This window comes from Bradyrhizobium sp. Ec3.3 (assembly GCF_000472925.1).
GTDB lineage: Bacteria > Pseudomonadota > Alphaproteobacteria > Rhizobiales > Xanthobacteraceae > Bradyrhizobium.
In genome coordinates this window covers 1-89,968 of sequence record NZ_AXAS01000041.1, presented here as the reverse complement: position 1 = coordinate 89,968, position 89,968 = coordinate 1, and the positions used below count along the sequence as shown (strand labels likewise).

The window sequence follows — 89,968 nt, the reverse complement described above, 5'->3', positions numbered from 1 at the left end:
GCATCAGCCGGGCATTGTGGCCGAGTCCCTGTAGCTTGCGGCTGAGATGATGCGCGCCGACGCAAGCCTCCATCCCGATCAGGCACGGCGCCAGGTTGGCAAGTCGCGCCTCGACCTGGCCACGCGACCATTTTTGCCGGAGTACGATCGCACCACGCCGATCGTGCCCTACGACGTGAAACGAGTTCTTGCCGATATCGATACCAACCACGGCAATTGCGCTGCTAGATTTCTGAGACATGGCATGCTCCTTTTCGGTGCCCCGAACCAGCTTCGATCACTGGCGGGGCTGGAGCACGGCCGGACCATGCCATTAGCAGTCATCCCGCGATGGAGGGGGCGGGAGGAAACCTGCGTGTCGTCCGCTTAGCTATCTCTCCGGAAATAGCAGTGAGAGCTCAGCGCGCAATTGCCAGTTTGGCGCGCCGGTTGGACGAACGACGTTGTAATAACCGGCTATGTTTGCGCTCACCGGCTGGTCGCCTATTTTGAATATGCGGCCAAAGCCGCCACCGATTGGAACGGTCCACCGCTGATCCGATGGCGCCAGCCAATTCGCTGTGATGACTGGCGACGACGTGAGATACCAGCCGTGGGCCATGTTGTAGTTGATAAACGGCTGCGCGAGAAATTCATTCACGGGCGGCCGCAGCGGATTCCCGCCGATTGACCACTGATTGTTGACCAACACGCCAATCACCCAATGTCCCGGCGTTACTAACGCGACGGCCGTAGGACCGAGCAGCACTTTTCCCTGTCCAAGGATAGGATCGGTCGCGGATGGAATCGTAAAGACTGGACCGAGGCCCCAAATCAGTGGACCCGGATGGGTGGGTGAAAAAAAGAACTCCTGAGTGATATCGCCAATTCCATTCGTATTGCTGTTAAATATTGGGCTGGGTTGGCTGATAACGGGCATGATGGTGCGCGCGATCAGGTTCCAGTCTGCGTTGATGTGCAACGGCACGACGGGCTGAATGTTGAGCACTTCTTGGGTGCGGTTGAAGGGTCCGGCGTTGAAATTCGTGTTGCTTTGGAACGGAACGCTGACCATGTCGGCGATTGGGTTCTGTGATTTTTTGGCCAGGTCTTCGTCTTCGGAGGGTTCGCGAGAATAGCCGGTTCTGGTCTGCTCGACCGCATCGGGAAGGCCGCTCTCGAACTTGTAGTTCGCACCGAACTTGACCATTTGAAGGTCGCGGTTCAACTGGATTTGCGGGAAGGTCGCCGAAGTCCAGTTTGAGAGTGCAAGATAGTCGTACTCGACCTTGATCGTCCAATGCGATTTGAAGCCGTATTCCACGCCCACGCCTGCAAGCCAACCCGAGCTTGTGTTTGATCCGGTCCAACTGACGCCCGGAAAGCTCAATGTTGCGTTGCTGTTTACCCAGCCGCCGCCCGCCTTTCCATAGACGAGCCAACGATCCTCCACGAGGCCTACGCGGCCAGCGATTGTCCCGATCCAATTCTGACTAACTGAGCCAAGTGTTGGGGTCGGCAGTGCTGGATGGCCGAACGTCGCGCCGTCGAAATCACCCTCGACGCCGAACAAAAAGTGCCCGGCCTGAACGTTGTAGCCCGCCTGAACGCCAGCAATGAACTCGGTGAGACCGCCGTAAAAATTGTTGTTTGGAATATTCAGATTGCCGTTGGTCCATGCTCCACCGAAATTAGCGCCGACGTAGCCTCCTGACCAATTATAGGGCGGTTCGGGGATGGGCGGTGCCTTCACAGCCATGTCGGCTGCGTTAGCTGCAACGTTTACGCTGAGTGCAATAAGTGCGGCACCTCGGAGAAACAGGTTCCTCATGACTGGGCCCCTCGAAACGAAAACTCACATCTCCTTTACTGCGACATTCGACCACAACTGGGCACGCTTGACCGTGCCCTAAAAAGCACGGCAGGAAAAAATGGTAGAAATAGGCAGTGATGTTGACACGCTCGCCACTTGCGACCTTGTTCGTCGCAAGACGAAGACGAGGGGTATTTCACAAATCCTGATATTGGCACTTCTCAAACTTGTGGGCCCGATCGAATGTCCGCTTCGCGCCCAAAAGCTGCTCTCCCCGGCCTGGTCGACCTAGCGGCCCCTGATTGATCTAGATCAACATGACGACGTGACATTCTGTCTCTGGCTCATGACCAGGCTCGGACGCCCAAGCCTCAGCAGCCGAGATGTAGGAGTGTAATCATGAGCATGTTCAGAACAATCTGGGGTGCTCTTGTCGTGCTGTGTACCGCCACGACAATGGCAAGCGTTCCGGCCTCAGCCCAGCCGGGAGCGAAACCCAACATCCTCTTCATCATGGGCGACGACATCGGCTGGATGCAACCACGCATCTACCATCGCGGCTTGATGGTCGGTGAGACGCCCAACATCGACCGCATCGGCCGCGAAGGCGGCATGTTCATGACCTACTACGCCGAGCAGAGCTGCACGGCGGGGCGCAATGCCTTCTTCACCGGCATGAATCCGCTGCGCACGGGCATGATCCCGCCTCAGCTCCCGGGGAGCCCGTCCTACCTGCGGCCCGGAACCCCGGCGCTCGCCAAGTTCCTGCGGGATCTTGGCTATAACACCGGCGAGTTCGGCAAGAACCATCTCGGTGACCATACCGACGCGCTGCCCACGGCGCACGGCTTCCAGGAATTTTGGGGCTACTTGTACCACCTTGATGCGATGCAGCAGGTGAGCTTCCCCGACATCAACAGTACCCCGACGGAGCAGACGCTTGCGCCGCCGTGCAAGAATACGCCGATCCCCGGCTTGCCCGACGTTCCAGGGGCTGTCGATCCCAGGACCACGACCTGCCTGACCCCACCGCGCAACGTGCTCTGGTGCAAGTCCTCGGATGGCACGTCGAACAATCAGACCTGTCAGGACCAGGGGCCGCTGACGCTCGAGCGGTCGAAGACAGTGGACGAGGAAATCTCGTCCAAGGTGATCGACTTCCTCGACCGAAACGACCCTAGGAAGACGAACACGCCGTTCTTCGTCTGGTACAACCCGGCGCGCATGCACATCACGACCGTGCTGTCGGACAAGTACATGGCCATGGTCGGTGAGCGCGGCCGCAAGGACTGGGGTGTCAACGAAGCCGGCATGAAGCAAATGGACGACAACATCGGCTACGTGCTGAAAAAGCTGGAGGACATGGGCCAGCTCGACAACACGGTTGTGGTGTTCACTACCGACAACGGCGCTGAAGTCTTCACTTACCCCGACGGCGGTACCACGCCGTTCAAGGGCTCGAAGATGAACACGTGGGAGGGCGGCATGCGCGCGCCGGCGGTCATCCGCTGGCCAGGTCAAATCAAGCCGGGTACGGTCTACGACGACATCTTCGCGTCGCTCGACTGGCTGCCGACGCTCGTCGAAATCGGGGGCGGGCCGAAGGGCAACGCGCTGAATGATCAGATCATGAAGGGCAGCTACCCGGGCATCGTCAAGACGAAGCTGGACGGCGTCAACCAGCTCGACTATCTGACCGGCAAGTCGGCGAACTCCGCGCGCGACGTCTTCTTCTACTATTCGGGCCCGCGCCCGTCCGCCGTGCGCTACAAGAACTGGAAGATGTATTTCGCGATCGCGCCCGAAACTCCAACGGGCTTCGCGTTCCCCGGCGTCCAGACCCAGTTCATGGCCACCACGACGAACCTCAAGCGCGATCCATTCGAGGAGGCCGTGGCCTCGGGCACGTGGAACAAGACGGCGCCCAACTCGTTCGCCGGTGCGATCGCCGGGCCGGTCACGGCTTACATCTACGACTGGAACATGCTGCCCCTCGGCCAGCAGCTGTGGCTCAAGGAGCTCGAGAGCTACAAGCAGTTCCCCCCCCTTCAGAGCCCGGAGAGCTGGAACCTGGAACAGGTCACCGAGCAGATCAGGAACGGAACGCAGCACCCCAGCCAGTAGCCTGGATGCTCGTGAAGTGAAATGCGGGCGGCCCATGAGGGCCGCTCGCCGCATCATGTCATTCAAGGTGTCATTGAGACCTACATCAATTTCCCGCCGCTGCAAAATTCGGCGAGCTACAGTCTAGAGCAGGTCATGCAGCAGGGCCGCGAAATGAAGTCGGCTAGTCACGCCGACGAGTAGTGCGTCCGCTTTGATCCAATGTCTCCTCTTGGGCCCCTTCGCGTCATTTCGCGGCGACGCAGTATTTTGGTCGCTTCGGCGCGAAGCGGACATTGACGGCCGTGCGGCCTTAACGAACACCGACGCGATTGACCCTGAACAGACACGGGGCGGTTTGAAAACCCGCAGCGTAGCACAGCCTGCCGTAGCGCGATGTGCTATTCTCACCATTGGCTTGCAGGACCTGGCATCGCCACTGCGCTCTGGTGAGGTGCCACATGGTGACGCTAACTTCGCTGTCAGAATCTGTCACCGTTGTCATTTTAAAACGCCGGAGAAGACGTGATCCAAAAAAATTTGGATCGTTTCCGGATGATATGCGCCCGTCTGGTGTTTGCTATCGGCAACTACGTCCCACCAGCGGACGATCAATAAATATGCTGGAACTATCTGTCGGAACTCTCTGCGCGATTTTTCCAATGCGCAACATAGCCTTGAAAGGGAGTGTCCAGATGAAACACCCGACAACTTCGCTTATTATCGGCGCCTGCCTGCTGGTTTCCTCGGCTGGGGCGGTCTTCGCCACGGACGCCCATAGGGTATTAGGGACCAAAGGCCAGAATGGTACAGGTGGTGCCGGTGTTGCATCGTGCGGTGGCGCGCAAGCTAGTCCTCCGGGTCAGGTCGACAGCCTCAACACCAACTCCCCGTTCCCTACTCTAGGCAACCCTACGCCAAGCAAAGTGTACGCTGGATCCGGCGCAGGAAACTCAGGGGCCAATCCAAAAGCCAACTCCCAGTACGACAACGCTTGCTTCCAGCAAATGCCGTAAGCGCGGCACCGCCCGACACGGGAGGCGGCGGGCCGCGGTGCCGTGCCAACGGCCTCTGAGTAGGACGTCGCTTACTTGCAGGTCACGACCCACCGCAGAATGCATAGGGGGCGAGGCTGTTTCGGCATTGAGTGCGGGGCCCCGTCGGCTCAATTGGTCGCCGGGGTCTTCGAGAACTGTTTCCCGGGATCGACCGGCGTTGGGAGGCATTCAGCTTTCTCTGTCTAGCGGACATGTTCGGCTTGAATGAACCAATCCGCTTCTTGGGATTACTCCAAGCGGTTAGTGATCAGGATGATAGCCACACATGCGTTTCGCCGTTGCCGCTCTGTTTTGCGGGTTCATAGTCGGGCTGGGTTACACCTATAGCCATAGCCACGAATCCTCGGTCCCGACCTTCCTCACCGCCCCAGTCGAACGCGGCAGCATCGCTACTTTGGTCAAGGCGAGCGGCACCATCGAGGCGGTCGTAAGCGTCGATGTCAGCTCGCAACTGTCGGGACGAATCGCGCAAGTGTTCGTTAGTTTCAACGATGCTGTAACGGCTGGGCAGCCGATTGCGCAAATCGATCCAGAAATCTTTGCCGCTCGCGTCAATGAAGCGAAAGCGGCCCTTAAAGTGGCGAACGCGACTGCCGAGGTACAAAAGGCGGCACTTGAACGAGCGAAGGTCGCCGTCGCGAATGCGCAGACGGCTGAAAAACTGGCAGAGGAGCAATCCACCGCGAATAAGGCGCGGCAGGACGAGGTCGAGAGGGAGTTCCTGCGAAAGGTGGCATTGGCGCGTACCGGAGCCGGAACCGAGCGCGAGTTAACCCAGGCGCGGGCCCTGCGTGATGCGGGAGCCGCCGACCTGCGCGCCTCCCTTGATCAGATCCAGATGAAGATCGAGGCCATTGCGATCGCGGAAGCAGAACGGCTGATGGCCGAGGCCAATCTCGAGAATGCACAGGCTGTTGTCGAGCAGAAGCAGGCGGCCCTCGATCAGGCACAGCTCGACCTTGATCGTACCGTGCTTCGCGCGCCGATCGACGGAATCATCATCAATCGGGATGTCAATCCAGGACAAACTGTTGCAGTCAGCCTCGAAGCCAAGACGTTGTTCAAGATCGCGAACGATCTGCGTGAGATGGAGGTGCATGGCAAGATTGACGAGGCCGATGTCGGGCAATTGAAAGTGGGCCAGACGGCCAAGTTCACAGTGGACTCTTTCCCTGATCGAACCTTCAGCGGCCGGGTTCTGCAGATCCGCAAGTCTCCCGACGTCGTGCAAAACGTCGTCACCTATACGACCATTGTTTCCGCACCAAATCCGGAGCTCCTGCTGTTGCCGGGTATGACCGCACAACTTCGGATCGTGGTGAGTGATACGGGAGAGGTGCTCAAAATTCCCGGCCAGGCGCTGCGTTTCCAGCCGGCGGAGGCCGGCTCTCGATCCGCTCGCCGGAGTCAGACCGAAGCGGCTTCCTCAAAGGCACTCGCGACGGTCTGGGCGATTGGCGACGACGGGCAACCCAGTCCGATCGCTGTCAAGCTGGGCGCGACAGACGACAATGGTGCCGAACTCCTGGAAGGCCAGCTGGCCGAGGGCCGGCAGCTGATCATCGGGGTTGCCAGTACGCAGACCCCGAGGCGCTACTTCGGGGTTCGCCTCGGATTCTGAGATCGGAGTTTTAGGATGCCGCCGCTGGTCCGGACCGTTGGTCTCTCGAAGCAATACTTATCCGGAGAGGTTGTTATCGCTGCGGTGTCCAACGTATCGCTCTCGATTGCGGTTGGCGAGTTCGTCGCGATCCGCGGCCGCTCGGGTTCGGGGAAGTCTACCCTCATGAACCTCCTCGGTCTGTTGGATCGGCCGGATTCGGGCGAGTACGCCTTGAAAGGACGCGACGTCGCGCAACTGAGCGAGGCGGCGCGGGCGACCATCAGGAGCCGAGACATCGGCTTCGTGTTCCAATTGCCGGCGCTTCTGCCGCGGGCGACCGCGCTGGAAAATGTCGAGTTGCCTCTCGTCTACGCTTCCGTGCCGCGCCTGAGACGCCGCGGTACGGCGATGGACGCACTCGCGCGTGTGGGTTTGGCCGACCGTAGCCATCGTTGGCCGAGCCAACTTTCAGGAGGAGAACAGCAGCGGGTTGTGATCGCCCGCGCGATGGTCAACGATCCGGCCGTTATCCTCGCTGACGAGCCGACGGGTTCACTGGACAGCACCACGAGCGAGGAGATCCTGTCTCTGTTCGACGACCTGCATCGCGACGGTCGCACCCTCATCGTGGTAACGCACGCCATTGAGGTTGCCGGTCGTGCGCAGCGACGGATCACCATGCATGATGGACGAATTATCGACGACGATGGAGCAGCGTGCGAACGCGCGCCATCAAGCGCCATCGGCGTGGGTCCTCCTTCATGAGCCCCGTGGAAGATCTGCGCATTGCGGCACGCGCGCTTCGCGCAAACAAGCTGCGCAGCGCCTTGACCGCACTTGGAATCATCGTTGGCGTCGCGGCCGTGGTTTGCATGGTGTCGGTGGGAGCGGGTGCACAAGCTGAGGTCTCGGAAAAGATCCGCACCTTGGGAGCCAACCTCCTGCTGGTCTTGCCCGGAGCGCACAATGCTGGCGGAGCAAGGCTTGAGTCTGGAACACAGCCTACCCTCACCGAAGAGGACGCCGCGGCGATCCGCCGCGAACTGGTAGACGTGCAGGTTGCCGCCCCCCTGCTGTCGCGGTCGATGCCGCTCGTCGCCCTCAATAAGAACTGGGTGACGCTGGTGGCTGGAATTAATACCGATTATCTGGTCGCCCGCGAATGGCAAGTGACCGAGGGGCGATCATTTACGGGCGACGAGACCACCTCCGGCGCCAAAGTCGCGATCGTGGGGTCGGTGGTCATCGATGAGCTATTTGATGGGCGTGCGAGGGTTGGAGAGGTGTTTCGAATTGGCAACGTGCCTTTCACGGTCATCGGCGTTCTCGACAAAAAAGGATTGGGCGCAGCCGGGCGCAGTCAGGACGACGTCGTATTCATTCCTCTTTCGACCGCAAAGAGCCGCGTCCTCGGTGCCGTGCATGGCACTACCCGCGAAGCCCTGGATTTCATCTCGATCAAGATGTCCGATGCGAGCGACAGGCCCGAAATCGAACGCAACATCGAGGACCTGCTCCGACAGCGCCATCATATTCGCGGCGATGCTCCCAGCGATTTTAGGATCGAGAATCCAGCGGACCTGCTGACCGCACGTGGCGCTGCGATACGGACTCTCGGGATCCTGCTGATCGCAGTGGCAGCGGTTTCGCTGGTCGTCGGCGGCATCAGCATCATGAACATCATGCTGGTCTCGGTGACCGAACGGACCCGCGAAATCGGGTTGCGCATGGCGGTCGGCGCCAGTCGCCGTGATATCCGATGGCAGTTCCTGATTGAAGCCTTGATACTTTCATTGATCGGAGGGATCGCAGGAGCAATGCTGGGAGCCGTCGCCGCCGTCGCGATCGCATGGAATGCCGGTTGGCCCGTTCTCATCAGCCCGTGGGTCATCATGCTGGCTTGTGCATTCGCAGGGTTTGTCGGCATTTCGTTCGGACTCTATCCGGCGCAGAAGGCTGCGCGGCTCGATCCGATTGCGGCATTGCGCTTTGAATAGCCAGGATCGAATAAGGTCCGCGTTGGCTGTTTCACGAGCATCGCCATGAATACCGGCGATGCGCAACTGTACGAGAGATGAAGGAGGGCCCTTCGGGTTCGGCAATGAGGTGCCGATCCCGAGGCACTGCAAGCTGCTGCGGTCAAACGCGGTGGTGGTGAAAGTTGCGGAAACGTCGGGACAAGATTCGGGCAGGCACGGTGGAGAGAGGCGAGCGCAAGCGAACCGCCGCAGAAGTGTCGAAAGCGGATTAGGCGATATCAGAACCGGGGGGTGAACCTTGGCAGTCGGCTTCCTGAAGGGCGGGCGATTTGTATTCGATCCCTCGCATCAACTGGCGATTACACCAAGGTGATCGAACCACGATTGCGCCCGTTGCGCTGCATGAGTCCGCAGTTGGCCCTTCGCGACATATTGCGCCGCCGCGCAAGCTTGGTCGCTTTCAAGTCGAAGCGGACATCCAATGGCAGGCAAGACCGGCTGACTCGGTCGAGAATGACCCTGAGCGCCAATTGTTGCCGCACCAAAGTGCATTCCCGCAAGGCTCCGGGCGCCTAGCCCCCAAATGCGTGAACCACGATGGCCGCTCGCACTGCCTGCTAGCGCAGGGGCACGACCGTGACCCCGGGGGGCGGCACGTCGTCGTCGGGCACAAAGAAGTCCAGCGCCAGCGGGACAGAGGGATCGACGCGATAGCGCTCGAAGTCACGTACTCCGCTGGCATAGAGCAGCTTGTCATCGATCCAGAACTGCCCGGTGAACTCGCGCGACGGCTTCGTGAGGATGACATGAGCCGCATCGCCCATGATCTCGGGCGTGCGGCTCGCGCGCATCATCGCGTCACCACCAAGGAGATTGCCGACCGCCGTAGTCGCGATCGCAGTGCGCGGCCATAGCGCGTTGACTGCAACGCCCGCGCTCTTCAGCTCGGCCGATAGCCCCAGCACGCACATGCTCATCCCGAACTTCGCCATGGTATAGGCGGTCGAGCGCTCGAACCATTTCGCCTTCATGTCGAGTGGCGGCGACAACATCAGGATGTGCGGGTTTACCGCTTTCTTCAGGTGCGGGATACAGTATTTCGACACCATGAAAGTGCCGCGGGTATTGATGCCCATCATCAGGTCGAACCGCTTCATGTCGGTTGCCTGGGAGTCGGTCAGGCTGATGGCGCTGGCGTTGTTGACGCAGATATCGATGCCGCCGAATTCGGAGACGGTCTTGTCAACAGTCGCGATCACCTGGGCCTCGTCGCGAATATCGCAGATGACCGGCAGCGCCTTGCCGCCGGCCGCGCGCACCTCGTCGGCGGCCGTAAAGATGGTGCCCTTGAGCTTCGGATGCGGCTCCGCGGTCTTCGCGGCGATCGCGACATTGGCGCCGTCGCGAGCCGCACGCAGCGCGATCGCAAGCCCAATGCCGCGGCTCGCACCCGAGATAAACAGCGTCTTGCCTTTGAGGGATGACATCAGAGGTCTCCACGTCGCCCATCTGCCCGTCGCGCCAAGTATACTCGCGTAGGGCGAGCGTCGATAGAGATCCCAATATTAGCGCACCTCACCTGAGGTCCGGTTTTGGCCCGTCGCGACATATTGCATCGCGACACCAAGCAGGTCGCTAACGGGGCATAGCGGAAGTTGGCATGCAGCCGTCTTTTGCAGAACACGACGCTCGTGACCCTGGCTGTGTAAAAACGCGAAGGATCGAAACACGGCTAGAATTACATTCTGCAGTTCGTCATCTAAGTTGAAATCGCTTGCGAGCTTGAGCGCTAGAGCGGTCTTGGACGAATAACTTGTTCTATCGGGCTTAAGCGTCTTGGCCTTTTCACACAGCCAAGACCCAATTGAGACATGGGCGGCTCAAGAGTTTCGCAGTGCAAAAGCATTGTTCGCTCTGTCGCTCAAGCGTGGTATCGTCCGCTTGGCATGCACACGACCTCCGCCGGGAGGGATCGCATGGCAATCCACATCCGACGGCGAGAATTCGTATTCACACTGGGCGGCGCGGCGGCGTGGCCGCTCGCGGCGCACGCGCAGCAGGCGGGGAAGCTCCCCGTGATCGGGTACCTGTCGCCGGGCTCTTTCGCCCCTGGCCCCTTGGCCCGCCACGACGCATTTCAGGAAGGGCTGCGCGAGCTTGGCTATGTCGACGGAAAGAACATCGCCATCGTCTATCGCTTCGCGGACGGGAAATTCGACCGTCTCGCCGTGCTTGCGGCAGAGCTGGTCCGACTCAAGGTTGACGTCATTGTTTCGGTGGTGACGCAAGCGTCTATCGCCGCCAAGGACGCGACCAGCACAATCCCTATTGTCATAGTCAGCGTTGGCGATCCGGTAGGGTCCGGGCTCGTCGCAAGCCTTGCCCGGCCTGGCGCCAACATCACGGGTACCGCCGCGATGACCGCCGAGGTCATCGGCAAATCGCTGGCGCTGCTGAAGGAGGCTATCCCCAACCTGTCTCGTGTCGCGGTCCTCTGGAACCCTAGCAACGTCGTCTTCCAGGGACAAATATTGCGAGCGGCGGAGGACGCTGCGCGGGCATTGGCGGTCGAGCTTCAAACCCGCGGGGTGCGAGGTCTCGATGAATTCGACGGCGCCTTCGCGGCGATGAGCGACTGGGGCGCAGGCGCGCTGCTGGTGTTGCCGGACCCGATGCTCGCATTTCACCAAACACGGATCGTAGACCTTGCGAACAAGCGTCATCTGCCCTCGATGTACGGGCTGAGGGACCATGTCGCGGTGGGTGGCCTCATGGCTTACGGGCCCAACTACGCGCAGATCTATCGGCGAGCGGCAGCCTATGTAGACAAGATCTTGAAGGGCACCAAGCCAGCTGATCTGCCGGTCGAGCAACCGACCAAGTTTGAATTCGTGATCAACCTGAAGACTGCTGAAGAACTCGGCCTGACCATCCCGCCCTCGCTTCTTGCTCGCGCCGACGAGGTGATCGAGTGAGGCGCAATTTGCTGCGATGCATGAGTCCGGAAGCGGCCCATCGCTGCATTTCGCGTCGATGCGACAATTCAGTTGCTTCCGGAGGGAAGCGGACGTCGCATGCTGGGCATGATCCGCGGGATCGGTCGTGAATGACCCGAAGCTGCCGCGCGGCCGACGCCGAAACGTGGATGCGGCCAAGGCAGCCGAAATCGATCTGGTGGACCCGATTACTAGCGTCTTTGTTATTGCGCCAAAGCACTAGACGTCTTGCGATAGTGAGCGATTTGGCCAGGATCAGGGCGGCCCTTTGCACCACCAGGCAGCGCCAGGTTGAGGAAGGAACGCAATGAACGATGTGACGGCACGGCCGAACAGTCTGCCTTGGCCGCCGATCATCTTTTTGGCGGCGATCGCCATCAGCGTCTTGTCGAACGTATTCTATCCACTCCCATGGATCGGGCAGCCGCTGTCAGGTATCCTCTTTGTGCTCGGCTGGCTGATGATAGCGGCATTCGTCGCCCTGAACATTTCAGCCATCCGCGCAATGCGCCGGGCGGGAACGACTGTGAGGCCGGATCGCGGTACGGATCACCTCGTCACGGATGGCCCCTTCTCCTTTACGCGCAATCCGCTCTACCTCGCCGGCACGATGCTTGTACTGGGGATTGGACTGGTCTCGGGCATTGTGTGGTTTTTGCTCCTAGCGATCCTCGCCGCATTCGCAGTGCAAAAGCTCGCTATCGAGCGGGAGGAAAGGCATCTACAAGCGCGATTCGGGGAGACCTATCTGGATTATGCCGCGCGCGTACGGCGATGGATTTAGTCGTTGCTCAGATAATGTAACGGGCGGGATCCACGCACTTGGAAGGAGTGGTTCCATGCTTGCCGGTCAGCTGGCACTCATTCTTGCCGCCGCATTTGCGGGGGCGGCCTTCTACGTCAATTTCGCTGAGCACCCAGCGCGCTTGGCGCTGGACGACAAGAATCTGCTCAAGCTATGGAAGCCCAGCTACGACGCCGGCTACACGATGCAAGCGAGCCTGGCCGCCATCTCAGCAGCACTCGGTTTGCTCGCGGCGTGGATCACCGGGGATTGGCGATAGATCGTTGGCGCGGTGCTCATATTCGCGAACTGGCCCTATACCCTTATCGGCATTATGCCGACAAATCACAGGCTGAAGGCTATCGCGGAGACCGACGCGGGTCCAACATCGCGCGCCCTGCTCGAGTCGTGGGGACGGCTGCATGCCGTCAGAACCATGCTCGGCCTTGCTGCAACTCTCGCATATCTGTGGGCCCTCCACTGAAGATCGCTGAGCAAGGCTCATGTCGCCTTCTGGCCCTTCGCGTTCCTTCGCGAGCGCGTAACAAATCAGGTCGCTTTCAGGCAAAGGCGGACATCAAACAACAGGCAGGACCGGCTGGCTCAGTCGAGAATGCCCCAATCCCGACAGCGTTGATCTAAATCAAAAGCGGGCAGCGGCCTTAAATAATATTAGCGGTCGGCTGGTCTCTTGCACTCAATGGCAGGCAAAGGGGGATCGCAATGCTGTTCTTTCAGGAGGGCTTCACCTATCGAAATTTCCTGCTGGACGCCCTCACGATATTCTTCCTCATCGTGTGGTTCTGGCTGCTTATTACTGTTGCTTCCGATCTATTCCGACGCCACGACATCTCAGGCTGGGTCAAGGCAATGTGGGTGATAGGATGGATCGTATTTCCATACATTTTCGTGCTTGCGTACTTGATCTTTCAGGGAAGAGGCATGGCGGAGCGTAACGTGCAACAAGTGCGGCAGGCACGCGACGAACTCAGGAGCGCAGTTGGGTTCAGCGTCGCAGATGAAATCGAAAAGCTCGGTCGGCTGAAACAGGCAGGGTCGATCAGCGATGCCGAATTTACACGACTGCGCGCTCGGCTTGTGCAGTGAGCGCGCTTCCTCCCGCTGATATCCTTGCTGTGCCGCGCGCGCAGAGGTTCGAGGTTCCCTGGCAGCAGGCAAAATGCACTATGTGCGATACTGCCCCCTAGCGGACGACGGCTTCGCCGTTCAATTTCGGCTGCGCTGCTCAATCCTATTTTTTGGGCTTGGCGGTTTCGTCTGCTGTTTGAGCAGCCATTGCTCCAGCCGCCATCAAGCAAGTGAGGAGTGCATTCATGGAGAAAAATTACATCGACATCACCAAACGCATTTCTGGCGATTTGCGAAAACTGCGCCAGGACATCCCCGATACCATGAAGGTCTTCTCGGCGCTCGCGCAGGCAGCTGGCCGCGACGGTGCCCTGGACAAGAAGACCAAAGAACTGATCGCGCTTGCGATCGCGATTGCGACGCGCTGCGACGGCTGCATCGGCTTTCACATGGAAGCGCTGGTCAGGCTCGGCACCACCCGTCAGGAGGTGGAGGAAACCCTCGGCATGACCATCTATATGGGCGGCGGGCCGTCGCTCATGTACGCGGCGGACGCGATCTCAGCCTTCGAAGAATTTCAGGTGCAGTTGGGCGCTGCTGCCTGACCAGTAGAGCGAAATCCATCCCGGCAATGGGCGCCTACTTCGGCGCTATGGCGCGCGACTTCTCACGTAAATGGCAGAAGCAACGACTAATCCAATCACAGCCGCCACGATGAATGACGCTGCCCCGATCTTCAGGCGGCATTTACCTCGCTTACACGTCCAACCCTGGTCGGAACTTTGATGGTGGGCCCTATGCCGCGATGTCGCTTGTTGGCCGATTGTGTTGCAAAACTCTTCTGCTAGGAGAGAGCCAACTTTCTAACGGCTAAGTTTCCGGACTCGGGGGACCACGTCAACTTAGGCGGGTTCGCTCAGCGGTCCTCCTATTCGTTTTTAGAAGGTGCCTCTAACCAAGACTGGCGATGAACTCACTTTTGCGAGAATTTTGTTGAGGCGGTATTTTTGAGTTTTGCAACACAGTCGGCCCCTTTGCGACATGCCGATTGCGTCGCGCAGTGTCCGCTCTCAGGGGTAACCCGGAAGACATTTGCTCGCGTTGAGTTTTTCGCATGTCGACCCTCTTCAGACATTCGGCACGACGAATTGCTGCTGCGCAACCTAGCGTCCTCATCGGTCCGCAACCAGAGTGTGCCGTCAAAAGTTCTTTTTGGTGACCATCGAGCGGGTATAATCTTGTTTGCGGCTGCCGACGGGAAACGCCGAATTCCCGGTGGTGCGACACAGGCAGCCATCGTGCCGTCGGCAGGCAAACACATCTCAAATTACGATTTTTAGTTTCTGTTAGCGATGGGCGCTGTCCCATCGCTTTGCACAAGGAGGTCACAATGAATCGGAAGACTCTTTTCGCCGGCATTCTAGCCGCTGGCTTCATGGCAGCGTCTGTGATGGCTCCTAGCATCGGGCACGCTCAGGCAGACCCGAGGGTCACAAAATCCATGGAGACCCTCAAGTCCATGACAGCGAAACTGGGAGCGCCAAAGCTCGAGGGCAAAGACGCGGTCGGCGGCAAGGAAGCTCCTGCCCTGTATTTCGGCACGACCAAGGTCAATAACAATTTCGATATTGTTGACGCAATTGGAAAGGAAGACGGCAAAGGGATGACGGCCACTCTGTTCGCGAAAAGTGGAGACGAATACATCCGCGTCTCCACGAGTGTACCGAAGCCCGACGGCAGCGGTCGAGCGGTGGGCACCGTGCTGGCAGGACACGCGCTCGAGTCGATCAAAGCAGGCAAAGCGTATTATGGCGAAGTGCCTATTCTGGGAACACCGTACGTAACGGGCTACGAGCCGATGACGGATAGCTCGGGCGCTCAAATTGGCGTCTACTATGTGGGTTACAAGAAATAACTAGCCCGTTCTCGGAGTTTTCTTGCTAAAAACCGCCGAGCCGGAACGAACTCGACGGGACGGGGACTATTTTGCGTAGTTGGGGTTCGAAGCGGCCAGTCGCTGACCCGCCTGCGTTGGTTTATGATGGGGTGGACGCCCCGCCCGACGGCATCGATGTGCCAAAGTGGACGTGTTGAGCACCACTTAAGGGAGGCGTCCGTGTCAGAGGTTATCATAATCGGTCTGGATATCGCCAAGCATGTTTTTCACGCGCACGGAGCAGATGGGCGAGGTCGAGCAATGTTCAGCAAACGGATCAGCCGAGGAAAGCTGCTGGATTTCTTCGCGACCCAGCCGAGTTGCACGGTAGCGTTGGAGGCATGTGGTGGAGCACATCACTGGGCTCGTCAGCTCGCCCAGCTTGGCCATGAAGTTCGGCTGATCCCGCCCGCCTATGTAAAGCCGTTCGTGAAGCGGCAAAAGAATGACGCGATCGATGCCGAGGCGATCTGCGAAGCGGCCCAGCGGCCGAGCATGCGGTTCGTGGCCGTTAAGAGCGAAGAGCAGCAGGCGGCCGGCCTGGTGTTTAGAACCCGTGATCTGTTAGTCGGCAGCGAACCCAGCTGATCAACGCGATTCGCGGACACCTCACTGAATATGGTTGGGTCGCGCCCAAGGGGCCGTCGCATGTGGCGATGCTCGCCGACCTGATCGAGGAAGAAGAGATGGTCAACTCGCTTCCCGGAGCGGCCCGCGCCATGTTCCGAGTGATGTTAGACCTACTCACCGGCCTCAGTAGCAAGATCGCGGATCTCGACAAAGAAATCGCACGGCGTGCACGAGAGGATGAAGTATCGCGCAGGCTGATGACCGTTCCCGGTATCGGCCCAATCTCCGCCACCGCGATCGCCGCCTTAGCACCGCCAGCCGAGACCTTTGCCAAGGGCCGCGACTTTGCCGCCTGGCTGGGCCTCACGCCTCTTCAAAGATCGACAGGCGGCAAGCAGAAGCTCGGCGCAACATCCAAAATGGGCGAACGCACGCTCAGACGCCTGCTCATCATCGGCAGTAGCGCCGTCGTAAAGCAAGCAAGCAAACGCGGTGCGCCGAGGGGTTCTTGGCTCGAACAGATGCTGGCTCGCAAACCGCGCATGCTGGTAACGGTCGCGCTCGCCAACAAGATGGCGCGGATCGTCTGGGCGCTACTTGTCAAGCAGGAGAATTACAGGGCTCCGGTCCCAGCCAAGGCGTGATCCTGGCGGACCTGAGGTCGTCGGAGATGTAGTCGGTCGAAGGAGGGTATGGCGCAACAGTCGGCGAGACGAGGCCGGAAGAACCAGGCGTACTCATCGTGCCTAGAGCACGCATTTATGATTTGGTTCCGGTCTGCGAACTCCCATACGGGCCCGCAGCTTCATCGCTGTACCATCAGAGGCCGGACAGATGGCAGCATCCGACTACGTGCCGATCTTCTTCAAAAATCGCTTGCATCTCGCGGGGCGTCCACAGATGAGTACACGCCCCAGTCAGCTTCATTTCTGCCCGCGAACAACCTGCATCTAATCTGTTTGGAGAGGACAATGTTGAAGCTAAAGTCCCTTCTGCTTGGGTCAATGTTTGGATTGCTCGTTGTCTCTGCCGCTGTAGCGCAGGTAACCATCGACGTATCAAAGATCACTTGCAACCAATACGTTCTCGACCAAGTGACCGACTTTAGGACCATTATCGCTTGGTTGGATGGTTTCTATTCCGGCAAGCGTAACAACACCGTTGTTGATACTCGGGCACTAGAACGGAATGCAGATAAAGTGGAGGAGTATTGCAGGTCACACCGTGACATGCCGCTAATGCAAGCTGTCGAGACGACGCTGGGCGGTGGCGACCGGGCGGTTGGTTCCAAGAAGTAAACCCCGGCTGCGGCTACGGTCTCCGCTTCCGTTCATGGCCCTTCGCTACATATTGCACCGCCACGCACCATTGGTCGCTAACGGGGCATAGCGGAAATCGACAGGCCGACATCTATTTCAGAGTTCGACGCTCATGACCCGGAGCGGACTCAAGGGGCTTCACCCAGTTAGACGCCAGCCGTTTCGCGTCACGACCCAAACAGCCGCGTATCTAATTGGGTGTCGGCGTTCAGCGGTAGGTCTTCGACTGATTTGCCGACTGCAATACGATAGCTGCCCGCGGCGATGCGCCAGCGGCCGGCACTGTCATCGAAGCGGGCGAGGAGGCGCGGATCGGCGGTGACGGTCACGCGCTTCGATTCGCCTGGCTTAAGGACGACACGGTCGAACCCGAGGAGCCGCATGCCTTTGTAGCCCGCAGCTTCGGTCAGATAGACCTGCGGCACATCGGCGCCTTCATGTTGACCCGTATTGGTCACCGTCAACATGGCAGTGACGGTTTCGCCGCCACTCACATTCAAATCGCCATAGGAGAACGTCGTATAGCTCAGACCGTGGCCGAAAGCGTAGAGCGGCGCGACGCCTTTCTGCGCGTACCAGCGATAGCCAACCTCCGCGCCCTCGTCGTAGCGGATCGTCGTTGGCGTTCCCCAGGGAGTCGCGATGCCGGACAGCTCCGGCCGCGGCGTTTGGGCAAGGCTCGCCGGGAAGGTGATCGGCAGCCTTCCCGACGGGTTGACCTTGCCGATCAACACCTCGGCAATGGCCTGCCCGCCCGCCTGCCCGGGATACCAGGCCTGAATGATAGCCTTGACCTTGTCGCGCCACGGCATGGACACCGGGTTGCCGGTTTCCAGCACAACTATGGTGTTGGGGTTGGCGGTCGCGACCGCATCGATCATCGCGTCCTGGCCCCACGGCAAGGAAAGGTCGGGCAGGTCGAACGCTTCGCCCTCAACCCGAATCCCGAACGCGATGACCACGTCGGATCGCCCCGCCAGCAAGGCCGACTCTGCCGGCGTGTAGCCGCCGTCGAACTCGATCTGAGCCTGCGGCAACAGCTTCTTTAGCTCGGCGAGCGGCGACGATGGCAGGAGGAACAGGTTGCGTATGTTTCCCATCACGCCGTGTGCGCCTCCGATGTTCACGGTTGCTGCAAAGCCGCCTACCGGAAGAACAGCCCCTGAACCAGTGCCACTTGGCACGCCCAATTGCGCATAGCCGCCGACAACGCCGATCTTCAGCGGCCTGTCCGTGGCGAGCGGCAGCACGCCGTCGTTCTTCAGCAAGACGATGCCCTGCCGGGCGATTTCAAGCGCGATCTCGTTGTGCTTGACCATGTCGACTGCGGGCGTCGCGCCCCACTTGTCGATGCCCACCGCATAGGCTGAGCGCAGGATGCGGCGCACCATATCGGAGAGGCGCTCCTTCGGCAGTTTCCCCTCGGCGTAAGCTTTCCTCAGCCGGTCGGTGAACGCCTCGGCGCCCCACTGCTTGACATCCATCTGGATCCCGGATTCCTGGTCGAGTCCGTTGAGCGCGTAATCCCATTCGGGCACCGCGCCCCAATCCGACATCACGTAGCCCCTGTAGCCCCAGGCGCCTTTGAGCACTTCATTCAGCAAGTGGTGGTTTCCGCTGAGGTAAAAGCCGTTGACCTTGTTGTACCCGCTCATGATCGAGCCGGGCTGCGAGCGCTCGATCGCGATCTGGAAGGCGAGCAGATCGGACTCGCGATGCGCGACGGGATCGATAACTGCATCGAGCCAGTGGCGGTTGGTCTCGTTGCAGTTCAGCGTGAAGTGCTTGAGAGTCGAGATGACACCCTCACCCTGAATGCCGTTCACGGCTTCAGCGCCGAGTACTGCGCTCACCCATGGATCCTCGGAGTAATATTCGAAGTTCCGGCCATTGCGGATATCGCGAGCGAGGTTGATCCCGCCGGCGAGCATGATGTTGAAGCCTCGCATCCGCGCCTCGCGGCCGATTGCGGCGCCGCCATCACGTGCGAGCTGCGGATTGAAGCTCGAGCCGACTACGATGGATGCCGGGAAAGCGGTCGCGCCGTTATCGTCGGGCCGATAGCCAGGGTTGGTGACGCCCATGCTCGCGTCGCTCGACTGCAACGCCGGAATACCCAGCCGCGGTACGCCGGGCGTATAACCTGCGCTCATGTTCATGACGGCTTCAGGAATGCGCCTGTCCCGGGGGACACCAATGGAAGGAACGGCTCCGACGAGGCTGATGATGAGTGAGAACCGCTCGTCATCGGTCATCTTCTGTTCCGTTTCGCGCGCGCGCTCATCGGGTGATGACATGGCTGGCCTCGGCGCGGTTGTTTGTACGACGGCGGAAGCCGTCGCTGACATCGCAAACGCTGCTTAGCCGGCGAGCTTTGCGACCTCGCGCCGGGTGAAGTGCGCAATCATTGCCCATTCCTCCCTTGATCGCCCACACGGCCGGCGTGCCCTCACTGTCCGCTCGTGCAACGGAGGCCTGGCCCTTCGGATTTTCGACATTTCATTAGGCCAAGTGCGGAGCGTAGCCAAAGCACGCCTTAACGCTGAATGATATCACAGCGTTACCGCGACAGCCGTGAAGAACTTATGGAGACCTGACGCGGACTACCCTTGATCTAGGTCAAAAACCGCTGTGCGGCACCCTATTTATCTGTCGGACATGTTGGTCCCGCACTTTCGCCTCTACGCGCCTACGCACGCATATTTCGGCCGAAGCTGGCCGGTGCCGGATATTGAAAGAGCGAGGAGCGAGCAGCACCGCCGTCCACGAGGAGATGAGCCTGCTGGCCCCCACTGGATTCTCAGGCGACGTCGTCATCGAGCCGTTCGGTAGAGATGAGCGCGGGCAGTTTGAACGACATTACCGTCCAGTGCCAAGCTCACCAGAATCGGAAAGCTGCGGGTCACGAAGGCGAGGAGCGCTCGCTCTGTCACGATGGTGGACTCGTAAGAGAACCGTTTGATCACCTCGGGATAGCTTGGAAAAATGGAGGGTCTGTCAATGAACGCCATGGCAGCCAAGTCGCCCGCTTCCGTCGGCCGCCGCTTCCCTGAGGGGTTCTACTGGGGCGTGGGCACGTCGTCGTACCAGATCGAGGGAGCATGGAACAAGGACGGCAAGGGCATGTCGATCTGGGACACGTTCGCGCACGGGCCCGGCAACATCAAGAACGACGACAACGGCGACGTCGCGAACGATCACTACCACCGGTACAAGGAAGACGTAGCGCTGATGAAGTCGATCGGCGCCAAGGCGTACCGGTTCTCGATCGCCTGGCCGCGGATCTTCCCTGAAGGCACCGGCCAGCCCAACCAGAAGGGGCTCGACTTCTACATCCGCCTCGTCGACGAGCTGCTCGGCGCGGGAATCGAGCCGTTCGCCACGCTCTACCACTGGGACCTGCCGCAGACGCTGCAAGACAAGTACGGCGGCTGGCGATCCAAACAGACGGCGAAAGTATTCGCTGACTACGCTGGCTACATGGCCGCGCAACTAGGCGACCGCGTGAAGCACTATTTCACGATCAACGAGTTTCGCTCGTTCGTAGAGGCCGGCTACCAGGTAATCGACGTCGACGTTGGCGGCGGGAAGAAGGTCCGCCTCGGCGGTGCGCCTGGGCTCACTATCTCCGATTCCGAATTGAAGCAGGTCCGGCATCACGCCGTGCTCGGGCACGGCCTCGCTGTCCAGGCGATCCGGGCCCACTCGCCGGCCGGCACAAAGGTCGGCTTCGCGGAAAACATCAGCGTCGCGGTCCCGGTCATCGACGCGCCCGCGTACGTCAAGGCGGCGGAGATGGTCACGCGCGAGCGCAACGCCGGCTTCATGACGGTCATGCTCGAGGGGCGGTACACCGAAGCGTATCTGGCCGAGGCGGGCGGCGGGACTCCCAAGTTCACTGAGGAGGAGCTGAAGACGATCGCCTCGCCGCTCGATTTCGTCGGCATCAACGTCTACAAGCCCCGTTGGTACGTAGAGCCGTCCGACGAGCCGCCCGGCTACCGGGAAATCCCGCTTAACGCCTCCCATCCAAAGATGCAGTCGTCGTGGCACGTCCTCGACCCGGAGGTCATGTACTGGGCGCCGCGTCACATGCAGAAGATCTGGGGCGCGCGGTCCATCTTCATCACTGAGAACGGCTGTGGGGCGTCGGACGTCGTCGCCAAGGACGGCAGGGTGTACGACTCGGACCGGGTGATGTTCCTGCGCGCCTGCCTCGGGCAGCTCCAGCGAGCGACGTCGGAAGGCGTGCCGGTGGACGGGTACTTCCTTTGGAGCGCGCAGGACAATTTCGAGTGGATTGACGGCTTCGGCAAGCGGTTCGGGCTGATCTACGTCGACTTCGACACGTTGGCGCGGATCCCAAAGCTGAGCGCCCAGTGGTTTCGGGAGGCGTCCCGGCAGAACGCAGTGGTGTAGGAGAGAAGCGGGTGAGCGTCTTGGCGTTCATAGGGCTTGCATTAACGGCCAGCATCTTTCTCGCTGTGCTGGCAGTGGGCATGCGTGTCGCGCCCGCGGATTTGCGAAATCTCTTCAACAGACCTTCACTTCTCCCGCGGTCCCTGCTCGCCATGAACGTGCTGGCGCCGGTCACCGCCGTACTGATCTGCAAAATGTTCTCGCTGCATCCTGCGGTTACCCTCGCGCTCGTTACGCTTGCTGTCGCGCCGGTGGGGTCTCTGTTCTCGCAGGGTATGCTGCCACTTGTGGCGCCCGGAAATGCTGTCTACGCGAGAGGGCTTTTTTTCGCGAGCATCGTGCTGTCGGTGGTCCTCACGCCGCTCACCGTCGAGCTGATACAAGTGATCTTCGGCGGAGACGTGCATGTCAATCCGCTCTCAGTCGCAGAAGTGGTTATCAGTTCCGTACTGCTGCCGCTCGGCATCGGACTTGCAATCGCACAGTGGTGGCCGGCGGCGGCGCGGTGGAACTCCGTAATCCAGACGGTGAGTTCGATCGTGCTCGCTGTCTGCAATGTCGGCCTCTTGGCTGTCGTTTGGTCGCGCCTGGGCCTGGTCATCCGGGAAGGCACATTGACGGCAATCATCCTTATGACGCTGATTGGACTTGCCGTCGGTCATCTTCTCGGCGGGCCCGCCGAGGACGACCGCACCGTACTCGCGTTTGCGACGGTATCGCGTCATCCCGGCGTCGCGATCGTCGTCGCGGGTCTCATGGATCAACCGCTGGCCCCAATCGGCGTTCTATTCGCCGTCATCGTGAGCGAGATTGCTGTCGTTCCCTACCAACTGTGGCGCAAGCGGATGCGAGCCACCGGGCCCACGACCCACGGCGTACGCTAAATACGAGTAACTTCACAGGAGGCTGCAATGAGCGCAATTGAGATCGACAGCCTGAGATCGCTCCGTCTGCGGATCATCCCGACATTCGCTGTGGCTTGCCTGATGATCCAGGCGGCCGCCGCGCAGCAACCGGCCGCGCCTGACGTCCTTGAGTACAAGGGAACGGTGGCTGCGGCGCGCGAAGCGGAAGTGGCGCCCCGAATCGATGGACTTCTGCTCAAGATCAACTTCACAGCCGGACAACTGGTCAAGAACGGCGATCTTCTGTTCGAGTTCGCGTCAAAGGACAAAGAACTATCTGTCGCCGTGGCCCAGGCAAGCCTGAAAGAGGCGGAGGCGCAATTGCGCCTCGTCGAGGTGAAGCTGAAGAACGCGCAGACCCTCCGGACCCGCAACGTTAACTCCCAAATCCAATTGCTGGAAGTGGAAGCACAGCGGGATCTCGCCGCGGCCAAGGCCGACCAAGCGCGCGCCAACCTGCAGCTTGCCGAACTGGTCTTGCAGCAAACGAAGCTTTACGCGCCAATCTCTGGTATCATCAGTCGTCCCTTGGTCAAGGAAGGAGCGTACATCACCAAGGAGGCGCGCGATCAGAGTCGTCTCGCCACCATCGTCCAATTGGATCCGATCCATGTGGTCGGCCAGGCGCCTGCCGCCATGTATTTTCAGCGCGGCGAAACGGTCCCGAGCATTGAGCAGATTGCCGAGCGGCGTGAGTTCGGCATCGTCCTGCCAAACAGCGACAAGTATCCACACAGGGGACGTCTCGCCGCGGGGAGCTACGAGTTCGATGTAGCAACGCAGACGACCCAGATCGCTGTGGAGTTTCCGAACCCAGACTATCTGTTGAGGCCGGGCCTCAACGTAACCCTACAATCGGTGATCCCAGCGAAGTAAGGCGGCTGACAAGGCGGCTTTTTGTCTTCGGTCAACTTCTGATTCTGGCCGAGCGCGACATATTGCAGTGCCACGCCGGTTCGGTCGCAAGCGGGGCGAAGCGGACATCGGATGTCGGTCATGATAGGCGGAATCGGTCGAGAATGACCCACAAGCGACATTGTTGAGTGTCGATCTGACTACTTCAGACCAACTGGTCGGACGGCTGCGATGTCCTGCCTCGGAGCGCGAAGCTCGATGCAAACTGCTGGTCGTGGCCGGCTTAAGGATTCGGAGCCGCCGCCTGCATCTCATGCCCCGGGCTGAAGCCGGATGCGCCAGGATGCCCGGAGGACGAGCTTGAGGATGCGGCTTGCATCTGATGCCCTGGGCTGAACCCCGATGCGCCGGGATGCCCGGCATGGTTTGATGAACTGTGATGCCCGCTATGCGAGTGCGAGCCTGAAAACACCGCTGAAAATGCCGCTTGTATCGCGTGTCCCAGGCTAAGGCTTGATGCGCCGTGATGCGCACCATGCGACTGCGTGCTCGAGGACAGTGATTGCATCGCGTGCCCTGGGGCAGCGGTCGATGCCGAACTGCCGTGGCCGACACCACCAACGCCACCATGTCCCACGCCGCCGCCATGTCCCCCACCCACACCGCCAGCTCCTACCCCGCCACCTGCTCCCGCTCCGGCACCGCCGCCACCACCGCCACCACCGCCGCCGCCACCGCCACCGCCACCACCGCCGCCACCACCGCCGCCACCGCCACCGCCACCGCCACCAGCGAGCAGCGGCCCGGACGTCGCAATCAACAATGCCGGTATTGCAGTTACTGCAAGAAGCTTTGCTACCCTCGTCACGATGATCTCCTCTTCGCCTTCAATTCCGCGTCCAGCTCCAGGCTACACTGCGGGGCTCGGCGGTAGTTGAAAGTCGAGCGCGCGACCAATGTTCCGCACAAAAAGTCATCGAATAAGGCGAACAGGCGCGCACGCCGTTTTCTGCGCAGACTGTGACCAGAACGGCACATCTACCCGAGCGGCCTCCCTGGCGAGATCACACCAGCACTTCCGACGGCCGTAAGTCGGGTTCGATCCCGCCCCTTCCAGGCGAGCTCGTGGGGTTGCTCTCCTCGGGCGAGTATTCCGCATCGACAGCGACAAGGCGGCGAGAGGTGCCCGCAGGTACCGCGTGATCGTGGGGGCCGATGGTCTGTTATTGGCCCTTCGCGTCATTTTGCTGCCGCGCAGTAAGTAGGTCGCTTTCGGGGAGAAGAGCAGACATCGAACGGCAGCGGACACGACGAACAGAGGCTCGGGCAGGCAGTTTCCTCCGGCCGTCGAGATGCCGCACCCCCACCGAGGGGACGAGCGGCCATGGCGAACAAATGCGGACGGAGCTATGGTGCCCTTCGGCAACCCAGAGGTGGCAATTTGGCTTCGGAGCGCGTTCAGCGACGGCTCACGGCCATCCTGGCGGCTGACGTCGCCGGCTACAGCCGGCTTATGGGTCTTGATGAAGCCGGTACAGCGAGGACGCTGCACGAGCATCGCGCAGCGGTCGATCCGATCGTGGCCAGCTTCAGCGGCAGAATCGTCAAGACGACCGGGGACGGTGTGCTCTTGGAGTTCCCATCGATCGTTGCCGCCGTCGATTGCGCCGTCGCAGTCCAGAAACTCATGAGAGAGCGCAATAGGGATGTACCGGAGGAGCGACGCATGTTGTTCCGCATGGGCATCAACTTGAGCGACGTGTTGATCGATGGCGACGACATCTTAGGGGACGGCGTGAATATCGCAGCAAGGCTGGAAGGCATCGCGGAGCCCGGCGGCATTTGCGTGTCCGATGACGTTTACCGGCAAGTTTCAGGGAAGCTCGACGTTTCTTTCGAAGACATGGGAAATCAGCAGCTAAAAAATATAGCTCGTCCAGTGCATGCCTATCGGGCACGTCTTGTCGAAGTTCCTGCAAGCCGGACGTCCGCATCCCTGCTACCGCTACCCGACAAACCCTCCATTGCTGTCATGCCATTCACCAACATGAGCGGCGATCCGGAGCAGGATTACTTTGCCGATGGAATGGTCGATGACATCATCACAGCGCTGTCCCATTTCAAGGCGCTGTTCGTCATCGCCCGCAACTCGACCTTCACCTACAAGGGGCGCGCCGTCGACGTAAAGCAGGTTGGGCGCGAGCTTGGTGTACGCTACATGCTGGAAGGGAGCGTTCGCAAGGCGGCAAATCGGCTGCGCATCACCGGGCAGCTGATCGACGCCGCCACCGGGGCACACCTTTGGGCGGATCGGTTCGAGGGGGGATTGGAGGACATTTTTGATCTTCAGGACAAGATAACCACGAGCGTCGTGGGAGCGGTTGCGCCGAAAGTTGTCCTGGCCGAGATCGAGCGCGCCCAGCGAAAGCCGACTGAGAACCTGAACGCTTACGACCACTATTTGCGCGGCATGGCGAGCTTTTACCAGGGGACAGGCGAGGCCGTTAGCGTCGCGCTGGGACAGTTCTACCGGGCAATCGAGCTCGATCCGGCTTTTGCCTCGGCCTTTGGCATGGCAGCACGGTGTTACACTTGGCGGAAGGCGAACGGTTGGAGGACCAACGAAATCCAAGAGCGTGTCGAAATGGAACGCCTGGGGCGCCGGGCGATCAAATTGGGCAGGGATGACGCATTTGCACTTTGCACTGGCGGGTTTGCGCTTGCGCATTTAGGTGATCTTGAAGAGGCTGCCGCCTGCATTGACCGGGCTGCCCTACTCAATCCGAGCTTAGCCTGGGCGTGGTATCACGGCGGATGGGTGAGTGCTTGGCGCGGCGAGCCCGACGAGGCAATCCAGCGCTTAGCACAAGCGATGCGATTGAGCCCGCTCGATCCGCTCACATCTAGAGGGCTATGTGGGATTGCGTTTTCTCACTTCCTTGCAGGTCGCTACGACGAAGCGTGCAACTGGGCCGAGAGAGGATTGCTAGAGGAGCCAGATTTTGTGGTGGCAATCCGTGTCTCGGCTGCAAGCTATGCGATGGCAGGACGACTGGAGCAAGCAAAGAAAGCAATCGAGCATCTACTACAGCTCCATCCAAAGCAGCGCCTCTCCAATCTAAAGGATTGGGCTACATTTGGTCGACCGGAACATTTCGCGAGCTGGGTTCAGGCCCTGCGGGCGGCCGGACTACCTGAATAACAGTCTCCCAAAGTGGCCAAAATCCCGTCCCACCTCAATCCGCCACCGAAGCTGCTCGGCCGTGCCGACGAAATGATCGAATAGCACGCGATTTCTCGCGACGCATGAGTCCGGACATGGCCCGAAGCGGCTGATGGCCCACGGGCAGAGCATGTCCGCTCTGCCTAGTGTTTCTGACATCAACTTGTTCGGCGATCGCGAGCGCGTCGTCAACCTCGATGCCGAGATAGCGGACCGTGCTTTCGATCTTGGTGTGGCCGAGCAAGAGCTGCACGGCTCGCAAATTCCCTGTGCGGCGGTAGATCAGCGTTGCCTTGGTCCGGCGCAGCGAGTGGGTACCAAACACCCTCGGGTCAAGCCCGATGCTTGCCACCCAATCGGCAAGAAGGCGAGCATATTGGCGGGTTGTCATCGCCCGATCGCGGCCACGGCGCCCAGTGAACAAATACTCACCTGGCCTCTTGCCGGCTTCCTTCAAGAAGTCGTCAACGGCTTGCCGGGTTTGATCCGTCAACTCGAACTTGACCGGTCTCCCGGTCTTCTTCTGCCGGACGGTCGCACGATCGACCGCATAGCCATTCGGAGCGACATCTTCGACCCTCAAGGCGACGACGTCGCAACCACGCAACTTGCTGTCGATCGCAAGGTTGAAAAGGGCAAGGTCGCGGGGCCGTCTTTCGATCAGGAGCCGGGTTCGGATCGACCAGACTTGGTTTGGCCGCAGCGGAGGTTTGGCGCCGATCAGCTTGCCCTTGTTCCAGGGGATGCGGCGAGCTTTGGTGGAGAGGCTGTCTTCGTCTGGCATGATCGTACTCCTCGGTTTGTGAGGGCATCGAGCATGCATTGTGACGCGCAGATCGTGTCTGCTTTCAGAGGCTTGCGGCGGTTGGGTGCCGTAGGGCTTTAGGTCCGCAGCAAATGACCCTGACTGTGTAAAAACGCGAAGGATCGAAACACGACTAGAATTACATTCTTCAGTTCGCTGTCAGAGTTGAAGGCGCTTGTAAGCTTGAGCTCCAGAACGGTCTTGGCGTCCAGTTAGTTTCAGCCAATGCAACCGAGGGCCGTCGTGAAACAAGGGCCTATTGGGGCCCAGCGACGGAACCTGCCAAAAATCCCGGGGAGAATGGGCTTGACCCCATAACCACAGGATTGAGTTCGAAGACTCTTAACTCCGATCTCGCGCCACGATTTCTCCCTGGGGGTATGGATACCGGGCTCGCGCTTCGCGCGCCCCGGGACGACTCGGGGTGAGAGACGTCGCACTAAGCGCCACTCAACGCGCGGCGCTATCCGCAAGTCTCAATGCTTCCCCGGACCCATGTACCCGAACAAAAACCCCGCCACCTTCCGCATCTGGATTTCCTCGCTGCCTTCGGTGATGCGGTAGCGGCGGTGGTGGCGGTAGATGTGCTCAAAGGGCTTGTGGCGTGAATAGCCCATGCCGCCATGGACCTGCATGGCGCGGTCGGCGGCTTCGCAGCACAGGCGGTTTGCCCAGTAGTTGCACATCGAGACGCGGTCGGAGAGCGTGCGCTCGATCTGCTCCTCGGTGAGCTTGTCCATCTCCCAGGCGGTCTTGCGGATCAACAGGCGCAGCATCTCGGCTTGGGTGGCAAGCTCGACCAGCGGGAACTGGATCGCCTGGTTCTCCGCGAGCGCCTTGCCGAACGGCTTTCGCTCGCGCGCATATTTCACGCTCTCGTTGATGCAGTAGACGGCAGCACCAAGCGAGCTTGCCGCCTGCCGGATGCGGTTCTGGTGGACAAAACATTGCGCGAGCGAGAGTCCCCGGCCGACCTCGCCGAACAGCGCATCCTCAGGCACGAACACGTCGGTGAAGCTGACACGCGGATGGTCGGTCGGCATGTTGAAGGTCCACATATATTCTTCGACCTTGACGCCATCGCTGTTCGCCGGCACCAAAAAACAGGTGATGCCGCGCGCATCGCCATCATTGCCGCTCGTGCGCGCAAACAGCGCACAGTGGGTGGCGACGTGCATCCCTGTCGTCCACATCTTCTCGCCGTTGATGATCCAGCCCTTGACGTTGTCGCGCGTCGCCGGCACCGCGCGCGTCTCCATATGCGTTGCGTCAGAGCCGTGATGCGGCTCGGTCAGGCCGAAGGTGATGCGATACTTCCCCCTGATCGAGCCGTCGATCATCGCCTTCTGGTCGTCGCGGCCGTAGCGGTCCAGCATGGTCACGACGGGGAAATTGCCGACGATGGAATGCTCGTTCTGAAGATCGTTGTGCAGGCCGAGGCCTTTTGCGGCGAAATGCTCGCGGATCACAGCCATCCAGAGATTTGAGCCGTCCTTGCCGCCATATTGCCTCGCCACGGCAAAGCGCAGATGACCGGCGGCATCCGCGGCGTCCTTTGCCTTGCGCAGCAGCGCTTCCCATTCATGCCGCGGCAGGCCGCCATTCTCGAAATCGGTGCGCGCCCATTCGCGGCGATGGTCGAAGAAGCGGATGTTGTCGTCGGCCTTCTCCATCGGCTTGATCTCGCGTTCGATGAAACGGTCGAGCTCTTCGAGATAGGCGACGAGATCGGCAGGCAATGAGAAATCCACGGTAGTCTCTCCCGGATCAGTCTTGTTGATTTTGCGTTAAGGCGCTACGCGCGTTGTTGCTTGCTGCAATTAAGGTGAGAAGAGCGTGGGCAAGTCAAGCAAGCCGAGAGGCGCGACTTACGCAACGCGCGCTTGCGCAATTGGATGGTGCTCACATTCGGACGCGCGTTAGTATGGGGATCAATTCCTTCCAACAGAAGATGCGGGAGCGACCATGGAGCTGAAATTTTCCAAAGTGGAACGCAAGGGTCCAATCACCATCGTCACGCTCTCGCGTCCCGAGGTCTACAACGCGCTGCACACCGACGCGCATTTCGAGCTCAACAAGGTGTTTGACGATTTCTCCGCCGATCCCGAACAGTGGATCGCGATCGTCACCGGCGCCGGCGACAAGGCGTTCTGCGCCGGCAACGACCTGAAATGGCAGGCAGCCGGAGGAAAACGCGGCTGGGACAAGGGCGGCTTTGCCGGGCTCACTTCGCGCTCCGACTGCGACAAGCCGATCATCGCCGCCGTCAACGGCGTCGCCATGGGCGGCGGCTTCGAGATCGCGCTCGCCTGCGACCTGATCATCGCCTCTGAAAACGCAACCTTCGCGCTGCCCGAGCCGCGGGTCGGCCTTGCCGCGCTCGCCGGCGGCCTGCATCGCCTGCCGCGCCAGATCGGATTGAAGCGAGCCATGGGCATGATCCTCACCGCGCGTCACGTCAGCGCCAAGGAAGGTCTCGAGCTCGGCTTCGTCAACGAGGTGGTTCCGCAGGGCGAGGCGCTCAACGCCGCGCTGCGCTGGGCGGAGATGATCACCAAGAACTCGCCAATGTCGATCCGCGCATCGAAGCAGACCATCCAGAAGGGACTCGGTGTCTCGCTTGAGCAGGCGATCGAGGAGCAGCGGGAGTACCCGGCCGTGAAAGCGATGGTCGCCTCGCAGGACTACATCGAGGGACCCAAGGCGTTTTCCGAGAAGCGGCCGCCGAAGTGGCTGGGGCGGTAGGGTCTCTCCCCCTTCGTCATTCCGGGACGCGCCGACAGGCGCGAGCCCCGGAATGACAGCGGAGAGAGTGGCGCGACTGTCCCAACGCCGTCATTGCGAGCGCAGCGAAGCAATCCAGACTGTCACCGCGGAAAGATTCTGGATTGCTTCGCTGCGCTCGCAATGACGGAGAATGGGAACCACCTACCCACCCCTCGACAGCTCCCGCTTGTAAGACGCGTAGTTCGGCTGATCCACCGCGAGCTTGTCCATCGTGGTCTGCCAGAGATGCCCGGCGAGGCCCGGCGTTGCGAGATCCGCCTCGCCCTTCGCGATGCGCTCCGCGAGCGCGCGGTTGAGCTCGGTCACGGAGCCGTCCATACCAAGCAGCGCGCGCAGCCGCGCCACCTCCTTCGCATCGCTTTCCTCCTCCAGCGCCAACTGCCGCGTCACAAGATCGAGGGCGTTGATGGCCACGCGCAGCTTGAACGCCTGGTGGCCGGTGATCAGGGGCGTGATGTCGCTGCGCAGGAAGTCGGCGACAGCCTTGGTCAGTTCGATGGGCGTGGGCTCGTCCTGCATGGTCAGCTCCCTCGCGGCGCCAGGAGGCGCAACAGGTCGATTTCGGTTTCGGAGGCGCGGCGGCCGATCATGGCGCGCTCCATCGAATGATCGGGGCCAGCGCGAAACCGCTTCATCATGGCGCCGCACATCAAACCCCAGCGCAGCGTGCCCATGACTTCCCAGAATTTCACGCGCGCCGCATCGACCTTGCGGCCAGCGGCCTCGTAACCAGCGAACATTTCCTCGCGTGAGCCAAAGCCGCCGACGGGCTTGTCGATCTCGCCGAAACGCCAGGAGTTGACGCAGATCCAGCCGAGATCCTCCATCGGATCGCCGAGATGGGCGAGCTCCCAGTCCAGCACCGCGCGCACGCCATCCGCGCCGATGATGAGATTGCCGTTGCGGAAATCGCCGTGCACCAGCGTCACCTCGTCGGACGGACCGGGATCGTGGTCACGCAGCCAGCGCAGCGCCAGTTCGAACACGGGTTTCGGCCAGTCGAAGCTGCGATAGTCGCGCTCCAACTCGTCGAGCTCCTTCCTTGCGGTCATGCTGCGAAGCTCTGGCAGCTCGGCTTGCGGCAGCTTGTGCAGGCCGGCGAGGATGCCGCCGATCTGGCGCGCCAGCAGCAGGCGCGCCGCGGCGAACTCATCGTCCCGCAAGATCTTGCGCGCAATCGTCTCGCCTTCGACCCGCTGCATGATGAACCCGGTGCCGAGATCGTCCTCCGCCGTCAAGACATGCAGCACGCGTGGCGACGGCACTCCCGCTTCGTATGCGAGCTGCATCAGCCTGGCCTCGGCGGCGAAGCCTGCCGCACGCGACGACGCCACGCGATAGTCCTTCGCCGCACGACGCAAGATCGCGCCGACGATCCCATTGGGATGCAGAATGTCGAAGCGCCAGCTTTCCTGGTTGGCACCGCCGGACAGTTTTGCGGCGCCGGTGATGCCGGTTGCGCCCGGGCACCAGCGTGCGACGCTGCGCGAAAGCTCCGCCTCGATCATTTGCCTCTGAACTTGGCCGGCCGCTTCTCGAGGAAGGCGCCGACGCCTTCACGGAAGTCCTCGGTGTCGCCCGCGCGAAGCTGGCACTGGAATTCGAGATTGAGCTGCTCCTCGAAGGAGTTTTCCGGGCTGTCCCAATAGAGCTTGCGGATCAGCGACAGCGCGACCGTCGGCCCATTAGCAAGTTCATGCGCGAGCTTCATCGCCTCCTCCATCAGCGCGCCGTCGTCGTGGACGCGGTTGACGAGGCCCCATTCCAACGCCTTCTCCGCCGGCAGCCGCTCGCCCATCAGCGACAGCTCGATCGAGCGCGCCTTGCCGACGAGGCGCGGCAACAGCCAGGTCGAGCCGCAATCGGGCACGAGGCCAATGCGGCGGAAGGCCTGCAGGAAATAGGCCGAGCGCGCGCACAAGATCATGTCGCCGAGCAGCGCGAAGCTCATGCCGGCACCGGCAGCCGGCCCGTTGACCGCGGTGACGATCGGACAATGCAGATTGCGGATCCGCCGCAGGAACGGGTGAAAGCCGGTCTCGAGTGTCAGGCCGGCCTTGGTCTTCTTCGACTGGTTGTTGCGGCCCTGCAAATTGGCGCCTGTGCAGAACGCGCGCCCCGCTCCGGTCAGCATCACGCAGCGGATCTCGCCCTTCCGCTCCTCGATCTCGTCGAGCGCCTCCGCAAGCCCGCCCAGCATGTCCACCGAGACGGCGTTCATGACCTCCTGGTGATCGAGCTTGAGAATGGCGACCGGCCCGTCGAAATCGAGCGTGACGTGTTTGAACAGCATGGTTTCCTCGTCGTTGCGGCCGCGATGTTCCGCAGACCGGAATTGCCTTTCGTCGGAGCGCATATTTGATTTTTGCCGGCGGCTTGTCCATGGTGATCGGGACATAGCGGACAATCTTGTGCGCACAGGCTGATGCGCGTGATGCCAAAAACAGCGGGGAAACACCCATGACCATTTTCGATCTCACCGGCCGCGTCGCCGTGATCACCGGTGGCAATGGCGGTATCGGGCTCGGCATCGCACAGGCGCTCGCCGCGCAAGGCTGCAACGTCTCGATCTGGGGCCGCAATGCCGAGAAGAGCAAGGCCGCCGCCGCCAACATGGCCGGCTCGCCCGGCAAGGTCGATGCCCGCGTCTGCGATGTCACCGATCCTGCGTCGGTGAATGCGGCGATGAAGGCGACGCTCGACACCTTCGGCCGGGTCGACGGCTGCTTCGCCAATGCCGGCATCGGCGGCGGCGGCCGGCGCTCCTTCGTCGAGCGCACTGAAGAGGAATGGCGCACGATGTTTTCGACCAATCTCGACGGCGTGTTCCACGCCTTCCAGGCAGCAGCCAGGCACATGACCGACCGTGCCAATGCCGGCGATCCCTTCGGCCGGCTGGTTGCTACCTCGAGCCTCGCCTCGATCTTCGGTACAGCGCGCAACGAACATTACGCCGCGACCAAGGCCGCCATCAACGCGCTGGTGCGTGCGCTCGGCGTCGAGCTGGCACGCCATGGCGTCACCGCCAATGCGATCCTGCCCGGCTGGATCAAGAGCGACATGACCGCCGGCATTATGGCCAACGAGAAATTCGTCGCCAACGTCATGCCGCGGATTCCGCAGCGGCGCTTCGGCGAGCCATCCGATTTCGGCGGCATCGCCGTGTACCTGATGAGCAAGGCGTCGTCCTATCACACCGCAGATACGTTCGTAATCGACGGCGGCTATACGGCGTTTTGAGCCACAATAACCGGGGGAGGAAGAACCATGTTCTCGCACGTGATGATAGGCACCAACGATCTGGACAAGGCCAAGGCGTTCTACGACAAGCTGCTGGCGACACTCGAGGTGCGGCCGGCGCGGGTCGATGGCCATCGCATCTTCTACATCACCAGGACCGGCATTTTCTCCGTCAGCGAGCCGATCAACGGCGAGCCGGCGACCGCCGCGAACGGGGGCACGATCGGTTTCGCCTGCAATTCGCCCGAGCAGGTCGACAAATGGCATGCAGCCGGCGTCGCGGCCGGCGGAATGCCGATCGAGGATCCGCCCGGCATTCGCGAGGGATCGGGAGCCAAGCTCTACCTCGCGTACCTGCGCGATCCCGACGGCAACAAGATCTGCGCGATGCACCGGGTGGTGTGAACTCGCCACACATCACACTGTCATTCCCCGAGACCCGGCTACGCCAAGGCTTCGCGGGGGCATGAGATCTTAGGCCCGCCGAAGCTTCAGTGTAGGCGGCAAGCGGGGAATCCAGTACGCCGCGGCCTCTCCGTATCCCATCGCTGCCTCTGGAATACCGGATCGCCCGCCCCAGTGCGCAATTGCGCACAAGGCGGGCGATGACAGCGAGAGTGTGGTCCACGCGCGCCTCAAGCGTTTTAAACATCGTTTGATCCACGCTGATAAATTCCGCGGCGTGGCAGAGCGCGTCTTTCAAAAAACCACGCTCGCGCTTTCGGCTTGCCGCGTCTATTGTCGCGGCAATCGCAGCTCACTCAATCGGGAGGAACAAGAATGAAACACGCCTATGTGCCCCGCACCACCAACTACACGCTCAATCCCGGCGACGAGCTCAATGATCTGCGCATGTCGGACCAGGTCCGGCTGCTCTATGACCATGTGAAGAAGTTCATCCGCGAGACCGTCGAGCCGATGACGGTGGAGTTCATCAAGCACGGCCAGAAGAAAGACGACCGCTGGAGCTTTACGCCGGGTCAGCTCGAGGTGCTGGAGAAGGCCAAGAACAAGGCGAAGGAGGAAGGCCTGTGGAACTTCTTCCTGCCCGACGACGACACCGGCCAGGGCCTGAAGAACCTCGACTACGCCTATATCGCCGTCGAACTCGGCAAGAGCCCGCTTGCCTCGGAAACCATGAACTGCTCGGCGCCCGACACCGGCAACATGGAGGTGCTGGAGCGCGTCGGCACCAAGGCGCAGAAGGAGAAGTGGCTGAAGCCGCTGTTGAATGGCGAGATCCGCTCGGCCTATGCGATGACAGAGCCGAATGTCGCTTCATCCGACGCCAAGAATATCTCGACGACGGCAAAGCTCGTCGGCGACGAATGGGTGATCAACGGCGAGAAGTATTACATCTCGGGTCTCGGCGATCCCCGCTGCAAGATCATGATCGTGATGGTCAAGACCAATCCGGATGCGCCGCCGAGCAAGCAGCAGTCGCAGATCCTGGTGCCGAAGGACACGCCCGGCGTCGAAATCCTGGGACCGATGCACGTGTTCGGACAGGACCATGCGCCGCGCGGACACATGCACATGCGCTTCAACAATGTGCGCGTGCCCAAAGACAACATCCTGCTCGGTGAAGGCCGCGGCTTCGAGATCTCGCAGCTCCGCCTCGGACCAGGGCGCATCCATCACTGCATGCGTACCATCGGCAAGGCCGAGAAGGCGCTCGACATGATGGTGCAGCGTGGCCTCACCCGCGAAGCCTTCGGCAAGAAAATCGCCCATCTCGGCGGCAACCTTCAGATCATCGCGCAGGCGCGCTGCGAGATCGAGGCGATGCGGCTGATGGTGCTGAAGGCCGCAAAGGCCATGGACGTGCTGGGCAACAAGGAGGCGCGCGTCTGGGTCTCCATGGTCAAGGCCATGGTGCCGGAGCGCGCCTGCACCATCATCGACCAGGCGATCCAGATGCACGGCGCCACCGGCATCTCGCAATGGACGCCGCTCGCCGAGATGTACCAGGACGTCCGTCACCTGCGCTTTGCGGATGGCCCCGACGAGGTGCACTGGATGGTGGTGGGACGGCATGAGCTGAGCATGCCGTAAAGGTACGGCCGTCGTAGGGTGGGCAAAGCGAAGCGTGCCCACCTCTTCCGTCGCAATCTTTGAAAGATAGTGGGCACGGCGCTGCGCGCCTTTGCCCACCCTACAGCTCGCGGATGGACTTACGACGCGGCCGCCGCCTGAAGCTTGTCCTGCGTCCTGGTCTCGAAATCCGATGCGTCGTGGCGCTCGTGCAGTTGGCTCGCGGGATCGCCGGAGACGCGGTTGACCATGCGGCCGCGCTTCACGGCCGGGCGCTTGGCGATCTGATCGGTCCAGCGCTGCACGTTCTTGTAGTCCTGCACGGACAGGAATTCGCCCGCGCCATAGACCAGCCCCTTGGCGAGCGCGCCGTACCAGGGCCACACCGCGATGTCGGCGATCGTGTACTCACCGCCGGCAAGGTACTCGCTCTCCGCAAGCCGCCGGTCGAGCACGTCGAGCTGGCGCTTGGTTTCCATCGCGAAGCGGTCGATGGCGTATTCGATCTTGGTCGGCGCATAGGCGTAGAAATGCCCGAAGCCGCCGCCGAGATAGGGCGCGCTGCCCATCTGCCAGAACAGCCAGGACATCGCCTCGGTGCGCGTCTTGATATCCTTGGGCAGGAAGGCGCCGAATTTCTCGGCGAGGTAGACGAGGATCGAGCCGGACTCGAAGACGCGGATCGGCTCGGGGCCGGAGCGGTCCAGCAGCGCGGGGATCTTCGAGTTCGGATTGATGGCGACGAAGCCGCTGCCGAACTGGTCGCCCTTGCCGATATTGATCAGCCAGGCGTCGTATTCCGCGCCCTTGTGGCCGAGCGCCAGGAGCTCCTCCAGCATCACGGTCACCTTGACACCGTTCGGGGTCGCCAGCGAATAGAGCTGGAGCGGATGGCGGCCGACCGGCAGCTCCTTGTCGTGCGTCGGGCCTGCGATCGGCCGGTTGATGCTGGCAAACTGCCCGCCACTCGGCTTATTCCAGGTCCAGACTTTGGGCGGCTCGTAGGCGGGTGCGTCGGTCATGCAAAGGACTCCAGCGCGGAAGGCGCGTGGGGAGTTAGCTAGCGATAGCGGAGAGATTGGCAAGAGCGCCGGGTTGCATTGGCAGATGGGCGCCCTCCCCGTTTCGTCATGGCCGGGCATAGCCGCCCGTCTGGCGCCTGCGCGCAAGAAACCCAGGGCGAACCGGCTTTGCATGGCGGCAAGGCCGGGCTAGCGTTTCGCCAACGCAAGGGCAACACGGAGCCAGCGCCGGGAGGGACAGATGAAATCGCCGATCTGCGAGATGCTGGGAATCGAGTTCCCCCTGTTCGCCTTCAGCCATTGCCGCGACGTCGTGGCCGTCGTGAGCCGCGCCGGCGGTTTTGGCGTGCTGGGCGCCACCGTGCATACACCTGATACCCTCGAGCGTGAGCTGAAATGGATCGACGACCATGTCGACGGCAAGCCCTATGGCGTCGACGTGCTGATCCCCGAAAATATCTCGACGGCGGGCGAGAAGGACGTCACCTGGAAGAGCCTGGAAGCGCGCATTCCGCAGGCACATCGCGACTACACGCGCAACCTCCTGAAGAAGTACGACATCGAGCTGACCAGCACCTCCGTCGCCGACAACCGGCCGCAGCCGTTCGACGCCAAGACGGCGCTGGAGCTCTTGGAGGTCTCCTTCCGTCATCCGATCCGGCTGATCGCCAATGCGCTGGGCGTGCCACCGAAATCGATGATCGAGATGGGCAAGGCGCACGGCGTGCCGGTGGCCGCACTGGTCGGCGCCAAGGAGCACGCGCTGCGCCATGTCGCGGCCGGTGTCGACATCCTGGTTGCACAGGGCACCGAGGCCGGAGGGCATTGCGGCGAGGTCTCGACCATGGTGCTGGTGCCGGAAGTGATCAAAGCTGTGAAGCCGATCCGCGACGTACCGGTGCTGGCGGCCGGTGGCATCATGACGGGACGGCAGATGGCCGCCTGCATGGCGATGGGCGCGGCCGGCGCGTGGACCGGCTCGGTGTGGCTTGCCACGACCGAGTCGGAGACCACGGAGATTTTTCGAGAGAAGATGATCGCGGCCTCGTCGCGCGACGCGGTGCGCTCGAAGGGCCGCACGGGAAAACCCGCGCGGCAACTCCGCTCAGTCTGGACCGATGCATGGGACCGCGCACCGGACAGCCCGGGCGCGCTGCCAATGCCGCTGCAAAGCATCGTCAGCCGCGACGCCTTCAACTCGATCGACCGCGCGGCCGCAGCCGGCAATGCGCGGGCGCGCGACCTCGTCAGCTACTTTGTCGGCCAGGGCGTCGGTCTCGTCGACAGCGTGAAGTCGGCAGGCGCGGTGGTGCAGGAGTTCAAGGAAGAGTTCGCCGAAGCCGTCGAGCACATGAATGCGCTGGTGGCGGAGTAGCATCCATCGTCATTGCGAGCGAAGCGAAGCAATCCAGGGTCTTTCCGCGGAGACACTCTGGATTGCTTCGTCGCTTCGCTCCTCGCAATGACGAAACAACTTAAATCGTGAATTGAAGTTATGACAGACAAGACCAGCATCCCCCCAGACCGCATTCCCGTCATCGTCGGCGTCGGCGAGATCGTCGACCGGCCCAAGGAGATCGCCGAGGGCCTCGAGCCGCTCGATCTGCTGGAACAGGCGCTGCGGCACGCCGAAGAAGATGCCGGCGCAAAACTGCTCGGCGAGATGCAATCGCTCGACGTCGTCAACTTCCTGAGCTGGCGCTATCGCGATCCCGAAACGCTGCTGGCGCAGCGGCTCGGCATCGCGCCTTCGCATTGCTATTACGGACCGGTCGGCGGCGAGAGCCCGATCCGGTATCTGCATCACGCCGCTCAGCGCATCGCGCGCGGCGAATGCAGCGTCGCCGCCATCTGCGGCGCGGAAGCGCAGTCGACCGCGACCAAGGCAGAGCGCGCCGACGCAAAATTGCCATGGACGCCGTTTGCGCATGACGTCGAGGAGCCGAAGCGCGGCGCGGCGTTCCAGAAGCCGCTCGCCGTGAAGCTCGGCGTGTTCCGCCCAGTCACCGTCTATCCCTTCTACGAGGCCGCATCCTCGGCCCATTGGGGCCAGACGCCGCGCGAGGCGATGGCGGAATCAGGCACGCTGTGGTCGCGCTATTCGGAGACCACCGCGCAAAATCCCAACGCCTGGCTGAAGCGGCGCTTTGCGCCGGACGAGATCACGACACCGACCGCGGACAACCGCCTGATCGCCTGGCCCTACACGAAACTCATGGTCGCCAACCCCATGGTCAACATGGGCGGCGCGCTGCTGCTCACCAGTCTTGCCAAGGCGCGCGCGGCCGGCATTGCCGAGGACCGGCTGGTCTATCCGCTCGGCGGCGCCTCGGCCGAGGAGCCGCGCGACTATCTCCTGCGCGACCAGTTCTATGAGAGCCATCCGCAGAATGCGGTGCTGAAGGCGGTGATCGATCTCGCCGGCGGCGACGGCAAAGCGTTCGACGCGATCGAGCTCTACAGTTGCTTTCCTTGCGTGCCCAAGATGGCGCGGCGGACGCTGGGCCTCGGGCCCGACGTGCAGCCGACCGTGACCGGCGGCCTCACCTTCTTCGGCGCGCCGCTCAACACCTACATGACGCATGCGGCCTGCGCGATGGTGCGGACGTTGCGCAATGGCGCGAAACTCGGCCTGCTCTACGGTCAGGGCGGCTTTGTCACCAAGCACCACGCCCTCGTGCTCTCGAAAACACCGCCGCGCGCGGCGCTGGCGCAGGACACGAGCGTGCAGCTTGATGCCGACCGCAACAAGCGCGTGGTGCCGGAGTTCGTGACCGAGGCTTCAGGCGCGGGCAAGGTCGAGAGCTTTACGGTGATCTACGGCCGCAATGGCAACATCGAGCACGGCGTCGTCATGCTGCGCACGGAAGACGAGCGGCGCACGCTGGCGCGCATTCCGGCGAGCGACGGCGCGACGCTGGCACATCTGCTCGATATGGAGCGCACGCCGGTCGGCTCGCTCGGCCAGATCACGATGGCGGAGGACGGCGTGCCGGAGTGGCGGGTGGGTTAAGCTCTCGTGTCCCGGACGCGGTGCGGCGCGAAGTGCCGCTCCGCAGAGCCGGGACCCATTGCGTGAGCGCGGTGAACGGCTAGGCCCCGGCTCAGCAGCGCACCACTAACGTGCTGCGCTGCGTCCGGGGCACGAGAGGTAGGCAGATCACGCCGCGCGAACGTTGGTCAGGAATTTGCTGACCTCGGTCTTCAGGCGACTCGAGTCGTTCGACAGCATCCGCGCCGCCGACAGCACCTGCGAGGAGGCCGTGCCGGTCTCGGTCGCGCCGCGCTGCACGTCGGTGATGTTGGAGGAGACCTGCTGGGTGCCCTGCGCCGCCTGCTGCACGTTGCGGGCGATCTCCTGGGTCGCGGCGCCCTGCTCTTCCACCGCCGCTGCAATGGCCGAGGATATCTCGGAGAGGCGTTCGATGGTCGAGGAGATTTCCCTGATCGCACCCACGGATTCGTTGGTGGCGGCCTGGATGCCGGTGATCTGCTGGCCGATCTCGCCGGTCGCCTTCGCCGTCTGCTCGGCGAGCGCCTTCACTTCGGAGGCCACCACTGCGAAGCCGCGTCCGGCTTCGCCCGCACGCGCCGCCTCGATGGTCGCATTCAGCGCCAGAAGGTTGGTCTGGCCGGCGATGGTGTTGATCAGCTCGACGACGTCGCCGATGCGGGAGGCGGCCTTGGAGAGCTCGCTGACGCGTTCGCTGGTGGTGCGGGCCTGGCCGACGGCGTCGCCCGCCATCCGCGCCGATTCCTGGACCTGACGGCTGATCTCGCCGACCGACGAGGCCATCTCCTCGGTGGCTGAGGCCACCGACTGCACGTTGGTGGAGGCTTCTTCCGAAGCGGCGGCGACCGTGGTCGCCATCTGCTGGGAGCGATCGGCGGTCGCCGTCAGCGTCGAGGCGGACGCTTCGAGCTGGGTCGAGGCCGACGAGACTGTCTGCACGATCTCGCCGATCATGGATTCGAATTCGCGGGTGATGTTGTCGACACGGCGGCCGCGCTCGATCTTGACCTCGGCATCGCGCGCGGCGGCTTCGTCAGCCGCCTTCTTGGCGACCAGCGCTTCCTTGAAGACCTGGAGCGCGTCGGCCATGGCGCCGATCTCGGTCTTCTCTCCCCGATGCGGCACTTCCGCGCTCAGGTCGCCCTTGCCCAGCGCCTGCATCGGCTCGACGATGGAATTGATGCCGCTGGAGACATCGCGGATCATGTAGAAGCTGAGGCCGATGCCGATGACGAGCGCGACGCCGAGAATGACGGATACCAGCATGAAGGCGAAGGAATAGCTGTCGGCGGCATCCTGAGCGGCCTGGTTGCCGCCTTTGGTGTTGAGCTCGATATCCTTTTTCAGCACCTCGTCCGATTGCAGGCCGAGCTTGCCAACGATCTTGGCGTTCAGCTCACGCGCATCGTGCGGGATCTTGCCGATATCCCTGCGCGACAGCGCCATGACATCGTCCGTACCCCTCTTGTAGTCGTCCCAGAGCTTGGACCATTCGGTGTACAGTGCTCGCTCCTCCGGCGAGGTGATCATCGGCTCGTATTCCTTGCGGGACTTGGCCAGTGCCTCGATCACGTCCCCGACCGTCTTTTCTGCCGCAAGCTTTTCCTCGATCGTTTCGGCCAACAGATGACCGCGTACCATGGTGCGATAAGTGAGGACGTTGGCGCGGAGCTCGCCGAGCACCCGAACGCTCGGCATCCAGCTCGTGGCGATATCGACGGTGTTGGCGTTGATCGCCCGCATCTTCATGACGGCAAGCACACCCATGCCGGTCATCGCGGCCAGAAGGAAGGCCACGACGCTGATGATCTTGGCACGAATGGAAATTCTCGCGAGCATTGCTGGGTCTCTTGTCTTGGATCGCGGCGTTCGAGCCACGACCGCGCGTCAGGAATAGCTGCAACCAAAAGGAGTGCGGCCCACATCCAACAACAAACGACCTGAGCAGATGTTAACTACGGACTCCGTACGAGTACGGAACCCGAAAGAAATAAACAGAGGACTAAGAGAGCCCTGCGCTCAACGCATGAGCCCAAGCGCATCGGAGAAAAACTCCGGCCCGCCGAAATTGCCTGATTTAAGGGCAAGCAGCATGCCGCCTTCGTTTGCGCCCACAGCGCGCAACACCGGGACTCCGGCAGCGATCTCCGCGCCGACGAGGAAGCCCGGAATCTTCAAGCGGTCGACGACGGCGCCCGATGTTTCGCCGCCGGCAACGACCAGACGCCGAACGCCCGACTGCACCAATCCTTCGGCGATATCGGCCATGGCCTGCTCGATGGCGTGACCGGCAGCATCACGGCCGTGACGCGCCTGCACTGCTGCGACCGCCTCCGGCGTGGCGCTCGAGGCGATCAGCACCGGACCATCAGCGAGCCGCGGCCGTGCCCAGGCCAGCGCGTGCTGCGCTTCGCCACCGCCTGCGACAATTTGCTCGGGTTCGAGATGCAACACCGGCATGACACGTTCGGCATTCGCGATCTGCTGAAGGGTCGCCTGCGAGCAGCTTCCGGCGAGACACGCCGCCGGTCCGCCGACCGGCGTACCTACTTCGGCGGCTGCGACATTCGGACTCACCCTTCCCGCAGAGACCAGCGCGCGCGCCAGCCCAAGGCCGATGCCGGAAGCTCCGACCGACAGCCGATGCCCCGCGGCGACGAGGCCGATGGTCTCGAGGTCGCGGTCGAACACGGCGTCGATGATCGCGGCGCCCAAGCCCTTGGCCGAGAGCTCAGTGAGTTGCGCACGCACGGCGTCCGCGCCGCGCGTCACGGCAGCGAGATTGACGAGACCAACCTTCGTCCTGCTCTGCCGCGCCAGCACCCGCACCAGGTTGGAATCGTGCATCGGGTTGAGCGGATGGTCTTTCAGCGGGCTCTCGTTGAGCGGAACAGTGCCGACGAACAAATTGCCCTGGTAGACGGTGCGACCGGTTTCGGGGAAAGCCGGCGTCACCAGCACGATCGCCTCGCCGCAGTCGTCGCGCAGCGCGTCCATCACCGGGCCGATATTGCCGGCGTTGGTGGAATCGAAGGTCGAGCAGATCTTGAACAGCACGTGGCTTGCGCCGCGGCTGCGCAGCCATTTGTCCGCCGCGCGCGAGCGCGTCACCGCAAGTCCCGCCTCGATCGAGCGGCTCTTCAAGGACACCACGACCGCGTCGACCTCGGGCAGTGCGAGGTCGTCCGCGGGAACGCCGATGGTCTGCACGGTGCGTAGGCCCGCGCGCGTCAGCGTGTTGGCGAGATCCGAGGCGCCGGTATAGTCGTCGGCGATGCAACCCAACGCAAGTGTCACGACTTTGCTCCGGCGTAAGGCTTGAACCAGGCGAGACCATCGGTGGTCTTGCCGCGCGGATTGTATTCGCAGCCGACGAAGCCGGCATAGCCGAGACGGTCGAGCTCGGCGAACAGGAAAGGATAGTTGAGTTCCTCGCCGTCGGGCTCATTGCGCGAGGGAATGCTAGCGATCTGGATATGGCCGATGATCGGCATCATCTCACGCAGGCGCATGGTGACGTCGCCATGGATGATCTGGCAGTGATAAATGTCGAACTGGAGCCTGAGGTTGGGGATCCTCAGTTCCTCGACCACGTCGCGTGCGAAGCCGAAATCGTTGAGGAAATAGCCGGGGACGTTGCGCGGGTTGATCGGCTCGATCACGATGTCGATGCCGTGCGGCGCGAAGAATTCGGCCGCCCACGCCACCGACTTGTAGAACGCCTCGATCGCGACGCGATCGCCACGGTTGGCCATGCCGGCCATCAGGTGCAGCCGCTTGACGCCGGTGGCTTTCGCGTAAGGCAACGCCGTCTCCAGGCTCTGCTTGAGATCGGCGAAGCGCGAAGGCAGCGCCGCAAAGCCCTTCTCGCCGGCGTCCCAGTTGCCGGGCGGCAGGTTGAACAGCGCCTGCGTCAACCCGTTGCGCTTCAACCGCTCGCCGACCGCTTCGGCCGGGTGCTCATAGGGAAACAGGAATTCGACGGCGGTGAAGCCGGCCTGTGCGGCGGCATCGAAGCGGTCGAGGAACGGCACCTCGGTGAACATCATCGAGAGGTTGGCGGCAAAACGGGGCATCGGAATCCTCTTGTTATTTATCGCCTGGCAACTTCACACCGGTGACCTGCGCATACATCCGGGCCACCGACGCATCGTCGTCGCGACCCATGCCAGCGGCGGCGGTCATGAGGAACATCTGGAGCGCCGCGGCCGAGACCGGCACCGGGAATTTTGCCGAGCGCGCCATGTCCTGGATGATGCCGAGGTCCTTCACGAAAATCTCGACCGCGCTGCGCGGGGTGTAGTCGCCGTCGAGCACGTGCGGCATGCGGTTCTCGAACATCCAGGAGTTGCCGGCGGAGGCCGTAATCACCTCGTAGACCTTCCGGATGTCGAGACCCTGCTTGGCGGCAAAGGCGATCGCTTCCGAGGCGGCGGCGATGTGCACGCCGGCGAGGAGCTGGTTGATCATCTTGAAGGCCGCGCCCTGGCCCGCGGCATCGCCGAGCTCGTAGAGCTTTGCCGCCATGGCATCGAGCGCGGGGCGCGCCTTGGCGAACGCAGCAGGGCTGCCCGAGGCGAGGATGGTCAGCTCTCCCTGCGCGGCGCGCTGCGCGCCACCGGAAATCGGCGCATCCAGGTAGTGCCGGCCGGTCGCCTCGAGCTGCTTTGCGAGGCGCCGGGCGACGTCGGGGTCCATGGTGGCCGAGGAGATGAACACGCTATCCTTCGGCATGGTCTCGGCCGCGCCGTTTTGGCCGAACAGGATCGCCTCGGTCTGCGCCGCGTTGACGACGACGCTGACGACCACATCCGCCTCCCGAGCCGCCTCCGCTGGCGTCTTCGCGCCCGCGCCGCCGTCCTTGACGAAGCGCGCGACCGCGTCGGCCGAGACATCGCAACCGGTGACGGCAAATCCCGCCCGTTTCAGCGAAGTGGCCATGCCAAAGCCCATCGAGCCGAGCCCGATGACGGCGATACGCGATTTTTGCGAGGCTGACGACATGCGATTGGTCCCCTGGAACGTTCCTCAATGGCCGGTCTCGGCGGCCTCTTGAACCGCATATCACGGCTTGGCCGCGCTGCCAAAGCGTGAGACAACGAGGCCAACAGGGCGCCCCTTTCATGAGCAATGACAGCAAACTACGCGAGGATATCTGCCGCTTCGGCCGCTCGCTGTTCGAGCGCGGCCTGACGCCGGGCTCCTCCGGCAACATCAGCGTGAAGCTCGAGGACGGCGGCTGGCTGGTGACGCCGACCAACGCCTCGCTCGGCTTCCTTGATCCCGCGCGGCTGTCGCGGCTCGATCCCTCCGGCCGGCTCGTCTCGGGCGATGCGCCGACCAAGGAGGTTCCGCTGCACACCGCGCTCTACGAGACGCGGGGCGCAGCGCGGGCCATCGTGCATCTGCATTCGACCCATTCGGTTGCGCTCTCGATGCTGCCCGAGATCGACCCGCGCGCCGCGCTGCCGCCGATGACGGCCTATTACCTGATGAAATGCGGCGCCACCGCGCTCGTGCCCTATTACCGCCCCGGCGATCCCGCGGTGGCAGACGCAATCAAGGGGCTGGCGGGGAAATATTCCTCCGTGCTGCTCGCCAATCACGGCCCGGTCGTCGCCGGCGACACGCTGGAAGCCGCCGTGTTCGCGACGGAGGAGCTGGAGGAGACGGCGAAACTCTATCTGCTGCTGCGCGGACTGAACCCGCGCCATCTGTCGCCGGAGCAGGTCAAGGATCTCGTGAAGGTGTTCGGGCTGACGCTGCCGGAGCATGCGCACGGGGGATGAGCGACCCGGCACGACCTGCACCCAGTAAGATCGAGGCGGCAGCCCGTGTTCTCCATGAGGCGGGACTGCGTCACGGCTGGTGGCTTCCCAACACGAAAACATACGACGAGCTTGCCGCAACCGATCCGATTGGAAAAAGCGAGTTCGACGGGATCGTCGAACGCATGCTGATTGCGGCGGCCGGAGCGAAACCGCGGTAACCGTCGCAGCTCGGTGAGCGCGATGGTGTCGCCTCGCCCACCGCTGTCATTCCACGCGAAAGCGGGGAATCCAGTACGCCGCGGCTTCTCCGTATCCCATCGCTGTCCCTGGAATACTGGATCGCCCGCCTTCGCGGGCGATGACAACGAGAGTGTGGCACTACAGCCCCAGATACGCCTTGCGCACGTCCGGGTTGCCCTTGATCTCGGCGGACGGGCCCTGCATCAGCACGCGGCCGGTTTGCAGGATGTAGGCGCGGTCGGCAATCTCCAGGCACTCGGCCATGCGCTGCTCGACGATCAGCACGGTCATGCCGGCGTCGCGGATGCGTTTGACGGCCTGAAAGATCTCGTCGACGAGCTTTGGCATGATGCCTTGCGAGGGCTCGTCGAGCATCAGCAGCCGCGGACGCGTCATCAGGGCGCGGCCGATCGCGAGCATCTGCTGCTCGCCACCGGAGAGCGTCTCGGCGCGCTGTTCGAGACGTTCGGACAGACGCGGGAACAGGTTGAAGACGAGGTCGAGCGGCCCTTCGCGGTTCGCTTCGCCGCGGTAAAGATAGCTGCCGAGGCGAAGATTGTCGCGCACCGACAGACGCGGGAACAGGCGGCGGTTCTCCGGCACATAGGCGATGCCGGTGGCCGTGATGTGATGCTGCGCCATGCCGTCGAGCCGCTTGCCGTCGAAGGTGACGGTGCCGGAGCGCGGACGCTCGGCACCAGCGATGGATTTCAGCAGCGTCGACTTACCGGCGCCGTTGGCGCCGGCAACGCAGACGATCTCGCCCTTCTCGACATCGATCGACACGGAGGAGATCGCAACCAGCCCCTGATAGGCGGTCGTGACTTCATGCACTCTGAGCATGACGATCTCCCAGATATGCGCTGATCACCTTGGGATCGCGGACGACGTCAGCGGGCTTGCCCTCGACCAGCACCTTGCCGAGGTCGAGCACGATGGCGCGGTCGACGAGCGGCATCACGATCTCCATGACGTGCTCGACCATCAGCACGGTGATGCCGGCATCCCGCACCTTGCGCACCAGCGCGACGCCGGTCTGCGCTTCCGTCGGCGTGAGGCCGGTGAGGACTTCGTCGAGCAGCAAGAGCTTTGGCTCGGTCGCAAGCGCGCGCGCCACTTCAAGGCGCCGCTTCTCGGCCGGCACGAGGTCGCTTGCAAGCACGCCTGCGCGCGCGGCAAGGCCGGTGAACTCCAATACCTCATGCGCCTTGCGACGCGCCTCGCGCATCACGGTGTTGCGCACCAGCGCGCCGACGATGACGTTGTCGACGACCGTCATGGTCTCGAAGCTCTTGACGACCTGGAAGGTGCGCCCGACGCCGCGCTGGCAGCGCTCGGCCGCGGGCATGCGCGTGACATCCTCGCCATCGAACCAGATCGAGCCTTGCGTCGGCGGCAGGACGCCGGCGATGAGATTGAACAGCGTCGACTTGCCTGCGCCGTTGGGTCCGATCAGCCCGACGATCTCGCCGCGGCCGACCGAGATCGAGACGTCGGAGTTGGCGACGAGGCCGCCGAAGCGCTGCCAGACGCCGCGGGTTTCAAGGAGCGCGGTCATCGTGCGGCTCCCTTGCGCGAGGAGAACAGGCTCACCAGCCCTCGCGGCAGCGCCAGCGAGATCAGGATGATCAGTGAGCCATAGACGATGAGGTCGACGCCGCGGCCGGAGCCGCCGATATAGGAGCGCGTCAATTCCGTCAGCGGGATCAGGATGACCGCGCCGAGCGCGGGTCCCCAGAGAGTGCCGATCCCGCCCAGCACCGCCGGCAGCGCCATGAGCAGCGAGAACTGGAAGCCCATCACGCTTTCAGGATCGATATAGGAGACGAACTGCGCATAGAAGCTGCCGCCGACTGCGACAAGGAAGGCCGAGACGGCCGCGGCGCCCATCTTGGAATTGAACACGTCGACGCCCAGACTCTCGGCGGCCTGCGGATTGTCCTTCACCGCACGCCACCAAAAGCCCCATTTGGAATCTTCCAGCCACCAGGTGACGAACCACGCGACACAGGCGAGCACGAGGGCAAAATAGAAGTACGGCAGCTTGCTTCGCGTGAACTGGAACTTCAGCCAGCTGTCGCCGCGCACGGGAATGTCGATGCCGAGCGCTGCGCCCGCCCAGTCCCAGTTCTGGATCAACAGCAGCGCGATCTCGGCGATCACGATGGTGGCGATGGCGAAATAGTGGCCGCCGAGCCGGAAACAGGGATAGCCGAGCGCCATCGCGATCGCTGCGGAGATCAAACCGCCGGCGATCATCCCGAACCACGGCGGCACTCCGAACTTCATGAAGAGAAGCGCGGTGGTGTAGGCACCCAACCCGAAATAAAGGGCGTGGCCCAGCGAAATCTGTCCGCAATAGCCGGAGAGGATATTCCAGCTCTGCGATAACGCTGCGTACATCAGCGTCAGGATCATGATGTTCTGGACGTAGACGTCCTTCACGAACAGCGGCACCAGTGCCGCGATCGCCGCCAACACGGCGGCTATGATCAGGTCGCGGCGGCGCCGCGAGGAAAAATCCTTGTCCATCACATCGACCCGAACAGGCCGCGCGGCCGGATGAAGACCACGAGGAGATAGACGGCGTAGATGCCGACCGATTTCAGCGATGGCGGCAGCACCAGCGCGGTCGTTGCTTCGACCAAACCGACGACGATACCGCCGGCGAAGGCGCCGAACACGCTGCCGAAGCCGCCGAGGGCCACCGTGACATAGGCGATCAGCGCAAAGGACGCGCCGACGTCGGGATAAATATAGAAGAAGACCGCCATGATGGCGCCGGACAGACCGACCAGGGCCGCCCCGAGGCCCCAGCCGAGCGCGAACACGCGGTTCTTGTCGATCCCAACGAGCGCGACCGCGCCGGGGTCTTCACGAGTCGCCTCCAGCGCGCGGCCGAAATCGGTACGGTTGATGAAGAAATAGAGCCCGGCGAACGCCGCGATCGACACCAGGGCGCCAACGAGCTGCGGCTCCGGCAGGAAGATGCCGGCGATCGACACCGTCTTGCCGCCGAGCCAGGAGTGCGTAACGCTGCGATAGTCCGGCGTAAAGAGGAGCTGCGCCAATCCGCGCATCACGATCGCCAGGCCAAAGGTCGCGAAGATCTGCACCATGCCGGCATTGGCCTTGGCGCGCATCGCAAAGCGCACGATCAAGAGATAGATCAGGGCCCCGAACACGAACAAGGCCGCGGCGACCAGCGGCGCCGAGAGCAAGGGGTCGATCGCGAAGAACGCGAACAGGAAGAAGGTCGCGTACATCGCGATCATCAGGAACTCGCCATGGGCGAAGTTCACGACGTCCATCAGACCGAAGATCAGGGCGAGCCCGACCGCGATCAATCCATAGAGCAGCCCCATCAGGAGGCCGCTCGCAAGACTTTGGATAATGGTCTCGGTTGTCACAGTGCTTGGTCCCCCACCCTGCCCTGCGGCCTGTTTACTTCATCGGCCAGATCGGTTCGGCCACCGCGGCCTGCGCCGGCGAGATGGTGACGAACTTGCCGCCGACATACTGCAGAAGCACGGGGTCGGCATCGTTGTTCTGGCCCATCTCGTCGAACTTGACGCGCTTCCAGGGCATGATGGTCTGCTCGCCCGGCATCTCGGTTGCCGCCAGGGCGTCGCGGATCTTCTCGCCGTCGGTGGACTTGGCGCGATTGATGGCGTCCGCCATGATGATCATGGTCATGAATTCCCGCGAGGTGTTGTCGTTGAGATCCTTGCCGGACTTCGCCTTGAACATGTCGTTGATCTTGCCGACCATCGGCCGCTTGGCGGCGAGATCGAGCGAGAAGCTGCCGCGGGTGATCACACCCTCGACCTTGTCGCCGACCGCGTCATAGAACGCCTTCTCGGAGAAGCCGGCGGCCTGCGCCACGATGGAGTTCGGCTTGTAGCCGAGCTCACCCATGGTCTTGATCAGAAGGATGCCGTCGGTGGTGTAGCTCGAGGGCATCAGCACGTCGGCGTTGGCAGCCTTCAGTTGCTGCACTTCGGCCGACAGCGACGGCGAATTGGCACGATACTTGATGTCGGCGGCGACCTTGTAGCCGCGCTCGGCGGCAAGCTTGAGCTGCGCATTCGACGAGTCAGTGCCAAAGATCGTGTCCTCGTGGAACAGGGCCAGCGACTCGATCTTGGTCCCCTTCCTCTTCATCGCATCAAGGAAATCGAACATTGCCGCCGAGAACATCTCGTCGTGCGGCGAGGCACGGAAATAGTATTTCAGGCCGCGGCGATGCAGGCTGGGCGAGGAGTTGTCGGCCGACATGAACGGTATCTGGTAACGTTCGCAGATCTGGCTGACGGTGACCGCGACAGCGCTCTGATAGGTGCCGAGCACCGCACAGACCTTTTCCTGCGTGATCAGGCGTTCGGCCTCGGCGCGGCCCTTCTGCGGATCGCCCTGGTGATCGGCGAAGACCAGGCGGATCTTGGCGCCGCCGAGGCCCGGCAGTCCTTCACCCTTGGCTAGCGGCAGGTCAAGTTCGAAGTCCTTGTTGATGATGTCGACCGCAGTCTCGAATGCGCGCTGCGCATCGACGCCGATCTGGGCGTTGGCGCCCGACAAGGGATAGGTCAGGCCGATCACCACTTCCGAGGTCTGCGCGCGAGCTGCGAGCGGCATGAGTGCAGCAGTTGCGGTAGCAGTAGCTCCGAGCAGAACGTCGCGGCGCGTGATCGTCATTAGCAAATTTCCCTCTTATTTGCGGCTATCGATGGAGCGATTGGTGTGTACGGTAAAGCCCGAAGAAGCAGCATACGCTGCCCATTAAATCACGGCCATGTTCTTGTTCTTCAGGTCCGTCACCAGCATCAGCCCCGGCGAATGCGTGATCGCGAACGGCAGCTTCGCGGCATTGATGACGGACTGCGGCGTGACGCCGCATGCCCAGAACACCGGGATCTCGTCATCGGCGACCGGCACGGGATCGCCGTAGTCGGGCTTGGCGATGTCCTTGATGCCGATCAGGTGCGGATGGCCGAGATGCACGGGCGCGCCGTGCACGGCGGGGTAGCGCGAGGTGATCTGCACCGCGCGGATCGCATCGGCCGGCTTGAATGGACGCATCGACACCACCATTGGGCCCGCGAACGGTCCCGAGGCGCCGCACGCGATGTTGGTGCGGTACATCGGCACGCGCACATTGTGCTCGATGTGGCGGATCGGCATGCCCTCGTCGAGCAGCGCCTCTTCAAAGGAGAACGAGCAGCCGAGCACGAAGGTCACGAGGTCGTCGCGCCAGTGTTTCGTGATGTCGGTCGGCTCTTCCACGACCTCACCGTCGCGCCACACGCGATAGCGCGGCACGTCGCTGCGGATGTCGAGATCGGCGCCAAGCGCGGGGATGTACGGACTGCCGACGTCGGACATGCCGATGATCGGGCACGGTTTTGGATTGAGCTGGCAGAAGCGGTGAAAGGCGCTGGCGTATTTCTCGGGCAGGATCGCCAGATTGCCCTGCACGAAGCCGGGGGCAACGCCGGCCGTCGAGCCGACCTGTCCGCTGCGATAAGCGAGCCGCGCCTGACGGCTCGGAAGGGCGTTGTTTGTTTCAGTTTGCTGCGCTGCCACCAAAACAGTCATTTGATCGACCTGCCTATAATCTCGACAAGGACAGCCAACACCAGCCGTGCTATAAAGTCTAATCTTCCTTTCTAATATAGATCGATAAATTCCATTTATCGATTGGAAAACTCCGTCCAATGCTGGACTTCAGGTCGATCGAAACCTTCCTCTGGGTTGTGAAGCTCGGCAGCTTCCGCGGGGCCGCGCAACGGCTCAACACCACCCAACCGGCGATCTCCCAGCGCATTGCCCAGCTCGAGCGCGAGATGGGCGTCAAGCTCCTCAACCGCGATCATCGGATCGCCTCGCCGACGCCGAGCGGCCGGCAGATGATGGTCTATGCGGAAAAGCTGATCGGCCTGCGCGCGGCGATGATGGCCGAGATCGGCAACGCGTCGGCGATGCGCGGCGTGATGCGGCTGGGTGTCGCCGAGACCATCGTGCACACCTGGCTGCCGCGGCTCGTCAAGAGCGTGAACGAGATCTACCCGAACCTGTCGCTCGAGATCGAGGTCGACATCACGCCGAACCTCACAGCGCGCCTCTTGGCACAGGAGATCGAGCTTGCCTTCGTGGTCGGACCGCTATCGGCTTCCGGCGTGCATAACCGCGTGCTGACGGAATATCCGATCGGCTTTCTCGCAAGCCCTTCGCTCGGGCTCGGCCACGGTCCGGTCACCAGGCAGGACCTTGCGCGCTTTCCGATCATCACCTTCCCGCGCAAGACCAGACCGTATGAGGCCGTGCGCGAGGTCTTCGACCGGCCCGAGCTGCCCCCGATCCGTCTGCATGCCTCCGCGTCGCTCGCGACCGTCATCCACATGGCGGTCGAGGGACTTGGCATCGCGGTGATCCCCGCCGCGATCGTCGAGAACGAGCTCGCCGACGGACGGTTGCAGCTGCTCGATACCGACCTCAACATCACGCCGCTGACCTTCACGGCAAGCTGGCTCGCCTCGCCCGACGTCATCGCCGTCGAGCGCGTCGCCGATCTCGCGCGGCAGATCGCGCAAAAGAGTCTCGCGGTTGACGCGGAGATGACGGCGCGTCATTGAAATTGGGCCTGACAGGAATGGAAATAGACGCATGAGCCGAGCCGCCACCAATCTGCAAATCGATTCCGCCCGCCTCTGGGGCTCCATCCACGAGACCGCGCAATTCGGCGCGACGCAGAAGGGCGGCGTGCGGCGGCTGACACTGAGCGCCGAGGACAAGCAGGTGCGCGACTGGTTCCGCAATGCGTGCGAGGATGCCGGCCTCGAGGTGCACATCGACGCGCTCGGCTCGATGTTCGGCTTGCGGAGGGGCCGTGACCTGTCGAAGCTGCCCGTCGGCATCGGCTCGCATCTTGATACGCAGCCGACCGGCGGCAAGTATGACGGCATTCTGGGGACGCTCGGCGCGCTCGAGGTGATCCGCACGCTGAACGACGCCGGCATCGAGACCGAGGCGCCGATCTGCGTCGTGAACTGGACCAACGAGGAAGGCTCGCGCTTTGCGCCCGCGATGATGGCGTCCGCCGCCTATGTCGGCGATTTCACCACCGACGATATCCTGTCGCGCAAGGACGCCGAGGACGTCACGGTCGGCCAGGCGCTCGATACGATCGGCTATCGCGGCGACAAGCCTGTCGGCTTCCAGAAGCTCGGCTGCTTCGTCGAGCTGCATATCGAGCAGGGACCGATCCTGGAGGCCGAAGCCAAGACCATCGGCGTCGTCGACTCCGGCCAGGGCGTGCTGTGGTATGACGGCCATATCACCGGCTTCGAAAGCCATGCCGGCTCGACGCCGATGCCGCTGCGCCGCGACGCACTGGCGACCTTGTCCGAAATCGTGCTGGCGATGGAGGCCATCGCGAAGAGGCACGGGCCGAAAGCCGTCGGCACCATCGGCGAGGCCGTGATCGCAAATCCCTCGCGCAACGTGATCCCCGGCGAGATCGCCTTCACCATCGATTGCCGCAGCGCAGATGCCGCGATCATGGACGCGCTCGATCGCAACCTGCGCGCGGCCATTGCCGAGATCGCCGCGCGGCGCAAGGTCGAGGTGAAGCTTGATCTGGTCTGGCGCAAGGTGCCGACGCATTTTGATCCCAAGCTCATTGCGGCCGTCGAGAATGCCGCCAATACGCTCGGCTATTCCAGCCGCCGCATCACCTCCGGTGCCGGTCACGATGCCTGCAACCTCAACACCGTGATGCCGGCGGCGATGGTGTTCGTACCCTGCAAGGACGGCATCAGCCACAACGAGCTGGAAGACGCGACGCAGGCAGACTGCACCGCTGGCGCCAACGTATTGATGCACACCGTGCTGGCGATCGCCGGCGTTGCGTCTTGAGAGACGGGCGTTGTCGTCGCCGCGGACTAGAAACTCGTAGGGTGGGTTAGCCTTGCCACTGCGCGAAGCGCAGTTCGCTGGGTGTAACCCACCGCTTTTCTGGCCACATAGGTGGTGGGTACGCCTTCCGCCCCAGCTCGATGCAGCTGCCCTGATGGTCAGTTGCAGGTCGTGTTCATGTTGGTGCAGATCGCCGTGGTCCAGCCGATGCCCTTCTTGACCTGAACCTTGAGAAATTCGCCCCAGCAGCCCAACATGTCGACACGCTGATCCCCGGAGACGTGAGAATCGACCAGGTCAGTTCGGATATCGTGATTGCGATAGACTACGCCGCCGTTTTGCAGACCGCTGATGCCCACCACACTTTTGTGCAGATACCCCTTTCCCTGGAAAATGACCTTGCCGCCTGATGGCTGATCGGCGTCGATCAGATTGGCGCGGTCGATCTCGTACCAGTCACCGAACTGGCCGGTGACATGCACGCCGATCCAGCCGTCACTCGTGGTGTTCTTCAGCAACGCGATGGCATTTCCGCCCGGAGTTGCCCTTACATTGGTGCCCTTGGGGTCGGTATCGGTAACATCGATGTTCACATTGCAGGCCTGCTTCTGCGCGGTCTGGGCCAGGCAGACTGTGGTCGGCGTCAGCGCCAGAAACAAGACAAAGACAGCAGGACTTTTCATCGGAGTTTCACGGTTGGGTTTCGGTGAGAGTTGCGCCGCGGCTTGGTCATCCGCTTCTCTGTCGAAGCCCGTTGATGTCGGGTTCGAGGCACGCCGAAAGAAATCGCGACGAAGCAATCGTAAGGTGGGTTAGCGAAGCGTAACCCACCGCTTTTGTGCCGCATAAGGGGTGGGTTAGTCTTCAGCTAACCCACCCTGCGCACCGAGGCCTAATCCACCATCTCCGCGACCGCCTTGCCGCAGGCGGTCGTGTCGGCGTTGCCGCCGAGGTCTTTCGTGCGCAACGTGCGTTCGGCGAGCGTGCGCTCGATGGCGTCGACGATCGACTTGCCGGCTTCCTTCTCGCCGAGATGCTCGAACATCATCGCGCCCGACCAGATCATGCCGATCGGATTGGCAATGCCCTGCCCCGCGATATCGGGCGCCGAGCCGTGCACGGGCTCGAACACCGACGGGAAATTGCGTTCGGGGTTGATGTTGCCCGACGGCGCGATGCCGATGGTGCCGGTGCAGGCGGGGCCGAGATCGGAGAGGATGTCGCCGAACAGGTTGGAGCCGACCACGACGTCGAACCAGTCCGGATGCAGCACGAAGTTCGCCGTCAAGATGTCGATGTGGTACTTGTCCCACTTCACGCCCGGAAACTTCTTCGCCATCGCCTCCACGCGCTCGTCCCAATAGGGCATGGTGATCGAGATGCCGTTGGACTTGGTCGCCGAGGTCAGGTGCTTCTTCGGCCGCGACTGCGCGAGCTCGAAGGCGAATTTCAGGATACGGTCGACGCCGACGCGGGTCATCACGGTCTGCTGCGTGACGAATTCGCGGTCGGTATCCGGGAACATGCGGCCGCCGACGGACGAATATTCGCCTTCGGTGTTCTCACGCACCACCCAGAAATCGATATCGCCGGGCTTGCGGTTCGCAAGCGGCGACGGCACGCCGGGCATCAGCCGGACCGGGCGCAGGTTCACATACTGGTCGAACTCGCGGCGGAACTTGATCAGCGACCCCCACAGAGAGACGTGATCCGGAATTTTTGCCGGCCAGCCGACCGCCCCGAAGTAGATCGCGTCATGCTTGCCGATCTTCTCCTTCCAGTCGTCAGGCATCATCTGGCCGTGCTTCTCGTAATAGTCGCAGGACGAGAAGTCGAAATGATCGAACTGCACGGAGACGCCGTGTTTCTTCGCGGCCGCCTCCAGCACGCGCAGCCCCTCGGGCATCACTTCCTTGCCGATGCCGTCGCCGGGGATCACCGCGATCCGGTATTGTTTCTTGCTCATTCTGGTTGTCCTGGAAGCTTTCTTTGGAAATTGTCCTGGCTTGATCTGGCCGGGCCGACCATGAGCCCTGGTTGATAGGCCTGCAATGGACCAAACTCGCCAGCAGCGCAACGCTGCACTGCAATGTTGACCATGGCACGGGCGACCGCCTACTGATTTCATCCTGTTCCCCGACGTCAGCGAGAATCCACATGGACCTGCATCTGCGTGGCAAGCGCGTCCTGATCACCGGCGCGTCCAAAGGCATCGGCGCGGCCGCTGCCGAGGCGTTCGCCGAGGAAGGCTGCCACCTCCTGCTCGCCGCCCGCAGCGGCGACCACCTCAAGACGCTGGCTGACCGTTTGCGCTCGGCGCATCAGATCGATGCGGCGACGAGCGTCGTTGACTTGCGCAAAGCTGAAGACGTCGCGCGGCTCGCCAAGGAAGCCGCCGGGATCGACATCCTCGTCAACAATGCCGGCGACATTCCCGGCGGCTCCATCGACAAGATCGACGAAGCGACCTGGCGTCACGCCTGGGAATTGAAAGTGTTCGGCTACATCAATCTCACGCGCATGATCTACGCCCAGATGAAGACGCGCGGCGGCGGCGTGATCGTCAACGACATCGGCGCGGCCGGCGAGAAATTCGACGCCAACTACATCTGCGGCAGCGCCGGCAATGCGGCGCTGATGGCCTTCACACGTGCGCTCGGGGGCAAGAGCCTCGCCGACAACATCCGCGTGGTCGGCATCAATCCCGGCCCGGTCGGGACCGACCGCCACGTCACGCTGCTCAAGACCCGCGCAAAGCACCAGTTTGGCGACGAGAACCGTTACAAGGAATTCCAGAAAAGCCTGCCGCTCGGCCGGCCCGCGCATGCGCGCGAGATCGGCGATCTGATCGCGTTCCTGGCCTCGGACCGTTCCGGTTATACGTCGGGCGTCATTTATACGGTGGATGGCGGGATCAGCGCGGGTTGGGGTTGAGTTTTCCCGTCATTGCGAGCGAAGCGAAGCTATCCAGAAATGTCTCCACGGTGAAAGTCTGGATTGCTTCGTCGCTTCGCTCCTCGCAATGACGGCGCACTTGGTAACAACAGGAGAATCCTAATTGTCAGCCCAAGACCTGATCCGCGAAACTGCCTGCGCCGTGGTCGACAAACTGCGTTCGGGCGACGTCACGCCACTTGATCTTCTCGACGCGCTGGAGAAGCGCATCGCGGAGGTCGACGGCAAGGTCAATGCGCTGCCGATTCTGTGCTTCGATCGCGCGCGGAAAAGCGCCACCGCACTGATGCAGAAGCCGATCGCCGAGCGCGGGCTGCTCGCCGGCCTGCCGGTGCCGATCAAGGATCTGACCGACGTTGCCGGCGTGCTGAACACGCAGGGCTCGCCGATCTTCAAGGACAACATCCCTGTGCGATCGGACCTTCTGGTCGAACATCTCGAAGGCAATGGCGCGGTCGTCTACGCAAAATCCAACACGCCGGAATTCGGCGCCGGCGCCAACACGTTCAACGAGGTGTTCGGCGCGACACTCAATCCCTGGGACACGTCGAAGTCGGCGGCCGGCTCATCCGGCGGCGCGGCGGTGGCACTTGCGACCGGCACGGCTTGGCTCGCGCACGGCTCCGATATGGGCGGCAGCCTGCGCAGCCCGGCGAGCTTTTGCGGCATCGTCGGCATGCGGCCAAGCATCGGCCGCGTCGCGCATACGCCCGCGGCCGGCGTCGACCGCAATCTCGGCCAGCAGGGGCCGATGGCGCGCAACGTCGAGGACCTTGCGCTGCTGCTCGACGCCATGAGCGGCGAATATGCGGCCGATCCGCTGTCGCTGCCGGCGCCGGCGACCTCGTTCCTCTCCGCGGCCCGCTCGGGCAAGAAGCCGAAGCGCATCGCCTATTCGCCCGACCTCGGCATCACGCCCGTCGACCCCGAGGTCAAGGCGATCACGCGTAAGGCGGCGGAGCACTTTGCGGAAGCCGACGTAATCGTGGAAGAGGCGCACCCGGACTGGCGCGAGGCGCTTGAATGCTTCCACGTGCTGCGTGCGCTCGACTTCGCCATGAGCAAGGCCAGGCTCCTGCGCGAAAAGCGCGATCTGTTGAAGCCCGAAGTGATCTGGAACATCGAGGAAGGGCTCAGACTCACGGTCGACGAGATCGCGCGCGCGGAGGCGCAACGCCTTGCGATGACGGCGCGTGCGGTTGAGTTCTTCAAAACCTACGACCTCCTGCTCACGCCCACGACGATCGTACCGCCGTTCCCGATCGAGAACCGCTATGTCGCCGAATGCGACGGCAAGCGGTTCGACAATTACATCGAGTGGCTCGGCATCGTCTCCGCCATCACGCTCGCCTGCTGCCCGTCCCTGTCGCTGCCCTGCGGCTTCACCGCATCCGGACTGCCGGTCGGCGTGCAGGTGGTTGCCACTCCCCGCGGCGATGCCGAGGTGATCGCGGGTGCGAAGGTGCTGGAGGATATTCTGGGCGTGCGTGGGACGACGCCGATCGATCCGAGGGTAAAGAAGTAAAGCCTCGTTTCGCGGGTCGACGCGGTGCTGCCTGGCTATTTGGCGATCGGGCAGGAGCCGGGATCGTTGCAGCGAGGAGGCGGCGACTGCGTTGTGCCGATCGCGTCCTCGGAGGCAGGCCCTTCCGTTCCGTTCCGAACGGCGGAGACGCGCCAGCGGTATGTCGTCTGCGGTGTAAGGCCGGAATCTGCAAAGCTCGCGCCCGTCACCTCGCCAATCCTCTGGAACGCACCATCGGTCCCCGCACGCCAAACCCGATAGGCAGTCACGCCGTCCACCGGCAACCAAGCGAGGTCGATGCCGGTGTCCGACGCATCGATCGCCGTGACCCACTGAGGTGCGGACAGGGATGACGCGGTCGCGTCGTCCGACGCCGGGCTGCCCGCCGTGAGTGCGTCCAGCATGGCTTTGATCGCCCTGATCTGCGATCCGGACTTCGTCACGTAGCTGTCTTCATGGTCGACATAGCTCCACCAATCCCAGCACGCCTGCGGATTGCCTGGCAGATATGGGCTGGCCTTCGTCTGCGGATAGAGGACGATCAGGTGATTGGTATCGGCCCACGCATTGTAGCCGGCCTCGTCGACGAACCGGCGGCCGATGTCGCCGACATCCTGCTTACATCCGTGGAGCGCGACGTGGACGCGACACGGGGCGCCCTGCTCGCAATCCTGAGGCACGAACACGTAACCGGTGTCGCCCATGCTCAGCGCGTCGGGCACATCCGGCCCGGTATAGACGGATTGATCAAAGCTCTTCACCGAGCCCGCAAGCTGCGCGGGATTGGGCCGATTCAAGCGGCCGTAGATGTGCTGCAGGATGATGCCAGCCTGATCGTAGCCGCATTGGTCGATATAGGGCTCGGCGTTGCCCTTGCAGTCGTTGAGACCAGGAGCGTCCTGTCTGGTCACGACGAACGAGTGGCCCGCGCCTAGCGCGGTCTGGTAGAACAGGTTGCCGCGATTGGCATCACCCATATAGTGCCGATAGAAATCGGCGGTCGCGTCGGTCGCCGCCTTGTCGACGACCGCGTCATTGTAGCCGTGAAAGAGATAGATCTTCTGCCTCTTCACATTGCTGAGCGGATCGATCTCGCCCGCCGCTGCCTTCGCATCGGCCTTTGCCGTGAAATCGCTCGTATGCAGATCCGTCGCGGGCCCTTTCATGCAGGCACCCGTGGCCCGCCAGATCGGCCCCCAGTACCCTGTGACGGCATCGAACGCGTCCGCCTTGGCGCACCAATAAGGGCCGCCCGCAACCACGCCGACGCCCTTGATGACCGACGACCAGGCCGTGCCGAACTGCACAGCCATGAATGCGCCTGACGAAATCCCTGAAATCGAACTCTCACCGATCGGGGCCTGATAGCTGCGCAACCCCGCGGGCTCGGCAGCAAGCGGCGACACGCCGATGACGGCGGCGACGATCAAAGTGACGATGTATTGTTGCGAAACGGCCACGCGCATGACGGCCTCGCCAAATCGACTGTAGCTCAATCTCTGGTATTACAACTTTAGATCAGCAATCTACGCAAGCGCAAACTTTCGGCAGGTTGCGACCAACGTCATCGTCCCGTCGTCTGCGCCTCGAGGCTTCGGCTATAGCGCGACATCGCGAAGCAGAAGGCGAAATAGATCGCGGCGATGAAGATGTAGACCTCGACCGAAAACTGCTGCCAGGCGGGATCGATGATTGCGGTCTTGGCTGTCGTCAGCAGGTCGAAGATGCCGATGATCAGGACGAGGCTGGTGTCCTTGAAGAAGGCGATGAAGGTATTGACCAGCGGCGGGATGACGTGGCGGATGGCCTGCGGCAGGATGATCAGCCGCTGCTTGCGCCAGTAGGATAGCCCGAGCGCGTCGGCGGCCTCATATTGCCCGCGCGGCACGGCCTGGAGACCGCCGCGGATCACTTCGGCAAGATAGGCGCCGGCGAACAGGATGATTGCGATCTGCGCGCGGAGCAGCTTGTCGATGTTGAAGCCGCCGGGCATGAATAGCGGAAACATCACGCTTGCCATGAACAAGAGGCTCACCAGCGGCACGCCGCGGATCAGTTCGACATAGAGCACGCAGAGCGAGCGGATCGCCGGCAATTTGGAGCGTCGGCCGAGCGCCACCAGGATACCGAGCGGGAAGCCGAAGGCGAGGCCAAAGGTCGCCAGGATCAGCGTCACCGGCAATCCGCCCCAGCGGTCCTGCGAGACGAAGGACAGCCCGAAGACGCCGCCCCACATCAACACGCTGATTAGCGCGAGCGCGGCGATCCAGACATAGACGAGCTCGCGCCGCCACCACGCGCGGCGGGTCGAGACGTAGAACAGCGCGATGAAGAGCAGGACCGCGAGCGCCGGCCGCCACTGCTCGTCGAACGGATAGGTGCCGAACAGGATGAAGCGGTACTTTTCGGGGATGACGGCCCAGCAGGCGCCGACGCCGCGCGCCGCGCGGCAAGCACTGGAGTCATTCGGAGGCGTCAGCCAGACCGCGTTCGCAATGCCCCATTGCACGAAGCTGATCACGCCCTTGGCGAGCACTGCGAAGAGCACGAGCGTGATGATCACATTCGGGATTGAGGAGAACAGGTTGGCGCGCACCCAGCGCAGCACGCGGTTGCCGGATTGCGGCCGGCGGACAGTGCGCGGAACGTCAGTGATCGCCGTCATCGTCAGCGCTCCACCAGCGCGATGCGCGCGTTGTACCAGTTCATGAAGAAGCTGATCGACAGGCTGATGGTCAGGAACACCGCCATGATCAGCGCAATCGCCTCGATCGCCTGCCCGGTCTGGTTCAGCGTGGTGTTGGCGATCGAGACCACGTCCTGGTAGCCGATCGCAACCGCGAGCGAGGAGTTCTTGGTGAGGTTGAGATACTGGCTCGTCATCGGCGGCACGATGACGCGCAGCGCCTGCGGCAGGATGATCTGCCGCAGCATGAAGCTGCGGCGCAGGCCGAGCGCGTTGGCGGCGTCCCACTGTCCCCGCGACACCGACTGAATGCCGCTGCGCACGATCTCGGCGATGAAGGCCGAAGTGTAGGTCACGAGCGCGATCAGCAGCGCAAAATATTCCGGCGCGAGCGTCAACCCGCCGACGAAGTTGAAGCCGCGCAGCTCGGGCCAGGCGATGGTCCAGCGCACACCGAGCTGCCACGACAACAGCGCCGGCAGCGCGACGATGAGGCCGAGCGCAAAAGGCCAGGCCGGCCGAGGCCTGCCGTCGAGCATCTGCTGCGCGATCAGAGCCCGCCTTATGACGTAAAACACGACCGCGCCGGCAAGGGCGGTGCCGAGTACCCAAAGCTGCCCCTCGCCGATCGGGATCGACGGCAGAATCAGACCGCGATTGGACAGGAAGACACCCTCGATCGGCCGCCATGCAGCGCGCGCGGCCGGTAGCGCCTGCATCAGCACGTACCAGAACAGGAGCTGCAACAGCAGCGGGATGTCGCGCAGCACTTCGACATAGACGGCAGCGAGCCGCGACAGCAGCCAGTTGGCCGATAGGCGCGAGATGCCAATCAGCGTTCCCAGGATCGTCGCGAGCACGATGCCGATGACGGCGACGCGCAAGGTGTTGGCGACACCGACGACGAACGCCCAGAAGTAGGTGTCCTTCGGGCTGTAGGCGAGCAGGCTGTCGGCGATCGGCATGCCGGCCTCGCGGCCGAGGAACGCAAAGCCGGTGGAGATGCGGCGCGCCGAGAGATTGTGAACGGTGTTGGACCAGAGGAAGGCGATGATGGCGAGGGCAATGCCGACGACGAGGATCTGCCATAGCAGGCCCTTGAGCTGCGGGCCTCCCAGCGCGAGCGAGAATGTCCGGCGCGGCGGTGGTCTGGGGCTATCGGTCGTCACAGCACAAAAATCCTCAAAGCGCTTTGAAAGCAGCGATTTCCGGCCATGCGCCTCGTTGGCGCGCATCAACTGTTGCACCAATCGGCGATATATGCAACAAATGTTTCATGGCCGAGCCAGCGAAATCCTCACCCCTGAGCGAACTCTGCAGCGCACTGCCATCGCTCCCGATGCGGCTGCAGGAGGTCGGACGTTTTGTCGCGGCCAATGACTACGACGCCACCACCCGCTCGATGCGCGATCTCGCGGCCGAAGCGGGCGCCGACCCTGCCGCGTTCACGCGGCTTGCCAAGGCGATCGGCTATTCCGGCTGGGACGCGTTGCGCGCGGCGCTGACCGAAGCGCGACGGCCGTCGCAGACCTCGCCCTTCTCGGGCCGCGCCAAAGGGCGCCGCCACGGTCCGAATTCCGACGTCGCGCTGATCAGCGACAAGCTCGAAGCGGAAGCTTTGGGCCTGCCGCGGATCTCGGCCTCCTCCGTGGCCGATGCCGCAAAGGCATTGCACGACGCCAAGCGCATCTGGATTGCCGGCTTCCGAAGCTGCCGCAGTGTTGCGGAGCTCCTGAACTATGAGCTGCGGCTGTTCCGCGCGGGTGAGGTGCAGATCGTCGGCGGCTCCGGCCCTGACGATCTCGACATCGGCGCCTTCCGTGCCGGCGAAGCGGTCGTCGTGATCGGCTTCACGCCCTACACGGGCGCAAGCGTCCGGGTGGCGCAAGCCGCCTATCGCGCCGGCGCGACGCTGATCTCGATCGCGGACAGCGTTGCCGCGCCGATGGCCGAAGGCGCGGACCATGTGCTGCTGTTTGAAGCTGCGTCTTCGCCCGGATTCTTCCCGAGCCTCACCGGCGCGATCGCGATCGCGCAGTCGCTCGCCGCGGTGACGTTCTCGCTCGGCGGCGCGGCTGCGAAGAAGCGCCTCCAGGACACCGAGGCGCGATTGACCGCTACCTCCATCTACGTATCAGAGAAAGGTTGAGCCATGGGCACCCGCACGAGCCACGTGCTGCACCGTTCCTTGCGCGAGACGCCGCCGAAGGCAATCGGCGGCGAAGGCGTTTACCTCTTCGCCGAGGACGGACGGCGCGTGATCGACGCCTCCGGAGGCGCCGCGGTCTCCTGCCTCGGCCATCAGCATCCGCGCGTGATCGCGGCGCTGGCGAAGCAGGCCTCGACACTGGCCTATGCGCACACCGCGTTCTTCTCTTCCGAGGCGGCGGAGCGGCTGGCCGAGACGCTGGTCGGCCATGAGCCCGGCGGGCTCGCCTACGCCTATTTCGTCAGCGGCGGATCGGAAGCGATCGAAGCCAGCATCAAGCTCGCGCGGCAATACTTCATCGAGCGCGGCGAGCCGCAACGGCAACACTTCATCGCGCGGCGCCAGAGCTATCACGGCAACACGCTCGGCGCACTCGCCGCCGGCGGCAACGCCTGGCGCCGCGAACCCTATGCGCCGCTGCTGTCCGGCGCCTTCAGCCATGTGACGCCGGCCTTTGCCTATCACGAGAAGCACGACAACGAGTCCGATGCAGCGTTCGTGGCACGGCTGGCCGCCGAGCTCGAAGCCGAGTTCCAGCGGCTCGGTCCCGACACCGTCGCAGCCTTCCTTGCCGAGCCGGTCGTCGGCGCCACCGCCGGTGCCGTCACTGCGCCGGATGGCTACTTCAAGGCGGTGCGCGAGATCTGCAACCGCCATGGCGCGCTGCTCATCCTCGACGAAGTCATGTGCGGCATGGGCCGCACCGGCACCACGCATGCCTGGCAGCAGGAAGGCATCGCGCCCGACATCCAGGCGATCGCCAAGGGTCTTGGCGGCGGCTATCAGCCGATCGGCGCGATGCTCGCAAGCGGCAAGATCGTCGACACGATCCGCGCCGGAAGCGGTGCGTTTCAGCACGGCCACACTTATCTCGCCCATCCCCTCGCCTGCGCCGCGGCACTCGCCGTGCAGGAGGTGATCCGCGAGGACGCCCTGCTCGACCAGGTCAGGGAGCGCGGACGTCAGCTCGAGCAGCGGCTGACCGAGCGCTTTGGCAATCACCGCCATGTCGGCGATATCAGGGGCCGCGGCCTGTTCTGGGCGATCGAGCTCGTCGCCGATCGCGCGACGCGCACCTCGTTCGATCCGGCGCTCAAGCTGCATCAGAAGATCAAGGCCGCCACCTTCGCCGAGGGGCTCGGCTGCTATCCCGGCGGCGGCACCGTGGATGGCGTCCGCGGCGACCATGTGTTGCTGGCGCCGCCCTACATCGCCTCGGCGGGCGAGATCGACCTGATTGTCGACAAGCTCGGCACGGCCGTCGACAACGTCTTGCGTAGTGTCAATCAGTGAGGGGAGAGTAGCATGATGAGGAACGTGATTATCGCGGCGGGCTTGCTTGCGGCTTCGGGCAGCGTGGCGTCGGCTGCGACGCTGGACACGGTGAAGAGCCGCGGCACGCTGGTGTGCGGCGTCAGCGCCGGCTTTGCCGGCTTCTCCGCGCCGGACTCGCAGGGCAATTACAAGGGCCTCGACGTCGACTACTGCCGCGCGCTCGCCGCCGGCGTGTTAGGGGATCCCAACAAGGTGCGCTATGTCGCGCTGACCGCGCAGAACCGCTTCACCGCGCTGCAATCGGGCGAGATCGACGTGCTTTACCGCAACTCGACGCAGACCTATTTGCGCGGTGTCACGCTGGGCTTGCGGCAGGGACCGATCAACTTCTACGACGGCCAGGGCTTTGTCGTGAAAAAGGACCTCGGCGTGAAGGAGCTGAAGGATCTCAAGGGCGCCACCGTCTGCGTCGCGCAGGGCACCACCCATGAGGTGACGCTCGGCGATTACGGCCGCGCCAACGGCATCGACTGGAAGCCGCTGGTGTTCGACCGCGTCGACACCATGTACCAGACCTTCTTCGGCGGCCGCTGCGATGCCATGACCCAGGATGCCTCGGCACTGGCCGGCGCGGTCACGACCGCCGCGCCAAACCCGGCCGACTATGTCGTGCTACCGCAGACCATCAGCAAGGAACCGCTCGGACCCTTTACCCGCAATGGCGACGAAGTCTGGAGCGACATCATCACCTGGCTGCATTACGGGCTGATCGAGGCGGAAGAGCTCGGCGTGACGCAGGCCAATGTCGAGGAGATGGCAAAGTCGCAGACGCCCGCGGTGCAGCGGCTGTTAGGTACCTCCGGCGATCTCGGCTCGCGGCTTGGGCTGGACAACAAGTGGCTGGTCACGGCGATCAAGGCGACCGGCAACTACGGCGAGATCTACGAGCGCAACGTCGGCAAAGGCAGCCCGCTGAAGCTCGAGCGCGGCCTCAACGGCCTCTGGAGCAAGGGCGGCTTGATGTACGCCATTCCGTTCAAGTAAAGAATTTTGCCTCGCCCCGTTCTTACGGGGAGAGGTCGACCGCGTAGCGGTCGGGTGAGGGGCGCTTCCGCGAGTCCATCTCTCACCTTTTCGTATGGATAGAGCCCCTCACCCCAACCCTCTCCCCGTAAGAACGGGGAGAGGGATGAGAAGGCAGCAACGAAACCTCATGCGCATCACCCTGATCCACGCCCTCAAGCATTCCATCGCGCCGATCGAGTCGGCCTTTGCGCGTCTTTGGCCGGAGGCGCGACTGATGAACCTGCTCGACGACAGCCTGTCGGCGGATCTGGCGCGCGACGGCGCGCTCACCGACGCCATGACCGACCGGTTCCTTGCGCTCGGGGATTATACCGTCGCGACCGCGGCTGACGCGATCCTGTTCACCTGCTCGGCCTTCGGGCCCTGCATCGAGGCGGTTGCGCGCGCGCATGCGCCGAAGCCGGTCCTGAAACCGAATGAAGCAATGATCGAGCAGGCGGTGACGATGGGCCGGCGCATCGGCCTGCTCTCAACCTTCCCGCCGACGTTGCAATCGATGCCGCCGGAGTTTCCCGCCTCTGTCGAGATCGTACCGAAGCTCGCCGAAGGCGCGCTCGCCGCGCTCGATCGCGGCGACCGCGCCACGCACGACCGCCTGATTGCGGAAGCCTCAAAAGACCTGCGCGACTGCGACGTGATCGCGCTCGCCCAATTCAGCATCGCGTCCACCGCGCCGCTGGTTGCGGATGCGACCGGCAAGCCGGTGGTGACGACGCCTGACAGCGCCGTGCTGAAACTGATGAAGCTGTTGTCGGCGACGCGCTAGTCGGCTTTGCCGCGGCGCACTCCCTTGATCGCGACCTCCAGCGCGAGCTTGGTCTCGGCGACGAAATCCTCGACCAGCTCCTCGCGCGTGGTATGCGCCGACCGGCCGGTGAGCATGCCCTGCTCGGCCAACATCACCACGCCGTGCAGCGCGGCCCAGATCTTCAGCGCATGGCGCTCGCGCAAATAGCCGACGGCCGGCGCCTCCAGCGCCTCGATCACGAGCGCGAAGGTCTCGTTGGTTGCCGCGTGCAACTCGCTCCCCGCGTCCGCACAGGAGACGGTGCGCGAGGCGAACATCAGCCGGTAGATGCCGTTGCGGCGCAGGCCGAAATCCAGCGTGGCCTGGGCGAGCCGCGAAAGCCTCGACTGCTTCGATGGCTTCGCCATGGCCTCGCGCAGCACAGCGGTGAATTGCCGGAAGGCTTCCGCCGTCACCGCGGCGAGCAGCGCCTCGCGGTCGGCGAAATGACGATACGGCGCAGGTTGCGACACGCCGAGTTCCTTCGCCAGTGCCTTGATGCTGATCGCCTCCGCCCCGCCCTGCTCGGCCTCGCGCAAGGCGGCCTTGATCAGGGCATCACGAAGATCGCCATGGTGATAGGCGTTTTGCGGCTTGCGGGCGAGTTGCGTCGGCATGTTGAGCGGAAACCTATAAGTTTGCGCTTGACAGGGAAAGCCCGTCCGCAATGTAATATACTATAACTTAACCTCGCGGTGAACGCCGCGGACAAAAATCAATTGAGGAACGCGCCCGGCCCCGCATGGGGTCTGCATGCGCATCACCGAGGGAGCTTAGATGGCAGAACGACTGAGGGTTCACGTCGATCCCGAAAAGTGTCAGGGGCACGCACGCTGCAAGGCGCTGGCGCCGGAACTGTTCGAGCTTGACGAATACGGCAATGCGCATGAGGTCGGCGACGGCACCGTGCCGGCCGGCCTTGAAGACAAGGCCTGGCTTGCCAAATCCAACTGTCCGGAAATCGCAATCGAAGTGACCGAGGAGTAGTGCGCCGCACGTTCCTGCGTTCTTCCGTGAACACAAGCCCCAAGGATCCAGAGATGTCCGACGTCAGCCAACCCGCCGCCCATCCGCCCGTCACCGATTGGCTCCACGATTTTGATCACACCGATCCGCGCTGGACGGAAGATCCCTTCCCGATCTGGGACCAGATGCGTGCCGCAAGCCCTGTCGTGCACACCGAGCGCTTTCTCGGCTGCTATTTGCCGACGACCTACGAAGCGGTGCGGCAGATCGCCAACGACACCGAAAGCTTCTCCTCGCGTCGCATCATCGTTCGCGATGAACGGCCCGAAGTCGCCAAGAACGCGGCGCCGCCGATCACCTCCGATCCGCCGGACCACAAGCCGGCCAAGCAATTGCTGCTGCCGCCGTTCACGCCGGATGCGATGAAGAAGCTCGAGCCGCGCGTCCGCGCCATCTGCAACGAGCTGATCGACGAATTCATCGCCGATGGCAAGGTCGACGCCGCCGCGCGATACACCAAGCACATCCCGGTGCGCGCGATCGCTCACATGCTCGGCATCCCCGAGAGCGACGGCGACCTCTTCATCAAGTGGATCCACATGATCCTCGAGCTGAGCATCAAGAACGAGATGATGCTGAAGCAGGCGGCCGAGGAGATGACCAACTATTTCGCCGGCCATGTCGAAGCGCGCAAGAAGGCGCCGGGCGACGACCTGATCTCCTATCTCCTCAACGCCCGTGACAAGAACGGGCAGCCGCTCGATGACTCCCACATCTACGGCTCGCTGCGGCTGCTCCTGATCGCCGGCATCGACACCACCTGGAGTGCGATCGGCTCCTCGCTCTGGCACCTTGCAAAGACGCCTGCAGACCGCGAGCGCCTGATCGCCGAGCCCGAGCTGATGCCGATCGCTGTCGAGGAACTCTTGCGCGCCTATTCGCCAGTGACGATGGCGCGCGAGGTGATGAAGGAGACGACCATCGCCGGCTGTCCGGTCAAGCCGGGCAACATGGTGCTGCTGTCCTTCCCCGCCGCCAACCGCGACCCCAAAATGTTCCCCGATGCCGACAGGGTCGTGCTCGATCGCCGGGAGAACCGCCATGCCGCCTTCGGCCTCGGCATCCACCGCTGCGTCGGTTCCAACCTGGCGCGGATGGAGATGCAGGTCGCAATTGAGGAATGGTTGAAGCGAATCCCGGACTTCCGGCTCAACCCGGCCGGCACCGTGACCTGGTCGCAAGGGACCGTGCGCGGCCCCCGCCAGTTGCCATTTCTGCTCGGAAAGGCCATGTAGCCTCCAGACAGAAAATGTTCTGGGAGGCCGGTGATGACAGACCAAGCAATCGAGCCGGCCTCCGAGCGATTCGACATTGCCGACGCCGAACGCCGCATCAAGGCGATCTTCATCGGCTCGATCGGCAATCTCGTCGAATGGTACGATTTCTACGCCTATACGGCGTTCGCGCTGTATTTCGCGCCGGCGTTCTTCCCCGGCGACGATCCTGTCGTCCAGCAACTGAACGTCGCCGTCGTGTTCGCGGCGACCTTCCTGATGCGCCCCCTGGGAGGCTGGTTCTTCGGCTATCTCGCCGATCATTTCGGACGCCGGATATCGCTGACGCTCTCCGTCGTCTTCATGTGCTTCGGCTCGCTGATCATCGCGGTGACGCCGACCTATGCCTCGATCGGTCTTGCCGCCCCGGCCATCCTTGCGGTCGCGCGCGTGATCGAGGGCTTAAGTCTCGGCGGCGAATATGGCGCCAGCGCCACCTATTTGAGCGAGGTCGCCGATCCCAGGCATCGCGGCTTCTATTCGAGCTTTCAGTACGTCACCCTGATCGGCGGACAGCTCACCGCGATCATCGTGCTGTTGCTCTTGCAAAAGGTGTTCCTCACGCCCGAGGAGCTGAAGGCCTGGGGCTGGCGCATTCCGTTTGCGATCGGTGCAATGCTGGCGATCTTCGCCGCGGTGATGCGGCGCGGCCTGCATGAGACCGAGGCGTTCGAGGAAGCCAAGAAGGTGGTGAAGCCGACCGGCTCCATCGCAAACCTCCTGAAATATCCGCGGGAGCTGTTGCTGGTGGTGGGACTGACCGCGGGCGGTACCGCGGCATTCTACACCTTCACCACCTACATGCAGACCTTCGTCAAGCTCTCGGTCGGGCTCACCGAGGACCAGACCACCTTCGTGATCTTCGGCACGTTGATCTTCGCGACCATCCTGCAACCGATCTATGGCGCGATCTCCGACAAAATCGGACGCAAGCCGCTGCTGATCTTCTTCGGCGTCGCCGGCACGCTCGCAACCGTCCCGCTGCTGATGACGCTGAAGGAGACGAAATCGCCCTTCATGGCATTCGTGCTGATCTGCTGCGCCTGGCTGTTCGTCGCCGGCTACACCTCGATCAACGCGGTGGTGAAGGCCGAGCTGTTCCCGACCAATGTCCGCGCGCTCGGCGTGGGGCTACCCTATGCGATCACGGTCTCCCTGTTCGGCGGCACGGCGCCGGCGATCGCACTCTACTTCAAGACCATCGGGCACGAGGAGTGGTTCTATTACTATCTCAGCGGCATCATCTGCCTCTCGCTGATCATCTATGCTACGATGCGCGACACCAAGCATGCCTCCGCGATGCATCGTCACGAGTAGACATCGTTACGAGTAGATGTCACGAGTAGACATTGCCACGAGTAGATCATGGCTGACGAGAACGAGCCGCCGCCCGAAAGCAAGCTGACGCGGACCAAGGAGAAATGGGCGCGCGAGGGCCGCTTCCTCACCGGCAGGATCGCACGCCCGGAAGATCAGCGCCTGCCGCCCGGACAGCATCTCACCAAGGACTGGCCCGTGCTCGATCTGGGCCTCACACCGGAAATCTCGCCGGAACGCTGGCGGCTCGACGTCTATGGCGCGGTCGAAAACCCGGTGTTCTGGACGTTTGCGGAATTCACGGCGCAGAAGCAGGCGCAATTCACCTCCGACATCCATTGCGTGACGACCTGGTCGCGCTACGACAACCAGTGGGAGGGGCTTGCGACGCGCGAGCTGCTGGCGGCCTGCCAGCCGCGCGATGATGCGCGCTTCGTCGTGCTGCATTCCTATGACGGCTACACCACCAATCTGTCGCTGGAGGATTTCGCCGCTGAGGACGCCCTGCTCGCCCATAGCTGGTCGGGCGAGCCGCTGTCCGAGGAACATGGCGGTCCAGTGCGGCTCATCGTGCCGCATCTTTATTTCTGGAAGAGCGCCAAATGGCTTCAGGCGATCGAGTTTCTGACCGAGGATGCGCCCGGCTATTGGGAAGTCCGTGGCTATCATAACCGCGGCGATCCCTGGACTGAAGAACGCTATTCCGGGGACTGACATTCCCACCTCTCCCGTTGGGAGAGGTGGACGCCAACGTCGAGGAGATACCCATGCCGATGGAGCGCTTTCAATTCACAGGCGAAGGCGGCCATCTGCTGGCGGCCGCGCTGGAGTTGCCGGAGGGTGAACCTGCGGCTTACGCGCTGTTTGCGCACTGCTTCACCTGCGGCAAGGACGTGCTGGCCGCACGCCGGATCGCGGTCGCTCTCGCAGCAAAAGGCATCGCCGTGCTGCGCTTCGATTTCACCGGGCTTGGCTCGAGCGAAGGCGACTTCGCCAACTCCACCTTCTCCTCCAACGTTGCCGATCTCGTGCACGCCGCCGATCATCTGCGCGCAACACGAAAGGCGCCAGCGATCCTGATCGGCCATAGCCTGGGTGGCGCTGCGATCCTGGCGGCAGCCGGAAAGATTCCGGAGCCCAAGGCGGTGGTGACGATTGCTGCGCCATCCGACCCAGCGCACGTCACCGGGCTATTCAGGGAACATCTGAACGACATCCGTACGCAGGGCGAGGTCGAGGTGTCGCTCGCAGGGCGGCCCTTCCGCATCAAGCGCGAATTCCTCGACGACATCGTCGAGCACGAGTTGATGAAGGATATCACGGGCTTGCACAAGGCGCTGCTGGTGATGCATTCGCCCGTCGACGACACCGTCGGCATCGACAATGCGACGAAGATCTTCGTCTCGGCGAAACATCCGAAGAGCTTCGTCTCGCTCGACCACGCCGATCATCTGCTCAGCAAGGCGAGCGATGCCGTTTATGTCGCCGACGTGATCGCGGCCTGGGCGAGCCGCTATGTCGAAGCTGCAAGACCGGCGAAAGTGGCAGGCCTCCCCGAGGCGCCGCGCCAGGTCATCGTACAGGAGACCCGCAAGAGCAAGTTCAACCAGTTGATCTCCGTCGGGCCGCATCGGCTGGTGGCCGACGAGCCGGTCGCGGCCGGCGGCGAGGATGCCGGCCCCGGCCCCTATGATTTCCTGCTCGCTGGCCTTGGCGCCTGCACGTCCATGACCATGCGGCTCTATGCCGACCGCAAATCGCTGCCGCTCGATCGCGTCACGGTGACGCTGAAGCACGCCAAGATCTACGCGAAAGATTGCGAAGAATGCGAGACCCGCGACGGCATGCTCGACCAGATCGACCGCGTGATCGCGATGGACGGCACACTCGATGCCGAGCAGCGCAAGAAGCTGATGGAGATCGCCGACAAGTGCCCGGTGCACCGGACGCTGACGTCGGAGATCCGGATCGTGACGAAGCCTGCGGACTGAGCGACCGCGCTAGAAGCAAGACGCCATCGTCCGCACGGCCGTGCTGATCTCGCTCTCGCGCCAGGCCGCAAAGCCGAGCAGCAAGCCATGATCGCGCGGCCGGCCGAGCGACAGGGTCGATAACGCCCGCGTCTCGACTCCAGCCTCAACCAGCCGCTTGACCGCTGCCCGGTCTGCGCCGCCGCGCTTGAGGCGTGCAACGAGTTGGATGCCGCCCGAGGGCGTCTCGACCTCAAGAACGCCACCCAGACGGCGTTCCATCTCGCCGACGAGGTGATCGCGGCGCGCGTGGTAGAGGCGGCGCATCCGGCGAAGGTGTGCGAGGAAGTGTCCATCGATGATGAACTCGGCCAGCGCTTCCTGGATGTGACTGGCCGCGATCAGTCCCATGTGCCGCTGCGCGATCTCCAACGTGTCGCACAGGGCCGGCGGCGTGACGAGATATCCGAGGCGGATGTCCGAGGTCATCACCTTCGAAAAGGTGCCGACATAGAACACGCGGCCGTGGGCATCGAGCCCCTGCAAGGAGGGCACCGGCCGGCTGTCGTAGTGGAATTCGCCGTCGTAGTCGTCTTCGATAATCCAGGTCTTGCCCGGCCGGCTTGCAGCGAGAAATTCGGTGCGGCGGACAAGCGACATCAATCGCCCCGTCGGGTGCTGGTGCGATGGCGTCATGAAGATGAGCCTTGGCGCGACCGTTCCAGCTACCCGCTGCATGCCCTGCTCATCCAGCCCCATGCCGACCACGCGTGCGCCGGAAGCGCGGAAGGCGGCCGTGGCACCCGGATAGCCTGGATCCTCCACCCAGACCTCGTCACCGGGCGTGATAAGCGTGGCGGCAATCAAGGTCAGCGCGGCCTGCGCGCTCGGCAGGATCATCACCTGCGCCGCCGCTGCGCGAACGCCCCTGCTGGTCGCAAGATACTGCGCCAAAGCCTCCCGCAGGCGTGGCCGGTTGACCGCTCCGATCTCGCGCCTCGCCGACTGCACGGCGCTGCGGCGCAGGCAACGTGCCCAGATCTCGTTCGGAAACTCCCGGGCGTCGGCGTGGCCGGGCCTTAGCGGTCGCAACGACGCGAGATAAGACATCGGCCAGTCCGTCTCGCGCAACTTGGAGGCCCAGGGCGAGAGCCGGGGCTTTCCGGGCTGCACGCGCGATACGGCGGTGCCTGCTCCCTCGGTCCGTTCGCCGCCATCGACCATCACCACCGGACGCCGCCCGTGCGACATCGCGAGGTAGCCCTCAGCGGCGAGCTGCTCGAACGCGAAGCTGACGGTGTTGCGGGACACGCCGAGATCGCTCGCAAGCCGGCGGCTCGACGGCAGCACACGATCCTTGCCGATCCGACCGCTCGCGATCAGGCGCCTGAGCTGGCCGGTCAATTGCACTACCAGCCCTGCCTCGCCGGATCGCTCCAGCGTGATAAGCCCGGAGATCATTGCATCGGAAACTGGCACCTTAGTTCTTTCCAATCTGGCACTTTTTTAAGTGCCAATTGCGATGCTATCTGCCGGGCTGCGCCGCTTCAAGGATCTTGCAATGAACGCCTCCCTGTCACCACGCGCAGCCATCGGCCTGTTCCTGATCGTCGTGCTGGCCTGGGGCGTGAACTGGTCGGTGACGAAGCAGCTGGTGCAGTTCGTCCCCCCGCTGTGGAGCGCGGCGATCCGGAGCTGGATCGCGCTCGTCGGCCTGTTCGTGATCCTGCGCGCGAACAACAATCTGGTGATTCCGAATCGACACGACGTCCCCGTGATCCTGAGCGTGGCGCTTTTGCATATGACGCTGTTCTCGACACTGGCCGCCGCCGGCCTGCGCTTCATTCCCGCCAGCAAGGGCATCGTGCTCGGCTATACGACACCGCTCTGGGTCGCGCTCGCGGCACCCCTGCTCGGGAAGGACACATTGAGCGCGCCGAAAGTCGGCGGAGCAATGCTGGGCCTGGCCGGGCTTGCCGTGATCCTGAACCCCTCCTCAATCGACTGGACCAATATCAATGTCCTGATCGGCGCCGGCATGGTGATCCTGGCCGCCATGTGCTGGGCGGCGAACATCATCTATCTCCGATCGCATGATTGGATCGCCTCGCCGCTCCAGCTCCTGATCTGGCAAGTGCTCGTGGCAACGGTGGTGTTGTCGATCACGGCAACGATAACGGACGGCCTGCCGCACGTGGAATGGTCATCGCGGCTCGTGCTGCTGTTCCTGTATTCGGGCCTGATCGGGACCGCGCTGGCCTATTGGGCGATGTCGATGGTCAACAAGAGCATCTCGGCCCTGACGACGTCGCTCGGCACCACGGCGACGCCAATCGTCGGCATTGCCAGTGCCGCCATCCTGCTCGGCGAGCCCATCGACATCAGCCTTGCCGTCGCGGCTACGCTGATCGTTGCCGGCATCGGCCTTGCGACACTCGCCAATCGTCCCCTGCGCAGTCAGGCGACCTTGAGAGGCTGAACGCGGAGCGCGCCGCGTAGACCGGCGGCGGTGCCGAGCAAAATGCCGGCGACCGCGACGAACGAGGCCAGCGCCAGTGTCGAGAGGCCAGTGAGCCCCTGCCCGATCGAGCAGCCGAAGGCCATGACGCCGCCGATGCCCATCAGCGCCGCGCCACCCGCCGAGCGCAGCATGTGGCGCGGCGATGAATAGCCTTCGAGCTGGAAGCGCCCCGTCGCCAGCGCAGTGACGAGGCTGCCGGCGAACACGCCGGCGACCGTGGCGATGCCGAAATTGAGCGTCAGGCCGGTCGAGAGCATGGCGTATTGCAGCGCGTCCGCAATCGGCGCGATGAAGGTCAGCGAGGTCACCGGCACTGGGTTGAAATCGTCAGCGCCGAGGAAGCCGGTGACGTACCAGCCGCCCGCGATCAGGAGACCGACGATGGCGCCTGCCGCAATCTGGCCCGGCGAGCAGCGGAACGCCGCGTGGGCAAAGGCGAACAGCGCCAGCGCGGCCGCGAGCACGGCAGCACCGAGCGTTCGCGAGGCAGCATCGCCGAGCCCGAAAGCAGACAACAGCGCCGGCAGCGAATTCGCGCCCACGGTGGTCTGCGAGGCCTGCACCAGCGCGATGCGCGCCGGCGCGATCAGGCCTTTCAGCGTCATCTGGGCGGCGATCGCCAGCACGATCACGACGACGAAGGAGCGAAGATTGCCGCGGCCGAGCAGCACCAGCGCGCGCGAGCCACAGCCGTTCGACAGCACCATGCCGTAGCCGAACAGGAGCCCGCCAAGGAACAGCACCGGCGCCGAGAAGGTCTGTTGCAGATAGATCGACTTGCCGAGATCGACCGTGCCGCTTCCGGCAAGGAACTGGCTCGCCGCGATCGCGACTGCGATCGCCAGCGCGTAGGTGCGGACCAGCCGGCCGTCGCCGTCCGCGAGGTACCCGCGCATGCTGCTCATCAGGCAGAAATCGCTGAGCAGGCCGACGGCGCCGTAGACGAGGCCGATGGCGACGCCAGCGAGGATGACGAGTTGGGTCGACGATGCCATCGTTACGGCTTCAGGATCACGCGATCGCGCGAGGAACCCGCAACGGCGGCGTAAGCCTCTTTGGCACGCTCAAGCGCATAGATCGCGCCTTCCTTAATCGGAAACGGCTTCAGCTGTCCGCTGGCAAAGCCCGGACCGAGATCGCGCAGCACTCCTCCCGTCGCGGTCGATGACAGGCCGAGCGTGTCGATGCCGACATAGGTGTGCTGGCCACGGTAAAATTCCAGGATGTTGAACTGCACGATGCGGTCGATCGCCGCGATGAGGATCTGGCGGCCACGCAAGGCGAGCGACTTGTGCGCGGCCTGGAAGTAGGGATCGCCGACCGTGTTGAAGACGATGTCCGCCCCCTTGCCGCCGGTCGCTTCGCGTACGCGCGCGGCGACATCGGTGGCGGAAGAGTCGATCACCTCGACGGGCGCGTTGGTATGGCCTTCATAGGCCTCCGCCTTGCGCACCACGCCGATCACGCGCGCGCCCTGCCAGGTCGCGATCTGCACGGCGGCCTGGCCGACCTTGCCGTTAACGCCCATCACCAGCACGGTCTCGCCCTGCTTCGGCAGGCCAGCGCGACGAAAACCTTCCATTGCGGTGACGAAGGGCACGCCGATGCCGGCGGCTTCCTCCCAGGACAGCGCCTTGGGCTTTTCCACCACGGCATCAAGCTCGACGACAAGATGGGTGGCGTGGGTGCCGTCGCGGCGGATGCCGAGGTCGCCAGAGGAGCCGAGCACCTCGCGGCCGATCGTGCCGGCCGGGCCGTCGATGACGACGCCGGCATAATCACGGCCGGGCGTTCGCGGAAACACGGCATAGGGCATCAAGCCGGTCGCAGCCTTCACGTCGGACGGGTTGACGGCGGCGGCCTTCACTTCGATCAGGACGTCGTTGGCACCACGGGCGAGCGCGTGATGCTCGACGCGAGGCGCAAGCGCCGCTGCATTCTCGGCCTTGGCATTGAGGCGCACGCAGCGCGCTTCGACGGTTTTGCTATCGGTTGCCGACATCGAAAGACCCACGATTTCTCGCGGGCCTTGTCGCCTTTGGGGCCGGTCAAGTCAATCCTTCGGACGCTTGTCGAAGAGGCGCTTCGCCTTGCCGAGCGATCGCTCCAGCGTAGCCGGCGCGACCGCCCGCACCTTGGCGGTGATGCCGATGGTGTTCTTGATGTGAGTCGATATACGCTCGGCGTGGTCGACGAGCCCGCGGCCGTCCCAGCTTTCGGGGCGCGCCTCCGCGATGATGGTCAGCTCATCCATCCGGCCCTCGCGGGTCAGTTCCATGATGAAGTGGCCTCCGCACCACTCGGTCGCGAGCAGCACCTCCTCGATCTGGGTCGGGAACAGGTTGACGCCGCGCAGGATGATCATGTCGTCCGAACGCCCCGTCACCTTCTCCATCCGCCGCATCCCCGGCCGCGCTGTGCCGGGCAGGAGGCGCGTGAGATCGCGGGTGCGATAGCGGATCACCGGGAAGGCTTCCTTGGTGAGGGAGGTGAAGACCAGCTCGCCCTTTTCGCCGTCGGGCAGCACGGCGCCGGTCTCGGGATCGATCACCTCGGGGTAGAAGTGATCCTCCCAGATGTGCAGACCGTCCTTGGTCTCGATGCATTCCTGCGCGACGCCCGGACCGATCACTTCGGACAGGCCATAGATGTCGGTCGCATCCATGTCGAAGGCCTCTTCGATCTCGCCGCGCATCGCGTTGGTCCAGGGCTCGGCGCCAAAAATCCCGACCTTGAGCGAGCATTGGCGCGGATCAAGCTTCTGGCGCTTGAACTCGTCGAGGATCGCCAAGATGTAGCTCGGCGTCACCGTGATGATGTCAGGTCGGAAATCGTTGATAAGCTGCACCTGCCGCTCGGTCATGCCGCCGGAAATCGGCACCACCGTGCAGCCGAGCTTCTCCGCGCCGTAATGGACGCCGAGGCCGCCGGTGAAGAGGCCATAGCCATAAGCGTTGTGGATGATCATGCCGGTGCGGCCACCAGCGGCACGGATCGAGCGCGCCATCACCTCTGACCAGGTGTCGATATCGGCCCTCGTGTAGCCGACGACGATCGGCTTGCCCGTCGTGCCGGAGGAGGCATGCACGCGTACGAGTTTTTCGCGGGGGACCGCGAACATGTTGAAAGGATAGTTGTCGCGCAGATCCGTCTTCACCGTAAACGGAAACTTTGCGAGATCGGACAGCTCTTTGAAATCGGACGGATGCACGCCGGCCTTGTCGAAGGCCTTGCGATAATGCGCGACGTTGTCGTAGGCGTGCTTCAGCGACCAGCCCAGGCGCTGCGTCTGCAACGCCATGATCTCGTCGCGCGAGGCGCGCTCGTGCGCGTCCATCTCGGCACTATAGGCGTTTCCACCTGCCTTCAGCCTGGTCAGAGCCATCCTCGCTTCCCCACATCATTTGTTTGTTCTTGTGCTCACTGATCTTGCGTCGGCAGCCACGTGCCGCGAATGACACGCGAATGCCCACGGAATTCGGCGATGACGATGTCGCCGGCGGTGACGCGCACGTCATAGATGCCGGAACGGCCGCTGCGGGCGACTTCGCGTGCTCTTGCGACGAGACGATCGCCAAGCCTGCCTGGCTTGATGAAAGTGATCTGCCCCTGCGCCGCGACCACGCGTTCATTGTGCGAGTTGCAGGCGAACGCGAAGGCGGAATCGGCAAGCGTGAAGATGAAGCCACCATGGGCAATGCGCTGGCCGTTGACCATGTCCGGCCGCACCGTCATCGCCAGCGTCGCAAAGCCCGGGCCGATCTCGACGATCTCCATGCCGAGATCTTTCGAGGCGTCGTCCTCCGCCCACATCGCATCGGCGCAGGCGCGGGCGATGTCTTCCGGTGACAGGGCTGCTTTGACATTCACTTGCGTCTCCCACCTGTTCTTTTGCGCGCGATGTTCTGCCGATCGCTCAAGACTGTCAAATAATGCGACGCATTTGCATCATCAGGTTCTGATGCAGCCCCTCAGACATGGTCGTAGTCGACCACGACCCGCTCGGACGAGGGTTTTGCCTGGCAGGTCAGTACGAACCCCGCCTTCAGCTCCCAGGGCTCCAGCGAATAGTTGATGTCCATCGGCGCCTCGCCCTCGACCAGCTTGGCGCGGCAGGTCGAGCACATGCCGCCCTTGCAGGCGAAGGGCAGATCGACGCCGGCGCGCAGCGCGGCATCGAGGATCGCTTCGTCCTCGGCGACCGGAACATCGCGGCGCTTGCCGTCGATGATCAGCGACGCGATGGCCTTCGGCGGCGCATCGGCTGCGACCGCCTTCTTCGGACGCGGCTTGCCGCCGAACTCGGACACGAAACGTTCGACGTGAATGCGATCATCCGCAATGCCGAGGTCGCGGCAGGTCGCCTCGATCTCCTCGCTCATGCCAGACGGACCGCAGACGAAGACGTGATCGACGCTTGCGGCCGAGACCAGCGAGCGCAGCAGCACCCTCACCCTCTCGCCGTCGAGCCGGCCATGCAGGATCGGGATATCCTGCTCCTCGCCCGAGATGACGTGGAAGATCGAGAGGCGATCGATGAAGCGGTCCTTGAGTTCCTCGAGCGCCTCCAGGAACATGATGTTGTCGGTCGCCCGGTTGCCGTAGAACAGGAAGAAGCGGCTCTTGGGCTCGCGCGCCAGCACGCCCTTGACGATCGACAGGATCGGCGTGATGCCGGAGCCTGCGGCAAAGCCGACATGGACACGCGCGGTGTCGCCTTGCGGGATCGCACCGAAGCGGCCGGTCGGCGTCATCACGTCGAGCTCATCGCCGCACTTCAATTCGTCGGCCGCCCAATTCGAAAACGCGCCGCCGTCGACCTTCTTCACGGCGATGCGAAGCTCGCCGTCGTCAGGACCCGAGCAGATCGAATAGGAGCGGCGCACCTCCTCGCCTTCGAGCATGGTGCGGAGCGTCAGATACTGGCCGGGCGTGAAGGCATAGTCGCTGGCGAGCTCGCCCGGAATGGCGAAGGTCATCGACACCGCGTCGGAGGCCTCGCGGCGGAGGTCGTTGACGGCGAGACGATGAAAACGTGGTGCGGCTGCGGACATGGTCAATGACACTTGAAGTAGTCGAACGGTTCGCGGCACGACTTGCAGCGCCAGAGCGCCTTGCAGGAGGTCGAGCCGAATTCGGACAACAGCTCGGTATTCTCCGAGCCGCATTGCGGGCATGCGACCGCCTGCTCGCCGAACAGCGCGCGGCGCGAACCAGAGGCTTGCGGCGGCGCGATGCCGTAGGCGCGGAGCTTTTGGCGGCCCTCCTCGCTCATCCAGTCGGTGGTCCAGGCGGGCGACAGCACGGTGCGCACTTTTGGGCGATGGAAGCCGGCGCGTTCCAGCGCCAGTTCGATCTCGAGCGCGATCATGTTCATCGCGGGGCAGCCTGAATAGGTCGGGGTGATCGCGACCTCGACGTGATCGCCGCGAAGCGCAACATCACGCAGCACGCCGAGATCGGCAATGGTCAATACCGGAATCTCCGGATCGACCACGCTTGCCGCCGCGTCCCATGCGCGCTGGCGCAGATCGCTCTTGCTGTCGAGCGCCGTCACCATGTCAGCCCCGGGAAGGTGCGCTGCATCGATTGCAGCTCGCTGAGGAGATGGCCGAGATGCTCGCTGTGCCGGCCGGCGCGGCCGCCCTGCTGCATCCAGTTGTTTTGCGGCAGCGAGAGCGTCGCCTCGCTGGCGACATTGGCGAGCGTCGTCAGCCAACGGTCGCGCAACGTTGCGGGATCGATCGCGATGCCCACATCGATCAAGGTTCGCTCGCCGTCGTCGACGGCAAACATCTCGCTGGTGAAGGACCAGAGATGATCGATCGCTCCTTGCGCACGCGCGTGGCTCTCCTCGGTGCCGTCACCGAGCCGGATGATCCACTCCGAGGCATGGCGCAAATGATAGGCGCTTTCCTTCTCGGACTTGGCGGCAATGGCTGCGAGCGTTGCGTCGCGCGAGGTCATCATCGCCCGCCAGTAGAGATCGGCGAAGGCGGAATAGAAGAACTGCCGCACCAGGGTCTGGGCGAAATCGCCGTTCGGCTGCTCGACCAGCAGCAGGTTGCGGTACTGGCGAACATCGCGCAAGTAAGCGAACTTGTCCTCGTCATTGTCCTTGCCTTCAACCTTGGCCGCATAGGTGTAGAGCTCGCGGGCCTGGCCGATGAGGTCAAGCGCGATGTTGGAGAGCGCCATATCCTCTTCCAGCATCGGCGCGTGCCCGCACCATTCCGACAGCCTATGGCCGAGGATCAGCGCATCGTCGGCGCGGCGCAGCGTGTAGAGCACGAGCGGTGTCTCGGAGACCTGGATGTTGGCGACTGGCATCTGTTCAATCCACCTTGCCACTTGTTCCAACCTCATCCTGACGAGGCGCGAAGCGCCGTCTCGAAGGATGGGCCGCGCGTCACGGGCCTTCATGGTTCGCCCGGCGATGCGAAGCATCTTCCGGAGACGCCGCTTCGCGGCTCCTCACCATGAGGGTTGAGAGAGCTACATGTGCCCGACTTCTTCCGGCACCTCGTAAAACGTCGGATGCCGGTAGATCTTGGATTCCGCAGGCTCGAACATCATGCCCTTCTCGGCGGGATCGCTCGCCGTAATGGCAGTGGACGGCACCACCCAAATCGACAGGCCCTCGCCGCGACGGGTGTAGATGTCGCGCGCGGCTTGCAGCGCCATGGTGGCATCGCTCGCATGCAGCGAGCCGACATGCTTGTGCGCGAGCCCGTTGCGGCTACGAATGAAGACTTCCCACAGCGGTGTGTTCGGCGTGGCCATCGTGATCTCCCTACTCCGCAGCTTGCGCGGTCTGGCGGTGCTGGCGTTTCGCTGCATAGCTAGCTGCCGCCTCGCGCACCCAGGCGCCGTCGTCATGCGCCTTGCGGCGCGCGGCGATGCGGTCGCGGTTGCAGGGGCCGTTGCCGGCGAGCACCTGCTTGAATTCGGTCCAGTCGATCTCGCTGTAGCGCCAGTGTCCGTCGGCATCCTGCGTCATGGCGGGATCGGGAATGGTCAGCCCGAGATATTGGGCCTGCGGCACCGTGGCATCGACGAACTTCTGCCGCAGCTCGTCATTGGAGAAGCGCTTAATCTTCCATCTCGTCGAGGTGTCGCTGTGCTGGCTTGCTGCATCGGGCGGGCCGAACATCATCAGCACCGGCCACCACCAGCGGTTCAATGCGTCCTGCGCCATCGCCTTCTGCTCGTCCGAGCCGCGGCACAGCGTCAGCATGATCTCGTAGCCCTGGCGCTGGTGGAAGGACTCCTCCTTGCAGACGCGGATCATCGCGCGCGCGTAGGGACCATACGAGCAGCGGCACAGCGGGATCTGGTTCATGATCGCAGCGCCGTCGACCAGCCAGCCGATGGTACCAATGTCCGCCCAGGTCAGCGTCGGATAGTTGAAGATCGAGGAGTACTTGGCCTTGCCGGCGAGCATCGCATCGACCAGCTCCTCGCGCGAGGAGCCGAGCGTCTCGGCAGCGGCATAGAGATAGAGCCCGTGGCCGCATTCGTCCTGCACTTTTGCGAGCAACGCCGCCTTACGCCGCAGCGTCGGCGCGCGGGTGATCCAGTTGCCTTCGGGCAGCATGCCGACGATTTCGGAATGGGCGTGCTGGGAGATCTGCCGGGTAAGCGTCTTGCGGTAGGCCGCAGGCATCCAGTCGTTCGGCTCGATGCGCTCCTCGGCATCGATCCGCGCCTGGAATTGCGCAGCCTTGGCGGCATCCTCGAGGCCGCGATCGTCGGCCTCGGCCGTGTTCAGCGCCTGGGTGTACATGCGCATCCTCCCGATTTATTGGGAGGCAATATATAACAAAAATTAGATCATGCAAGATATTTCTGTAACATAAAATCCAATGCATGATCCGGAAAAGTGCGAAGCGGTTTTCCCTCGCGACAAACGCGGAACACGTTTGCGCGGAGATCATGCGCAAACAATAACCTGAAGCGCGATGACGATTTATCCCAATCGCACCGCGCTTTAGGCGCCGAACCTCCGTTCCAGCAGCTTCCGCGCCGCGGGGAGCGTCCCCTTTTCATTGGTTCCGTGGTCATCAAGCCATTGTTCCGACCGGACCAGGAGCGCGCGATAGATCTCGCCGCAGAGCTCGCGAGCCGCCCTGCCCGGCCAGTCCGCCGGCAGCAATTCGCCCGGCAGCAGCGGATCGCGCAGCACCACGCGGCGATAATAGTGGATCAAGAGCATGCGCGCGGTGAAGGCGTCGGCGTCAGAGAGGTCAGTGCCGCGCGCAATCGCGGTGCGCAGCGGCTCGAACATCTTCATGAATTTCAGATAGGCATCGGCCGTACGATCGAGCGGCCAGCTCGCGCTGAGCAGGCGGCGGCCGCTGTCATCCTCGGCCGAGACCTCGAGGCGGATCGCACCGGCAGCCTCGTCAGGCACCGGCACGCCCGATGGCGCGACCCACACGCCCGGCAGCGGACTGCCGAAGCCGGCATTGCGCAGCGCCTCACGCGAGGCGTCGCGGTCCTCGCCGTTGCCGATCAGCAGCAGCTCGAAGCGGCCGGTCCAGTCGGATGGCGGCGGATCGTAGATGTGGCGCGTCGCGGCCTCGAAGGTCTGGCGCCCCTTTTCGGCGAGGCGATAAAAGCTGTTGCGTCCGACCTTTTCGCGCGTGAGCCAGCCGTCGGCGGCAAGCCGCGACATCGCAGTGCGAACGACGCCGCTGTCGATGTCGAGACCTGCAAAGAATTCGAGCAGCGTGCCGAGCCACACCGAGCCGCCGCGCGGCACGATGGCATCGCCGAACACGGTGATGACGATGGAGCCGGTGCGCGACGGCTCGCGCTTGAGCTGGTCGATGATGCGGGAAAGCGGATGCGCCATGCGAGAGGCATAGCGCGATTTGCGCTAATGCCAAAGCCGGGCTCGATCCTTCGAGACGGCGCTTCGCGCCTCCTCAGGATGAGGTCGAACAGCTATCGCGAGGATTCAGGTCTCAAGCCCTCATGGTGAGGAGCGCGGCAGCGCCGCGCGTCTCGAACCATACAGGCCCGCTCAGCGATGCGGATCGGGGTAAACCAGGCTGCGCCAGCCGCCGCGATCGAAGGGCTGCCACTGGCCCTCCTTCTGCGCCAGACGATCAGCCACCGCGTAAACGGCGGCGGGGTGATGTCCCATGCCGCAATGGCTGCTCTCGACCTCGATGCTCTCGGTCTGCGCGCCCGTCTTCTCCATGCAGCCCTGCCAGGCGCAGACGCCGTCGGTGCGGCTGAAGATCGCGGTGGTCGGCACCGGCGGCGGGACGGAGAGCTCGCCGCCGAAGCGCGGATCGACTTCGTCGGCTTTACGACCGCTCGCCCATTCATAGACGCGCCAGGCATTGGTCGAGCGCGGATCGCCGGCAAAGGGGCTGCCTAGCGTGATCACCTGACGCACGCGCTCCGGCATCATCTTGGCAAGCTGGCGCGCGTAGAGACCCCCTAAGCTCCAGCCGACCAGGCTGATCTTGCGACCATGGGTATCGTTGAGCCCCTGGACGAGATCGACCATCGCATCCTGGACGCCCAGACGCAGGCCATAGTTGCGGCCCTGGCGCCAGCCGCTGACGGCATAGCCCTTGCCCTTGAGGAACGAGCGCAGCGGCCGCGTCGAGGCGTCCGACGCAACAAGGCCGGGCAACACCAGCACCGGGTGGCCGTCGCCGCGCGGCGCGAGGCTGAGCAGTGGCAGCGCGCCGAGGAAGGCGCCGAGTTCGTGGATCGCCCGCCCCTCCAGAAACATCAGGGTGCGGGACGGCGGGCGCAGCGTCTGGGCAGTAGCGGTCATCAACGTTTCCTCTGAAGGCACCGGCCGCGATGCCGGTCGATGGGCATGAATTGCAAGACGCCGGCTTCTTGATCGTTCCGCAGCGCAACATGAATCAGCTAGGCGGCCGGTTCCCGACATTCAAGCCGGTACAAACGGGAGCGACAATAGGTCCGCGCGTTAATGCTAACGGCCGTGACGCAAAAGTCACAGCAGCCGGAGCAGGAATTCTGCGGAGTAGAGCGCAAGGCCTGCGAGCCCGCCGATCAGCGAGCCGTTGAAGCGGATGTATTGCAGGTCGCGGCCGATGTTGATTTCGATCAGCGAAATCAACTGCGTCATATTCCACGACTTGACCTGGTCGGAGATGAAGGTCGAGACGCCGCTCTTCTGGTCGGCGACGAAGCTGCGCAGCACCGTGACCAGGCCCTTGTTGATCTCGCCGCGCAGCTCAGTGTCGCCGGCGAGCGCCTCTCCCGCCGCGACGAACATGCCGGCGAGATGATGCTGAAGTACCTGGGTCTCGCCGGAGGCGCTACGTTCGATGAAGGCGCGCGTGTTGGCCCACACCGTGCGCGCAAGATCCGCAAGCTCGGGCCGCGCCAAGAGATCCCGCTTCAGACCGTCGATGCGGTCAATATAGGTCTGGTCGGTGCCGAGCCGGTCGACGAAGGTCAGCACCATGCGATCGAACTCGCCGCGAAACGGATGCTTGGGATCGCTGCGCACCTCCTCGAAGAAGGCGCTCGCAGATGCCACGATCTTGTTCACCAGAAACTTGTCGGCGCGATAGAGCCTGAGCAGGGTCGGCAATTCCGCGCGCACCTTCTCGCGGATCATCGCCATTGTCTCCTTCCCCGTCAGCGTGTCGTGCATGACGCGCAGGAGATCGTCGAACAGCCCCTGGTGCCGCCCCTCCGCAACGAAGCCGCGCAGCGTGCCGGCCGCGAGCGGCGCGAGGTCGATGGCCTGCAGTTGCGAAGACATGCGGCGGATGATGAAGGTCATCAGGCCCGAGCTTTCCGTTGCGGAGAAAGCCTCCGGCAACAGCCGCAACGCAAAGCGCGCGAGGTCGTCGCTGCGCTTGCGGTCACGCAGCCAGTCGGCGACGAAGGAGCCGAAGTCGATCTCCTTCAGCTTCGCCTCGACCGGACCCGCCTCGAGGAAATGCACCTGGATGAATTCGCCGAGCTTGTCGGCGATGCGAGCCTGGTTGCTCTGGATGATCGCGGTGTGCGGAATTGGCAGGCCGAGAGGCCGCTTGAACAGCGCGACCACGGCGTACCAGTCGGCAAGGCCACCGATCGTCGCGGCTTCCGCGAAGGCCGCGATGAAGCCGAATACGGGGTGCACGTTGAGCAGCCATTTCGCGACCACGAACAGCGCGAGCGTCGAGGCCAGCACGAACGTCGCCAGCGCCTTGACGCGGCGCAGCTCGGCCGCGCGTTCGGCGTCGCCGGGGGCATCGAAGGAGAAGGTGCCTGATAGAGTCATGACTACATCACAGTACTCCGTCATTGCGAGCGAAGCGAAGCAATCCAGAATCTTCCCGCGGAAAGACTCTGGATAGCTTCGTCGCTTCGCTCCTCGCAATGACAGTAGTACAAAAAACAAGGCCCGCCGAAGCGGGCCTCAAATTCAGTTTGTCGACGCGAGCGCACACATCAGGCGGTCTTGTTGTAGACCTTCGCGAAATTGTCCTGAGCGGACTTCGCGCCGTTGGCGGCGAGCTTGCCGAGATAGTCGGTGGTCGCCTTGGCGCGCGAGACGAACGCTTCGCCGCGCGAACGGAGCAGGCTGGACTGGATCTCGACGGCTTCGCTGACCGACTTGGCCGAAGCGAGCTTGTCGATGCCGGAGAAGAACGCCTCGGCGTCCTCGTAGATCGCCTGCTGGATGTTGCGGCTGATCTTGCCGGCCTCGGTGACGGACTCAGCAACCGCGTTCTCGATGGCGGCGGTCACCCGCTCGGAGCCAGCGAAAACTTCGGCAGCACGATCCTTGGCGGTGTTGGCAGTCTTCTTGACGAATTCGCGGGCAGCCTCGGGAACTTCCAGGTTCTGGATGTTCTTGAACGCGTCCTTGAAGCCCTCGAAAGCGGTGTTGGTTTCGGTCGTCATGGGGTCTCTCCATCCTCAATTGTCTGAGCTATGGGCTCACCCCGTCCGGATTGGCCCGGGGCACGGCTTATATGACACAGTTAATTGTGCGTCGCAACATTCCTGTTGCACTGCGATATCACGAAATCGTGAACAGCCTTAATGGGAGGCATCATGATGCCTCCTTGGCCATTTCGGGAGCTGATGCAGGGCCTTGCTGCCTGCCTAAGGGCTGGACGGCGCTCTTAGTGCTCGACGGCGCTTGGCAGCCCGTAGGCCTCCATCTGGGCCTGGACCTGCGCGATGTTGTGCCCGAGCACGACGATGTCATGGGTCTTGCCGTCGACGTCCCGGACGTGGTCGCGCAGCAGCGCCTCGGCCTTGAAGCCGAGGCTCTCGAACAGGGCGATCGCCGCCTGCTGGTCAACCGTCATCTGGACCGAGAGCTTTTCGAGGCCGGCACCGAGGGCGAGCGCAAAGGTCTCCTGCGACAACGCCCGCCCGACCCCCTTCCCGCGGACGTCCTGCGACACCACCATCCGGATCTCGCCGACATGGGGCGACCAGGAATGGGGATCGCGCACCAGCGTGCCGCAACCGACGACCTTGCTGTCCTTCACCGCGAGCAGGCTCTGAATCGCGCCGCGCTCGATCTCCTTGACCCAGGCCGACAGCACCTTCGGCTCGCTGATGTTGCGCGGCAGGAACAGGAGATCATGCGTCGGCAGCTCCTTGCCGAAGGTGAGCACGGCGGATTCATCTGCCGGGGACATCAGGCGCATCTCGACGTCTCCAGCATCCGTCTTGACGCGACGCGGATAGGAACGCGCTTCACTCATGTCGATCTCTTCCCCAGCCAGGTATCCAGTTTCGGCCACAGCCGTTTGATCGCGTTGGCGCCGGCGACGAGCGAGACGTGGCCGCCCTTCAGCATCACCTCTTCCTTGTCCTCGGACCCGATCTTCGTGATCAGATGCTTTGCGGCGTCATATGGCACGATGTGATCGTGCTCAGCGACCGCATGCAGGATCGGCACCTTGATGTCTTCGAGCTTTGCCGCGCGTCCCCCCACCGACATGGTGTCATTGAAGAGCTTGTTGTCCCACATCAGGTCCTTGGTGATGGCGCGGAAATATTCGCCGGCGAGCGGCAGCGTGTCGGTCGCCCAGCGGTCGAACATCCGGTAGGATTTGACGAACTCGTCGTTCCAGATGTTCTCCCAGAGCTGGATCTGGCTCACCGTGCGCGAGGCGGGGCGCAGCATCTCGAAGGAGGAGAGAATCATCTCGGGCGGAACGTTGCCGACGCTGTCGACGAGCCGGTCGACGTCGAAATAGCGGCGGTCGGAAAAATTCGAGAACAGCTTCATCTCGCGAAAATCGATCGGCGTGGTGAAGCAGATCAGATTTTTCATCGGCCCATCCCGAAAGATCGAGCCGTAGAGCAGCGACAGCACGCCGCCGAAGCAATAACCGATCACGGAGACGTCCTGCTCGCCGGAATCCTGTTGCACGCGGCGAACGCAATCCGGGATGAAGTCGAGGACATAGTCCTCCATCGCCAGGCTCTTCTCCTCCGGCCGCGGCGCGGTCCAGTCCAGCATGTAGACGTCGTAGCCGCGCTTCAAAAGGAACTCGATAAAACTCTGGCCCGGCACGAGATCGAGGATGTAGCCGCGGTTGGTGGTGGCCATCACGATCAGCACTGGAACGCGGTAGATCTCCTCCGACATCGGGCGGTAGTGATAGAGGCTCATCGTGCCGCGCGAATGCAGCACGTCCTTCGGCGTCGACCCGAGCGTGGGCCCTGAGGTCGAGAAATATTCGACGCCCTTGATGCTGCGCATGATGGCACGCTGCACCTCGGACTGGATGCGCTCCGGGATCGATGCGAAATCAAGTCCCGTCGGCGCGTTCATTTCGACTCTCCGCTCTCGGGCGGCGGGCGCTTCGTGCGCGGCGGCCGGGGCGCTGCGCCTGCTGGCGACGTGCCTGACGAGGCCGACATCTGGCTGAGCATGGACTTGATCTCGCCTAGCTGGCCCTCGATGGATTGCAGCCGTTCGGCAATGCCGGTCATCTGCTCGCGGCTCGGCAGATTCATCGAGAGAAGATACTTCTCCATGACATCGCCGAACTGCTTCTGAGCACCCGCAGCAACGCCGCCGGCCCGGTTCATGGCCTGCGAGAATTCGGGTGTCTCCATCGCATTGGTAGCAAACGAGTTGAAGCCTTTCTCCATCTCGCCAATCATCTTCTGCCACAAGGCGACCGGATCGTTGATCTTGTCGGTCATCGGCGTCCTCCAGCTCGAGGGCTCTTGCCCTTCTTTTCCCGCCATACCACACCGTTGTGACGGGCGGGTCAACCCACGAGCGGCGGCCTGATGTCGCGCACGCGGCTTCTTTGCGGCGGCAAACCGTGCGATACAACGCTGACTGCCAGCAAGGGGGAACGGGCCCGTGAATGCTTCCGCTCATCAGCCGCCGCAGATCGTCCGCGCCAACGGCATCGACATCTGCTACGAGATTTTCGGCAACGACAACGCCGAGCCTCTGCTGCTGATCATGGGGTTAGGCGCCCAGATGATCCACTGGGACGACGCGTTCTGCGAACAGCTCGCCGCCCGCGGCTTTCGCGTGATCCGCTTCGACAATCGCGACATCGGCAAGTCCAGCCATCTGACCGGCGGCAAGCGGCTGACGCCGTTAGAGCTGTTGAAGCTGCGCTTCCTGAAGATTCCGGTGGCCGCCACATACAAGCTGATCGACATGGCCAGGGACACGGTCGGACTGATGGATGCGCTCGGAATCAAGTCGACGCATCTCGTCGGCGCCTCGATGGGGGGCATGATCGCGCAGGAAATCACGCTGTCGTTTCCGCAGCGCGTGCGCTCGCTCACCTCGATCATGTCGACGACGGGCAATCCGCGCGTGCCGCCGCCGACGCGCGAGGCGGCTGCCATGCTGATGGCGCCGCCACCGCGCAGCAAGGAGGAATTCATCGTGCGCTATGGCGAGACCTGGAAGGTGCTGCGCGCCGGCCATTTTCCGGAGGAAGAGGCGCTCGATCCCGGCCGCGCCGAACGCGTATTCGCACGCGGGCTGAATCCGGCCGGCGTCGGGCGGCAGTTGCGCGCCGTGCTCGCCTCCGGCAGCCGCAAGGAGCGCTTGCACAGCGTGAAGACGCCGACGCTGGTCATCCACGGCACGGTGGATCCGCTGGTGCGCCCCGAAGGCGGCAAGGACACCGCGGCATCGATACCCAACGCAACACTTCTGATGATCGACGGCATGGGTCACGCACTACCAATGCGCTTCTGGCCGCAAATCATCGACGCCGTCGACAAGCACGCGCATGGGGCGGCGGCAAAGGCGGCCTAGGTCGTGTGGACACTTATCGCAGCCAAAGCACGGTGGCTGCGATGGTGACGATGGCAAGGTAGTTTCGGGCAGTCTTTTCGAAGCGGGTTGCGACACGGCGGAACTGCTTGAGCTTGCTGAAGCAGCATTCGACGGGATGGCGCTGGGCATAGAAATGCTTGTCGAGCGGATGCTTGAGCGCACGTGACGGGTTGTTTGGGATGACGGCGAGCGCGCCCTTGGCTGCGATGGCCTGGCGCAAGTGATCCGCGTCATAGGCCGTATCGGCCATGACGACCTCGGCGGGCAATCCCTCGATCAATGTGGCGGCTTGCGGTGCATCGCCCTTCTGGCCTGCGGTAAGCGTGAACCGCACGGGACATCCCAAACCTCGAACGGCCATATGTATCTTGGTGCTTAAGCCACCGCGCGAGCGCCCGATCGCTTGATCTTCAGACCCCCTTTTTTCGCGCCGGCGGCGTGCTGATGCGCCCGGACGATGGTGGAATCGACGATCAGATATTCGAAGTCCGGATCATCAGACATCGCCTCGAAGATCCGCCACCAGACACCCTTACGGCTCCATCGACTGAAGCGCCGGAACACGCTGTTCCAATCCCCGAACGCCTCCGGAAGATCACG

At 63.0% G+C, this 89,968-nt stretch carries 83 protein-coding genes and 4 pseudogenes; 43 read left to right on the top strand and 44 right to left on the bottom strand.

The annotated features are described in order from the left end of the window. Both YUU_RS56835 and YUU_RS0131130 read right to left on the bottom strand, forming a co-directional pair. A pseudogene (locus tag YUU_RS56835) lies at positions 1 to 241 on the bottom strand (IS110 family transposase); the annotation flags it as partial. A gap of 129 nt (positions 242 to 370) precedes the next feature. After that, a complete protein-coding gene (locus YUU_RS0131130; RefSeq protein WP_084801622.1) occupies positions 371 to 1,810 on the bottom strand; it encodes an outer membrane protein in 1,440 nt (479 codons plus the stop codon). A gap of 438 nt (positions 1,811 to 2,248) precedes the next feature. Here YUU_RS0131130 and YUU_RS52330 point away from each other — a divergent pair, with 438 nt between their 5' ends. The 6 genes from YUU_RS52330 (at position 2,249) to YUU_RS0131105 (ending at position 8,553) form a co-directional block, all read left to right on the top strand. Then, positions 2,249 to 3,916 (top strand): arylsulfatase, encoded by a 1,668-nt coding sequence (locus YUU_RS52330; protein WP_035663820.1) that lies wholly within the window; start codon positions 2,249 to 2,251, stop codon positions 3,914 to 3,916. Positions 3,917 to 3,937: 21 nt separating this feature from the next. Next, positions 3,938 to 4,099: a hypothetical protein gene (locus tag YUU_RS59035; protein ID WP_156944596.1), complete on the top strand. Its 162-nt coding sequence runs from the start codon at positions 3,938 to 3,940 to the stop codon at positions 4,097 to 4,099. A gap of 257 nt (positions 4,100 to 4,356) precedes the next feature. Next, complete coding sequence (locus tag YUU_RS59030) at positions 4,357 to 4,911, top strand: hypothetical protein (RefSeq protein WP_156944595.1); 555 nt, start codon at positions 4,357 to 4,359, stop codon at positions 4,909 to 4,911. Positions 4,912 to 5,218: 307 nt separating this feature from the next. After that, positions 5,219 to 6,574, top strand: a complete 1,356-nt coding sequence (locus YUU_RS52325; protein ID WP_084801620.1) for an efflux RND transporter periplasmic adaptor subunit — start codon at positions 5,219 to 5,221, stop codon at positions 6,572 to 6,574. Between the two features lie 15 nt (positions 6,575 to 6,589). Next, positions 6,590 to 7,321, top strand: coding sequence for an ABC transporter ATP-binding protein (locus YUU_RS52320; protein ID WP_051389971.1), 732 nt, complete (start codon positions 6,590 to 6,592; stop codon positions 7,319 to 7,321). Next, entirely contained in the window at positions 7,318 to 8,553 is a 1,236-nt protein-coding gene (locus YUU_RS0131105) for an ABC transporter permease (RefSeq protein WP_027525872.1), read from the top strand. The genes YUU_RS52320 and YUU_RS0131105 overlap by 4 nt, the downstream gene beginning before the upstream one ends. A gap of 599 nt (positions 8,554 to 9,152) precedes the next feature. Here YUU_RS0131105 and YUU_RS0131095 read toward each other — a convergent pair. After that, the gene (locus tag YUU_RS0131095) at positions 9,153 to 10,022 is read right to left on the bottom strand and encodes an NAD(P)-dependent oxidoreductase (RefSeq protein WP_027525871.1); all 870 of its coding nucleotides are present in this window, start codon (positions 10,020 to 10,022) and stop codon (positions 9,153 to 9,155) included. A 489-nt stretch (positions 10,023 to 10,511) separates the two neighbouring features. Here YUU_RS0131095 and YUU_RS0131090 point away from each other — a divergent pair, with 489 nt between their 5' ends. The 9 genes and pseudogenes from YUU_RS0131090 to YUU_RS60420 all read left to right on the top strand — a co-directional run bounded on the left by YUU_RS0131090 (position 10,512) and on the right by YUU_RS60420 (position 17,208). Further along, a complete protein-coding gene (locus tag YUU_RS0131090) occupies positions 10,512 to 11,510 on the top strand; it encodes an ABC transporter substrate-binding protein (RefSeq protein WP_051389970.1) in 999 nt (332 codons plus the stop codon). Positions 11,511 to 11,838: 328 nt separating this feature from the next. After that, positions 11,839 to 12,315 carry an isoprenylcysteine carboxylmethyltransferase family protein gene (locus YUU_RS0131085; protein ID WP_027525869.1) on the top strand — a complete coding sequence of 159 codons (477 nt, stop codon included), beginning with the start codon at positions 11,839 to 11,841 and terminating at the stop codon, positions 12,313 to 12,315. A 55-nt stretch (positions 12,316 to 12,370) separates the two neighbouring features. Beyond that, positions 12,371 to 12,595: a hypothetical protein gene (locus YUU_RS62800; RefSeq protein WP_371260520.1), complete on the top strand. Its 225-nt coding sequence runs from the start codon at positions 12,371 to 12,373 to the stop codon at positions 12,593 to 12,595. A 12-nt stretch (positions 12,596 to 12,607) separates the two neighbouring features. Next, positions 12,608 to 12,799: a DUF1772 domain-containing protein gene (locus YUU_RS62795; protein WP_371260519.1), complete on the top strand. Its 192-nt coding sequence runs from the start codon at positions 12,608 to 12,610 to the stop codon at positions 12,797 to 12,799. 239 nt (positions 12,800 to 13,038) lie between these two features. Further along, positions 13,039 to 13,422: an SHOCT domain-containing protein gene (locus YUU_RS0131075; RefSeq protein WP_027525868.1), complete on the top strand. Its 384-nt coding sequence runs from the start codon at positions 13,039 to 13,041 to the stop codon at positions 13,420 to 13,422. Between the two features lie 227 nt (positions 13,423 to 13,649). Then, complete coding sequence (locus tag YUU_RS0131070; protein WP_027525867.1) at positions 13,650 to 14,009, top strand: carboxymuconolactone decarboxylase family protein; 360 nt, start codon at positions 13,650 to 13,652, stop codon at positions 14,007 to 14,009. A gap of 785 nt (positions 14,010 to 14,794) precedes the next feature. Further along, positions 14,795 to 15,319, top strand: coding sequence for a Cache 3/Cache 2 fusion domain-containing protein (locus YUU_RS0131065; RefSeq protein WP_084801623.1), 525 nt, complete (start codon positions 14,795 to 14,797; stop codon positions 15,317 to 15,319). 201 nt (positions 15,320 to 15,520) lie between these two features. Then, positions 15,521 to 16,554 (top strand): annotated as a pseudogene (locus YUU_RS52310) (IS110 family transposase). A gap of 327 nt (positions 16,555 to 16,881) precedes the next feature. Continuing rightward, positions 16,882 to 17,208, top strand: a complete 327-nt coding sequence (locus YUU_RS60420; RefSeq protein ID WP_063621763.1) for an HdeA/HdeB family chaperone — start codon at positions 16,882 to 16,884, stop codon at positions 17,206 to 17,208. A gap of 188 nt (positions 17,209 to 17,396) precedes the next feature. Here YUU_RS60420 and YUU_RS0131050 read toward each other — a convergent pair whose 3' ends face one another. Beyond that, positions 17,397 to 19,526 (bottom strand): beta-glucosidase, encoded by a 2,130-nt coding sequence (locus YUU_RS0131050; RefSeq protein ID WP_035663817.1) that lies wholly within the window; start codon positions 19,524 to 19,526, stop codon positions 17,397 to 17,399. A 712-nt stretch (positions 19,527 to 20,238) separates the two neighbouring features. On the opposite strand from YUU_RS0131050, the gene YUU_RS52300 reads away from it, so the two are divergent. The 5 genes from YUU_RS52300 (at position 20,239) to YUU_RS0131025 (ending at position 26,610) form a co-directional block, all read left to right on the top strand. After that, complete coding sequence (locus tag YUU_RS52300; protein ID WP_051389974.1) at positions 20,239 to 21,648, top strand: GH1 family beta-glucosidase; 1,410 nt, start codon at positions 20,239 to 20,241, stop codon at positions 21,646 to 21,648. Positions 21,649 to 21,659: 11 nt separating this feature from the next. Further along, positions 21,660 to 22,532 carry a bile acid:sodium symporter family protein gene (locus tag YUU_RS0131040; RefSeq protein WP_156944594.1) on the top strand — a complete coding sequence of 291 codons (873 nt, stop codon included), beginning with the start codon at positions 21,660 to 21,662 and terminating at the stop codon, positions 22,530 to 22,532. Between the two features lie 27 nt (positions 22,533 to 22,559). Continuing rightward, positions 22,560 to 23,429, top strand: coding sequence for an efflux RND transporter periplasmic adaptor subunit (locus YUU_RS55290; protein WP_051389968.1), 870 nt, complete (start codon positions 22,560 to 22,562; stop codon positions 23,427 to 23,429). A 583-nt stretch (positions 23,430 to 24,012) separates the two neighbouring features. Then, entirely contained in the window at positions 24,013 to 24,342 is a 330-nt protein-coding gene (locus YUU_RS59025) for a hypothetical protein (RefSeq protein ID WP_198031858.1), read from the top strand. A gap of 507 nt (positions 24,343 to 24,849) precedes the next feature. Further along, entirely contained in the window at positions 24,850 to 26,610 is a 1,761-nt protein-coding gene (locus YUU_RS0131025) for an adenylate/guanylate cyclase domain-containing protein (RefSeq protein WP_027525863.1), read from the top strand. 175 nt (positions 26,611 to 26,785) lie between these two features. Here the strand turns inward: YUU_RS0131025 and YUU_RS52290 are convergent. Next, positions 26,786 to 27,415, bottom strand: a pseudogene (locus tag YUU_RS52290) (tyrosine-type recombinase/integrase); the annotation flags it as partial. A 497-nt stretch (positions 27,416 to 27,912) separates the two neighbouring features. Beyond that, positions 27,913 to 29,187, bottom strand: coding sequence for an acyl-CoA dehydrogenase family protein (locus YUU_RS0131015; protein WP_027525862.1), 1,275 nt, complete (start codon positions 29,185 to 29,187; stop codon positions 27,913 to 27,915). 214 nt (positions 29,188 to 29,401) lie between these two features. Between YUU_RS0131015 and YUU_RS0131010 the strand changes: the two genes are divergently transcribed. Continuing rightward, complete coding sequence (locus YUU_RS0131010; protein WP_027525861.1) at positions 29,402 to 30,181, top strand: enoyl-CoA hydratase-related protein; 780 nt, start codon at positions 29,402 to 29,404, stop codon at positions 30,179 to 30,181. 183 nt (positions 30,182 to 30,364) lie between these two features. Here the strand turns inward: YUU_RS0131010 and YUU_RS0131005 are convergent, their stop codons facing one another. The 3 genes from YUU_RS0131005 to YUU_RS0130995 are packed head-to-tail and all read right to left on the bottom strand — an operon-like array spanning position 30,365 to position 32,516. Next, positions 30,365 to 30,742, bottom strand: coding sequence for a DUF6285 domain-containing protein (locus tag YUU_RS0131005; RefSeq protein WP_027525860.1), 378 nt, complete (start codon positions 30,740 to 30,742; stop codon positions 30,365 to 30,367). 2 nt (positions 30,743 to 30,744) lie between these two features. After that, positions 30,745 to 31,731 carry a phosphotransferase family protein gene (locus YUU_RS0131000; protein WP_027525859.1) on the bottom strand — a complete coding sequence of 329 codons (987 nt, stop codon included), beginning with the start codon at positions 31,729 to 31,731 and terminating at the stop codon, positions 30,745 to 30,747. Beyond that, entirely contained in the window at positions 31,728 to 32,516 is a 789-nt protein-coding gene (locus YUU_RS0130995) for an enoyl-CoA hydratase/isomerase (protein ID WP_027525858.1), read from the bottom strand. Before YUU_RS0130995 ends, YUU_RS0131000 begins: the two co-directional genes overlap by 4 nt. A gap of 167 nt (positions 32,517 to 32,683) precedes the next feature. On the opposite strand from YUU_RS0130995, the gene YUU_RS0130990 reads away from it, so the two are divergent. The 3 genes from YUU_RS0130990 (at position 32,684) to YUU_RS0130980 (ending at position 35,518) form a co-directional block, all read left to right on the top strand. Next, complete coding sequence (locus YUU_RS0130990; RefSeq protein ID WP_027525857.1) at positions 32,684 to 33,463, top strand: SDR family NAD(P)-dependent oxidoreductase; 780 nt, start codon at positions 32,684 to 32,686, stop codon at positions 33,461 to 33,463. A gap of 27 nt (positions 33,464 to 33,490) precedes the next feature. Then, on the top strand, positions 33,491 to 33,868 hold the full coding sequence (locus YUU_RS0130985) for a VOC family protein (protein ID WP_027525856.1): 378 nt from the start codon (positions 33,491 to 33,493) through the stop codon (positions 33,866 to 33,868). A 375-nt stretch (positions 33,869 to 34,243) separates the two neighbouring features. Then, positions 34,244 to 35,518: an acyl-CoA dehydrogenase family protein gene (locus tag YUU_RS0130980; RefSeq protein WP_027525855.1), complete on the top strand. Its 1,275-nt coding sequence runs from the start codon at positions 34,244 to 34,246 to the stop codon at positions 35,516 to 35,518. Positions 35,519 to 35,637: 119 nt separating this feature from the next. Here the strand turns inward: YUU_RS0130980 and yghU are convergent, their stop codons facing one another. Continuing rightward, positions 35,638 to 36,519: a glutathione-dependent disulfide-bond oxidoreductase gene (yghU, locus tag YUU_RS0130975; RefSeq protein ID WP_027525854.1), complete on the bottom strand. Its 882-nt coding sequence runs from the start codon at positions 36,517 to 36,519 to the stop codon at positions 35,638 to 35,640. Positions 36,520 to 36,760: 241 nt separating this feature from the next. Here yghU and YUU_RS0130970 point away from each other — a divergent pair, with 241 nt between their 5' ends. Continuing rightward, entirely contained in the window at positions 36,761 to 37,894 is a 1,134-nt protein-coding gene (locus YUU_RS0130970) for a nitronate monooxygenase (RefSeq protein WP_027525853.1), read from the top strand. A 120-nt stretch (positions 37,895 to 38,014) separates the two neighbouring features. Next, positions 38,015 to 39,532 (top strand): acetyl-CoA acetyltransferase, encoded by a 1,518-nt coding sequence (locus YUU_RS0130965; protein ID WP_027525852.1) that lies wholly within the window; start codon positions 38,015 to 38,017, stop codon positions 39,530 to 39,532. Between the two features lie 147 nt (positions 39,533 to 39,679). Here the strand turns inward: YUU_RS0130965 and YUU_RS0130960 are convergent, their stop codons facing one another. The 4 genes from YUU_RS0130960 to ltnD form a co-directional block, all read right to left on the bottom strand. Next, positions 39,680 to 41,371 (bottom strand): methyl-accepting chemotaxis protein, encoded by a 1,692-nt coding sequence (locus YUU_RS0130960; RefSeq protein ID WP_027525851.1) that lies wholly within the window; start codon positions 41,369 to 41,371, stop codon positions 39,680 to 39,682. Between the two features lie 180 nt (positions 41,372 to 41,551). After that, entirely contained in the window at positions 41,552 to 42,829 is a 1,278-nt protein-coding gene (gene otnK / locus YUU_RS0130955; protein ID WP_027525850.1) for a 3-oxo-tetronate kinase, read from the bottom strand. Beyond that, entirely contained in the window at positions 42,826 to 43,608 is a 783-nt protein-coding gene (gene otnI, locus YUU_RS0130950) for a 2-oxo-tetronate isomerase (RefSeq protein WP_027525849.1), read from the bottom strand. Before otnI ends, otnK begins: the two co-directional genes overlap by 4 nt. Positions 43,609 to 43,621: 13 nt before the next feature. After that, positions 43,622 to 44,536 (bottom strand): L-threonate dehydrogenase, encoded by a 915-nt coding sequence (gene ltnD, locus YUU_RS0130945; RefSeq protein WP_027525848.1) that lies wholly within the window; start codon positions 44,534 to 44,536, stop codon positions 43,622 to 43,624. Positions 44,537 to 44,655: 119 nt separating this feature from the next. On the opposite strand from ltnD, the gene YUU_RS0130940 reads away from it, so the two are divergent. After that, positions 44,656 to 45,321 carry an aldolase gene (locus YUU_RS0130940; protein ID WP_027525847.1) on the top strand — a complete coding sequence of 222 codons (666 nt, stop codon included), beginning with the start codon at positions 44,656 to 44,658 and terminating at the stop codon, positions 45,319 to 45,321. Continuing rightward, positions 45,318 to 45,521, top strand: coding sequence for a hypothetical protein (locus tag YUU_RS0130935; RefSeq protein WP_027525846.1), 204 nt, complete (start codon positions 45,318 to 45,320; stop codon positions 45,519 to 45,521). Before YUU_RS0130940 ends, YUU_RS0130935 begins: the two co-directional genes overlap by 4 nt. Before the next feature lie 160 nt (positions 45,522 to 45,681). On the opposite strand, the gene YUU_RS0130930 is transcribed toward YUU_RS0130935, so the two are convergent. From YUU_RS0130930 to YUU_RS0130905, 6 genes are all read right to left on the bottom strand, one after another. Next, complete coding sequence (locus YUU_RS0130930; protein ID WP_027525845.1) at positions 45,682 to 46,386, bottom strand: ABC transporter ATP-binding protein; 705 nt, start codon at positions 46,384 to 46,386, stop codon at positions 45,682 to 45,684. Next, positions 46,370 to 47,101: an ABC transporter ATP-binding protein gene (locus tag YUU_RS0130925; RefSeq protein ID WP_027525844.1), complete on the bottom strand. Its 732-nt coding sequence runs from the start codon at positions 47,099 to 47,101 to the stop codon at positions 46,370 to 46,372. Before YUU_RS0130925 ends, YUU_RS0130930 begins: the two co-directional genes overlap by 17 nt. After that, positions 47,098 to 48,075 (bottom strand): branched-chain amino acid ABC transporter permease, encoded by a 978-nt coding sequence (locus tag YUU_RS0130920; RefSeq protein WP_027525843.1) that lies wholly within the window; start codon positions 48,073 to 48,075, stop codon positions 47,098 to 47,100. The genes YUU_RS0130925 and YUU_RS0130920 overlap by 4 nt, the downstream gene beginning before the upstream one ends. Further along, positions 48,075 to 48,953: a branched-chain amino acid ABC transporter permease gene (locus tag YUU_RS0130915; protein ID WP_027525842.1), complete on the bottom strand. Its 879-nt coding sequence runs from the start codon at positions 48,951 to 48,953 to the stop codon at positions 48,075 to 48,077. The genes YUU_RS0130920 and YUU_RS0130915 overlap by 1 nt, the downstream gene beginning before the upstream one ends. Before the next feature lie 34 nt (positions 48,954 to 48,987). Then, positions 48,988 to 50,238 carry an ABC transporter substrate-binding protein gene (locus YUU_RS0130910; RefSeq protein ID WP_027525841.1) on the bottom strand — a complete coding sequence of 417 codons (1,251 nt, stop codon included), beginning with the start codon at positions 50,236 to 50,238 and terminating at the stop codon, positions 48,988 to 48,990. Positions 50,239 to 50,322: 84 nt separating this feature from the next. Further along, positions 50,323 to 51,138, bottom strand: a complete 816-nt coding sequence (locus tag YUU_RS0130905; RefSeq protein WP_027525840.1) for a putative hydro-lyase — start codon at positions 51,136 to 51,138, stop codon at positions 50,323 to 50,325. 119 nt (positions 51,139 to 51,257) lie between these two features. Between YUU_RS0130905 and YUU_RS0130900 the strand changes: the two genes are divergently transcribed. Then, positions 51,258 to 52,175, top strand: a complete 918-nt coding sequence (locus YUU_RS0130900) for a LysR family transcriptional regulator (RefSeq protein ID WP_027525839.1) — start codon at positions 51,258 to 51,260, stop codon at positions 52,173 to 52,175. Between the two features lie 31 nt (positions 52,176 to 52,206). Further along, the gene (locus YUU_RS0130895; RefSeq protein ID WP_027525838.1) at positions 52,207 to 53,457 is read left to right on the top strand and encodes a Zn-dependent hydrolase; all 1,251 of its coding nucleotides are present in this window, start codon (positions 52,207 to 52,209) and stop codon (positions 53,455 to 53,457) included. Between the two features lie 158 nt (positions 53,458 to 53,615). Here YUU_RS0130895 and YUU_RS0130890 read toward each other — a convergent pair whose 3' ends face one another. Continuing rightward, positions 53,616 to 54,257, bottom strand: a complete 642-nt coding sequence (locus tag YUU_RS0130890; protein WP_245288143.1) for a hypothetical protein — start codon at positions 54,255 to 54,257, stop codon at positions 53,616 to 53,618. 92 nt (positions 54,258 to 54,349) lie between these two features. Next, positions 54,350 to 55,423: a tartrate dehydrogenase gene (locus YUU_RS0130885; protein WP_027525836.1), complete on the bottom strand. Its 1,074-nt coding sequence runs from the start codon at positions 55,421 to 55,423 to the stop codon at positions 54,350 to 54,352. Between the two features lie 191 nt (positions 55,424 to 55,614). Here YUU_RS0130885 and YUU_RS0130880 point away from each other — a divergent pair, with 191 nt between their 5' ends. Both YUU_RS0130880 and YUU_RS0130875 read left to right on the top strand, forming a co-directional pair. After that, positions 55,615 to 56,391, top strand: coding sequence for an SDR family oxidoreductase (locus YUU_RS0130880; protein WP_027525835.1), 777 nt, complete (start codon positions 55,615 to 55,617; stop codon positions 56,389 to 56,391). A gap of 124 nt (positions 56,392 to 56,515) precedes the next feature. After that, positions 56,516 to 57,937 carry an amidase gene (locus YUU_RS0130875; protein ID WP_027525834.1) on the top strand — a complete coding sequence of 474 codons (1,422 nt, stop codon included), beginning with the start codon at positions 56,516 to 56,518 and terminating at the stop codon, positions 57,935 to 57,937. A 35-nt stretch (positions 57,938 to 57,972) separates the two neighbouring features. Here the strand turns inward: YUU_RS0130875 and YUU_RS52285 are convergent, their stop codons facing one another. The 3 genes from YUU_RS52285 to YUU_RS0130860 all read right to left on the bottom strand — a co-directional run bounded on the left by YUU_RS52285 (position 57,973) and on the right by YUU_RS0130860 (position 61,792). Further along, entirely contained in the window at positions 57,973 to 59,403 is a 1,431-nt protein-coding gene (locus YUU_RS52285) for a fibronectin type III domain-containing protein (protein ID WP_051389967.1), read from the bottom strand. 98 nt (positions 59,404 to 59,501) lie between these two features. Continuing rightward, positions 59,502 to 60,602, bottom strand: coding sequence for an amino acid ABC transporter permease (locus YUU_RS0130865; RefSeq protein ID WP_027525833.1), 1,101 nt, complete (start codon positions 60,600 to 60,602; stop codon positions 59,502 to 59,504). A gap of 2 nt (positions 60,603 to 60,604) precedes the next feature. Beyond that, positions 60,605 to 61,792, bottom strand: a complete 1,188-nt coding sequence (locus tag YUU_RS0130860; protein ID WP_027525832.1) for an amino acid ABC transporter permease — start codon at positions 61,790 to 61,792, stop codon at positions 60,605 to 60,607. Positions 61,793 to 61,899: 107 nt separating this feature from the next. Here YUU_RS0130860 and YUU_RS0130855 point away from each other — a divergent pair, with 107 nt between their 5' ends. The 4 genes from YUU_RS0130855 (at position 61,900) to YUU_RS0130840 (ending at position 65,959) form a co-directional block, all read left to right on the top strand. Then, on the top strand, positions 61,900 to 62,772 hold the full coding sequence (locus YUU_RS0130855) for a MurR/RpiR family transcriptional regulator (protein WP_027525831.1): 873 nt from the start codon (positions 61,900 to 61,902) through the stop codon (positions 62,770 to 62,772). Between the two features lie 3 nt (positions 62,773 to 62,775). Further along, the gene (locus tag YUU_RS0130850) at positions 62,776 to 64,125 is read left to right on the top strand and encodes an aspartate aminotransferase family protein (RefSeq protein WP_027525830.1); all 1,350 of its coding nucleotides are present in this window, start codon (positions 62,776 to 62,778) and stop codon (positions 64,123 to 64,125) included. A gap of 12 nt (positions 64,126 to 64,137) precedes the next feature. After that, positions 64,138 to 65,151, top strand: a complete 1,014-nt coding sequence (locus tag YUU_RS0130845) for an amino acid ABC transporter substrate-binding protein (RefSeq protein WP_027525829.1) — start codon at positions 64,138 to 64,140, stop codon at positions 65,149 to 65,151. A gap of 169 nt (positions 65,152 to 65,320) precedes the next feature. Further along, positions 65,321 to 65,959 (top strand): aspartate/glutamate racemase family protein, encoded by a 639-nt coding sequence (locus YUU_RS0130840; RefSeq protein WP_027525828.1) that lies wholly within the window; start codon positions 65,321 to 65,323, stop codon positions 65,957 to 65,959. On the opposite strand, the gene YUU_RS0130835 is transcribed toward YUU_RS0130840, so the two are convergent. After that, entirely contained in the window at positions 65,956 to 66,597 is a 642-nt protein-coding gene (locus YUU_RS0130835) for a TetR/AcrR family transcriptional regulator (RefSeq protein ID WP_027525827.1), read from the bottom strand. The two genes, YUU_RS0130840 and YUU_RS0130835, sit on opposite strands and share 4 nt — an antisense overlap. Before the next feature lie 160 nt (positions 66,598 to 66,757). On the opposite strand from YUU_RS0130835, the gene YUU_RS0130830 reads away from it, so the two are divergent. From YUU_RS0130830 to YUU_RS0130810, 5 genes are read left to right on the top strand one after another with little or no spacing between them, the layout of a single operon-like run. Beyond that, the gene (locus YUU_RS0130830) at positions 66,758 to 66,967 is read left to right on the top strand and encodes a ferredoxin (protein ID WP_027525826.1); all 210 of its coding nucleotides are present in this window, start codon (positions 66,758 to 66,760) and stop codon (positions 66,965 to 66,967) included. Between the two features lie 53 nt (positions 66,968 to 67,020). Then, complete coding sequence (locus tag YUU_RS0130825) at positions 67,021 to 68,241, top strand: cytochrome P450 (protein ID WP_027525825.1); 1,221 nt, start codon at positions 67,021 to 67,023, stop codon at positions 68,239 to 68,241. 33 nt (positions 68,242 to 68,274) lie between these two features. Beyond that, on the top strand, positions 68,275 to 69,597 hold the full coding sequence (locus YUU_RS0130820; RefSeq protein ID WP_027525824.1) for an MFS transporter: 1,323 nt from the start codon (positions 68,275 to 68,277) through the stop codon (positions 69,595 to 69,597). 48 nt (positions 69,598 to 69,645) lie between these two features. Next, positions 69,646 to 70,311 (top strand): sulfite oxidase-like oxidoreductase, encoded by a 666-nt coding sequence (locus YUU_RS0130815; RefSeq protein ID WP_027525823.1) that lies wholly within the window; start codon positions 69,646 to 69,648, stop codon positions 70,309 to 70,311. A gap of 53 nt (positions 70,312 to 70,364) precedes the next feature. After that, positions 70,365 to 71,588: a bifunctional alpha/beta hydrolase/OsmC family protein gene (locus YUU_RS0130810; RefSeq protein ID WP_027525822.1), complete on the top strand. Its 1,224-nt coding sequence runs from the start codon at positions 70,365 to 70,367 to the stop codon at positions 71,586 to 71,588. Between the two features lie 9 nt (positions 71,589 to 71,597). Here YUU_RS0130810 and YUU_RS0130805 read toward each other — a convergent pair whose 3' ends face one another. Then, positions 71,598 to 73,028 (bottom strand): PLP-dependent aminotransferase family protein, encoded by a 1,431-nt coding sequence (locus YUU_RS0130805; RefSeq protein WP_027525821.1) that lies wholly within the window; start codon positions 73,026 to 73,028, stop codon positions 71,598 to 71,600. A gap of 100 nt (positions 73,029 to 73,128) precedes the next feature. On the opposite strand from YUU_RS0130805, the gene YUU_RS0130800 reads away from it, so the two are divergent. Then, positions 73,129 to 74,046, top strand: coding sequence for a DMT family transporter (locus YUU_RS0130800; protein WP_027525820.1), 918 nt, complete (start codon positions 73,129 to 73,131; stop codon positions 74,044 to 74,046). On the opposite strand, the gene YUU_RS0130795 is transcribed toward YUU_RS0130800, so the two are convergent. From YUU_RS0130795 to YUU_RS0130720, 16 genes are all read right to left on the bottom strand, one after another. Next, entirely contained in the window at positions 74,025 to 75,083 is a 1,059-nt protein-coding gene (locus YUU_RS0130795; protein ID WP_027525819.1) for a YeeE/YedE family protein, read from the bottom strand. The two genes, YUU_RS0130800 and YUU_RS0130795, sit on opposite strands and share 22 nt — an antisense overlap. Before the next feature lie 2 nt (positions 75,084 to 75,085). Beyond that, a complete protein-coding gene (locus YUU_RS0130790; RefSeq protein ID WP_027525818.1) occupies positions 75,086 to 76,090 on the bottom strand; it encodes a zinc-binding alcohol dehydrogenase family protein in 1,005 nt (334 codons plus the stop codon). 51 nt (positions 76,091 to 76,141) lie between these two features. Next, positions 76,142 to 77,473 (bottom strand): phenylacetate--CoA ligase PaaK, encoded by a 1,332-nt coding sequence (gene paaK / locus YUU_RS0130785; RefSeq protein ID WP_027525817.1) that lies wholly within the window; start codon positions 77,471 to 77,473, stop codon positions 76,142 to 76,144. Between the two features lie 35 nt (positions 77,474 to 77,508). Next, the gene (gene paaI, locus YUU_RS0130780) at positions 77,509 to 77,958 is read right to left on the bottom strand and encodes a hydroxyphenylacetyl-CoA thioesterase PaaI (RefSeq protein ID WP_027525816.1); all 450 of its coding nucleotides are present in this window, start codon (positions 77,956 to 77,958) and stop codon (positions 77,509 to 77,511) included. Between the two features lie 101 nt (positions 77,959 to 78,059). Further along, positions 78,060 to 79,142, bottom strand: coding sequence for a 1,2-phenylacetyl-CoA epoxidase subunit PaaE (paaE, locus tag YUU_RS0130775; protein ID WP_027525815.1), 1,083 nt, complete (start codon positions 79,140 to 79,142; stop codon positions 78,060 to 78,062). A gap of 2 nt (positions 79,143 to 79,144) precedes the next feature. After that, a complete protein-coding gene (gene paaD / locus YUU_RS0130770; RefSeq protein ID WP_027525814.1) occupies positions 79,145 to 79,648 on the bottom strand; it encodes a 1,2-phenylacetyl-CoA epoxidase subunit PaaD in 504 nt (167 codons plus the stop codon). Beyond that, positions 79,642 to 80,418: a 1,2-phenylacetyl-CoA epoxidase subunit PaaC gene (paaC, locus tag YUU_RS0130765; RefSeq protein WP_027525813.1), complete on the bottom strand. Its 777-nt coding sequence runs from the start codon at positions 80,416 to 80,418 to the stop codon at positions 79,642 to 79,644. The genes paaD and paaC overlap by 7 nt, the downstream gene beginning before the upstream one ends. Before the next feature lie 165 nt (positions 80,419 to 80,583). Next, positions 80,584 to 80,871 (bottom strand): 1,2-phenylacetyl-CoA epoxidase subunit PaaB, encoded by a 288-nt coding sequence (paaB, locus tag YUU_RS0130760; RefSeq protein WP_008136594.1) that lies wholly within the window; start codon positions 80,869 to 80,871, stop codon positions 80,584 to 80,586. A gap of 10 nt (positions 80,872 to 80,881) precedes the next feature. Continuing rightward, entirely contained in the window at positions 80,882 to 81,874 is a 993-nt protein-coding gene (gene paaA / locus YUU_RS0130755; RefSeq protein WP_027525812.1) for a 1,2-phenylacetyl-CoA epoxidase subunit PaaA, read from the bottom strand. A gap of 204 nt (positions 81,875 to 82,078) precedes the next feature. After that, a complete protein-coding gene (gene paaX / locus YUU_RS0130750) occupies positions 82,079 to 82,945 on the bottom strand; it encodes a phenylacetic acid degradation operon negative regulatory protein PaaX (protein WP_027525811.1) in 867 nt (288 codons plus the stop codon). Positions 82,946 to 83,116: 171 nt separating this feature from the next. Beyond that, complete coding sequence (locus YUU_RS0130745) at positions 83,117 to 83,887, bottom strand: triacylglycerol lipase (protein WP_027525810.1); 771 nt, start codon at positions 83,885 to 83,887, stop codon at positions 83,117 to 83,119. A 186-nt stretch (positions 83,888 to 84,073) separates the two neighbouring features. Next, positions 84,074 to 85,360 carry a DUF445 domain-containing protein gene (locus YUU_RS0130740; RefSeq protein ID WP_027525809.1) on the bottom strand — a complete coding sequence of 429 codons (1,287 nt, stop codon included), beginning with the start codon at positions 85,358 to 85,360 and terminating at the stop codon, positions 84,074 to 84,076. A 170-nt stretch (positions 85,361 to 85,530) separates the two neighbouring features. Then, on the bottom strand, positions 85,531 to 85,986 hold the full coding sequence (locus YUU_RS0130735; RefSeq protein ID WP_027525808.1) for a phasin: 456 nt from the start codon (positions 85,984 to 85,986) through the stop codon (positions 85,531 to 85,533). Between the two features lie 224 nt (positions 85,987 to 86,210). Then, entirely contained in the window at positions 86,211 to 86,804 is a 594-nt protein-coding gene (locus YUU_RS0130730; RefSeq protein WP_027525807.1) for a GNAT family N-acetyltransferase, read from the bottom strand. Next, a complete protein-coding gene (locus YUU_RS0130725) occupies positions 86,801 to 87,883 on the bottom strand; it encodes an alpha/beta hydrolase (RefSeq protein WP_027525806.1) in 1,083 nt (360 codons plus the stop codon). Before YUU_RS0130725 ends, YUU_RS0130730 begins: the two co-directional genes overlap by 4 nt. Continuing rightward, entirely contained in the window at positions 87,880 to 88,260 is a 381-nt protein-coding gene (locus YUU_RS0130720; protein ID WP_027525805.1) for a hypothetical protein, read from the bottom strand. The genes YUU_RS0130725 and YUU_RS0130720 overlap by 4 nt, the downstream gene beginning before the upstream one ends. 166 nt (positions 88,261 to 88,426) lie before the next feature. Here YUU_RS0130720 and YUU_RS0130715 point away from each other — a divergent pair, with 166 nt between their 5' ends. Then, positions 88,427 to 89,347 (top strand): alpha/beta fold hydrolase, encoded by a 921-nt coding sequence (locus tag YUU_RS0130715; protein ID WP_027525804.1) that lies wholly within the window; start codon positions 88,427 to 88,429, stop codon positions 89,345 to 89,347. Positions 89,348 to 89,360: 13 nt separating this feature from the next. Here YUU_RS0130715 and YUU_RS56820 read toward each other — a convergent pair. After that, positions 89,361 to 89,968: pseudogene (locus YUU_RS56820) on the bottom strand (IS5 family transposase); the annotation flags it as partial.

What these genes read in the sequence shown, in the direction of transcription:
- YUU_RS0131130 (WP_084801622.1), bottom strand. Translation starts at nt 1,810, where the DNA reads ATGAGGAACCTGTTTCTCCGAGGTGCCGCACTTATTGCACTCAGCGTA.
- YUU_RS52330 (WP_035663820.1), top strand. Translation starts at nt 2,249, where the DNA reads ATGGCAAGCGTTCCGGCCTCAGCCCAGCCGGGAGCGAAACCCAACATC.
- YUU_RS59035 (WP_156944596.1), top strand. Translation starts at nt 3,938, where the DNA reads ATGCGGGCGGCCCATGAGGGCCGCTCGCCGCATCATGTCATTCAAGGT.
- YUU_RS59030 (WP_156944595.1), top strand. Translation starts at nt 4,357, where the DNA reads ATGGTGACGCTAACTTCGCTGTCAGAATCTGTCACCGTTGTCATTTTA.
- YUU_RS52325 (WP_084801620.1), top strand. Translation starts at nt 5,219, where the DNA reads ATGCGTTTCGCCGTTGCCGCTCTGTTTTGCGGGTTCATAGTCGGGCTG.
- YUU_RS52320 (WP_051389971.1), top strand. Translation starts at nt 6,590, where the DNA reads ATGCCGCCGCTGGTCCGGACCGTTGGTCTCTCGAAGCAATACTTATCC.
- YUU_RS0131105 (WP_027525872.1), top strand. Translation starts at nt 7,318, where the DNA reads ATGAGCCCCGTGGAAGATCTGCGCATTGCGGCACGCGCGCTTCGCGCA.
- YUU_RS0131095 (WP_027525871.1), bottom strand. Translation starts at nt 10,022, where the DNA reads ATGTCATCCCTCAAAGGCAAGACGCTGTTTATCTCGGGTGCGAGCCGC.
- YUU_RS0131090 (WP_051389970.1), top strand. Translation starts at nt 10,512, where the DNA reads ATGGCAATCCACATCCGACGGCGAGAATTCGTATTCACACTGGGCGGC.
- YUU_RS0131085 (WP_027525869.1), top strand. Translation starts at nt 11,839, where the DNA reads ATGAACGATGTGACGGCACGGCCGAACAGTCTGCCTTGGCCGCCGATC.
- YUU_RS62800 (WP_371260520.1), top strand. Translation starts at nt 12,371, where the DNA reads ATGCTTGCCGGTCAGCTGGCACTCATTCTTGCCGCCGCATTTGCGGGG.
- YUU_RS0131075 (WP_027525868.1), top strand. Translation starts at nt 13,039, where the DNA reads ATGCTGTTCTTTCAGGAGGGCTTCACCTATCGAAATTTCCTGCTGGAC.
- YUU_RS0131070 (WP_027525867.1), top strand. Translation starts at nt 13,650, where the DNA reads ATGGAGAAAAATTACATCGACATCACCAAACGCATTTCTGGCGATTTG.
- YUU_RS0131065 (WP_084801623.1), top strand. Translation starts at nt 14,795, where the DNA reads ATGAATCGGAAGACTCTTTTCGCCGGCATTCTAGCCGCTGGCTTCATG.
- YUU_RS60420 (WP_063621763.1), top strand. Translation starts at nt 16,882, where the DNA reads ATGTTGAAGCTAAAGTCCCTTCTGCTTGGGTCAATGTTTGGATTGCTC.
- YUU_RS0131050 (WP_035663817.1), bottom strand. Translation starts at nt 19,526, where the DNA reads ATGTCATCACCCGATGAGCGCGCGCGCGAAACGGAACAGAAGATGACC.
- YUU_RS52300 (WP_051389974.1), top strand. Translation starts at nt 20,239, where the DNA reads ATGGCAGCCAAGTCGCCCGCTTCCGTCGGCCGCCGCTTCCCTGAGGGG.
- YUU_RS55290 (WP_051389968.1), top strand. Translation starts at nt 22,560, where the DNA reads ATGAGCGCAATTGAGATCGACAGCCTGAGATCGCTCCGTCTGCGGATC.
- YUU_RS0131010 (WP_027525861.1), top strand. Translation starts at nt 29,402, where the DNA reads ATGGAGCTGAAATTTTCCAAAGTGGAACGCAAGGGTCCAATCACCATC.
- YUU_RS0131005 (WP_027525860.1), bottom strand. Translation starts at nt 30,742, where the DNA reads ATGCAGGACGAGCCCACGCCCATCGAACTGACCAAGGCTGTCGCCGAC.
- YUU_RS0131000 (WP_027525859.1), bottom strand. Translation starts at nt 31,731, where the DNA reads ATGATCGAGGCGGAGCTTTCGCGCAGCGTCGCACGCTGGTGCCCGGGC.
- YUU_RS0130995 (WP_027525858.1), bottom strand. Translation starts at nt 32,516, where the DNA reads ATGCTGTTCAAACACGTCACGCTCGATTTCGACGGGCCGGTCGCCATT.
- YUU_RS0130990 (WP_027525857.1), top strand. Translation starts at nt 32,684, where the DNA reads ATGACCATTTTCGATCTCACCGGCCGCGTCGCCGTGATCACCGGTGGC.
- YUU_RS0130985 (WP_027525856.1), top strand. Translation starts at nt 33,491, where the DNA reads ATGTTCTCGCACGTGATGATAGGCACCAACGATCTGGACAAGGCCAAG.
- YUU_RS0130980 (WP_027525855.1), top strand. Translation starts at nt 34,244, where the DNA reads ATGAAACACGCCTATGTGCCCCGCACCACCAACTACACGCTCAATCCC.
- yghU (WP_027525854.1), bottom strand. Translation starts at nt 36,519, where the DNA reads ATGACCGACGCACCCGCCTACGAGCCGCCCAAAGTCTGGACCTGGAAT.
- YUU_RS0130970 (WP_027525853.1), top strand. Translation starts at nt 36,761, where the DNA reads ATGAAATCGCCGATCTGCGAGATGCTGGGAATCGAGTTCCCCCTGTTC.
- YUU_RS0130965 (WP_027525852.1), top strand. Translation starts at nt 38,015, where the DNA reads ATGACAGACAAGACCAGCATCCCCCCAGACCGCATTCCCGTCATCGTC.
- YUU_RS0130960 (WP_027525851.1), bottom strand. Translation starts at nt 41,371, where the DNA reads ATGCTCGCGAGAATTTCCATTCGTGCCAAGATCATCAGCGTCGTGGCC.
- otnI (WP_027525849.1), bottom strand. Translation starts at nt 43,608, where the DNA reads ATGCCCCGTTTTGCCGCCAACCTCTCGATGATGTTCACCGAGGTGCCG.
- ltnD (WP_027525848.1), bottom strand. Translation starts at nt 44,536, where the DNA reads ATGTCGTCAGCCTCGCAAAAATCGCGTATCGCCGTCATCGGGCTCGGC.
- YUU_RS0130940 (WP_027525847.1), top strand. Translation starts at nt 44,656, where the DNA reads ATGAGCAATGACAGCAAACTACGCGAGGATATCTGCCGCTTCGGCCGC.
- YUU_RS0130935 (WP_027525846.1), top strand. Translation starts at nt 45,318, where the DNA reads ATGAGCGACCCGGCACGACCTGCACCCAGTAAGATCGAGGCGGCAGCC.
- YUU_RS0130930 (WP_027525845.1), bottom strand. Translation starts at nt 46,386, where the DNA reads ATGCTCAGAGTGCATGAAGTCACGACCGCCTATCAGGGGCTGGTTGCG.
- YUU_RS0130925 (WP_027525844.1), bottom strand. Translation starts at nt 47,101, where the DNA reads ATGACCGCGCTCCTTGAAACCCGCGGCGTCTGGCAGCGCTTCGGCGGC.
- YUU_RS0130920 (WP_027525843.1), bottom strand. Translation starts at nt 48,075, where the DNA reads ATGGACAAGGATTTTTCCTCGCGGCGCCGCCGCGACCTGATCATAGCC.
- YUU_RS0130910 (WP_027525841.1), bottom strand. Translation starts at nt 50,238, where the DNA reads ATGACGATCACGCGCCGCGACGTTCTGCTCGGAGCTACTGCTACCGCA.
- YUU_RS0130905 (WP_027525840.1), bottom strand. Translation starts at nt 51,138, where the DNA reads ATGACTGTTTTGGTGGCAGCGCAGCAAACTGAAACAAACAACGCCCTT.
- YUU_RS0130900 (WP_027525839.1), top strand. Translation starts at nt 51,258, where the DNA reads ATGCTGGACTTCAGGTCGATCGAAACCTTCCTCTGGGTTGTGAAGCTC.
- YUU_RS0130895 (WP_027525838.1), top strand. Translation starts at nt 52,207, where the DNA reads ATGAGCCGAGCCGCCACCAATCTGCAAATCGATTCCGCCCGCCTCTGG.
- YUU_RS0130885 (WP_027525836.1), bottom strand. Translation starts at nt 55,423, where the DNA reads ATGAGCAAGAAACAATACCGGATCGCGGTGATCCCCGGCGACGGCATC.
- YUU_RS0130880 (WP_027525835.1), top strand. Translation starts at nt 55,615, where the DNA reads ATGGACCTGCATCTGCGTGGCAAGCGCGTCCTGATCACCGGCGCGTCC.
- YUU_RS52285 (WP_051389967.1), bottom strand. Translation starts at nt 59,403, where the DNA reads ATGCGCGTGGCCGTTTCGCAACAATACATCGTCACTTTGATCGTCGCC.
- YUU_RS0130865 (WP_027525833.1), bottom strand. Translation starts at nt 60,602, where the DNA reads ATGACGGCGATCACTGACGTTCCGCGCACTGTCCGCCGGCCGCAATCC.
- YUU_RS0130855 (WP_027525831.1), top strand. Translation starts at nt 61,900, where the DNA reads ATGGCCGAGCCAGCGAAATCCTCACCCCTGAGCGAACTCTGCAGCGCA.
- YUU_RS0130850 (WP_027525830.1), top strand. Translation starts at nt 62,776, where the DNA reads ATGGGCACCCGCACGAGCCACGTGCTGCACCGTTCCTTGCGCGAGACG.
- YUU_RS0130845 (WP_027525829.1), top strand. Translation starts at nt 64,138, where the DNA reads ATGATGAGGAACGTGATTATCGCGGCGGGCTTGCTTGCGGCTTCGGGC.
- YUU_RS0130840 (WP_027525828.1), top strand. Translation starts at nt 65,321, where the DNA reads ATGCGCATCACCCTGATCCACGCCCTCAAGCATTCCATCGCGCCGATC.
- YUU_RS0130835 (WP_027525827.1), bottom strand. Translation starts at nt 66,597, where the DNA reads ATGCCGACGCAACTCGCCCGCAAGCCGCAAAACGCCTATCACCATGGC.
- YUU_RS0130830 (WP_027525826.1), top strand. Translation starts at nt 66,758, where the DNA reads ATGGCAGAACGACTGAGGGTTCACGTCGATCCCGAAAAGTGTCAGGGG.
- YUU_RS0130825 (WP_027525825.1), top strand. Translation starts at nt 67,021, where the DNA reads ATGTCCGACGTCAGCCAACCCGCCGCCCATCCGCCCGTCACCGATTGG.
- YUU_RS0130820 (WP_027525824.1), top strand. Translation starts at nt 68,275, where the DNA reads ATGACAGACCAAGCAATCGAGCCGGCCTCCGAGCGATTCGACATTGCC.
- YUU_RS0130815 (WP_027525823.1), top strand. Translation starts at nt 69,646, where the DNA reads ATGGCTGACGAGAACGAGCCGCCGCCCGAAAGCAAGCTGACGCGGACC.
- YUU_RS0130810 (WP_027525822.1), top strand. Translation starts at nt 70,365, where the DNA reads ATGCCGATGGAGCGCTTTCAATTCACAGGCGAAGGCGGCCATCTGCTG.
- YUU_RS0130805 (WP_027525821.1), bottom strand. Translation starts at nt 73,028, where the DNA reads ATGATCTCCGGGCTTATCACGCTGGAGCGATCCGGCGAGGCAGGGCTG.
- YUU_RS0130800 (WP_027525820.1), top strand. Translation starts at nt 73,129, where the DNA reads ATGAACGCCTCCCTGTCACCACGCGCAGCCATCGGCCTGTTCCTGATC.
- YUU_RS0130795 (WP_027525819.1), bottom strand. Translation starts at nt 75,083, where the DNA reads ATGGCATCGTCGACCCAACTCGTCATCCTCGCTGGCGTCGCCATCGGC.
- YUU_RS0130790 (WP_027525818.1), bottom strand. Translation starts at nt 76,090, where the DNA reads ATGTCGGCAACCGATAGCAAAACCGTCGAAGCGCGCTGCGTGCGCCTC.
- paaK (WP_027525817.1), bottom strand. Translation starts at nt 77,473, where the DNA reads ATGGCTCTGACCAGGCTGAAGGCAGGTGGAAACGCCTATAGTGCCGAG.
- paaE (WP_027525815.1), bottom strand. Translation starts at nt 79,142, where the DNA reads ATGTCCGCAGCCGCACCACGTTTTCATCGTCTCGCCGTCAACGACCTC.
- paaD (WP_027525814.1), bottom strand. Translation starts at nt 79,648, where the DNA reads ATGGTGACGGCGCTCGACAGCAAGAGCGATCTGCGCCAGCGCGCATGG.
- paaC (WP_027525813.1), bottom strand. Translation starts at nt 80,418, where the DNA reads ATGCCAGTCGCCAACATCCAGGTCTCCGAGACACCGCTCGTGCTCTAC.
- paaB (WP_008136594.1), bottom strand. Translation starts at nt 80,871, where the DNA reads ATGGCCACGCCGAACACACCGCTGTGGGAAGTCTTCATTCGTAGCCGC.
- paaA (WP_027525812.1), bottom strand. Translation starts at nt 81,874, where the DNA reads ATGTACACCCAGGCGCTGAACACGGCCGAGGCCGACGATCGCGGCCTC.
- paaX (WP_027525811.1), bottom strand. Translation starts at nt 82,945, where the DNA reads ATGGCGCATCCGCTTTCCCGCATCATCGACCAGCTCAAGCGCGAGCCG.
- YUU_RS0130745 (WP_027525810.1), bottom strand. Translation starts at nt 83,887, where the DNA reads ATGACCGCTACTGCCCAGACGCTGCGCCCGCCGTCCCGCACCCTGATG.
- YUU_RS0130740 (WP_027525809.1), bottom strand. Translation starts at nt 85,360, where the DNA reads ATGACTCTATCAGGCACCTTCTCCTTCGATGCCCCCGGCGACGCCGAA.
- YUU_RS0130735 (WP_027525808.1), bottom strand. Translation starts at nt 85,986, where the DNA reads ATGACGACCGAAACCAACACCGCTTTCGAGGGCTTCAAGGACGCGTTC.
- YUU_RS0130730 (WP_027525807.1), bottom strand. Translation starts at nt 86,804, where the DNA reads ATGAGTGAAGCGCGTTCCTATCCGCGTCGCGTCAAGACGGATGCTGGA.
- YUU_RS0130725 (WP_027525806.1), bottom strand. Translation starts at nt 87,883, where the DNA reads ATGAACGCGCCGACGGGACTTGATTTCGCATCGATCCCGGAGCGCATC.
- YUU_RS0130720 (WP_027525805.1), bottom strand. Translation starts at nt 88,260, where the DNA reads ATGACCGACAAGATCAACGATCCGGTCGCCTTGTGGCAGAAGATGATT.